Raw genomic sequence first — 114,508 nt, forward strand, 5'->3', positions numbered from 1 at the left:
GTCTTATTTGTACTGCACACAATCTTTTGAAGTGGGCAGCCAACAAGGAAAGCGAACAAAAATTAGGGTAACTAGGGGGGGAATATCCCTCTTTCTCTTATAAATTCATCAAACCAAAACCTAGAAACTGGATAAAAAGTAAAAGAGGCGACTCTCAGGTCGAATTTATTCAACCTTTTGAGTCAGCCTCTTAAAAAGCAATTTTATAAATTCAATGTTTCAGGCTGCCCATGATTGTTCATCAGGCGGATCGTCTCAGGCTGGATTTCCAGGATGATATAATCAGGATCTTCCGGGCTCTCGATCCATTTCTGCATTTTCTTATTCCAGAATTTCTCCTTTAAGTTCTGTTCCTCCCTGATCGCTGCTTTCCCCTGCACTTCAATGTAAGAATCGCCAAAGCCTTCTCCTTCGTATCCGAGGAGAATGTGCACATAAGGGTTTTTCTCGATTTCTTCAGCTTTATATGTTTCCTTGCTAGTCGGAGTATAGAGGGTAAGGTCCTCGTTGAAAAAAGTCATATAGCGGGAGTGGGGCTTATTGCCTTCAACCGTAGCAAGCGAGCCAACTTTGCTTTCCCCCAATACCTTCAAGATTTTTTCCTTTAATTCATGATTGCTCATAATCGGCCTCCTTGAAGTTCATTCTTTTACTATTCTCGTACTTGAACTAGATTATCCAAATATCCTATCATTTGCACAGGACTATAAATCGTTGTCGTAGTCCACGTTATATTTCTTTTCACTCGAAGAAGTATCTTTCGTATTCGGACCATCTTTTTCTTCCAATTGTTCTTCTCTTAAATCCTCTAACGGGATTGGATCGACGTTCAATTCACTTTCAAACTTATCGTGGAGGCTCTTTTTTTCCGTCCGGTACTGTTCAGGGTTGTCCATGTTTTGTGTATTCTCGATTGGCACTTGTTTCTTTTTATCTTTTTCCATATTTTTCACCTCATTTTATTTATTGAAAAGCTCTGTAACAAAACTGCAGATCCCGATTTAAATCGGTGGTCATCCGGCGCCTCTGCTTCAATATAGGTCCGGAATTTCATTGAGTAGACAAGAGTGTCAGACAGCCATTATTCCTCTGATCTGCTAAGTCAGGTTCCTGTTTCATCCATCTTTTTTCTTCGTTTCATCTTGAGGTTTTATTGGGTCTCTTTCAGGTTCAAGGTCTTTATGGTCATCCTTCTTTGCTTCCTGTTCAGGAGAGCCATCATTTTTATCCTTTTTGTTTTGGAACATCCTAAAACCTCCTTATCGAAATGAATACTATAAAAATACCCTTTCAAATTGAAACAAAACAATGAAGTGAGTATGGAAGGGAACCTATAATATGATTGCCATTTCATGACCTTGACCATTTTATGAAGAGTAGCTTTAGGGAGGTTGTTAACTTCTTGTTAATTTATGTAAATATTCTGTATAATTGCTATTTTTAGTTGAAAAACCTTGTATGATAGCAATGTAACTAAATTCTTTCTTCAAGGAGGCATTCAATTTGAAAAAGTGGATGATGGCTTTATTGGCAGCACTTTTGTTTACTGGAGTGGCAACAGGCTGCAGCAATGAGGATTCGGAGGAACCAGCCACAGAAGAAAACAAAGAAGAAGGCACAGAAGAAGGCAAAGAGGAAAATATGGATGAAGGCTCAGAAGAGGATGCTGAGAAAACTGAAGAAGAATCTGGTCAATGAGCAATGTCAAACAGGCAGCAACAATCGCTGTCTGTTTTCTATTTGATTGGCAATAAGAACCTGAACGAACTATCACTAACCGCCTTTCCGCCCGCAATCCCCTCACCAGTTATCATAGGGTAGGTCCAAATCCGGTATCCTGTTCCTAATCGCGCCATTAAACAGAGGGAATCGGAAAGCGATGTCTGATGAGCCCTTTCCTTTCATATAGTTAATTAAGCGTGTTGATAATTAGCTAAAGGGGGAGAAGGATGATCATCATCAGGTATCCAGATGCTGCGGGCAGCAATCAGCTGCAGAAATTATCCGGAAAGCAAAAAGAGATTTACGAATACTTGGATAGCAGCCTGGAAATGTTCGAATATGACACTGCTTTCCAGCTTTTATTCGAAATCCGCCTTCGCGAGAATATCATTAAATCTTCCTTGCTGCTGAAAGACAGTGGAGTGGCGTTTTCTTCCTTCACTTACTCGAAGTTCAACCCTATTTACTGGACAAAGACAACGAGAGGGTATGTATTGAATCCTGGCGTCCTTCCTGCGGAGGCAATCAATGATATGTTCCGGAATGGGGCAGAATACGGATTCGAGTGCTCAACGGCAATGGTCGTCATCTTTTACAAGGCTGTTCTTGATTCGATCAGAATCAGCGACTTCAATTATCTTTTTCGTGGCCTGCTTGTCTGGAATTGGAATTATGACCCTGATTTATGGATCATCACCCTGGAAGGCAGCGAGTTCATTCCGGGAGATGTTGTTTATTTCATGAATCCAGACTATGAGAAACCGATCTGGCGTGGAGAGAACGCTGTATTTCTAGGAAAAGGTCTCTACTATGGCCATGGAATCGGGGTCGGTACAGCTGAAGAGATGGTAAAAGCTTTGAATACACTGCGCAAGGAAGGTTCCGTCACATCCGCTTATATGCTCCAGCAGCATAGCCGGCTGAACTTCAAATACCTTTCCCGGTTTTCGAGAAAATAGTTCCAAAACATTAAAAGACTGGTTCCTTTGCCGGTCTTTTTTTCTATTTCTTTCTCCTCATTATTCTCTTTTTGTTATCTAGTAGAATTTACAAGGCATAGTTTTATTAAACAGGGGAATATAAAAACAGAATAATTATAAACATTTCTAAGTTGCAGTTCGGAATTTATTGCATGTTAAAGGGAGTTTTGGAAATGAGATTAACCAAGTTGCTGGGAATTTTAGGAGGCAATGTCAAGGCATTCTACGGCAAGGGAGACCCTGAATTGACCGGAGTCCAGATGGATTCAAGGAAGGTTAAGGCAGGGGATATATTTGTAGCGATTGCTGGCTTCCAGACGGATGGCCATGAATATATCGGCGAGGCAATTGAAAAGGGCGCCTCTGCCATCATTGTGGAAAAGAACCTGGAACATTCCGTGCCCACCATCCAGGTAAGCGATAGCAGGCTTGCGCTTGGAAAGGCAGCAAGTGCCTTCTTCGGGTATCCATCCAGGAAACATAAAGTCATTGGCGTTACCGGGACAAACGGGAAAACGACCGTCTCCTATATCCTTAAACATATTCTTGAGCAGGCAGGAAAGAGCTGTTCCTTATTGGGCACGGTTTCTTATCTAATCAACAATGAAGTGTACGAGCCTTCTAATACGACACCTGATGCATTGCAAATGCAGGAATTGATAGCAAGAAGCAATGATGAGTTCGTTGTCCTTGAAGTATCATCACATGCGCTGAAACAATACAGGATTGAGGGGCTTGAACTGGATTTTGGCCTATTTACTAACTTGTCACATGACCACCTTGATTACCATTCAACCATCGATGAGTATTTTGAGACAAAAACCATGATGTATGAATACTTGAAATCGGATGGACAGGCTATTGTCAGCCAGCTGACTTCTTGGGGAAGCAAATTATCAGGAGTTTTAGCGAAGAAAAACATTCCAGTCCAGTCAGTAGGCTATAATAACCAAGATGATTTGAAAATTGAGGAGATCACACTCAATGGGCAAACAAGATTCTCAATCACATACAACGGGCAAAAATATTCACTGACTTATCCATCCCCTGGTCTTCACAACGTATATAATGCGGCGATGGCTTTCCTGACCGCGGCAAAAATCGGAGTAGAACCTGAAATCATCATTTCGGCATTGAAAAATTTCCCAGGTGTGCCTGGCAGATTCGAGATGGTTGACCATCCGGATGGCGCAAAGTTCATCATTGATTATGCACATACATCAGACGCCATCGAATATTGCCTGCAAGCAGCAAAGGAACATGAAGCGGCCGGTATCAGGCATATATTCGGCTTCAGGGGTGAGCGGGACAAATCAAAAAGGGAGGAAATGGTGAAAGCATCTGCCAGGCTCAGTGATGAGTTCATTTTAACTTTTGATGATCTGAACGGCGTTCCGGAGGAAGAAATGATTGCTGAACTCAAGGCGCTTAATGAACGTTTTGGCAAGAATAAAGGGAAAATCATTCCTGACAGGACGCTTGCAATCCAGTACGCATGGGATACGGCGGTGCAGGGGGAGTGGATCCTGATCACCGGAAAGGGACCGGAGGAATACCAGGGGATTTATCAACTGCCCACAAATACAGATAAAGAGACACTATCCTATCTGCACGAAATGAAGAATAAAGAAAAGGTTATAGGGTGAAACTAACTCATAGAAAAACAGGCTAATGTTAATTAAGCCTGTTTTTTAATATAGCGAGAGAAACATTACCTTCACACCTGGACGGTTTCTATGTCTGATTTGGGGATTCCGCAAACTGATATCTTAATCCTTCTTTTGCTCTCCAACCGGATTTAATCTTATCCTGGATAATTGACACAAAATCTTCTTCTGAAAATGACAATCCCATGAACTGTGAAGTCAGTCACTCCAGTTTTTTACCAGTTTCTTTTAAGATAAGAATAAGTCGGAATGCATGGCCAACATCAGGAAGGGGCACTCAATATGAAAAGCAGAATATACAAAGCGCTTGAAGAAGTACAAGAGCCGACACTTGGTGTTGATATTGTGAACCTCGGCCTTGTTTATGAGGTTTGCATAAAAAATGAAAAAGATATTGAAATCGTGATGACAACAAGGAATGGCGACACGATGCTTTCGGATTATATAGCCGTCTCTGCAAGGGAACTCCTTGAGAAACGGGTCGAAAACCTTGGGGACATTGACATAAAAATGGTGGCATCTCCTAAATGGACAAAGGAGCGGATGTCCCGGTACGCAAAATTCATTCTTGATCTATAGACCGCGCTAAACCAGCAATCTTTTTGTAATCCACTATGCCTACCCTTAAATATTTTGACTGCTGAACGAACTTTCTTTTAGAATGTATGTTAGGGTAAAAAAGGGGAGGCAGCATGAATGTTATTGAGGAAATTCGATGGAATCAACTTGTGGAAGCTGAACAAGGCGCTTAAGAAGCTTGCTTTTTCAAGGATGGAGCTTGAAAAACACCTGGAAAAAGAGTTGATCGTTATCTTGGTTGAGCCTAAGAAAGAAAAAATTCTGTCAACACCGGAAGTCAAGAGGGAGATTGAACAGACTGTCATGAATCTGAGCGGATTCGAGACGTTAAGGCTTTGCGCACTAGAGAATTGCCAGCCGCAATACAGGGAAAAGCTGACGCAGAATGGAGTTGCAAGGTGGATTGAAATGCCAGTCAACCGGTCCATTACATACGATTTTAAGAATACGATTCCAGAACGGGAGCCATTATTGAAAGCATACAATTAAGGAGCCATAGGCTCTTTTTTTGTTTTACTGGATGTCTGAATTAACTGCAAAGAAGATGGGCTTATTTTTTTTCGATTGATTAATTGCACAAATGTCCTGAACTGAATAGGATATAAGGACATAAAAAAAGGAGGTTGTTACGATGGCAGACGGATTCGCATACGGTGGAGGCTTTGCTCTGCTGGTAGTTTTGTTCATTCTGTTGATTATAATCGGAGCGTCTTGGGGATTCGGATATTGCTAAGCTGAACCGCACAAAGGAGGTAATATTATGTACGGTTGGGGCCCAGGCTATGGCAGCTATGGCTATGGAGGTGCAGGATATGGCAACTGCTTTGTATTAATAGTTGTCTTGTTCATCCTTTTGATCATTGTTGGCTGCGCATGTTATCTATAATCGCACAAGGGAAGCACGGGAATATCCCGTGCTTTTTTATGTCCATAAAGTTAGTCGCATTGGTGGGTGGTAAAAACAGGAGATAGATGGTATCTTCGAAAAAAGACTAAAAATTCGGAAATAAGTGATTCCTTTTCGTTGCTTGTTCGTCTAACTGGAAAGAAAAGGGGGGAGACAGTTGCGCGACAAAAACAGTGGCCGGTTCCAGGAAATTTATGACCAATACAGTGACAAAATTTTCGGTTATCTCCTGTTATTGACCGGGAAAAAAGAGGTCGCTGAGGACTTGACACAGGAAACTTTTTTGAAGGTCTATCAGAATCTTCATAAATTCCAAGGGAAATCACAAATTTTCACCTGGCTGGTGAAAATAGCCAGGAATGCCGGCCTCGATTATTTAAGAAGAAGGAACAAGTTCCGCTTTTTTTCAATGGACAAGTATCCTATCAGGGCGAACCAGCCTTCTCCCGTTGAGATTATCGTCAAGGGGGAGCGGGCATCGCAGCTATACAAAGCAATACGATCATTGAAGCTAAGCTATCAGGAAGTATTGCTATTAAGGAAAATCAAGGAGTTTTCGATAAAGGAAACAGCGGAAATCCTTGGCTGGAGTGAAAATAAAGTGAAAATATCTACATCGAGGGCAATGGCTGCCTTAAGAAAAGAGTTAAGGAGAAGAGGAGAAGCCAATGAAGAAATCATTTGAGCTGGAAGAAGGGTTCAGGAGTCTTAATCACATACCGAGATCACAAGTACAGAAAAGGAAAACATTTGAAAATATCATGAATAGCAGGCCGGAAAAGCAATATTCCAGGATTTTCGGCAACCTGGCAGGGATATTCCTGGCGATCTCACTATTTTCAAGTTTTTCAAGCCTGCTTTATATCCAGATTACCGCTCCAGCAGACGAAGGGCATTCAGACATGGCGATCTTTGGAAATGGAACGGGAAAGGCCGTTAAAACGTACTTCACAAAATCTTACTCGAATGAATATTTCAGTCTCCATTCGAACCTAAAGAGGAAGGGGATCTTCATCAAAGAAAATGAAGCATGGCTGGAAACGATCGATTCCGCATTGGCTGGAATGGTTCCTGTACATTCCACGCCATCTGGATATGCTGGCTATGATTTATTAGTCATACTTGACGGCAGGGATGCCATCAAGTGCAAGATCTGGCTGACGGAAAAAGAAGTATACCTGAAAAAACTAAAAGAAGATAATTACTATAAAATAGAAGGAAAGGATGCGGAGAGCATCATAAAAATCATGGAGTATGTCCAACAGAAAGGTTTCCGGACGGAAGCCTTTTTATAATGCATCCGCCCTGAAATTCCCATGATGCTTTGTAAACTTACTGAAAGACTGGCAGCAGGAACTGAGAGAAGCGATCTGGAAGTTTGTTTTCCTTACAATTAATGTTTTAGTTTCAAAAAGTTGGGGTATATACAAGTTCTAATTCAAATATCATCAGGTAGTTGACAGGAGGGGCATATGAAAAAAGGTCTGGCAATTTTCTTGGCATCATTCTTGCTTTTCGGACTGCTATCCGGTTGTTCAGGGAATCGAGAGGAAAAAGCGGAAAAAACGAAGGACGGAAAAGTAATCGTTGATTTTTGGACGTTCTGGGGTTCTGAAACTCGAAGACCAATCATTGAGAAAATTATCGACGATTACAATAAATCACAGGATAAAGTTGTTGTGAAACATACCTTCCTTCCATGGGGAGACATTTGGACAAAGAATCTCGCCTCCATCGCCGCAGGAACTCCGCCTGATGTTATCATCAATGACATCAACACGGTGTCGCAAAGAGCCGAGAATAAGCAGGTAGAGGATTTAAGCAAGTATGTTGACGATACATATAAGGATCAATTTTATCCACATTTATGGGATACAGTCGAATATGAAGGGAGACCATATGCTGTTCCTTTCAATACTGATACACGCCTGTTATTTTACAACAAGAAAGCCTTCAAGCAGGCTGGCCTCGATCCGGAAAATCCGCCGGCTACATGGGATGAGCTTGAGGAATATGCAAAGAAGCTTGATAGGAAAACCGCTGACAGATACGAACGGATTGGCTTCTATCCACTTTGGGGGAGCATCGGGGCATCAAACTGGATGATGAACGCAGACAACGGCAAGGGATTCATCGAGGAAGGAAAGCTTGCGATCAATACCCCGAAAAAGGCGGAAGCTCTTGATTGGATCCTGAGCTGGAAAGAACGGTTGGGAGACAATACGGTACAGGCATTCCAGGCAGAATTCGGAAGTGAACAATCCAATCCGTTCATTGCCGGTAAAGTGGCAATGTGGATTGATGTAGGGACATTCTATACTCAGTTAAGGGATTATGGACAGGACATCGAATTCGGTGTCGCCCCGATTCCTGCCTATCAGGAGGGAGCAGGCAACTGGGCTGAAGGCGGCGGTTTCGTGGCCGAAATACCGAAAGGGGCCAAGAATCCTAAAGAAGCGATGCACTTTATCAAGTATTTGACCGGCAGTGACGCGCAAAGATACTGGGCAATGAAAAACTATGACAATGTTGCGAATATGGAGGCTGCCCAAGCAACTGTAGATCAACTGGAAGGCAAGGACAAAACTGTTTATGAAGCATCTGTAAAAAACCTTGAACAAACCAAAATGTTCCCTATCCCTGTCGAGTATCCTGACTATCACAGCCGGATCAATCCGCTGATAGACAATGCCCTCCTTGGTAAAATCTCTCCCGAAAGAGCATTGGAGCAAGCGGAAAAGGATGTAGCAAAGATGAAAAAATAAGTTGAAAGGGAGAAGGGCCGAGCCCTTCTCTTTTGCATAAAGGTATTTTAAGAGATTTGCGAACAATTGATATGATTGGGCGGAAGGTTTACGATCATTCCAAATGCTGCTGTGTTTCCTTCGTGCAAAGGTCCAATCGGGCATGAACCATCAATTTCCAGCGGGACAGAAGTACCTTGAATAAGCTGCTCGCCTGGGCGAGGGTATGGCATGAGGAAAACTGGAGGATGGAAAAATCATCCGGGGTATGAATTGTTTCTATATTAAAAGATCCGTCTATTAAAACTTTCAGGAAATTTCAAGGCATCCCGGGCATGCATCCACCCTTTAAGTGGATGCATGCCCGAAATAAACTTATAAGCGAAAAACTTTCATGGTTTCGGGTTTCCGTGTGGCTCACGGATTATGGACGACTGGATCGGCAAGTCATCTGAAAGCTTGGCCAGCCTTCAAAAGAAAGGGGATTGAAATGAAACCTTCAGATTCAAACATTGCCCGTACGCAACCGAAAACCCTGCCAGATTCGAAGGCTGGTGTTCCTGTAACTAAGCGGAAATTCAGCAGGAGGACGAAAGACAATATCGCTGGTTATTTGTTCATTTCACCGTGGATGATAGGATTTGTCGGGCTCACTTTAGGACCATTGCTGTTCTCGCTTATCGCCAGTTTCACAGATTACAATATTACCTCGAAGATGAATTTTATCGGGTTTGATAACTATAAGCGAATGTTCACGATTGATGGCCTTTTTCGCACTTCTCCATACAATACGCTTTATTATGTGGTTTTTTCAGTACCGCTGATGACAGTTGGAGCCATCGTGCTGGCTGTCCTTTTGAATCAGAAGGTTAGAGGGATGAAGGTGTTCAGGACAATTTACTACCTTCCTGCTGTGTTATCCGGTGTGGCAGTTTATCTGCTCTGGATGCAGATGTTGAGCCCGTCGACAGGCCTTCAACACAATGCTGGGCTGGTTTGGAATCGAAGGACCGGCATGGCTTTTTGATCCTGTATGGACAAAGCCTGTGCTGTTGATGATGAAAATATGGAGTGTCGGGGGCGGTATGCTTTTGTATCTGGCAAGTTTGCAGGGCGTCTCGCGGCAAATGTATGAGGCTGCAGAGCTGGATGGGACTACTTCCTGACAAAAATTCTTCCATATCACCTTGCCGATGATCTCGCCAATCATTTTCTTTGATATTATCACCAGTACAATTGGTTCGTTCCAGGTTTTCCAGGAAGTGTATTTGATGAAGGAAAATGGAAGCGGGGGGGCGGGAAACTCACTGTTGTTCTATAACCTTCATATGTGGAACAATGCTTTTGAAATTTTCAATATGGGATATGCATCAGCAATGGCCTGGCTGTTGTTATTTATCGTGATGATATTGACGGTGATTAACTTGAAGCTTGGAAAACGCTGGGTTCATTATGAAGGGGGAGATGGAAAATGAGGGAATCAGCCGCGCCAAAATTCTACGAAACTAGGATATTCAAAGATAAAGCGAGACTAACCTTTGTGACATTGGTGCTTGCCGCAAGCAGCACCCTCATCCTTCTCCCGCTCTGGTGGATGTTTCTACCTCGCTTAAGTCACCTGCAGAAATCGCCCAATATCCGCCGACCCTTATACCAAAGGAGTTCAATTTTTCAAACTATCTTGAAGCATGGCAGACGGCACCTTTTACAAGATGGGCAATGAATACAATTTTCATTGCAACGATTGCCACCTTTGGCAGTGTCTTCGTGAATTCTCTTGTAGCATATGCGTTTGCGAAAATCAGGTTTAAGTGCAGGCCCCCCTTTTTTGTCATCGCGCTTTCGACCATGCTGATTCCCGGTTTCGTGACGATGGTTCCGCAATATATCCTGTTCTCTAAGCTCGGCTGGGTGAACACATACTTGCCATTAATAGTTCCAGCCTTCCTTGGCGGTGCCTTCTTCATCTTCTTGCTGCGCCAATTCATGTTGGCCATCCCGGATGAACTGATAGAGGCGGCTATCCTTGATGGAGCCGGCCATTTGCAAATTTGGTGGCATATCATGGTACCGTTGACAAAGCCCGGTTTGATCACTGTAGCCATTTTTTCCTTCAATGGCGCTTGGAATGACTTGCTCGGTCCATTGCTGTATCTCAACGATGAAAGCATGTATACCTTGCAAATCGGACTCCAGACTTTCAAAAGGGCAGTCCAGACACAATGGCACTATCTAATGGCAATGTCTGTCACAGTGTTGTTGCCAGTTGTGTTATTGTTCTTCTTTTTCCAGAAATATTTTATCGAGGGTGCGAACATTGCATCAGGTTCAAAAGGATGAAAGAAAGGATGCTTTGCAGTTGGAAAGGATTCCATCGCTGCGAAGCATCCTTAGTTATTTGTTCAGCCGTAAATAGGGCATGTCGTCCGCCAATAGCCTTCGGTGCATTGCCAGTAGCCATTTTTATAAACCATTTTTGTGCACTGCCAGCACAAGTAGCCTTCAGGATTTTCCGAGTTGTTCTTTGCAGGAGAAGCAACAACAGAACCGGAAAACATAAGCATCATGACAAGGAACATTGAAAGCAGCTTCTTCATTTTTCTTCCCCCTTTTGTAAAAAAATTACTTTTCCCTATAACATACGGAAGGGAATGACAGTTTAGAATAGGAAGAAGGATTCATTCCTTCTTCTGCCACCATATCTTCCGATTTTATTTCCCAATAAAGACACCGCGCTTTCTTGAAGGCTTTGATCGCAGAACAAAACTTCGGCTGATTTGCCCAAAGCTTTCTTGGTACCTTGGCTGGCGCTGCAGTATGTGTGACAGGCTGAGAAAAGGGGAGTAGATTCATTTGTGGATTGCCTTCAGCTGGTAACCTCATAATCGCCGCAGGGGGAAGACGAAAAGAAGTCGATTGGCAGATACCAGCCAAAAGAAAAACCGCCAAGATTCTGGCGGCAGGTGGCATTGCTCGCTTATTCAACAGTAGTTTCTTCCAGAATGTTTGTTTCTGGATTATTATTATCCCTCCAGGTCCTGAATTTTTCCAGATCGGAGGAAATCTGTTTCAATACGAAGCCTATGACCGCAGCATCGTCCACGATACCAACACCTGCTAAAAAGTCCGGGATCAGGTCGATTGGCGAGACAAAATAAATAATGGAAGCCAGGATCGCTAAAATTGATCCTATCGGGATTTTTTTATACTCGCCATGACGCCATGCAGTAACCAGTTGGAACAGAAGTTGAAGGTTTTCCCAAATGTCCGCGAGTCCCTTCTTTTCCTTCTCTGCCTTTTTACTTGCATCTTTGATCAGCACGTCCGTTTTTTCGGGACGTTTCATGTATTCTCTAGCCTTTGACTTATACTTTTTAATGCTTTGCTCGATTTTTTCAGTGCCTATCATTTTTAACACCTTCCTGTCTACCGGAATACAATTACTGTTATTTTTACCCGATAGAACCGGATTTCAAAACAAAATGATGTCCGGAACAGCGATTTTCCAGGAAAAAGAGTGAATCGCTGTTTCAATTATACGATTAAGGGAATTTCTAAAATGGTAAATAAAATTAGTTGACTAACCTTGTATATACAAGTAGAATGAAAGCGTGAACAACATGTATATTCAAGATTTTGGTTTTTAAAGAGTTATATAGGCTAAGAATGAAAACGTTACCAGGAGGAGATTTAGCATGGACCGGAAAGCGGTAGAAGAAATTGTCGAAGCGGTTGGCGGCAAGGAAAATATAGCTGCTGCTACACACTGTGTGACACGGCTGCGTTTTGCCCTGAAGGATGAAGGAAAGGTGGACAATGAAAAACTCGAACGCAATGATCTTGTAAAAGGTTCCTTTTCCGCAAATGGCCAGTATCAGGTCGTCATTGGCCAGGGGCTAGTAGACAAGGTTTATAATGAAATGGTTGCAATCACCGGGATTGGAACCGCGACGAAACAAGAAATCAAGGATGCGGCGGAACAAAACCTGAATCCGCTGCAAAGAGCAATCAAGACTTTGGCTGATATTTTCATCCCGATCCTGCCAGCAATCGTAACGGCAGGTTTGCTGATGGGGATCAACAACATCCTTACGGGAAAGGATATTTTCTTTGAAGGCAAGGCGCTTATCGATGTGTATACGAGCTGGGCAGACTTCGCAAGCATCATTAACCTGATTGCCAACACCGCCTTCGTGTTCCTTCCTGCTCTGATTGGCTGGAGTGCTGTTAATAAATTCGGCGGCAATCCGCTGTTAGGTATCGTTCTGGGACTGATGCTTGTGCACCCTGATTTGCTGAATGCATGGGGGTACGGAGAAGCACAGCAAAAAGGAGAAATTCCGACTTGGAACCTATTTGGCCTCTCAATTGAAAAAGTAGGCTACCAGGGCCAGGTGCTGCCTGTATTGTTTGCCTCTTATGTGCTTGCGAAAATGGAAATATTCCTGAAAAAGCGGATACCCGATGCTTTCCAACTGCTTACAGTTGCTCCGATTGCTTTACTGGTAACCGGATTCCTTTCCTTCATTGTCATCGGTCCAATCACTTTTGCTATCGGAAACTTGATCACTGACGGCGTTGTCGGCATTTTTGATGCTGTACCAGTGCTTGGCGGCCTGATTTATGGAGCCCTTTATGCTCCGCTTGTCATTACAGGGATGCACCACACATTCCTTGCAGTCGACTTACAGCTGATCGGGACCATTGGCGGTACATTCCTCTGGCCGATGGTCGCGCTATCGAATATCGCCCAGGGATCCGCCGCATTCGCAATGATGTTTGCGGAAAAGGACAATGAAAAGCTGAAGGGGCTATCATTGACATCAGCTGTTTCCGCTTGGCTTGGGATTACGGAGCCAGCGATGTTCGGGGTCAACCTTCGTTATAAATACCCTTTCATGGCGGCCATCATCGGATCTGCGATCGCTGGTATCGTCATTACGCTACGCGGTGTCCAGGCTCCGTCGATAGGAGTCGGCGGTTTACCGGCGTTCCTGTCCATTTTCACCGAGTACTGGGGAGTATTCTTCCTTGGCATGGGGATTGTCCTTGTCGTTCCGTTCGTTTTGACATTCATCATGGCAAAAACGAAAAGAAGGAAGGAAGCATAAAACAACAAGAGACGGAGGTGCATCATTGCTATGGCAGAACCATGGTGGAAAAAAGCCGTAGTTTATCAAATCTATCCAAAAAGCTTTTATGACACGACGGGGAACGGTACAGGCGACCTTCGAGGCATTATTGCCAAGCTTGATTACCTGAAAGAGCTTGGCGTGGATGTTATCTGGCTGACACCAATCTACGACTCGCCTCAGCGGGATAATGGCTATGATATAAGAAACTATTATGAAATCTATCAGGAATATGGCACAATGGCAGACTTTGAGGACCTACTGGAAGAGGCCCACCGGCGAGGCATAAAAATCATCATGGACATCGTTGTGAACCATTCATCAACCGAACACGAGTGGTTCCAGGAAGCCAGGAAGTCAAAGGATAGTCCTTTCAGGAACTATTATATCTGGAAGGACGCGAAGGATGATGGGAGCGCGCCAACCAACTGGGAATCCAAGTTTGGAGGGAATGCATGGGAATATGATAAGCAGACAGGGCAGTATTACCTGCACCTGTTTGATGTCACCCAGGCTGATTTGAACTGGGAAAATGAACAGCTCCGCAATGAAGTGTATGAAATGATGCATTTTTGGTTTAAGAAAGGCGTTGACGGTTTCAGGCTGGATGTCATCAACCTGATTTCCAAAGACCAGGATTTCCCGGACGATGACGGTTCGGTTCCTCCAGGGGATGGTAGGAAGTTTTACACGGATGGACCGAGAATCCATGAGTTCCTGCAGGAAATGAACCAGGAAGTGTTTTCAAAATATGACATCATGACAGTAGGGGAAATGTCTTCAACGACGATCGAGAATTGCATCAAGTATTCCAACCCAAAGCGGAATGAATTGAGTATGACCTTCAACTTCCATCATTTGAAAGTCGATTATTTAAATGGAGATAAATGGACCCTGGCTGACTTTGACTTTCTTGCCCTGAAGCAGATTTTATCCCAGTGGCAGACGGAAATGAACAGGGGCGGTGGCTGGAATGCATTGTTCTGGTGCAATCACGACCAGCCAAGAGTCGTTTCCCGCTATGGGGATGATCGCGAATACCACCGTGAGTCCGCAAAGATGCTCGCAACGGCCATCCATATGATGCAGGGAACGCCTTATATATATCAGGGTGAAGAAATCGGCATGACCAATCCTTATTTTAAGGAAATTGAGGATTATCGTGATGTCGAGTCCCTTAATATGTTTAAAACCAAGCTAGCTGAAGGGATGCCTGAGGACGAAATCCTTAAAATCCTGCAGAGCAAGTCACGCGATAATTCCCGTACGCCCGTGCAATGGAATAGCGAGAAGCATGCAGGATTCACAAAGGGGGCACCATGGATCGGTGTAGCGGATAACTACCGTGAGGTGAACGTGGAGAATTCGCTCGAAGATAAGAACTCTGTTTTCTACCATTATAAAAAGCTGATCCAGCTCAGGAAAAGATACAATATCATCACGGACGGCGATTACGAACTCATCCTTGCTGACCATCCTGACATCTTTGCCTATATCCGGAACAGTAAGAATGAAAAGCTGCTTGTCGTCAATAACTTCTATGGTAAAAACACCGTATTCAAACTTCCGAATGAGTACAGGCTGAAGGACCACAAGGCAGAGATCCTGTTATCAAACTATGAGGATACGGGCAATGATATTTCCGTTGTGAAGCTTCGCCCTTACGAGTCGATCGTTTACCACTTAACAAAATAATCATGATTAAACGAAGGACTGTCTGTGTCCTTCGTTTTTCATATTATTTAGTGTTTTGAGCGTGGATTTTACTCCAGTTCGTGTTGGGATAATCTTAGTTGGGGCGGTTATAATCCCAGTAAGTATATTGTAAAAGTGATTGAGAGAGTTTCATAAGTTCATAAGGAAATCGCAGTGTTCATGGTAAGAATCATCGTGCTTCAATTGGAATCACGCTGTGCCCCGATCAACACTTTCACAAGCACATACAGAGTATGCTGTTCGATGTTTGATGCCTGTCATCTGGTGGAAAAAATCAATGGGCGAAACTAAATAGAAAAGAGGTCTCAGCAATGATTCAAATCCCATCCAGCATCGACGGCAAACAATACAGTATTGGCGATATGAAACAAAAGCTTGAGCCGATTGGGTTCACAGTCGGCGACAACTGGGAATACGATCATGGATATTTTGATTATAAAATGAACGATCACCATGGTGATCAGCAGTATGTCCGTATTCCAGTCCAATCAACAGGAGGGGCATCTGACGATGATGGGACGCTCGTCCAGGTCGGTACTCCTTTCATCCTTGACCACCAATTCAAGACGGATGTTGACGAAGAAGGGAATATCAGCAATTTTTCCGCTTCAGTGAATCAATTTAAAGAGCCAGCCGATAAGGATGCCCCCATTCCCGAAGGGTTTGTTGATCATGGTAAATCGCTGGTCGAGAAAGCAGAACAAGCCTTGAATGATCACTGATCATAAGAATGAAGGCAGCCTTCCATGTTCAATAGGAAGCTGCCTTTCTTCATGAGCTTAAAAAGCGAAAAAGAATGGACACTGCCGTTCAAACTTATATCATCAATGGCTTCAGCCAAAAAGGACGTCAATATTTCCGCCATCGCCTTAAAGCTTGCCAATCGCGAATTTTACTCGATGGAAAAATGCTATACTTGTTTACATAGTTTATTAACGGAGCGTGAAGCTTGAATGGAAGAAAAATTGTATTATCAGGACCCGTATCTAAAAAGTTTCTCAGCAAAAATCATGAAAGAAGGGCTTGATCATGACGGACGAAGGTATGTTGTTTTGTCCCAAACAGCCTTTTATCCGACCGGAGGAGGGCAGCCATCTGATACAGGCAAACTGAATGGCATAGAAGTGACAGAGGTGGAGGAAACCGAGGGGGAAATCAGGCATTACATCAGGGAGACCCTCAATGGTGCCAGCCTGGCAGAAGGAATGATTGACTGGGTCCGCCGATTCGATCACATGCAGCAACACTCCGGCCAGCATATATTGTCGGCTGCTTTCGAACAGCTTTTTGATCATAAGACAGTAAGCTTCCATCTGGGAAAAGATACGCTGACAATTGACCTCATGGCTGAACAGCTTTCCAAGGAAGAAGCGGAAGAAGCTGAAAAGCTGGCAAATGAGCTTATCCTTGAAAACAGGCCAATCGAGTGCAAATGGGTCAGTAAAGGAGAAGTGGCTCAATACCAGCTGCGAAAAGAGCTGTCAGTTTCCGAAGACATCAGGCTCGTGATCATTCCGGATTTCGACTACAATGGCTGTGGCGGTACTCATCCTTCCAGCACTGGCCAGGTCGGCTTATTGAAAATTTTAGGATGGGAGAAGCAAAAGAAGAAAGTAAGGGTAGAATTTATTTGCGGTAACAGGGTACTTACGCAACTCGGCCAAAAACACGCCATTCTCCGGCAACTTGCTTCCTTGCTGAACATGCCTGAACAGGGAATGCCTGAAGCCGTGGAGAGATTGCTCGATCACCGGAAGGAGCTTGAAAAGTCGCTGGAGGAAACGAATGACCAGCTCATCACTTATGAAGCAAAGGAATTGCTTATGCAAAAAAGTTACCCCGCCGTTTGCTGTTGTGTATATCAGGACCGCAGCATCCAGGAACTTCAGAAATTAGCAAGAAAGCTGGTTTCCTTGGCAGATGACCACGTGTTCCTGCTAGCTGCCGAAAATGGCTCGAAGCTCCAGTTTGTTTTTGCTAAGGGAAGGGAAGCAGAGGGTGACATGAAGGAGTTGGCCGGCAAGGCACTTCCGGCAATCCATGGCAAAGGGGGAGGCACTGAGTTGTTTGCCCAGGGAGGCGGCGAGTTACGAGTGCCAGGAGAAGAATTCCTCTCAAAAGTCAAAAAAAGCTTGAATCATGGAACGGATGAGTTTTGAACAGGATATGGACGAGATATCAGGAGAACAAGGATTTTTCTCATGGTCCTTTTAAACTATTTTTTGTTAGTTCTTTTTCTGCTTTAAAGAGGAAATCAGGGATCTATAGGCATGAATCATACTTTAAGCCTGATTTTTATTCGAGTTTTGCTGGAACTTGAAACTTTTACCATTTAAAAATATGTTTATCTCCCTCATAATGGAATTCAACCGAAGAAATAGGGGGAATCAGAATGTTTGAAGTGGAAAAAGGATCTGTAGAAGAAGCGATTATGATCCTGCAAAATCTCGGTTTGAAAATCAATGAATTCGAGAAAACAAGTCCAATGATTCCGGTAGAAAAATATAAGGAATTATTGGAATTCACCATCGCTGTTGCCAGGAAGACGAATGAAGTGACTGATACAATTGACGAATTGCTAGAAGATATCGAAGCAAAGTTATAAATATCCAGGTAGTAAGAGAGCAGCCCCCAGGGCTGCTCTCTTACCGTTCTTTTTGTTTCTTTTCGATGTACTCAAATAGGAATGATTGTCCATTGCGGTAAAACCGCGGGTCATAGATCCCCAGTTTTTCACCATCATTGACGATGACGACGAATGGCGACCATTCATGAAGCGTCCTGGCTTCCGGCCGTTTTTTAAATAGCTGGTTCAAGTTTGTATCCTCTGCGGATGTCAGTTCGTATTGGAGTTTCTTTCCCATGAAAAGGTTGTCCTGGAAAATTGAGACATCAATACCGTTTTTTGTTATAACGGAATATGTCCATGGAATGAACCCTGCTGATAGCGCAATTTGATCATAGTCGTCCTTGTACTGTTCATAAATGATCCAACCCTGGACACTCTGGACAATAAGATGAAGTGCAATGAAGCACCACGCAAGTTTATAATAGGAAGGTCCTTTCTCCTTATTCCTTCTTGAAGCAAAGAATGCTGTTGCAAGGATCATCCAAAAAACGAAATCGACGATCGGGATGGTTCCGAAGGATACGCGGATGTTGGAAAAAGGTTCGAGGTAACCTGTTCCCCAGGCATTGAACAGATCACTGGTAATATGGATCATTACCGCCAGCCAGGCAAGAAAGAATAGTTTGCGATCTTTTACATGGAACAAAAGAAAAGAGAGTGCCACAAATAATGCTGCCCAGACGGGAGTCAGGAACACAGAATGCGTGATGCCCCGATGCCACATTTGATACATGCCCTCACTATCCCAGAGTTTGGAGATGACATCGATATCTGGAATCTGGCTTGCTCCTGCAGAGGTCAGAAAATAAGCAAGCTTTTCTTGCTTGTTCATTTCTTTCTTATCCATTGCTCCATATAAAGCTAAGCCGAATAATGTATGAGTAACGGAATCCATAGAGCACCTCCCTGGAATTCTATTATAAGGGGAATGAAAAAAAAATTTAAAGCTTTTAGATGCAAAAGCAGGATTGCAAACTTTTCCCTATAAAGATAAGATTATTTTTATGAGGAATTCTGCCTTCAAAAAGAAAGGAAAAAATAAGTTATGAAAAAATTAAGAGATGAAGTTCTGTCGCGAAGGACTTTTGCGATTATATCCCACCCGGATGCGGGGAAAACGACTTTGACAGAAAAACTGCTGCTTTTTGGCGGCGCAATCCGGGATGCGGGTACCGTAAAAGCAAAAAAGACAGGAAAGTTTGCGACAAGTGACTGGATGGAAATTGAAAAGCAACGTGGAATTTCAGTCACTTCAAGCGTCATGCAGTTTGAATACGATGGCTTCAAGGTAAATATCCTGGATACACCGGGGCACCAGGATTTCAGTGAAGACACATACAGAACACTGACAGCTGTGGATAGTGCCGTTATGATCATAGATGCTGCGAAAGGGATCGAGGATCAGACCCTCAAGCTGTTCAAGGTTTGCCGGATGAGGGGCATCCCGATCTTTACTTTTATCAACAAGCTTGACCGCCAGGGGAAAATGCCTCTTGAATTGCTCGCTGAATTGGAAGAGGTACTTGGCATAGAGTCTTATCCTATGAACTGGCCAATAGGAATGGGAAAAGAGTTTCTCGGAATTTATGACCGTTTCAATAAAAGGATCGAACAATTCCGAGTTGACGAAGAGAACCGGTTCATTCCGCTGAATGGCGATGGCGATATTGAGGGTGAACATCCATTGAAGCAATCGTCATTATACGACCAGACGCTTGAAGAAATCATGCTGCTGGATGAAGCTGGGAATGAATTTTCCGATCAGCGGATTGCTGACGGTACATTGACTCCTGTTTTCTTCGGAAGTGCCCTGACAAACTTTGGAGTCCAAACTTTCCTGGAGTCTTATTTGCAGTTTGCGCCGGCACCACAGCCGAGAAATTCCAGTACAGGAGAAATCGACCCACTGTCAGAATCGTTTTCTGGATTCATTTTCAAAATCCAGGCAAACATGAACCCTGCCCACCGGGACAGGATTGCTTTCCTCCGCATTTGCTCAGGCAAATTTGAGCGAGGCATGACCGTTCAACTAAGCAGGACAGGAAAGCCGATGAAGCTTGCCCAGTCAACCCAGTTCATGGCTGATGATCGCAGCACAGTAGATGAAGCAGTTGCCGGCGATATCATTGGTTTGTATGATTCAGGCACATACCAGATTGGCGACACCATCGTTTCTGGCAAAGAAGCGTATGAGTACGAGAGGCTCCCACAGTTCACTCCTGAGCTTTTTGTCAGGGTATCAGCAAAGAATGTCATGAAGCAAAAACATTTCCACAAAGGTATCCAGCAGCTAGTCCAGGAAGGAGCAATCCAGCTCTTCAAGACTGTGAAGACTGAAAATTATTTGCTGGGTGCCGTTGGTCAGCTCCAGTTCGAGGTATTCGAGGCAAGGATGAGAAACGAATACAATGTAGAAGTCATAATGGAAAGAGAAGGTTCCAAAATCGCCCGCTGGATCGATGGTGATGAGGTCAATGACAATCTTTCCAGTTCTCGGAGTCTGCTCGTAACTGACCGATATGGCAAGAAGGCGTTCTTGTTTGAAAATGACTTTGCTCTTAGGTGGTTTCAGGAGAAGAACCCGGAAATCAAACTTTATAATCCAATGGATGTATAATGAAGAAGGAAGCCGGCTTAAGGAAGCCGGCTTTTTTGCAAAGGAAAATGCTCCATGGTGGCAATGTACCTGATCCCGACTCCAGATTAGGTATCACCTCGCTGGCATCCAGGATATGCATTATTAATGAAAAAATTCGCTTTTTCAATAGATAATGAGGTATGTCCTATTACGTTCATTATACTGAGGGAATGCCATTCCAGCTCTGCAATCACTTACTTTCCCGAACTTCAAGGAAATTCCTGGAAGTCAATGAGGATGCCATTATTGTTACAATCATCGCCATTGCACCGTAACTGGAGACCAGTTCTTCTGTAATCAGCCAACTGCTCACTAAGTAGAATTCAAGGATTCCGTTCTATCTGTTTTCTATCAGATATCCTGACAATATTTATCCTTTTCGCTGGGGCTCCAGCGAAACACTTGGCAGGGAGATTTACATGGTGAAAAAAGTATTTCCTTGACTTTTAGAATGAAGGATACTATAGTAATACTATTCTTCACTTCCTTGCATAAAAGCGTTCAAGTGAAAAAGTGGATATCAAGTGCAAGCGGAAAGAAGTAGAATCGCCATGGGCAGCACCGAGAGACTGGATGGACGCTGGAAATCCAGGCAGTGACGATTTGAATTACATCCACTGGTTGATGCACTTGTTGAATGAAGAGGGCAGGCCATTAGTGTTTGCCAATTAGGGTGGTACCGCGGAGCTCCTTCGTCCCTAGACGAATAGGAGCTTTTTTGTATTTATTTCCATTGGGGAGGGTAACCGCATGTTCAACCATGAGCCTGTAATTTCGATAAAATCATCCGAAGCGCTAGTGGTCGTCCTGCTGCTGATATCAGGAATCAGCTATGGGATGATCAAGCTTGAGCTGGTTCCCCACATTCCTGTTGTATTGGGAGTAACAGCGCTTCTCGTGTATGGACTAATCAAGAGAGTGGAAATGTCGGAACTGGAAAAGGGTATGATTGACGGGGCTAAAGCAGGCCTTGGAGCTGTGATGATATTTTTCTTCATCGGTATGCTTGTCAGTAGCTGGATGGCAGCAGGGACAATCCCAACCTTGATTTACCTGGCGTTTGAGCTTGTAACCGGAAAATGGTTCTATGCGATTGTATTCATAGTGACTTCAGTTGTCGGGCTAAGTATTGGGAGTTCCCTGACAACGGCTGCTGTCATCGGTGTCGCTTTCATGGCAGTTGCGGAAGCTCTCGGTTTGTCCCTGGCGATAACAGCTGGTGCAGTGGTCTCAGGAGCTTTTCTTGGCGACAAGATGTCGCCTCTCTCGGATACAACTGTCCTTGCGTCTACTACTGTGCAGGCAGATTTGTTCGAACACATCAAGAATATGTCTTGGACGACTGTACCGGCATTCTTCATTTCATTGACTTTGTTTGCAGGCCTATCACCTAAAATCGGTTCAGCGGACTTCGACAGGCTGGATGAATTACAGGCAGTCTTGCAGGATATGAATTTGGTTCATTGGTATTCTTTGATTCCCTTTTTCCTGATTGCCCTTCTTGCCTTCAAAAAGATCTCATCCATCCTTACACTTAGTATAGGGACGGTGTCCGGGATGGCGATCAGCATGGTCATAACGGAAAAATCAGAATGGGGATCCCTGCCTGGTATGTTATTTTCCGGGTACCGTTCGCAAAGTGGAAACGAACAACTGGATTCGCTCCTTTCAAGGGGTGGGATTGAGAGCATGTTGTTCTCTGTTTCGCTTGTTCTGCTGGCCCTTAGCATGGGCGGCCTGCTGTTCAAACTCGGAATCCTGCCGGCATTGCTCCGTGGGGTGAGTGACAGTCTTGAAAAGGTGCCAGTCCTGATTAGTTCAGCGGCAGCTTCGGCTATCGGGATCAATATCCTGATCGGTGAACAATACCTATCGATCCTGCTGACGGGAAATACTTTTGCGGAAAAGTTCAAAATCGCAGGTCTCAAGCCTAAGAACCTTTCAAGAGTGCTGGAGGATGCAGGTACAGTGATCAATCCGCTTGTGCCTTGGAGTGTGTGCGGTGTTTTCCTGGCAGGAGTCCTTGGAGTGGATACGCTTGAATACCTTCCTTTCGCGTTCTTCTGTCTTCTGTCTCCTATACTGACACTCACGGCAGGCTTTACAGGGATGACATTATCACGGATTGAGAGAAAAGCGGCGGCCTAGGCTGCCGCTTTTCTCTTACTTTTATTGATAACTGAAGGGAAAAATAGTCAGGATGAGATAAAATGAATGTTCCTTTTTGTTAAAATGGCTGAAAAAACAAAAACATCCCCTTATTCTTTAAAATCGGCAGACATGCTGATAAAGCTAAAAAACATGAAATCTCAATACATTGAAGTTCCCATAAAACAGATATTGATTTAAAATGGATAGGACGGTTTTTCGCCGGAGCGGTTTTGCTGTCGGAAATGCATATCGAATGGTTGCATAATCGACAGGCTGTCCCTAATATTTAGAGTAGAATTCTTTTTTCGACTGTCGGTCAGTCAGGTTTGTTTTGTACCCGAAAGGAGCTTATATATGAAAGTCAGCAATTTCTCGATCAGACGTCCGGTTTTCACGATGGTGACGATGTTTCTGATCCTTATCCTTGGTGTCGTTTCCTTATTGAAGATTCCGTTGAAGCTGATTCCGGAAATCAATCCGCCTGTTGGCGTAGTGGTGACGAATTATCAGGGAGCAAGCCCGGAAGAGGTAGTGGAAAAGGTAACGAAACCCCTCGAGATGAACCTGGCCACGCTGCCAGGCATCAAGACGATGACCTCCACCTCACAGGAAGGATCCAACCTGATTTTGATGCAGTTCTCATGGACAACCGATATAGATGATATCCAGGACGAAGTGATCCAAAGACTTGATATGGCCCAGCTTCCTGATGATGCGGAAAAACCGAGATTCCTGAAATTCGATCCATCGCAATTTCCAATCATCCAACTGTCGTTGAGTTCTGAAAAGGATGAGGATGTGCTTAGAGAACTGGCTGAAGAACTTGAACTCGAACTGACAAAGGTTGATGGCGTCGCGAGTGTGAATCTCTCAGGAACATCAGTGAAGGAAGTGCGTGTTGAGCTGGATCAGGACAAGCTGAAGACCTATAAATTAAGTCAGTCTGATATCGTTGATTTGATCAGGGCGAATGATGTGTCCATGCCAGGCGATACAATCCTCACTGATGGAAAAGAATTGACGACAAGGATCATCAGTTCGATCGATTCGCTGGATACATTAAAGAACCTGACCGTATTCACGAATCCTGTGACAAAGCAAAAGGTCACGCTGGATGATGTCAGCAATGTCGAAGTGAAGAAACAGGATGATCGCACAATCACGCGGACGAATCAGTCTCCTTCGGTCCTCTTAAGCGTTTTGCAGCAATCCGACGCGAATACAGCTGATGTCTCGAAGGCTTTCCTGAAAGAGCTCGATGAATTGCTCGAGAGAGAGAAATACGAAGGGATAAAGTCAGAAATCCTGTTCGATCAGGGTGACTATATCAAAATGGCGATCGGCAATATCTCCAATGCGTTGATTGTCGGCGGCCTCCTGGCGATGGCAGTACTTTTCTTTTTCCTGAGTAACTTCAAGAGTCCTCTCATCATTGGGATTGCCATACCGTACTCTGTCATTTTTACTTTTGTATTGATGTTCTTTTCTGATTTCACCCTTAATATCATGACACTTGGCGGCCTGGCTCTTGGGATCGGGATGCTCGTGGATAACTCGATTGTTGTCATTGAAAACATTTACCGGCACCTGTCGATGGGGAAAGATGCAAAGACCGCTGCGATGGATGGAGCAAAGGAAGTCGGTGCCGCAATCACCGCTTCAACGTTGACAACAGTTGCTGTATTTTTGCCGGTTGTTTTCATCTCAGGCATTATCGGCGAGCTGTTTACCGAATTCGCGATGACCATTTCGTTCAGCCTCCTTGCCTCATTGATTGTCGCCCTAACGGTCGTGCCTATGCTTGCAAGCCGGATGCTGAAAGCTCCGAAAAAGAATCTTGAAGCAAGAAGGCAGCGTTCAAAATCGATGAAAGCTCTTGAAAGGTCGGTTAGGTGGTCTTTAAGGCATCGATTCATTGTCCTGTTGATCACGTTGCTCCTCCTTGCCGGAGGCGGATATGGGCTGACAACGGTTGGTACCCAGTTCCTGCCTGCGACAGATGAAGGATTTTTCAGCGTCAGGGTCGAGCTCGAAAACGGCGCGGCACTGACTGAAACGGAAAAGGTCCTCTCTATCCTTGAAGATGAGCTGAAGGAAGAAGAGGATGTTGATGTATATGTAAGTCTTGTCGGCACGACCCAGGAAGCTTCTTTCAGGGGAACAACGAAGGCAAATGTCGGTGAATTGTATGTGAAGATGGATGATCTTGAAAAGCGTGAACGAAGCACCTTTGAATTTGTCGATGACAAAAAGCAGGAACTGGAGCAGGGTGCGAAGAAAGCAAATGATACCGCTGAGCTTTCTTTTAATATGCAATCGACCACGGGATCAGCTCCAAATACGCTTACATTCAGTGTCCGGGATACAAGTGAAAGGCGCCTCGATAAGTCGGTCACGAAGATTTATGAGGCACTCAAGGAATTAGATGATGTCAATGAGCTTTCAACAAGCCGGATGGAAAAGGTGGATGAGGTCCAGTTAACAGTGGATCGCGAAAAGGCACGCGCACAGGGGCTTGCCCCCGCGCAAATCGCAATGATTGTCAACGATGTGACAAGGGGGAATATGGCTACGCAAATGCCAGGTGAAGACGGGGATATTTTTGGTGTTTTCGTTGAATATGACCGTTCCATCACCCAGAATCTTGATGAACTCAAACAGCTGCAAATCAAGAAACCAGATGGGAACTATGTTGCTCTTGGGGATGTGACGAAGATTGAAACAGGAAGCGGACCTGTGAGCATCCAGAGAATCAACCAGCAGGATGCAGTTGAATTCACACTGAAGTACAAATCCTCCACGAACCTTGGTGCGATTTCAAAAAAGGTGGATAAGGAAATTGCTGACCTTGGGTTACCCGAAGAAACGGATGTTATTTTCAGTGGTGACAGGGAACTTCTTGAATCGGCGATGGATGATTTGACACTCGCATTCGTCCTGGCGATCCTCTTCATCTATTTGGTGATGGCAGCCCAATTTGAGTCACTGAAGTATCCATTCGTTATTATGTTCTCAGTGCCACTGTTCGTCATCGGCGTTTCCATCGCATTGACGGCAACTAATACGCCTGTTGGCTTGACGGCGATCATCGGTGTCATCGTCCTGGCTGGAATTGTTGTCAATAATGCGATTGTCATCGTTGATTACATCAACCAGAAAAAGCAGGCAGGGTCAAACCCACACGAAGCGATTGTCATTGCAGTCAAGGATAGGGCACGCCCCATCTTGATGACGGCACTGACAACAATCCTTGGCTTGGTGCCGCTCGCTCTTGGCATCGGGGAAGGAACGGAAATCAATCAACCTATGGGAATCACTGTGATCGGCGGATTGATCAGCAGTACCTTCTTGACCCTTTATGTCATTCCTGTGATTTACAGCTTCATTGATAAGGATACAAGGCGGATGAACAAAATGTATGCTACTCCTGACGGCCATTTGGTTCCTGGTTATTTGCTGAAGGAGGATCCAGGCACTGGTAATGGGCATGGCTTGGAAGATAAGCCGGTTAGCTCGCAACAAGGGAAATATACAAAGCAAGAAATGGCTCGAATGCTTGAGGAGTTGCTACAAATCGTTAAGGAAGAAGAGGGATTCCCTCCAAGAAGGGACCTTCGCAGAAAAAGGTAATTTCCATGAAGTGCCTGTGCCCCATTCGCTTGCGAAAAGCGGAGAGGACCGGGCACTTTTTTGAACCATTTTCAGAATAGTCAGCAAAATATTTGATGTGATGAATGCTTATCGGTAGAATATAGTTAATGACTGAAAAGGAGGAAAAGTATGGAGCGAGGATATTTTTTTACCGGTTTTCCGGGCTTTATCAGCAACCAGCTGATCAGGGAAGTACTGCGGAGGAATAGCGGGAAGGGGAAAGTCTTCGTCCTGGTTCTTCCTTCGATGGCTGAAAAAGCAAAAGCTGAAAAGAAAGCGATCATGGACGATTTTTCGATGGAAGGGACACGCTTCGAGATCATTGAAGGGGATATCACAGTCCCCGGACTAGCAATGAGCAGGGAAAAAGCCGATATGCTCAGGGAATCCGTCACGCATATTTTCCATCTTGCAGCTATATACGATCTTGCTGTTCCAAAGGAAATTGCTTTCCGAGTGAATGTGAATGGGACAAGGAATGTGAATGAATGGGTGAAATCATTGGAAAACCTCCAGCGCTACACTTATTTCAGCACGGCATATGTGGCGGGAAAGCGAGAAGGCATGCTTTATGAGGATGAATTGATCAATCCTCCAGGATTCAAGAATTTTTATGAGGAAACCAAATACGAAGCGGAGGTACTGGTTGATTCGTTAAAAGCCGAAGTGCCAGTGACAATCATCCGGCCAGGAATCGTCAAAGGCCATTCGAGGACAGGGGAAACCATCAAATTCGACGGTCCTTATTTCATCATGAACTTCATTGACCGGTTGAACTTCATGCCCTTCCTTCCACGCCTCGGTAATGTTGAAACAGTTGTCAATCTTGTTCCTGTCGATTATATTATTGAAGCCACCGCTTATTTGGCGTTCGAAGATAAAGGCGAGGGGAAGACATATCATCTGACAGATCCGAAACCTTATAAGGTTTCAGAGCTCTATGAAATGATGATGTCAGAGTTGATCCAGAGGCAGCCAAAGGGATCGGTGCCGCTTGCCCTGGCAAAGGCCGGTTTGAGTATGGGGGCGGTTAGAAGATATCTTGGCGTCGAAAAAGAAGCCCTTGATTACTTCACCTGGAAGGGCTATTTTGATTCGTCCCATGCGCAGGATGATTTGAAAGGATCGGGCATCCAATGTCCGGATTTCAAGGATGGGATTTCCGCTATGGTATCGTTCTATAAAGAGAACAAACATAAACCACAGTATCAGATAAAAATTTTATAACGGCAGGTGAATGAACGTGCATTCAGTGGAAAAGGTACAGAAATTGAAAGTTCTTGACCCCGCGTCCGGAAAGGTGATTGGTGAGATTGAGGAGACTCCTGTAAATGATGTGCCTGCTTATTACGAGCGGGGAAGGAAGGCGTTCTTGTACTGGAGCCGGCTGTCCATCCCGGAACGCTTGGTCTATTTCAAAAGGCTTAAGCAATTGATGGTCGATGAAATGGAGTCGATCTCAAACATAATCTCGGAGGATACAGGAAAAGTACTTACCGAATCAATCGTTGCGGACATCATGCCTACGCTGGATGCAATTGATCATATCACAAGGCATGCTGCCAAAGTGCTTGGCCGGCAAAAAGCGAAAACGCCCCTTCTCCTGTTCGGAAAGAAATCATATGTGGAATACATGCCGAGGGGAGTGGTGCTCGTCATCTCCCCATGGAACTATCCACTCCAACTGGCGATGGTGCCAATGATCAGTGCTCTAGCGGCGGGAAATTCGGTCATACTTAAACCATCGGAGGTTACCCCTCTCGTCGGAAAATGTATCGAAGATTTGTTTCAACGTGCCGGTTTTCCGCAAGGGACTGTCCAGGTTGCTCATGGCGGGAAAGAAGTCGGGGCAGCGTTCACGTCTGGAAAGCCTGATTATATCTTCTTCACTGGTTCGGTAAGGACCGGTAAGATCATCCAGCAGCAGGCTGCCATGGATTTGATCCCGACAACCCTCGAGCTTGGGGGAAAAGACCCAATGATTGTTTTTGCAGATGCGAACCTTGAAAGAGCCGCGAAGGGGGCTGTATGGGGGGCATTCACGAACAGCGGGCAGGTGTGTATGAGTGCAGAACGTCTTTATGTGGAGCGATCTGCGTATGATCGCTTCCTTCTTTTGCTGAAGGAAGAGGTAAATTCTCTTACCAAGGGGAAAGATGTAGATGCGGATATCGGCTCAATGACTTTTCCGGACCAAAAGGAAATTGTCCGGAAACAGCTGGATGAAGCCTTGGCGCGTGGAGCGCGGCTTGAAACGGGAACAGTTCCTGAAGAGTGGGAGGAAGGAATGTACCTTCCGCCGACTATTGTGACGAACGTGGACCAGGATATGAAAATCATCCAGGAGGAAACCTTCGGTCCGCTGCTGCCGATTGTGCCATTTGATAATGAAGAAGAAGCCGTTTCCTATGCGAATGGCACTGCGTTCGGGCTCAATGCAAGTGTCTGGACGGACGATAAAGAAAAAGCCCGCCGGGTTGCTTCGAAGCTCGTATCGGGAGCAGTTGTCATTAATGATGTCCTGATAACAGTCGCGAACCACGGATTGCCTTTTGGCGGTACAAAGGAAAGCGGATTGGGAAGATACCATGGAGAGGCGGGCCTTCGGATTTTTTGCCATGAAAAGGCGGTCATGGAGGACAGGGGATTTATGAATTCCGAAATCCAGTGGTATCCATATAATGGGAAATATCCGTTATTCCTGAATTTGTTCAAAAGTTACTTCAATAAAAACAGGAACTGGCTAGGTTTCGCAAAAAACTATATTGAATTGCTGAGAAAAAATAAATGATCCTCTATACTAATGCCCAAAGGGAGGCCATGGCTTTTTCCAGCATGCCTCCTAAAAAGCGAAGTGCATGAAATGCAAATCAACGTGTTGCTCTGCAAGACAAAGAGAAAGAGGTCCCAAAAAGTTAAACATTTGGAAAGCCTCTCTTTTTTTTGGGAAAATAAGCATTTTGGAAATTGTTTGCTCCAACCAAATAGGCCTTAGGCCTGAGTCAATTGTTGTGCGATGTTGGGCTTCTCTTGGCCAGAAACAATATAAAATTGACAAATTAATGGAAAAATTGATAATATAGCACTTTGTTTGGACACTCTAAAACCGTAGCCCGTTATTTAATATGAAAACCAAGGGAATGAATCTCGAAGTGGCCAATAACAGAGAATTAACCAAAGTCGAAGCAATCATGTGGAGCATTGCCCTTCCTGGGTTTGCACAGCTTCTGACAGGCAATCTTATAAAAGGGGTGTTTTTTGTAGGACTTGAAATACTCGTGAATGTCATGGGCAGTTTCAATAAAGCCATCATGTACAGCTTCCTTGGAGAAACGAAGAGGGCAATGGAGGTAATCGACTACCAATGGCTCATGTTTTATCCCTGCCTGTATATGTTCGTAATGTGGGACGCATACCGTAGTGCCATGCCGGACACAGAAAAATTGAGCTTTTTGCCTTTTGCTTTCTCGGCTTATTTCGTTACATTAGGCCTCATGTATTCTCCAATCGTTAAAATCCTCGGTTTATTTCCTGGTCCGGTTTTTTTGCCGATGCTTTTCGTCATTCCTGGTTTGCTGTCAGGCTATATCATCCGGAAAATCCTACTTCGCTTTTTGTGAGGAAAAGTGTATTAAGTTCAAGGACTCTTTCAGTGGCTCCCAATTATCAGGGGGCTTTTTTAGCGATTTTAAATGATGGAAGGTCTTTTTCAGCAGAGTTGAGTAGAGGAGGAAGTATAACCTGATTTTGATGGCTTTGCCAAGCTTTATTTCACGTGAGGAAGCTGTAGGTTGGCACAATCCCTATATAGGACTTTCAGCTTGTTTTGCTTGGGTTTTTTCTTTTTATTCATTTCAACCCCTTAAAACAACTTTGTGCAAACGTAACCCTTTAATGAAAAAGCGGCCGCTTCCAATAATCCATGAGGTGAACAATTATGAAGAAACTTTCCAGCCAAGAAATGAAAAAAATCGCCAAAAGCACATTAGCATTAGTCCTAGCAGGTTCGTTTGCATTTTCTCCAATCGCATTAGCAGAAGAGAACAAAACAGACATCGAAACGGTAGACCTGAAATCGAATGAGTATAATTCCGTAAGCGAAGATGCAATCGAGGATGCAAAGTCACAGGTGGAAGACCTGGAAGAAACCAATCCATCACTGATCCCTGGAGATTTCTTCTACTTTGCCAAAGTCGCGCTTGAAAAAATCAAGCTCGCGTTTACATTTGACAAAGCTAAAGAAGCAGAATTGCTAGCTGAATACGCTAAGGAAAGATTAGCAGAAGCCGGGGAGCTTTTTGCTGAAGGAAAAGAAGAAGAGGCGCTAGAAGTCATTAAAGAAGCAATCGAATATATGGAAAATTCACAGGATATCGTCGATGAAGAAACTTTCGATGATGAGGACACTGATAAGGACGGAACAGAACAAGAAGAAGGAACGACACCAGACGATGGAGCTGAAGATGAGGAAGGTTCAGAGGATGATGTCCAAACTGATGATCCAGAAGATAAGGATTCCGATACCGGAGAAGAACCAGCAGATGAGGAAGAGGTAACGGAAGAGGATGGAGAAAAAGATCCATTCGAAGAAATTGAAAAGGTATTGGCACAAAATATCATATCCTTGACTGCAGCGATGGAGAAAGTGAAAAATCCAGTAGCGAAGGCAGCTCTTCAAAGAAATATTGAAAAATCCCATGCAAAAACAGCGGAGAGACTTGCCAAGCTTGAAGCGAAATTCGCTAAAAAGCAAGCAGAAGCGGAAGATACTGATAAGGAAGAACTAACTGAAACAGATCCGCTTGTGGTAGAGCCTGACCTGCAGCCAGCTGACTCAGCAGAAGAACCAGTTGAGGAGCAAACAGAAAAAACAATGCCAGCTGATGATGATCAGTCTGCAGTGCCTGCAGTTGTCCCTGGAAAGGCTGTGAAACAACAGAAAAAAGCTGAACAGGCCCAAGTAAAGCGGGAACGCAATGTTGCTAAGCAGGAGCGTAAAGCTGCCAAGCAGGAAGCTAAGCAACAAAAGAAAGAAGTCAAGCAGCAAGTAAAGCAAGAAAAAGCTGCAAAGAAACTGGAAAATAAGCCGAATAAAGCAGGGAACGAAGGCAAGGGCAACGGTAAAAATTGAATCGAATTGAACAATAGACTGGAAAGATAGCCGGGAAGGCTATCTTTTCACTGCCTAACCACAAAAAGGTGCAGTTGACACTTTGTGATATAATGTGGGGAGAAAAGAGGTGAGGCCAGTGCTAAGTTTATTGTTCATGGCAAAAAAACGGCGAAAATCACTTGAAGAAACAGTAGAAAGAATCCATATGGGGGATTCTGCTTTACAGGAAGAATTGATTGATTCTTATAAACCATTCATAGCCAAGACCGTTTCGACTGTCTGCAAAAGATATATACATGAATCTGACGATGAGTTTAGCATTGGTCTTATAGCGTTTAATGAGGCAATCCAGAAGTATTCATCTGAAAAAGGCAATTCCCTGTTAAGCTTTGCCGAAGTCATGATCAAGCGCCGGGTTATCGACTATATCCGGCAGCAAAGCAGGAACCAAACCATCAGTTTCCATATTGCGTCAGATCCTAATGAAGAGGAGACACAGCGATCATCAATCGAGGATGAGATTTCCCTGGATGACTTCAAGAAAAAAACAGAACAAGAACTAAGACGCGAAGAAATCCTACAGTTCAAGGCCGTCCTGAAAGACTTTGAGCTTTCCTTCGAGGATTTGCTTGAACAGTCGCCCAAGCATGCGGATGCAAGGAAGAATGCAATGCTGATCGCGAAGGCGATGGTGGAAAACGAAGAGCTTAAACAGCTGCTGCTCGAAAAAAGACGCCTTCCAATCAAGCAGCTGGAAGGAATGGTTGATGTCAGCAGAAAAACAATCGAGAGAAATAGGAAGTATATCATTGCAATTGCACTTATCTTGACCGGTGATTATATCTATTTAAAGGATTATATTAAAGGGGTGATAGAGTCATGAAAAAAGGGATTATCATGGAAATCAATGATGGGTACCTTACATTGTTGACCCCTGAAGGCGAGTTTTTAAGAGCACGGAAAGTCCAGGAGGATTATCGGCTCGGAGAGGAAATTAATTTTTTTCCGGAAAGCGCATCCATTCAAAGAAAGAATTCCATTTTCACTATATTGGATAGCTTCAAGGCTAAAACGGTTGCCCTGTCGGCTGCTGTCCTGCTTTTGCTGGCAGCTTTCCTGCCTGTTTATCAGGATGGAGAGGTATATGCTTACATGACGATCGATGTGAATCCAAGTATTGAATTGGGAGTCAATGAAGACATAAAAGTCTTGAGCATCAAGGGCTATAATCAGGACGGCAAAAAGATTGCAGCCAGGATTTCCAATTGGGAAAAGAAAGATGCAGCTGTGGTAGCAGATATGGTTTTGGAAGAAATTGAAGAAGAGGGCTACCTGGATGTGAAAAAAGAAATTGTCCTGACTACAGTTCCTGCTGGAGAAAAGCAAGTAAAAGCAGACAAAAAACTGGAAGAAAAAGTTTCGGAAATCAGGAAAGAAAGTGTAAATGACCGCCTTGAGCTTAAGGTAATGCACGGTACAGCAGAAGAACGCAAAAAAGCCAAGGAACAAGGGTTGACTACTGGGCAGTATAAAGAAAAAATGAGCGAGACGAAAAAGCAGGAGAAGCCATCGGGACAAAAGGATGAAAAGAAGCAAGACAAAGAGACAACTGCAAAGCAGGAGCATGGCAAACCTGCCAGGGAAGAACCAAAAGGCCAATTGAAGAAACCTGCGAAAGAAAAACCGCAGGTGAATAAAGTTGTTCCTCAAAAACCTCCGGCAAACCAGAACCAGAACAAAGACCACGGGTTAAAAGGGAACAGAAATGAAAACAGGCAAAACGGGCAAGGTAAGGAAAATAGCAATCGCCAGGTCCATGAAAATAAGGAAGGCAAGGGTGGACAGCCTCAGTTCATGCAGCGGCCTAAACAAGATAAGGGCAAACAGCACCAGGATAACAGGGATGCAGTACCAGGACAAGAAAAAAAGGACAATGGGAAAGGCCCTAAAAAGTGAAAAATGAAAGTCCGGAGTAATTCCGGACTTTTTTCCATTCAGTTATCCAGTTTTTATTCCCGGTTTTGGCCGGAAAGTTGAGCTTGTGCTTGCTGGACCAGCCTTTTTGTGATTTCCCCTCCAACTGAGCCATTTGCTCTTGACACTGTATCTGATCCAAGGGTTACACCAAATTCTTGAGCGATTTCGTATTTGACCTGTTCCATGAATTGTTCAACTCCTGGAACAAGTAATTTATTTGAACTCCTTGCCATCATTAACAACTCCTTTTTTGTTTTACAGAGAGAACTCTGTAAGGATAGTTTTAGCTTTTTGCCAATGTTCATGAATGGAAATGTTTTTTTGATCTGGTTATTGTTCTTAAATAGATAAAGGAAATAATATGGATACTCTAATGAAAATACTTTATAATTCATTTGGTATTCATTATCATGGTATGTATATGAAATTGGCCGAAAGGAAAAAGCATTATGAGGATGAATGTAAGAAAAAATTTAAACAAATTGTCTCCTGCGCAGATCATTATTACCTACTATTTAATCGCTGTCGTTGTATCGATGATATTGCTCAGCTTGCCAATCGCGATCCAGCCGGGTGCGAAGTGGACATTTATGGACGCGCTGTTTACCGCTGCAAGTGCCGTTAGCGTGACGGGTCTGACTACGGTGAACATCAGCGAAACGTTGACCGTTCCCGGCATTTTCATCCTGATGCTTGTCCTGCAAGTTGGCGGAATCGGGGTCATGACGCTTGGAACGTTTTTCTGGCTGATCCTCCGGAAAAAAATCGGCCTAAGAGAACGAAGGCTGATCATGACGGATCAAAACCAGACACATATGTCAGGATTGGTTAAATTGTTAAAGGAAATCCTCTACCTTGTCATCCTGATTGAGGCAATCGGTGCATTGATTTTAGGGAGTTATTTCTTGAGATACTACCCAACCTGGGAAGAAGCATTCCTCCACGGAATGTTCGCGTCGGTAAGTGCTACGACAAATGCCGGGTTGGATATAACTGGCGCTTCCCTTAGGCCATTTACACAAGATTATTTTGTCCAGCTCATGAATATCCTGCTTTTGACACTAGGAGCAATTGGTTTTCCGGTACTGATTGAATTGAAGGGATTTTTATTGAGGAGGAATAAAAAAGTTCCCTACACGTTTTCGCTCTTTACCAAGATTACCACTATCACTTTTTTTGGGTTGCTTGTTTTAGGGACTATTGCGATATTCAGTTTTGAATACAATCGGTTTTTTGCCGATAAATCATGGCATGAAGCATTCTTTTATTCGTTTTTCCAATCAGCGACCTCGAGGAGTGCAGGGTTATCGACCATGGATGTAAATAACTTTTCGGATCCAACGCTGCTTATCCTGTGTGCCTTGATGTTCATCGGTGCTTCGCCGAGCTCCGTGGGAGGAGGGATCCGTACAACTACGTTCGCTTTGAATCTCTTGTTCCTTTATCATTTTGCACGAGGAAGAAGGACTGTCAGGGTATTCAAAAGGGAGGTTCATCAAGATGACATCATTAAGTCATTGGTTGTTTCGATTATGGCAGTCCTGATATGTTTTCTCTCTGTCCTCCTTCTGATGCTGACAGAAAACCAGCCTTTGCTGGCGATTATGTTTGAAGTGGCATCGGCGTTCGGTACAACAGGCTTATCAATGGGCATAACACCCGAACTATCCACCTTTGGAAAAATGGTCATCATTACTTTGATGTTCATCGGGCGGGTAGGGGTTGTTTCATTCTTATTTTTACTAAGCAAAAACGCTTATAGAGATAGCATCAACCTTCCAAAAGAAAGAGTCATCATTGGATAAAAAATCCGGGAGTATTCCCGGATTTTTTAATATATATGAAAACGAAATCAGTCCTTCCCTTTGCCGACATCCTTGGTGGGATGCATGAAAGGGTAGGCCATTGGTTTCCGTTTTTCCTCAAGCAATTCCCTGTTTTCTGCTGTATTCCAGCCAATATCGTTCGTTGGGTGTACCCAGTGGTCTCCAACCATGATTTCAGGGTCGGTATCCTCTGTCCAGTTCTCAAGCGGCGATTCAGGGGAAGCGTACACGCTGTCTCCGATGATGACACCGTGTTCATTCATGTATGGTGCCTGCATTTCAATGCCAGTACCCTTGAAGCTTGGGGCATTGATCTGATGCGGTAGTGTTTCCTCAATGTCCAAAGATTCAAGCTTTTGATCGTTTTTTTTCATCAAAACACCTCCTTTTCGCTGTCGGGATAAAGATTGAACCCAAAATTTCCTGCACCGGTGGCCGGCGTTTCGAAGGCCTTTGCCAATCCGGCAGTTTTTCCTTTTGAGGATAACAAATGGTGCCTGTCCTATCTAGTTTATTTTCCGTTAAAGGATAAATTTTATCATGACGGGGGCTTTGTAAAATAAGGTAATCAGAAAAATACATAGCAACCTGGTTTTTGAAAAAAATAAACCTGTGGAGGTGGAGGAAATGGTTAAGCGAAAAGCGGAAAGAAATGCTGTCTCAAAATATTCGCATACACCGAAAAAGAATAACCAGGAAACTGAGTTCAGTGCTGAATTTTCAGCTGGCGAAGAACCCGGAAAAGCGGCAAACCGCAATTCCAAACATGGAAGGAAGGGGAGATCATGATGAAGAAGCAGCAAAAACCGAAACCGTTCAACGTAGAATTCGGGAACGAATTTGGCGATATGAATGCCAGCAAGCTGTATGAATTTCCTCTATCCTGCAAGGAAAAAAAGCAAAGTAAGAAGAAAAATCATTAAAAAAGCCGGCGTTATAATGCCGGCTTCACATCTTGTTCAGTGAAAAGAAAAAAATCAGGTTTCTCTGTTTTCGGATCGAAATAAATAAGCATGAACCAAGGGGACTTCATGATTTCTCCACTTTCAAAATAATGGCCGAGGTCGAATGAAAGAACCTCCAAAAGCGTATGCTTGTACAGTTCTTTTTCACCGATATTCATCCCTGCGAAACGGGAACCCAGCGCCTCAGGGTTCGCGAGGATGCCGCGGTAGAGAATTGACCTTTGCTGTTTTTCCACTTGTGGAGCCCACCATGGCTTTCTTGGTTTGTATTTCATTCCGGCAAGGTAGTCATATTTCATCAGGCCTTGGATGATATCCAGGTCTTTTGTTTTGATTTCTTCAAGGAAACTATACAGCCGCTTGTACAGATCCTCCAGCTGGTGCCCGATCCTTGACCAGCCTTTCTGTTCCCAATAAGAACCGAATTCCTGGAAAAAATCAAAAGGGGTAGGGAAGGATTTTGTGACAAGATACTCTACGGTCCTATCCATCCGATGGTCATTCCAGTATTTTTCAAGAACATCCTCTACCTGCTTGATTTTGATGATATCGTTGAATCCAAGCACATTGTTGCCAAGGATCTCATACGGAGAGTGGTCCATGTAGACATAGTCATGCTGTGCGGCCCTCAGCCTCAGGCCGGTGCCCCGCAGCATCTTGAGGAATCCCAACTGCAACTCTTCAGGTCTCATCGCAAAAACATCGTTGAAGGTTTTCCTGAACGAATCGTAATCCTCTTCCGGCAAACCGGCAATCAAGTCGAGATGTTGAGCTATTTTGCCGCCGTCCTTCACCATTGTGACCGTACGTTTAAGCTTTTCGAAATTTTGTTTCCTCATCACGAGCTCATTTGTATAGTCATTTGTTGACTGGACTCCGATTTCGAACCTGAACAGTCCAGCCGGAGCTTCCTGGTTCAGGAATTCTATGACTTCAGGGCGCATGATATCTGCTGTTATTTCAAATTGGAATACCGTTCCAGGAACATGTTCATCAATCAGGAATCTGAACATTTCCATGGCGTAGCTGCGGCTGATATTGAAGGTCCTGTCAACGAATTTTATCGTTTTTGCTCCGTGGCCCATCAAATAACGGATGTCTTCCTTGATTTTCTCCCTGTCAAAATAACGGACACCGACTTCAATAGAAGAAAGGCAAAACTGGCAACTGAACGGGCAGCCACGGCTTGTTTCGATATATGTGACCCTTTTGGACAGGTGCGGGATGTCTTCCGGGAATCGGTAAGGAGACGGAATGTCCTTTAAATCAAGCTTGTTCTGCTGAGGGCTGACCCGCGGCAGCCCATCTGTCCTGTACGCAATGCCCGGTACGGAAGCAAAATTCCTATTTCCCTCCATTTCCGCAAGGAGCTGCTTGAATGTCTGCTCTCCTTCACCGATGACAATGAAATCAAACTCCCTTACACGATCCATCCATTCCATGACATCGTACGTTACTTCAGGACCGCCAACGACAATCTGAATCGAAGAGTCGATTTTTTTGATCATCTTGATCGCTTTGATTGTCTCTTCAATATTCCAGATGTAGCAGCTGAATCCGATGATATCAGGTTTCTTTTGGATTAGGTCTGTGACGATGTTGAGGATTGGATCCTTGATGGTATACTCAGTCAACTGAATATCATACTCAGGCTGTGCGTATGCCTTTAAATACCTGATTGCCAAATTTGTGTGTATATACTTCGCATTAAGCGTGGTTAAAACAATGTTCATCATGAAAACTCCTTATCCATTCATCCATGAGTTAATCAACATTTAATTATAGCCCAGTTTTTTAAAAAAAGACAGGCGAAATCTATTTACGGTGACCGGCGGCAGAAAAAAGAGCCATCCGTCAGGAATGGCTCTAGTTGCTCAACAGCTTTTTCCGGTAAAATCTGGCGATGCCCGAAATCCGCGTTTTTAATTTATTGATTTTTGAAGTCCTTAATTCGATGACTGGCTGTGCCAATGCAGCCGCAAATTTGCTTGATAAGGTCAATGTCAGCAATAGCGCAATTGCTGCGAGCAGAAGGAATGTTTCTGTATCATGGAAAAAACTTTTCACTTCACTTTCACGGAACGTCCGGATAAAAAATCCATGCAACAAGTATACATATAAAGTGTTTTTACCCAGATCAGTGAAGAAATACTGTTTTTTTGGAACGATGGTCAAGAAACTGAATACCATCAGCAAACTCAGGATATAAAAACCTAGCCTGGTGAACATACTTGAAATCGATGCGGCCTCCAGTTCTGAATAGGGCTTTGAACCAAGCAGCCATTTGTAGTCAATATCGGGATTGAAATAAAAGCCAGCGAAAACAATTGCAAAAGCAATTAAGCCGCCTATTTTGAAGCCCGGCCTTGTCAGGACACGGATGTGGTCTTTCGTCAAATGGTATCCCAGCAGGAAAAGAGGGAAGAACACAAAGGTCCGTGACAGGCTCAAATAGTTTGAGATCCAGTCAATGTATCCGGCACCGAGTCCTAAAGCGAATGCCAGGAAAAGACCCAACGGTGCATTGAACTTGGAGAACCCGATCAGCATGATATTCCAGCAGAATAAGCTGATCAAGAACCATAGCGACCAATGCGGATTGAATGGATCAACTGTAAAAGTAGATTTACTGTAAAGAAAGTAATAGAAAATAGAATAGATCAATTGGAAAATAAGGTATGGCAAGATTAATTTTTTCGATATTTTCCAAATGTACCCTTTCTTACTGAAGCCCCTTGCGAAAAATCCAGAAACAAGGATGAAGGCTGGCATATGGAATGTGTAAATCACCTTATATATGTTGTAAATCATTCCATTATCTTCGATGAAAGAGCGAAGAAGATGCCCAAAAACCACGAAAAAAATCAAGATGAATTTCGCGTTGTCAAAATAATAGTCTCGTTGTTTCATAACTCCTCCCTTGATTAACGACCCCCATAACACACTATAAACCATTTACCCGCAAAAACTTATATAAAAACCATGTCAACCGCTGAAATTTAAGGAAGCTTTACCTTTAAGAGGGAGCCTCCACTGTACTACTACATATTAATTTCTGTTATATAAAAGAAAACGTTGATATTACTAGTTAAAGATAAACTTTTATGTGGTGTTGCAATAAAAAAAGACAAATGTTTGATATATGTCACAGCATTTACGTTCAGAAGGAGTTAAAATAAATGGTGGGGAATGTAAATGTTCTATACCTTTAGTAATCAAAATGGGGAGGGAGATTATGTCTATCTTACCGAAGAAAAATGAGTTAGGCTTTTTTGAGATCAGACTTGAATCAATTGGGGGACTTGGCGCGAATCTAGCTGGAAAGATGCTTGCCGAAGCTGGAGTGCTCGGGCTTGGCTTGAACGGCTCCAACTTTTCATCATATGGATCGGAGAAAAAAGGTTCGCCTGTGAAAAGCTTCGTCCGCTTTTGTGACCCAGGAACTGAAATCCGCGTCCACAGTCCGATCGAAGAACCGCATGTAGTAGGAGTTTTTCATGAAGCTTTGTATAAGATGGTAGATGTTGTCAGCGGTTTAAGGCCGGATGGCATCCTGCTCGTAAACTCGACAAGGGATTTTGACGATATTAAGAAGGACCTTCAACTCGAATATGGTACCTTGGCAATCGTTGATGCGCTATCCATTGCTGTAGAAGAAAAGACAAAGGTAAACACTGCGATGCTAGGAGCATTATACCGCATCATCGACTTCCTTGATCCGGAAGCAATGAAGAGTGTCATACGTAAAACATTTGAAAAGAAATATCCACATTTAGTCGAGCCGAACATCAGGACATTTGAGCGCGGTTTCAATGAAGTTCAATTAAAAGTATATGAAATGGAAGAAGGGGCCCAGGGAAAGGAATTCAAACGCCCGATGCCTTTGCTTGGCTACGGGACCCAGGAGATCGGCGGCGTCATTACTGCGCAGGCGAATAGTATCCTGAAGGACCTAAGCGGTTCAAGGCAAGGTTTCCTTCCGAAGTTCGTCCAGGAAGAATGCATCAATTGTGCAGCCTGTGATACTGCCTGCCCTGATTATTGCTTCGTGTGGGAAGAAGGAGAAGACAAACGGGGCAGGAAGCAAATGTTCTTAAAAGGAATCGATTATCAATATTGCAAGGGTTGCCTGAAGTGTGTGGAAGCTTGCCCGACTTCAGCACTGAGTGAATTGAGGGAAACGATTGGCTACGCAGATGAAAATAGAGTGAAGCATAATTATCCTTATGTGACAGGAGGGGTTATTTAATGGCCATATTAGAAGGGAATCTGAAAAAGATGGGTGCTGCTGAACAAGTCACAACCTTTGAATCAGGCAACGAAATGGCGGCAATGGCTGCAGCACAAATCAACTATCATATCATGGGCTATTTTCCAATCACTCCTTCTACCGAAATCGCCCAATTCCTTGATCAGATGAAATCCAGGGGACAGCATGATATCAAGCTGATCCCGGCAGATGGCGAACATGGATCAGCTGGTATTTGCTATGGTGCGGCTGCAACAGGGGCTCGTGTATTCAATGCTACTAGCGCAAATGGTTTGATGTATATGCTCGAACAGCTGCCAGTACAGTCAGGGACACGTTATCCAATGGTCATGAACCTTGTCACACGGTCGATCAGCGGCCCGCTTGATATCCGTGGTGACCACTCAGACTTGTATTTTGCCCTTAACACAGGATGGGTGATCTTGACCGCAAGGACCCCGCAAGCTGTTTATGATATGAATATTATGGCGTTGAAAATTGCTGAACATTCAGATGTCAGGCTCCCTGTCATGGTTGCGTATGATGGCTTCTTCACATCGCACCAAAAGCGTAAAGTGAATTATTTCAAGGATCGCGCTGTGGTCCAGCAGTTTGTCGGTGAATGCCCGACTGGGTACAATTTTGCAAGGGACCCGAAACAACCCGTTACAATCGGGGCACATATGAATGGTGACGACTTGATCAATAACCATTTCCAACAATCCGAAGCAATGTATAAAGCTAAGGATGTATTTAAAGAAGTTTCTGCCGAATACGCTAAGCTCTCCGGCAGGAGTTATGAGATTCTCGATCTGTACAGGATGGAGGATGCTGAGGTCGCACTATTCCTGCTGAACTCCGCGGCTGAATCGGCGAAAGATGTTGTCGATAAATTACGTGAGCAAGGAATCAAAGCAGGGGTGATCAGCCCGAATATCATTCGCCCATTCCCGGCTAAGGAAATCCGTGAAGCGCTGGCAAACGTCAAATCATTGCTTGTCGGTGAACGCGCTGACTCATATGGCGGCCACGGGCCCAACTTGACACATGAGATCAAGGCTGCACTGCAGGAAGATAAAAAGAATTCGACAATCGTCCTCAGCCGAGTGTTTGGACTGGGCGGCAAGGATTTTTATGCAGACGATGCGGAAGCCTTTTTCAAAATGGCGATCGAAGCAATGGAGAAAGGCTATGCTGAAAAGCCGTTCGATTACTATGGCTACATTACTGGTGAACCAGAAAATGCGTTAAAGCAAGTCATCGAACCACAGCATGGCGATGTTTATAAAACAGGTCTAATCAATGTTACACGAAATGAAGAAACGAATAAACTGAACGTGAAGATTCCACCGCTGCGCTCACTGACTTCAAAACCAAAACGAATTGCCTCTGGCCATGGCGCGTGTCCTGGCTGCGGGATTTTCGGAGGCTTGGAATTGTTCTTCAAGGGCATTGAAGGCGACCTTGTAGTTTTGTTCCAAACAGGCTGTGCGTACGTTGTCACGACTGCTTATCCTCATACTTCCCATAAGCAGACAACAATCCATAATCTGTTCCAGAACGGTGCAGCAACCTTGTCTGGAACTCTCGAAGCGTTTCTTGAGCTGAAACGCCGGGGGGAAATAGAAGTATCAACGGATGCGACATTTGTTATGGTAACAGGGGATGGCGGAATGGATATCGGGATGGGTTCAGCAATCGGTACAGCATTGCGCGGACACAAGCTGATTATGCTTGAATATGATAACGAGGGCTATATGAACACTGGCTCACAGCTTTCGTATTCTACGCCGTTCGGGCACATGACAAGCACATCGAATGTAGGCAAAGCCCAGAAAGGAAAAGCCTTTCATCATAAAGATACAGCTCAGATCATGGCATCGACAAACATTCCTTATGTGTTTACAGGTACAGAAGCATTTCCGCAGGACCTTGTCAAAAAAGCGGCAAAGGCACAATGGTATGCCCAGAATGTCGGTACTGTGTATGGGAAGCTACTTATAACTTGCCCGCTTAACTGGAAATCGGAAGACCGTTATGGACAGAAAATCGTCGAAGCTGCAGTGAACTCAAACTTCTTCCCGCTTTATGAAGTTGAGGAAGGAATCACCAATATTACGTATGATCCGGAAGCAAAAAACAAAAAAGTACCCCTATCAGAATGGCTCAAATATATGGGCAAGACAAAGCATTTATTAAAAGAAGAAAACAAAGGGATGCTTGAAGAATTCGAGGCTGAAGTCGATAAAAGATGGCAGAGACTCAAAGCCAAACATGAAAACGAATATCTATAAGACATAAAAGTTTTGAGGCTGTCCCAAAAGGTCATGATTTTTGACCTTTTGGGACAGCCTCTCTTTTTTTTTTTATGAAAAATTCAATTTTTCCTGGAAGGACAGGTCCTGTTCAGCTTGCTCAACCTCCAATGAAATCCCCTCGATAGCTGAAACAATCTTCGGGTATTTCCCATCAAGTTGACGATCGTACTTTGAAAGAAAAGCGGAAGTGCTTTGGTCATCCCCGACAAGTGCTGAAGTTAGACAGGCTCACCGGCGCGCCTGCGAAAAGCGGCTGACTAAAACCGCCGCGTCCTGCGCAAATCAACGGATTGTTTTACAGTCAAAAGAAAAGAGGTGCAAAAGTTATACTTTTGGGACAGCCTCTATTGTTTTTTGAGAATTCTGTTTATTGCGTAAAAAATGCATCATTTTTGAAGGGATTTATACTATTCTTGTAGAAATTACAAGTAATATGGTAAATATACAAGGAGGCTTTCAGGTGAATAGTGCTCACTACGCAGATGAGATTAAAACTCTGAAAGACAGAATCGCCAGCCTGGAACAGGAAAATACCTCTCTTAAAAAATTCTTTTTTAAAACGGAGAAATTTTCTCCTCCTCCCCGGAATTTTTCTAAAGAAAATGAAAGCCTAAATAGCCGTTTCGCAGAGTGCGAGGGATTAATCAGAAAGCTGTTCATTGAGTCATCGGATGGAATCATTCTCTGGGAGCCAACCGGCAAAATCGCCGCTGCCAATGACGCAGCCTGCGGCATATTTGGTTTGTCGAGGAAAGAACTGCTGCAGCATAAGATTCCCGAGTTTTCTTTGATCAAGGATGGCGGGCAAAAAGGGAGGCTTTCCCTGCAGATTCATATGGGAGAAAAAAAGCATTTTGAATACAAAACACACCGGGACATGATGAGCGGGTATCGTTTAACCCTTTTTCGGGATATAACCGAAAAAGTGGAAATGGAAGATCGATTGGGAAAATCCGATACCTTGAATATGATCGGGGAGCTTGCAGCCGGGATTGCCCATGAAATAAGAAATCCAATGACTGCGCTGAAAGGTTTCATCCAGCTTCTTGAAAGCAGTACAGAAGGCGAGTATTCGCTTTATTTTCAGGTGATTACCTCTGAACTCCAGCGGATTGATTCCATCATAAATGAATTCCTGATCCTTTCGAAACCCCAGGCGATTAAATATGTCTATACAGATTTAGTGAAAATTATGAAGGAAACAGTCGATCTCCTGACGGCACAGGCTGTGCTGGACGATGTCCAATTCAGGACACATTATGACGATGCCTTGCCCGAATTGCTATGTGAACCAAACCAATTGAAAAAAGTATTCATAAATATCATAAAAAACGCAATTGAAGTTATGCCAAATGGAGGATACATTACCATATCGATCAGCCAGGCTGCGGGTGAAAGAATACATATATCCATCAAGGATGAGGGAGAAGGAATTCCGGAGGACAAGCTGGCTAAGCTAGGGGAACCATTTTTCACAACAAAAGAAAAAGGTACGGGCCTTGGATTGATGGTGAGTTACAAAATCATCAAGGAACATGGAGGTACGATAGAAGTAGAAAGTGAGGTGGGCCATGGGACAGTCTTTCATATATATCTGCCAATCAAATGATTGGGAAGATTGTGCAGTCTGATCATCAAAGCAAAGGATTGGACTGTTTTCTTTTATTCAATGAGAATACTGGCAGGTGTAACAAGATCCGTTGCGCACTCCAATTTAGGGGATGTAGCATAAGGGAATGAAAGTCTGTTTAGTCTTTAATCCGCCATCCCGTATTTTCTTTTCAATCTCCCTTTTAATATTGTAGGATTTGATTTATATTAGATGTATATCTAATTAGATGTATACTTAAAGAGGGAGCTGATTGAGTGCAGCTGGACAGAATTGTTGCCTTTCATAAGACGATGGGTGATCCTACAAGAATCAGAATTGTGGCTTTGCTGTCCGGCGGCCCCCTGCATGGTCAGGCGATTGCCGGAAAACTTGGACTGACTCCGCCTACAATTACCCATCATATCAAGAAATTGCGGGAGATCAATGTCATTTATGAGAGGAGGGACAAAAATACCATCTATTTTCATTTGAATGAATCTGTCATCAGGCAGCAGGCAAAGACGCTAGGGAGGCTGATTGAAGAGAAGGAGGATGTGGAAGAGTTGATTGGGCAGAATCTCGAAAGGCAAAAAGTGATCAGGAATTTCTTTACAAAAGATGGGAAATTACAAAATATCCCCGCCCAGAGGAAGAAAAAACTGATTGTCCTTGAATACATGGTCCGAGGGTTAAAAGCTGGGAAAAAGTACCCTGAAAAAGAACTGAATGGATATATCAAGCAATTCCATGAAGACTTTGCAACCATCAGGAGAGAATTCATCATCAACCATTACATGTATAGAGAAAATGGCATATATGAATTGAATCCTCCGGAAATGTGGGCCAAACCAGAATAGGAAGCATGAATGACTGCTTCCTATTCCATTTCAAGATATTCTTCTTCAGGTGTACTTCTCCGGCCTGCGGTCGGCAAAAATCGGGATGCGGCTCCTCGTTTCCTGCACTTGGTCGAGATCGATTTCGGCAACAAGAATTTCCTCGCCAACTCCTGCCTCGGCAATGATTTCTCCCCAGGGTCCAATGATCATTGAGTGACCGGCAAACTGATTGTCCGGGTCCGATCCAGAACGGTTACAGGCAATGATAAAGCATTGGTTTTCTATTGCCCGGGCAATTAATAGGGTACGCCAATGCTCGAGCCGCTGGATCGGCCATTCTGCAACGACGAATATGGCAGAAGCTTCCTCAAGAGCGTGGGTGCGAACCCACTCGGGAAAGCGGATATCATAACAAATCAAGCCGGCAAATTTGCTGCTGTCCAAGGAGAATAAGCCCTTTTCTTTACCGGCCGCTAAATATATATGTTCATCCATCAGCTGGAATAAGTGAAGCTTGCTATATTTCCCAACCTGTTCTCCGTTCTTGTCATAAATGAGCATCGTATTTTCAATCCCATTGTCCGTCTTGTTAGCGACCGAACCTCCGACAACATGGGCGTTGTGCTTCAAGGCAGCATTCTTGATAAAGGCTGAGGCTTCCATTGCCCCCACATCTGCTTTTTCCTCAAGGTTCTTAAGATCATACCCTGTAGTCCAAAGTTCAGGAAGTACGAAGATATCGGGGTTTTCATTACTTGCCTTTTCCATCAATTTCCCCGCTTTTCCGTAATTTTTTTTAGCATCGCCGAAAGCGATATCCATTTGCAGACATGCAATTTTGTACTTCATATTCATCCCCCTCGATTTGATATCTGAAAATTTGCTCTTTACAAGTCCTTCTTTACGTTATATCTTTTTCACAAGAATTTCAAATTAAAGTTTTCAAGATTCTTATTACTCTTAAGCAGGTGAAAAAAATGGATTTTCAGCAATCAGAATTATTAAAGAATTTACCGAAGCAATTTTTTGCGGCTCTCGTGCAAAAAGTAGAGGGATATTCAAAGCAGGGTGCCGATATCATCAACCTCGGACAGGGCAACCCTGATCAGCCGACGCCGTGCCATATAGTCGATAAACTGAAGAAAGCTGCGGATAATCCTAAAACCCATAGATATGCCCCATTCCGGGGGCTCAGTTCATTACGGGACGCCGTGGCACAATTTTATGAACGGGAGTATGGAGTAGGAATCGATCCGGATGAAGAAGTGGCGATTCTTTTTGGCGGCAAAGCAGGACTTGTTGAAATTCCCCAATGCCTGTTAAACCCAGGAGATACGGTACTTGTTCCCGATCCAGGTTACCCGGATTACTTGTCAGGTGTCAAGCTGGCAAGGGCTGAAATGGTTCAGATGCCGTTATATGAAAAAAATGGCTTCCTTCCTGACTATACAGAATTGACAGCTGAGCAGTTATCAGCTGCGAAGTTGATGTTCCTGAATTATCCAAACAACCCGACAGGCGCTGTAGCCGGGAAAGAGTTCTTTGATGAGACAGTCAAGCTGGCGAGGAAAAATGGAATATGTGTGGTCCACGACTTTGCATATGGGGCAATCGGGTTTGACGGTAAGCGCCCATATAGCTTCCTCCAGACAGAAGGAGCAAAGGAAGTTGGCATCGAGATTTATACTCTTTCGAAGATTTATAACATGGCTGGCTGGCGGGTGGGCTTTGCGCTAGGTAATAAAAGCGTGATATCAGCCATCAATCAGCTTCAGGATCACATGTATGTAAGTCTGTTTGGTGCCGTTCAGGAGGCTGCGGCTGAGGCGCTCCTCGGGCCTCAAGATTGCGTCGTGCAATTGAATGCTTTATATGAAACAAGGCGTAACACATTCATAAAAGGACTAAGGAACATTGGCTGGGACGCCGATGCGCCAAAAGGGTCGTTTTTTGCATGGCTCAAGGTGCCTGGAACTTTCACCTCTTTGGAATTTGCAGACTACCTCCTCGAAGAAGCACATATTGCCGTCGCGCCTGGGATAGGGTTTGGCGACCATGGAGAAGGATATATAAGGGTTGGTTTGCTGACTTCTGAAGGAAGACTGCGTGAAGCCGTCAATCGGATTGAGAGGCTTGGAATATTTAAAAAGAGATGATGGCAACCATTCTTGTGCAAGCATACTTTTGATCAACCGAGGCAGTCGCACATTTCTTTGTTTACCAGTTAAAGGCATTCTGATTATCTGCAAGCAGGCTGAACTTTGTCGAAGAAAAACATTTTTTCGGTGATTCCTGTCTTGTTTTGCGATTCTATTTACATCTGTAGCATCATTTGCAATAATTCTTCAAGTGGTCTTCTATTTTTATGGAAAGAGCTTGAATGGAGTCTTTTAGGAGGAAAAGAAATTGTATCAATCGCAAGCTGGTTTATTGAAAGAAATAGATGAGATAAGAAAAAAGATGATTTCTGCCGCAAGGGAAACTGGATATACAAGTGAGGAGACTGTCCGGTATAGCCAGGAGCTTGATCAATTGATTCTTGATTACCAAACATTACGCATGGTTCCGAGTTTACAAAGGGAGAAGGGGAAGCATCTGATTAATCAGCTGGGCTTGATTGAAAAGAAGAAAAAAATCTGGTTGTCTGCCTGATCCCGCATTTTTTTTCAAGGTTATGTTAAGACAGTGTTGTTATTGCATGTCTGTTGATTGGAGCGGAAGGCATACGATTCGAGCTGAAGCGGCGGAATAGGCAGCCCTTGAAGAATCAGCAGAAGTATGTAGTGGAAATCAGCTATTCTATGAAGGACAGCAAATTCCGAAAACAAAGTTGACAGATAAAGCCACTGCCAAAACAAGGTGGTGGCTAACACTCACTCTTGAGTAATCCACATTTATATGCCGATTTCCCAATACCATTGATTGCTTTAATCAATGTTTTCATATTAATTTAACAATTTGCTCAAATTTTCACTTATAATGTGACATTTGTCATAGTTTTTATTTGCTCTTTTTTTATATTTTTAACATAGATAGGTTTTTATTCTAGTAGCCTTATAGGGCTTTTCCTTCACCCCATGATATCACCACCAGACGAAAACATATTGCATTTTCAGTTTCAATTCACCATCACAGTTTCCGATTTTCGAAACCGCTAGTTGAATCGGCACCCACAACACGATTTTCACTTTTTCAAATGTTGGTACTATGCTTGTGATGCGATTCATATATCGTACTACATAGCATTTTAATTTCAACCAAAAGAAAACGTTTTCATCACAAGGAGGGGAAAAGAGAATATGCATATTGTCGTTTGTGTCAAGCAAGTGCCCGATACGAAAATCATCAAAATCAATCCAAAGACCAATACCCTGGACCGGCGAAGTGCCCCGGCCATCCTGAATCCATACGACGCTCACGCTGTCCAGGAAGCCGTAAAGATCCGGAACAAGACTGGCGGAACGATTTCAGTTCTGTCAATGGGTCCCCCGCAAGCAGTGGCGGTCATTAAAAAAAGTGTTGAGATTGGAGCAGACAAGGGCTACTTGATTTCTGACAGAGCATTTGCCGGGGCGGATACACTCGCCACAAGCTACGCTCTATCCAAAGCGCTTGAAAAAATATCGAAGGAAACTCCGGTTGACCTGGTCATTTGCGGGAAGCATGCTATTGATGGCGATACCGGTCAAGTAGGGCCCGGTATTGCAAGACGCCTGGACATCCCGCCGGTTACAAATGTCATTGAAGTTTCAGAGGTTGATATAAAAGAAAAGAATATCCAGATCAAGCGCAAGCAAATAAATGGCTATGAAGTCATCCAGTCCGAGCTGCCATGCTTGCTGACTGTGGAAAAAGAGATCAATGACATTGAATACGCGCCGCTGCCGAACATGATCAAGGCTGCGAGGTATGAACCAGTCATCTGGTCAGTGAATGATTTGGATGATGTCGACAAAGCCCAGCTTGGCCTGAAAGGCTCTCCGACAATCGTAGGCAAGATGTTCAGCCCGCCAAAGCTTGAAGGCGGCAAGAGATTGGAAGGAGACGTTGAATCCCAGGTAGAACAGCTGATGGAAGTATTGATGGAAAGAAAAGATTTATTGGTCAAATCGGCAAATTCTTGATTCCATGTATAAAGGGGGAAAAGCAGGATGGAAGAAAACCAGGGTGTCTGGGTGTTCATAGAAGTGAATGAAGGAAAGATCGAAGGTGTTTCTTTGGAGTTGCTTGGTGCTGGCAGGAAGCTGGCAGACAAACTTGGCGTTCCGCTTGCAGGTGTCATGCTTGGAGAAGGCGTGCTTCCAATCGCTAACGATGTCATTTTTTCCGGGGCCGATCAAGTATACGTGATTGACCATCCAGTTCTGAAACATTATCGGACTGAATCTTTCATGAAAGGCGTCTGTGAGCTTGCAGAAAAATACAAACCAGAAATTTTCCTTTACGGTGCGACACCAAATGGGAAGGACCTGGCAAGTGCTGTAGCAACTGATTTAAGTACAGGATTGACTGCCGATACCACAATGCTTGATGTCGATGTGGAGAAACGGCTGCTCGAAGCGAGCAGGCCAGCTTTTGGCGGAAATATCATGGCAACGATCCTCTGTAAGAAACACAGGCCACAGATGGCGACAGTCCGGCCGAAAGTCATGAAAGCAATGGAACCCGACCCAGCAAGGAAGGGCGTCATTATCGAAGAAGAACTGGATCTTCGTGAAGAGGATATGCGAACAAAGGTGCTTAAAATTGTGAAGGATGTAACAAAAAAAGCAAGCCTGGCAGAGGCGCACGTTATTGTGGCCGGTGGGAAAGGGCTTGGCGACCTCCAAGGGTTTCAGCTTATCCATGATTTGGCTGAAGTCATCGGTGCAAGCGTTGGAGGGACAAGGGATGTTGTTGAAGCAGGCTGGCTGCCGCACGAGATGCAAATTGGGCAGACTGGGGAAACGGTCACGCCAAAAATCTACTTTGCCATTGGCATTTCCGGGGCAATCCAGCATGTTGAAGGGATGAAAAATTCGGAGCTCATCATCGCCATCAATAAAGATCCGGAGGCGCCAATCTTCGATGTAGCAACATATGGCATTGTAGGTGATGCGCTTGAAATTGTTCCTAAGCTGATCCAGCAATTCAAAGAGCTCAGCAAAGAGAAGGGCGGGGAAATGAGCTATGTCTGAAAAATTTGATGTCATCGTGGTCGGAGCCGGGCCTGCTGGAACTGCATGCGCCTATACAAGTGCAAAAAATGGATTGAAGGTTTTATTGATCGAGCGCGGAGAGTATCCGGGCAGCAAAAACGTCATGGGTGGTGTCCTCTACCGCAAGCAGATGGAAGAGCTGGTGCCTGAGTTCTGGAAAGAGGCCCCGCTTGAGCGGCCGGTTATCGAACAGCGCTTCTGGATGATGGATAAAGAATCGGTTGTCCAATTTGGCTATAAAGGCCTTGAGTGGGCAGTGGAGCCTTATAATAACTTTACCGTCCTCCGTGCCCAGTTCGACCAGTGGTTCGCACAGAAAGCTGTGGAAGCAGGCGCCCTGCTGATCAATGAAACCGTTGTGACTGAGTGTATCGTCGAGAATGGCAAGGTGATTGGCGTTCGTACCGATCGTCCGGACGGAGAGGTTTTCGCGGATGTTGTCGTCCTTGCTGATGGAGTGAACTCCTTATTGTCTAAGCAACTTGGTTTCCATAAAGAGTTCCGTCCGGATGAAGTAGCATTGACAGTGATGGAGGTCATCAACCTTCCAAAAGAAAAAATCAACGATCGATTCAATCTTGAAGGGAACAACGGAGCGACGATCGAAATTTTTGGAGACTCCACACAGGGAAACCTTGGAACCGCCTTCCTCTATACGAACAAAGAAAGCTTGAACATCGGAGTCGGTACAACGTTATCGAGCATGATCAAAGCAAAGCTAAAGCCATACGAGCTGCTTGATTATTTGAAGAAGCATCCGATGGTGCGCCCATATCTTGAAGGAGGGGAGTCTGCTGAGTATTTAGCCCATCTGATTCCTGAAGGAGGCTACCATTCCGTACCTCGTGTAGCTGGAAACGGCGTACTGGTCATCGGTGATGCTGCCCAGCTGGTCAATGCTATCCATCGCGAGGGCTCCAATATGGCGATGGCATCCGGAAAAATGGCAGCGGAAGCAATCGTCGAGGCGAAAAAAGAGGGAAACTACAGCGAAGCAAGCCTGAATCGATATAAGGAAGCATTGTATGGCAGCTTCATCATCAAAGACCTTGAGAAATATAAGGACGCCGCCCATACCTTTGAAACTTATCCGCAATACTTCAAAGAATATGTTCCGATGATGAACCAGGCAATGAGCAAGTTCTTTACGGTCGATGGTACGCCTAAACGCGAGAAGCAAAAGGAAATCATGAAGAGTGTGACGGCAGAGAGAGGAACGTTCAAGGTTATGCAGGATATCTATCGTGCCTGGAAGGCGGTGAAATAATGTCAACGACAAACATAGAGGAAAAGCAATTTCTGTTAAGGTTTAGGTGTGACACAAAATCCCATCTCACAGTATTGGACCATGACGTCTGCATGACCCAATGCCCTGATAAGCTCTGTACGGTATTCTGCCCTGCGGAAGTATATAAATGGGAAGGGACACGGATGCAGGTGGGCTACGAGGGATGCCACGAATGTGGAAGCTGCCGGATCGGCTGTCCATACCAGAACATCAAGTGGGAATATCCTAAAGGAGGTCACGGAATCGTTTTCCGGCTTGCTTAAATTATTTGAATAGGACTTGATGACACAGAAGATGAAGCTGGCGGGACAAAGAGAGTCCGCCAGCTTTCATGCCTTTTTTGAAGGCAATTTTAACAACAATTTCACCATATGTAAGTTATTTCACAAAGAACTACAAAAAGAGAAAAGCTTAATCAATGGGGGAGAAGAAGGGAGGTTAGCTTATTTTTTCCTGGAGGAGGACTGCATGCAGGAGGTCATTGCGGACTTCGTTTTCTAACTTTCGGGCGGCTTCTACAGCATCATCAAAACGGTCATACGAAGAAGATGTGTAGACTGGCGGAGCACCATCTGCAAAACCGGCCGAATCGGTTTGATATACAAGGACATTCCAGTGGTAATATTCCTTTCCGGTTGCCTTTTGGCCTTGAAGGCCAATCAGCAAATGGCCGGGCAGCATATCTTGCTGAAGTTCCAGGAAGGCTTTCCTGTCATTTGCCCCAGCGGGAATCAAAGCCTTGTCATAAAAGTCGCGATAGAAAGCATTTTTCATCAACTCACTCCTTTTGCCAATATCTATAAACATATTATATGAAAGGAAACACTAAATTTGAAGATTAATTGTTAAAATTTTTAGAAATCTTTTCAATATGTCATATTTTCTCCACATTTAAGAAAATTGCCTGATCATGTGATAAGAATCACAACATCTCCACAGCTTCAATTTTATACTGATGGTATCAAAGAGAGATAGGGGAGGCAGAGAAATATGACAGGCTGTATGAGCGGCTTAAATCATTATCCTGATACTATGATGTGTGACGGGCTGGAGCAATTAAAGGGTGAGCATCCGCCTCTTTTAGAAATGTTAGACGGATTAGTGACCCTTGCCAAAAGAATTGAACAAGACCAAAGGGAAGAGGATTTCTCTGCACTAAGGAAAGCTGTGGAGAAATTCCTTTCTAGGCTTGAACCGCATTCCGAGCGAGAAGAAGGGGTACTGTTCGAAATGATGGCTTCCTATATCGGCAGGGAAATGGGTCCAATCGCGGTCATGGAATACGAGCATGATCAAGCGAAACGTTTGATTGGCACATTCCTTCATAATACGAAAGATGGTACTTCAGGCTTTACAGTTCAAAAAATGAACGAGAATGCCCAATTGATCATACACGCGAATGATACGCTTGTCAGCCATTTTGCCAAAGAAGAAAACATCTTGTTCCCAATGGCAGAAAACATGCTTTCTGCAGACGAAAAACTGGAATTGGCAGAGAAAATCAAAATGAATTGACGATAAAAAGGGTGGAAAAGGACAATAAGTCCATTTCCACCCTTTTAGCTATTTAAGCTAGGCTTCAGTAATAGTCACAAGCTTAATATCCTTCGTATCGAATCTGTGGAAGACATTGTCTTCGCTGGTGAATTCAATCACGCCCTCGTGATCCTTCGCATCCTGGATCGCTTCTGCAACATCCTCGACTTCAATCATCCTTGATACGGAAAAATCCTTTTCAAAAAAATAATCAATTTTAAACTTAGACATGGTAATCTCCCTTTCAAAAAACTTACTCAATACATTTTTCCTTTAAGGGAGGAGTTATAAACATTTTTTTAATAATTAGAGATTATGCGTTCCACTTAGCCAGTATGCTGTCCGAAGGCAGGAATAGCGTCAGGATGCCAAGCAACGGCAGGAATCCTACTGAGATGATCATTGCTTGCAAGCCGATTAGATCGGCTATATAACCAAGGCCGACTGAACCAATGGCCCCCATCCCGAATGCTAAGCCGACAGTGAGTCCGGCCATCGTGCCAATCTTGCCTGGAACAAGTTCTTGTGCATAAACAACTGTTACAGAGAAGCTTGACATTAAGATGAAGCCGCCTGCAAGCAGCAGGATGAATGCGGCTGCTGGGGGAACGAATGGTATGAGTGCCGACAATGGCGCAGTGGCGACCATTGACAGGAAGATGATGTTCTTCTTGCCGAAACGGTCTGCGAGCGGCCCGCCAAAAAATGTGCCGAAAGCTCCGGAAACGAGGAATGCGAACAGGAAAATCTGTGCTTCTTTGATACTCAAGCCGTATTTTTCGATTGCATAGAAGGCATAAAAGTTTGTCATCCCTGAAATATACCATGAACGGGCAAAAATCAAGAATAAAATCAAAACAAGCGCAGTTTTGACACTTTTGGATAGCCCGTTGCGTGCATGGTTGGAAGATGCGTTCGATCTGGCAGCGATATTTTCAGCATTGAGCCTTTTTGTATACCATGAGGCGATATATATAAGTAAAACGACTGCCAACGCGGCCACCAGGGTGAACCAGGCGGCGCCGATCTGGCCAAGGGGCACCAGGATGACGGCGGTGATCAAAGGAGCCAGTGCCTGGCCAGAGTTTCCGCCTACCTGGTAAATCGATTGGGCAAGTCCTCTGCGCTGGCCAGCAGCCATATAAGCGACCCTCGAGCCTTCAGGATGGAAGACAGCGGATCCCAAGCCGATAAACAAAACAGAAAGAATCACAAACTCGAAGCTTGAAGCAAAAGCAAGCCCGAGCACGCCGAATAAGGTGAATGTCAATCCCAGGGGTAAAGCATAAGGCATCGGTTTTTTGTCTGTCGCCATGCCAATCACAGGTTGGAGGATCGATGACACGATGTTAAGCGAAAAAGCGATCATCCCTAATTGAGTGAAGGATAATCCCATCGATTTTTCAAGTATTGGAAACATGGCAGGAATGACAGATTGGATCGAGTCGTTCAGTAAATGGGTCAGTCCAATGATAAAAAGGATTTTGTAAGCAGTCTCGTTTTGCTTTTGCGGATTTATTTTGACAGCTGCTGATTGGGTCATGATTGTCTCCTTCAGAATTATTTCGGATACCTGCATTTTATTTTACAGAAAAAGTTCAGAGATAAAAATAACATATTTTCTCAAGAATAGTAAGTGATATATAATTTGATTATTGAGAAAAAACAAAAAAGGTGACGGAATGGAAAAAACAATTGAATGTTTGCTGACGGAAGTAATTTTGAAACAGTTTTTGATGAAATTTGGGCTGGAGGAGAAAGTCAAAAAACTCGGTGATTTCGAGAACTTCGTTTATGAAACATATAAAGACGGCGAGCCCTGCATTTTGCGGCTGACGCACAATTCCCATCGAAGCATTGATGAGATCGCATCTGAACTCGACTGGATCAGGCATCTTTCCAAAAGCGGCCTGTCAGTGCCCGATGTGTTTGTATCAAAAAGCGGTGAATTTGTCGAATCGATTCCTGTACAAGGTAATCATGTGTTTTTCGGCAGCCTATTTTCAAAGGCGAAGGGAGAGCCTGTAAAGGCGCACTCTGCTATATTTGACGAACCGCTGTTCAGGCTTTGGGGAGAAACGATCGGGAAAATGCATCTGGCAACAAAGAAATACCATCCCTCGGAAGGAATCATAGCAAGGAGCCGCTGGGACGAGGATGATTTAATGAAAATAGAAAAATATTTTCCAAACGATGACCCAGAAGTGACCAAGAATGCAAAGGAAATTATCGACACTGTGTCCCATCTGCCGCGAAGCCCAGAAGATTTTGGCCTTATCCATTCGGATATCCATCTCGGAAACTTCTTTTTTGATGGCAAAAACCTCAATGTCTTCGATTTCGATGATGCGAGTTACCATTGGTTCGTATCCGATTTGGCGATTCCGTTATATTACTCCATTCTAAGTATCGCGCCGTATGAAAAGAAAGAGGAACGCCAGCGGTTCGGCAATCGCTTTTTCAAAGTTTTCATCGAAGGGTACGAAAGAGCAAATCAGCTGCCGGAAGGATGGGAGGCACAGCTGCCATTGATGCTCATGCTGCGCGATGTGACCCTTTATTCTGTCCTTCATAAGAAAGTTTCTCCGGAAGGCCGCAATCGCAATGGACGGATCAAGGAAATGGTTGACGAGATCAGGGACAGATTGCGGAAGAAGCAGCCAATTTATCAGGAATGAGGCAGAAAACAATCCGTCTTTTCATTCTTTATAAAAGAGAAGCCTTGAAAGCAGGACGTTCCATTAAATCACTTAATGATATCAAGCCAATGCTAAGAGGGGAGTGGCTAAGGATGCAGAATGTTAAGATTAGAAGGCCGCTAGCGAAGGAAAGGCTACAGTTAAATGAATTTTTTAAATTGGTCATTACGGATACCTTTATCAAGGAAGGAATAGGAGAAAAACTGGATGACCTTCATGAAGAATGCGCGATTAAGGAAAAATACTTGGAAAATGATTTGGAAAGCGGTGGAAAAAAACGATATTTTTTGATTGCTGAAGCTTCCGACAGAATAATCGGTTCAATTGAATATGGTCCGGCGAGCAAGCTTATTTGTGACTCTACAGATAATGCTTTCGGAAAAACAGTTGAGGTAGGCACAGTATTTGTCCATCCCGATTATCAAGGGAAAGGTATTGGAAGCATGCTGCTAAATGAAATAGTATTTGTATTACAGAACGAAAGGATAGAAGCGTTTTGCCTGGATAGCGGTTATTCGATTGCCCAGAAAATATGGAAAAAGAAATTCGGGAAGCCAGAATACTTGTTAAAGGATTTTTGGGGTGAAGGATCTGACCACATGATTTGGGGGCTCAAAGTGAAAGATTGGATTCGGAAATGAAGGAAAAACGTTCTCCCTCAATAAACGTAAAAAAATGCCCAGGGCTAAAAGCCCCGGGCATTTCCACGAAGCAATCCAATATGAATCTCCATAAATGGCGGTTACGGCCGCAATGGAAATGAACCGGATAGTTCAATTACCATCCTCTGCTTGCTCCGCCTCCACCTGAAGATCCCCCGCCGCCCCCACGAGGGCCGCCTCCTCTGCCGCCTCCCCTGGTAATGATGGAGAGGAGAGCGTAGGTCAGTGTGCCTCCGAAGAACTTGAAATCCAGGAAGACGATGGCGAATACGATAATCGCCAGCAACCATCCGGGAATTGGCAGTTCTTGCTGTTGCCTGCTTGTTGAAGTATCGGATTCCTCCGTTCCGGAAACCTCATTTGCAAGGGCCTTGTACGTATTCATGACGGCAAGGTTCGGCTGTCCATTTTGCAAATGTGGAATCGCGTATTCATCAAGAATCCAGCCAGCCTTTCCATCAGGAATGGTTCCCTCGAGACCGTAGCCGACCTCAATCCGGATTTTTTTCTCTTTCACGGCAAGGACCAGAAGGGCGCCATTATTGTTTTCCTTCGTCCCAAGCATATATTTCCGGAAAGCTTCGACAGCGTATTCCTCGATGCTCGCATCACCAATTGACTTTACGGTCAGTACAGCAACCTGCGAGGTGGTTTTGCCCTCTATTTCCCTGCCGAGACTCCGAATCTGTGTCTCTTCGTTTTCATTTAAAACATCCGCAAAGTCCTGGACGTAAATGTCTCCAATTGGTCCGGGTATTCCAGCGGGCGCCGCGATTGCTCCGGCCGGGAGCAGCAACACCAGGGCGATCAGGATAGCTGCTATTCCGGAGAATCTTCTTGGTTTCATTGTCAGTCTCCAAAGTCAACCGCAGGCGTTTCCTGCGCCCGGGGGTCGGCTTTAAAGTATTCTTTTTCATCAAAACCGGTCACAGCGGCGACAATAGCACCCGGGAATCGCTTCACTTTTTTATTGTACCTGGAAACCTGGTCATTATAATCCTTCCTGGCTACAGCGAGCCTATTTTCTGTTCCGGCGAGCTCATCCATCAATCGGGTGAACTGCTTGTCCGCTTTCAAGTCCGGGTAGTTTTCAACGACGACAAGCAATCGGTTTAACGCACTCGATAGTTCAGCGTTCGCAGTTGCTTCTTCTTCAGGAGTCTTCGCTCCTGCCAGCTGTGCTCTCGCATCAGAAATCGACTGGATGACTTCCTTTTCATGGGCTGCATAGCCTTTGACCGTATTGACGAGGTTCGGGATCAAATCCAGCCTCCTTTGCAGCTGATTTTCCACCTGGGCATACGCCTGGTCTACATTTTCTTCCTCTGAAACAAAACTGTTATAGCTTCCAATCATCATGAAGATACCGCCTACAAGCAAGATGGCGATGATGATCATTATTCCTTTAAATCCAGATTTCATGATTAGCCACTCCTGTTAATGAAATGTTTTATTGATGCAAGTATTTTTCCCTCTTTTGGGAATCTTTTAAACTAAGTAAGATATTTTATGGCCCACAGGGATACCGAAGGAAGAATAGGAAGGTTAATACTGCTAAAATTTCAGATATCAGCTATACTCTTATTATGGGAATGTGTAAAAAGTAAAGGATGGACTTATATGAATCATGGCAAAGAAGAACAATCATTGAAACTATTCATTGTCCTGTCCAGAGCGTACAGGGCGATCAACGAAAAAGTGAATAAGGGCATTCAGAAAAAAGGTTTGAACCCGACTGAGTTCGCTGTCCTCGAACTATTATACCATAAAGGGGAACAGCCTCTGCAGCAAATAGGAGGAAAGATTTTGCTCGCGAGCGGCAGCATCACTTATGTAGTCGACAAACTTGAAGAAAAAGGCTATCTTAACCGCATCGCCTGTCCAAAGGACCGCAGGGTAACCTATGCGAAAATTTCTGAGGAAGGGAAAAAACTGATCGAAAGCATTTTTCCTGAGCATAGCGCGCTGATCCATGAATTGATGGGCAGCCTATCAGAAGAGGAAAAGGATATAGCCATTGAACTTCTGAAGAAGCTTGGACTCTCTGTCAGCAGATATTAAAACGGCTAATGCGCCGTTTTTTTTCTTTGCTAAAAGGATAATCATGAACAGTCATAGAATAGGAATATGATAGGGGTTCGCCAGTTAATCCCAAAAATGAAACGGGGGGAATGGAAATGAAATTTGAGGAATTTACATATACCCGCCCTGATTTGGGCGAGGTGACAGCAAGGTTTGAAAAAGCGCTCGAAAAATTCAGGAATGCCGGTTCCCTTGAGGAACAGAACGCGGCGATGAATGAAATCAATGGTCTTAGGAATGATGTCAACACGATGTTCAACCTATGCTATATCCGCCACTCTATTGATACGGAGGATGAATTTTACAAAACAGAGCAAGACTACCTCGATGAGCTTGCACCCCAGATAGAGGGGCTGGTGACAAAATATTATGAAGCACTTGTCGCTTCTCCTTTCCGTGATGAGCTGGAGAATAAGTGGGGACGCCAGCTTTTTGCATTGGCTGAGGCCCAGCTTAAGCAATTTTCTTCGGAAATCGTGCCTTTGATGCAGAAGGAAAACAAGTTATCGACTGAGTATACTAAGTTAGTTGCATCAGCCAAAATCATGTTTGATGGTGAAAAAAGGACGCTGGCACAACTTGATGCTTTTACAGAGTCAAAGGATCGTGAGATAAGGAAGAGAGCGAGTGAAGCAAAATTTGGATTTTTTGCTGAACACGGGGAAGAATTCGACCGGATTTTTGATGACCTTGTGAAGGTAAGGACTGAAATCGCGCACAAGCTGGGTTATGAAAATTTTGTCGAATTAGCCTATTACAGGATGTTCCGTACAGATTATGACAGCAAAATGGTTGCCGCTTTCCGTGAACAGGTACGAAAATATATCGTTCCGACAGCAACGAAACTGAAGGAGCGGCAGAAAGAACGGATCGGGGTTGATATGCTGAAGTATTATGACGAGCCATTCAATTTCAAGAGCGGGAACCCTGCTCCGAAAGGGGCCCCGGAATGGATCGTTGAGAACGGACAAAAAATGTATGATGAACTTTCTCCTGAAACAGGTGGATTTTTCCGATTCATGATTGAGAACAACCTGATGGATCTTGTCGCCAAGAAAGGAAAAGCCAGCGGAGGCTATTGCACGTATATCGAGAATTACAGAACTCCTTTCATTTTTTCGAATTTCAATGGGACCTCCGGTGACATCGATGTCCTTACCCACGAAGCAGGCCATGCTTTCCAAGTCTATGCAAGCCGGCATTTCGAGATTCCGGAATACAACTGGCCAACCTATGAAGCGTGTGAAATCCATTCCATGAGCATGGAATTTTTCACATGGCCATGGATGGAACTGTTCTTTCAGGAAGATACGGATAAGTATAAATTTTCGCATTTGAGCAGCAGTCTGCTCTTCCTTCCATATGGAGTTTCTGTCGATGAATTCCAGCACTGGGTATATGAGAATCCTGATGCGACGCCAGCAGAAAGGAAGCGCCAGTGGCGTGAAATCGAGAAGAAATACCTTCCGCACAAGGACTATGACGGAAACCATTACCTTGAGGAAGGGGGCTTCTGGCAGCGCCAGGCGCACATCTACAATTCGCCGTTCTACTACATTGACTATACACTCGCCCAAATTTGTGCATTCCAGTTCTGGAAAAGGTCCAGGGAGAACAAGGAAGATGCATGGAATGATTATGTAAAGCTATGCAAGCTGGGAGGCAGCATGTCGTTCACAGAGCTTGTGAAACAGGCAAATCTGATTTCTCCATTTGAAGAAGGCTGTGTTCAGTCGGTCATTGGGGAAATCGAAAGCTGGCTTGGCTCAGTGGATGACCAAAATCTATAAAGAAAAAAGCGAAGCCCAAGGGTTTCGCTTTTTTTGTGCATGAAATGATTATTTCATGCACAAACCTATTGCTTAGCGATGCGCGTGGCAATGGTTTTATAAAGGCAAATTGATGATTCTTTTAGCGGGAATGTGCTTGTTAGTGATCTTCTTCAATTAGCATATGAAAAATTGAAATAGGAATTTTTGTTGCACAATCAATAGTGGAAATATGGTTCCAGAACATCCGGAAAGGTCGATAAAATTGTGCTTGTCGATTGTACTTGTAATATTGCTGAGCTAAGTATCTTCGAAGAACTTCACATAAACCGGGAAAATGAGCAGCGGTAAGCTGCTCATTTTCTCAAAAGGTTTTTAATCTTGGGTGTCCCATGCTTGGGAATGGTTTAGGCATTCTCAAGCCCTATAAGAACACTCGTCCGGTCCGGCTGTCAGGATTGAAGGATGCCGGTTGGGCTGCCCAATGAAAGGAAGAATCACGGCCACATATACGGATACTGATTTTGTCAGGGAATATATTCACATTCCTTTCTCCTCTTTGATCTGCCGGAAGAAAAAAACTTCATACAAGACAGGAATGAGGATCAAAGTCAGCAGGGTGGAAGATGTCAATCCGCCGATGACAGTAATGGCCAGCCCTTTTGATATAAGAGTTCCTGATGAAGTGGTCAACGCTAGCGGAATCAGTGCAGCGATCGTCGCAAAAGCTGTCATTAGGATCGGACGGAGCCTTGTCTTGCCTGCTTCAATAAGTGCTTTACGGATAGGCCAGCCTTTTTCGATCCGGTTCTGGCCGATCCGGTCGACGAGAACGATCGCATTGGTTGTTACAATTCCAATTAGCATCAAAAGTCCAATCATCACACTTACCGACATCGGCTCGTCAGCAATCCATAGTCCCAAAAGGGAACCAATTGGCACGAAAATGAGGGACGAGAGGATGATGAATGGAATCCTTGCCTGGCCGAAAGTTATAAGCATCGTAAGGTATACGAGCCCAATGGCTATGACCATGGCGACGCCCAGCTGCGTGAATGTTTCAACCGTTTCGTCGCTTCCGCCACCGCCCTCAAGGGATACGCCATCAGGCAGCTTGACATCATTTTTGACACCGTTAATTACATTTGTGGATACCGTTCGAATATCATCGGAATCGATTTGGGCAGAAACCCTTGCGAATACCTTCCCATCCAATTTTTGAATCGATGTGAAAGCGTCTGTTAGCGAGATGTCGGCGATTTCGGTGATTGGAATTGGCCCTTGCTGGGTGAAAATTAATGTTTCCACAAGCTGTTCAAGTGTTTCTGTCTTTTCATCATAAGTGATCACCACGTCGCGCTCTTTACCACTGAGCTGCATCGTTCCTGCATCTACTGGCTTTGTTTTATCTGCGATGGTTCCTAATATCTGGAATCCAGAAAGGCCCAGTTGCGCTGATTTTTCCGGATTGATATCAACAACCACCTGCTTTTGTTTCTCTGAAAAATTATTTGAAACGTATTTCAAGTCTTCTTGATTTTTCATATAGTTCTCAACCTTTGCAGCTGCCTCCTGCAATGTAGCAAGGTCAGTTGAATACAAGTCAATATTAACGTTGTTATTGGAAGGAGGTCCGCCAGTCGATTGCTCCTGGATGCCGATTTTCGCATCAGGTTGCTGTCCTAGGATGATTTCTTCCATCTCTTTTTCGAGATCGGTGATGAAGGCTTTGACTTTCACGTTTTCATCGAGGCTGATGAAATAGTTCGCCTGGTTTTGCCTTTTCAGGCCTGTCTGGAAGTCACGGCTTCCAATGCCGACTGTCACATCGTTTATTTCTTCCTTCTCAGCGAACATCTTTTCCACTTTCAAAGAGACTTCGTTCGTCTTTTCCAGGGAAGTGGATGATGGGAGCTGGAAGGTTGCGACCAGCAGCTTTTGTTCCTCATTTGGTATGAAGGTAAAGCCAAGCTCCTTGACAAGGAATCCTGAACCACCAAGCAAAAGGATAGATAATACAATGACAAGGGCCTTGTGGTTGAGTGACCATTTGATCGCCCGTCCGTATGCACGCTGCAGTGCTCCTTCCTTATCCTCCATATGCACATTTCTGAAAGAGAACTTTGCAAGGATTGGCACAATGGTAATTGCGACCAGCAAAGAAGCTAGGAGCGAGAAGACGATCGTTAGCGCGAAAGGCAGGAAGAATTCACCTGTCAGCCCGCCGACAAATCCGAGCGGGAGAAAGACAACAACAGTTGTGATAGTCGAGGAGGTAATGGCTTTCAAGATTTCTTTCGTCGAATCCTGGATCAATTCATCACCCATGCCGGTTTTATTTTTCCGGACCCGCCGGAAAATATTTTCGATGACAACGATACTGTCATCTACGACCCGTCCGACTGCGACTGCCATTCCGCCAAGAGTCATGATATTCAGTGAAATATCAAGCTGATTCAGGAAAATGGAAGAAATCAACAGTGAAAGCGGGATGGAGACGATTGCAATGATGGTGGCCCTAAAATTCCTCAGGAATAAGAGTACGGCAAGCGAGGCAAAAAGCGCCCCCAGCAAACCTTCCTTTACTAGTGTCTCAACCGATTTTTCAATGCTTTCCGCAGAATCAAAGCCTATCGCGTAATAAAGGCGATTATCATAGCTGTCTATAACCTTCATCACTTTTTCAGCTACTTCAACAGTGTTGGCATCCTGCTTTTTAGTGATGGCCATTGATAAAGAATCTTTTCCATTATAACGCGTAATTTCAGGCTTCTCGGATACCTCTTCTATCACCGCGATATCCCCGAGTCTCACTGGTGGTGCCTTAGGAGCGAACTTAGGCTTGATCAGCAAGTTTTCCAGCTCGCTTATCTTTTCGATTCCCTCCTGGACCCGGACTGGCACCTGGATTTCATTCTCATTCAGGTTGCCCGCAGGGAAGCTGAATTTTCTGGCATCGATGGTCTCTTTAATTTCATTAAGGCTTAACGCTAGCTGTTCAGTCTTTTTCTGGTCAACGGTAATTTGCAGCAGTTCCACTGTCTGGCCGCCGACAGAAACGCTGTTGATTCCCTGGATTTTGTTCAATTCAGGGATGATTTCTTCATTCACAAGCTGTTCAAGTTCCTGGTCGCTCTTTGAAAATAAAGAAATATTGAAGATTGGGAAGGTGCCAAAGGAAAATCTATTAACTTTCGTCTCGACCTTTTCCGGTAGGCCCGATTCCTTGATGTATGAATTCACCTGTTGCTCGGCCTTATCAAGGTCTGTGTTAAAAGGGAATTCCAGATTGATGATCGCGATGCTTTCAAAAGAAGAACTCTGGATGTTCTTGATTCCTTCAATGCCCTTCAATTTTGTTTCAAGCTTTTCAGTTACTTGTTCATTAATGTCCTGGGGCGAGGCGCCAGGATATACGACTTCTATGGAAAGCTGGGGGAATTCAATGTTTGGCAGCAGATCGACCTTCAGTCTTGTAAAGGAATACAGCCCGCCAAGGATAAGCAAGAAGGAAATGATAAATATGGCAAACGAATTTTTTAGGCTGAACCTTGTCAGAAACCCCATACAGTAAACCTCTTTTCTGAAAATGATGTGTTTTTATTTTAACTGGCTTTTATGTACTTTTCACTTTTAAACTGTAAAAATCTAAAAAAAAATGGAGCTCTTTAATGTCGGCAGGAAAATGAGGATCTTCTGCCTTGGAGAAGATCTTTGAGGCTATAATGTCCCTGGGGCGTTTAGGCTATTGGAATATTCATTCCATTCGGACGAGACGGGCCAATCGTATGATTGATGCCTAGAGTAGGAAATAAAAAAGAAGCCTGTTCATACAGGCTCCCGGGTAATCATTACTTGCGGATGATTTTAATTTGGTCGTCTTCAAGAACAGCTGAAAGCTTTGTTGCTTCAGGTTCTTCAAGGATGAAGTCGGCGATGGAATCCTCGAGGTGTTCCTGGATGGAACGGCGGAGCGGCCGTGCGCCAAATGCAGGGTGGTAGCCAAGCTCAGCGAGTTTTTCCTTCACTTCATTCTCAACCTCAAGGCTGATGTTTTGCTCCTCAAGTGTGTTCTTCAGTTCTGATAGCATCAAGTCGACAATTTGAAGCAGGTGTAGTTTTCCAAGAGACTTGAATTCGATGATGCTGTCAAAGCGGTTCAGGAACTCAGGTTTGAAGAATCCTCCAAGTGAATCGAGGATGCTTGTTTCGTTGATCGCATCGCTCTGCCCAAAGCCAACCTTGATCGTTTTCTCACTGGAACCTGCGTTGCTAGTCATGATGATAACTGAGTCCTTGAAGCTTACGGTACGTCCCTGGCTGTCAGTCAGCCTGCCATCTTCAAGAATCTGCAGGAACATGTGCTGCACATCAGGGTGTGCTTTCTCGATTTCATCCAGCAAGATGATGCTGTATGGGTTGCGGCGGACTTTTTCAGTCAATTGTCCGGCTTCCTCATGCCCAACATATCCTGGAGGAGAACCGATGATTTTCGATACACTGTGTTTCTCCATATATTCACTCATATCAAGGCGAATCATCACATCCTTGGAACCGAATAATTCTTCCGCCAGTGTTTTTGTCAATTCGGTCTTACCAACTCCTGTAGGTCCGACAAACAGGAAGGAACCGATCGGGCGATGCTTGGATTTCAACCCGGCACGGCTTCGTCGAATCGCTTTCGCAACTTTTTCCACCGCTTCTTCTTGGCCGATCACCTTGCTGTTGAGGTTCGCAGCTAGGTTTTTCATCTTAGCCTGTTCATCTTGCTGCAGCTTGCCAACAGGAATGCCAGTCTTATTCTCGACGATTTCCTGGATATGCTGGACGGTGACTGTAGGACGTGAAGGGTTGCCATTGTCGTTCAGTGCTTTTTCAAGCTTCGCTTCTTCATCGCGCAATTTTGCAGCCATCTCATAATCCTCCTGCTTCAAAGCCAGTTCCTTTTCTTTGGCAATGTCAGCAAGGCGGATTTCAGCGTCGTTCTTGCTTGTATAGTCTGCTGCGAGGTTCAGTTTGGAACCCGCTTCATCGAGAAGGTCGATGGCTTTGTCCGGAAGGAAGCGATCCTGGATATAGCGGTGTGAAAGCTGGACACACGCTTTGATGGCATCTTCAGTAAAGGTCACTTCATGGAAATCCTCATATTTTGATTTGATGCCATTCAGGATTTCGATTGCTTGTTCCACAGTTGGTTCCAGGACTTGTACCGGCTGAAAGCGTCTTTCAAGCGCTGCGTCCTTTTCAATTTTACGGTATTCCTTCAATGTCGTTGCCCCGACGAGTTGAAGTTCACCTCGGGCAAGGGCCGGCTTCAGGATGTTCCCGGCATCCATTGAACCTTCAGCAGAGCCTGCGCCGACTAACAAGTGGATTTCATCGACGAACAAAATGATATTCTTGCGGTTTTGCAGCTCGGAAATCAGCTGCTTCATCCTCTCCTCGAATTGGCCGCGGATACCTGTATTGGCTACCATGGAAGCCACATCAAGAAGGTAGACTTCCTTGTTTTTAAGCTTATTCGGCACAGTGCCCTCGACGATTTTCAAGGCAAGGCCTTCAGCGATCGCTGTCTTGCCGACACCTGGTTCACCAATCAGGACAGGGTTGTTTTTATTTCTTCTATTCAAAACCTCTATGACTCGCTTGACTTCCTCATCACGCCCAATCACAGGATCAATCAATCCTGCTTTCGCAATATGAGTTAAGTTCCTTCCAAACTGGTCAATGAATCCGTTGCCGCCGCCAGTTGTTCTTGGCGCCCCCTGGCCTGGGCTATGGCCAGGAACATCTTTTCCTGGCTGTCCTGAAAATGAATTGAACAAATCATTGAATGGCACATTCCCGAATCCTCCGAATCCTGAAATCTGGCTTCCGAAGGATGCTCCTAATTTCTCGCGTTCTTTTCTATAGCAGTCTTCGCAGAGCAATAAATGCTTTTGGTTACCGTTCAGGTTCATTTTCAATTGGATATTCGCATGGTTTTCATGGCAATTTTGGCAAAGCATTTAAATTCCTCCTTCAAAATCTTTCTTATTTTCATGGTGATCAAAGAGGGGTTTGACTTTGACTATCTTTGATCAATTTACCTTTATTATACTTTGACCTTTTTTGACTTTCAAGTATTTTATTTATGGTAATTTTTTCTTTTTGTAATCAAGCAAATGAAAAGCTCGTCATTGTTTGTCTTAGTCTTCATATATTGGAAGGGAAGGAGGAGAGGGCATTGAAGACAAAATGGGGAGCTGCCTTCCAAGTCGCTGCGGTTTATGTAGGGACAGTAGTAGGGGCAGGCTTTGCGACTGGACGGGAAATCGTCGAATTTTTTTCCCGTTTTGGCATATTTGGATTAATTGGGATCTTGATGAGCGGTTATATCCTTATTTATATGGGTTCAAAGCTGATGAGAATTGCCGCATCGATTGGTGCGCAGTCTTATGAGCAAATGAATGAACATTTATTTGGAAGATTCTTTGGTAAGCTGATCAACTTGTTAATGCTGGTCATGCTGCTTGGTGTTTGTTCCGTTATGCTGTCAGGTGCGGGAGCGGTGTTCGAGGAACAGCTTGGGCTGACGAAATCATTTGGGGTATTCCTTACCATTGCCCTTTCATTGGCTGTCATGGCGGTAGGCATCAAAGGGATCTTTGCCGTGAACACTTTCGTCGTCCCGATGATGATTCTATTCAGCTTGATTCTGTTCTCGCTCTCTGTCAGGCTTCCAGGGTTCATGGAGCAAGTCTTATTCATCCCTTATGCAGAAGATGGCTGGAAAGCCGTTGTCGCTCCTTTTTCCTACACTGCCTTGAACCTGGCGCTCGCACAGGCTGTCCTTGTTCCGGTCGCTGCGGAAATCAAAGATGACAATACTGTAAAATGGGGAGGCATACTTGGAGGGCTTGCGCTTACATTGATTCTGCTCGCAAGCCACTTAACATTGATCATGCTGCCTGGATTCGAGGGATTCGATATCCCTATGGCTGTCATCATGAAGCAGCTTGCTTCAAGCTTATACGGGATTTTTGTCTTGATAGTTTACGGAGAGATCTTCACCTCGGTGATTGGCAATATATTTGGGCTTGAGCGACAGATACAAAAATACATGACACTTCCAACTGTCCTTGTCGTAACAGTCCTCTTTTTGATATGTTACCTTATCAGCCTGGTCCATTACGGAACTTTGCTGTCAATCCTGTATCCAGTCTTCGGCTATATAAGCCTGACATTCATCATTTTGCTGTGGATGAAGCCAGTGCCGGCAAAATAAAAAAGAAGGAAAACGTTCCTTCTTTTTTACTTTACGATATGTAAAACCGTGAATCCAATCATTTCCATGGCCAAGGTGTAGGCGGTCCGGAATGAACCGCTAACCATAGGCTTTCAGAAGAGGTTGGCAAGGACCCGGCGCAACCGCCGTTTCCAGATGAAAAGATAAGTGCTACAAGCTTTTTCCTTTGGCCTTTTATTGAGCGTTCCACGAGCGGCTTAGGCTCTGTAAGTGTGTTGCGGAACTTCCGTCAGTTGCGCTATTTACTTTCTTTAAGGATGGTTTTAGCCATTTCAAGGAATGCATCCCTGTGATCGGCATTTTCTTTTGTGAACATTGTCAGCTTCATAGGTTGCCCGTCAGTCTTGATTAATAAGGATGCCACGGTTTCCGAACCACTCTTTGTTTCCATCATCCATGCACCCTGATAAAAAGGATCTTCGGGAACGGCGGCTTCTTTCACCTCAGGATTGACAGCGGCAAGCTGGGATTTTGTATTCTCTTCCAGTGAAGCCCAGTCAACGTCGGCAGGCAGCAGTTCAATCCTCATGAAAACACTATCGTCCTCTGACCAGAACAAAACATCTTTATTTGGTTCTTCTGCGGTCAATTCATACCCAGGCAAAACATACAAAGAATAATTCTGGTTGTCAGAATGCTTAAGAAATGCAGTTTCTTCCTTTTGTTCACCATTTACATTGTATTGGATATTTTGCTCAAGAATCCGGATCATCCCTTCATCCTTTCCTGTATCATTTTTTTCTTTGCTTTCCTTTGTCTCTCCCGGAGTGTCCTTCTTAGTATCTTCAGGGGCGGATGCAGGCTGTGAAGCTGGTTCTTTGCTGTTTGAATCGCCATTTGAGGAACCGCATCCCGAAATGACGATTGCCGACAAACCAATTAACGCCAGGTGCTTGAAATATTTGTTCATGTTGTTCTCCTCCTGTTTTTCACTGCTTCTCGTAAAATTAGACGCAAATTTCGTGGGGATGTTACAAAAACTTACACATTATGAAAAAGATATCATGAAAGGCAGAGGATAAACAATAGGCTTTTAGAACATTATTACAGGTTCCCGAGACATGCAGCAGTTCACGGAAATCACCATGCTACCCCCATCGGACCTTGAACAGGCATATCCGGACGGGGAGTCAATGAAGGAGGGCATTCTCCTTGCCGAAGCGATTCCGCTTCATTAATCAGGTCAAAGAAAACATAAAAAAATGATCCTTCATCGAGGGACCATTTTCCAGGATTATTGTTTAATCTGCCGCAGTTAATGCAAAGGGAAGAAGACAAACAGCAATAAATCGAAAACGATATGCGAGACAATGACAAGCGGCAGGCTTTTTTTCCACGCGTATAAAATGCTCCATGCTGTCCCGGCGATCATCGCTGCAAGGACCAGGATGAATTGCCCGGAATAGATGTGTACAGAAGCATATAACAGAACGGACAAGAGAATGCCAATCCTCGTGCCGAGGTACCTGCCAAGCCGTTTTTGGATAAACCCCCGCCAGAAAATTTCTTCACCTGGCGCCAGGATCAACACGAGAACAAGGTAGTGCCAGAGGATTTCTGGAGAAAATCTGCTATACAATCGTGCTATCTGACGGGAAAGCGGAAGGTCCAGCAAGTCGATCAGGAAGCTTCCCAGCCAAAATAAACCAAACAATCCAATACCAGATAAGATCCCGATGGAAAGAAAGGATAACGTTGAAGCTTTATCATCGATTTCCTCATGGATGATAGAATAGCTAATCAAAATCAGCATCGATGCTGTGAATATGTACCAGAAGACTGTCTTATCCTCAAAGGTGAAAAATAATAAAAGATGTGAGATCAAAATGCCTAGAATTAATCTGCGATCTGCCATCCAATTCTTCATTGAACGTTAACCCCTTTCCCAGAAACAAACCCTATTGTACCAAAAATAACTTAAAAGTTGTAAGGAAAAAGTTCCTTTTCTCGGGGAAAGGTAATGAGGAATCTTTATTTTCAGGAGGAGGGAACGATATGTCAAAGTCAAAGCGTGAGCAAGAACGTGAGCGGAAGATCCGAAAACAGCATCAGCATCCGCATGGCAAGGTGGAATCATTGAAGGAACTTGCAGGGAAAGAAACGACGGAATAATCGAAAAGAGAAAGCGGCAGGCTGCTGCTTTCTCTTTTTATCAACAATTTATTTATTGAGCTGTTTCTTTTATGATCTTGTAATTTTTATGGTTGATTACGGTCCTTTGATCCAATTCGAGTTCACGGAAGTTATCCATATAGCTTAAGTCAACGATGACTGAATTTTCATTGACCTTTTCAACAACTCCCTGTAATCCTTCTTTGAATTCGATTACATTTCCGACTTCTGCTTTTTTCAAATCGCCTCGCTCCTTTGCCAAATTTCAAATTACTAACATTCTGCACCAAAAAGGTACATTCGTAAAGAAAATAGTGATCAATACTTAAAATGTTCACGAAACTTTCACTTCTGTTCGTTTGAAAATTCCGTTTATAGATAACTTTATTATATTGAATATATTTATCCATATCTAGGAAAAAATTCAATTTTTATCTGAATAATTGTTTTTCCTGAAGAAGCAGCTAAAATAATGGTAGATTCATTTTCAGCGAGGAGTGTTATGTATGACAAGAGATGAAGCAGTTGCAATGCTTGAGAGCCTGAAAAACAAGGAACTGGAAGAAGTCTTCGTTTCAAAGCAGGATTTCCTGGCTTTTCGGGAAGTGCTTGTGAAACGGGAAGACTTCAAGAATTTCAGGGGCATTGCCCAAAGAGGCGGTGATGTGATTTATCACTACATGGACACACAAAGAAGCTGATATTTTAATGCATGTTGCTGATTAAACCTCTTGTTAAAGACAGCGGATGGCAAACGAAGTGAGCAGGGGTTCTTATGGCGGATTCCGGCAAGGAAACCAGAAAACAGCAATCTTTGACATAACTCTATTGGATGGCCGTTTCGTGAATCTTTCAGGAATGCTGGACAGGCTGTTCCTCGTGCAATCGCCTGGAGGGGGAGAAGAAATAAAATTCAATTTCATAAAGGGATCAGGAAAAAGGGCTTGATTTACGAAAAAAGGATTCCTTTTTTCGTTCCATTAACAATTTTCACTTCTTTGTCTCATTTACACAGAATGAAAACGTTTTACCTGGAAAAATCGCTCCAAGCTTAAAAAAGTCAGGGTATTTTCATTGTCTAAGCAATCACAAAATGCTATTCTTTTGTGAGGGATGCCGGTCGCTAACAAGCATTTTGAAGAAGCGATTGGGATAATATATGGTGTGAAAGAACTATACAAATGGGCAAGATACAGAATATCATGTTGGCTAGCTTGATTTGGACCTTTCGCTCAATTGAACATTTAGTTTGGAAGGCATCATGTATGGTCATCTTAATAATCTTTTAAAAGGAGAATGATCTGGTATGGTACAAAAACAATTCAAGGTTGTTGCTGAGACAGGAATCCACGCTCGCCCTGCTACATTATTGGTACAGGCTGCAAGCAAATTCGATTCAGAAATCCATTTAGAATATAAAGAGAAAAAGGTCAACCTTAAATCTATCATGGGTGTTATGTCTTTAGGAATCGGCCAGGGTGCTGATATCGAGATCACTGCCGAAGGAAGCGACGAGCAAGATGCGATGAACACACTTGAAGAAACACTAAAAAAAGAAGGCCTGGCTGAATAATGGGATTTCTACAGGGAATCGCTGCATCAAGTGGCATTGCGATTGCAAAAGCCTATAAGCTGGTAGAGCCGGATTTAAGTTTCGAAAAGAAGTCAGTGGAAGCTCCTAATGAAGAGGTTGCTCGCTTCCAGACGGCGCTGCAAAAAGCCAAAGCCGAACTGGAGCAAATCCGTAACCATGCAGGAACAGCACTAGGCGCTGACAAGGCGGCGATTTTTGATGCTCACCTGCTTGTTCTAAGTGATCCAGAGCTGATTTCACCCATTGAAGATAAAATCAAGACAGAAAATGTAAACGCTGAACATGCTTTGAAAGAGACAGCAGGAATGTTCATCACTATGTTTGAATCAATGGATAACGAGTACATGAAAGAACGTGCAGCCGATATCCGGGATGTTACGAAACGGGTGATGGCACATTTATTAGGCGTGCAAATCCCTAACCCGAGCATAATCGCTGAAGAAGTGATCATCGTCGCGGAGGATTTGACACCATCTGATACCGCCCAGTTGAACCGTCAGTATGTAAAAGGGTTTACAACAAATATTGGCGGTCGGACATCCCATTCCGCCATTATGGCACGGTCGATGGAAATCCCGGCTGTAGTAGGTACAAAGACAGCCGTTGAGGATATCCAGAACGGAGATATGATCGTTGTCGACGGTCTTAAGGGGGAAGTGCATTTCAATCCGACTCCTGAGGTGCTGGAGGCATATAAAAAAGTCCAGGAAGATTTCGAAAAGCAGAAGGCTGAATGGGCTAAGCTTGTTAATGAAAAAACGGTGACTGCAGACGGACATCATGTTGAACTTGCAGCAAATATCGGCACGCCCAAAGATTTGAAAGGTGTAGTCGAGAATGGCGGCGAGGGGGTTGGATTGTATCGTACTGAGTTCCTTTATATGGACAGGGACCAGCTTCCTACTGAAGAAGAGCAGTTCACTGCCTACAAAGCTGTTCTTGAAGGCATGGAGGGCAAACCTGTTGTCGTCAGGACATTGGATATCGGAGGAGATAAGGAACTTCCGTATCTGAACTTGCCTAAAGAAATGAACCCTTTCCTAGGCTTTAGGGCTATTCGCTTATGCCTCGAGGAACAGGACATTTTCAGGACTCAGTTGCGTGCCCTTTTGCGTGCAAGCATTTATGGCAATTTGAAGATCATGTTCCCAATGATCGCCACGTTGGTTGAGTTCAGGGAAGCAAAGGCTGTGCTGGAAGAGGAAAAAGCAAAGCTTGTCAAGGAAGGTGTCCAGGTTGCTGACGAAATTGAGCTTGGCATCATGGTGGAAATTCCATCAACAGCTGTCATTGCCGATCAGTTCGCCAAGGAAGTGGACTTCTTCAGCATTGGAACAAATGACTTGATCCAATATACAATGGCTGCAGATAGGATGAACCAGCAAGTATCCTATTTATACCAGCCATATAATCCATCCATCCTTCGTTTGGTCAAGATGGTCATCGACGCTGCCCATAATGAAGGGAAATGGGCAGGAATGTGCGGTGAGATGGCAGGGGACGAAACAGCAATCCCGATTCTTCTTGGATTGGGCCTTGATGAGTTCTCGATGAGTGCTTCGTCAATCCTGAAAGCACGCTCACTTGTAAGGAAGCTGAACAGGGCTGATATGGAAGAACTGGCTGCGAAAGTCCTTGCGATGGGTACCACAGAAGAAGTAGTAGAAGCTGTAAACAGTGCTGTAGATTTGTAACATATTTGTAATATAAAAAATGTTTTACACTATACACTGAGGGTAAAGAGGAGTAAGCACTTTGGTTAGACTGAAAGTTAGCTAATCATTCTCATTTTCCCCCAGAATTGGCCGGCTGGTAATCAGCCGGCATTTTTTGTGTGCCAGGCATGTTCATTAACTTGGCGGTGAAAGTCCGCTATGGGCGTTGGGATATGCGAACCATTAGCCGAAGGCAAGGGTGTCCGTGGCTCGCGGAATCTGAAGGAAGCCCTAGGCAAATCCTCGGTATGAAGTACACGAATCACATTTGAGGTTCACATTCCTGGATGAGTCTGCAAAACAAGACAAAGTCCAAAATATCCCCGGATGGAATGGGAATAAATGTGGCAGATAGATGAGGAGAAAGTGAATGAACTTACCCTGGGAGATCTCTTAACCCCCCTAACGGGAAAATATTTAGCGATAAGTAGCTGAGTTAAGAGAAGTCAGCAGAAGTCATAGTATCAACCTTTCGGTTGAGAAGGACTGAACGAAAGGAGAGACCATGTTAGAGCCATTTACAAAGAGGTAATGACACAGTAAACCTGATGGGCTTTGATGAAGAATTGTGGACGAAATCCAGGAGATTTTTCTTTGAAGTGTGGAGTCACTTTGTACAAACTTGATGACATGGGACCAATATGGAAACTAATGAAAGTTTAATTCGGAGAATTATAAGCCCGGGAAACCTAAACCTAGCCTTTTTGAAGGTTAAAAGGAATAAAGGAGTAGCTGGTGTCGATGCGAAAGATATAGAAGCTACCCGCCTTCATCTTAAAGAGCACGGACAGGAGCTCATCAGGCTTATACAGGACGGAAAATACAAGCCCCAACCGGTAAGAAGAATCGAAATTCCCAAACCAGATGGCGGGAAGAGAAAACTAGGAATCCCAACTGTAACAGACCGTGTTTTCCAACAGGCGATGGTTCAAGTCCTAACCCCTATATTTGATAGACAATTTAGCCATTATAGTTACGGCTTCAGACCGAACAAGAGCGCACATCAAGCTATCGAACAGGCTAGGTCATATATTGAAGATGGGTATCAATTTGTGGTGGACATCGACCTGGAGAAATTCTTTGATAAAGTAAACCATGATAAACTCATGTCCCTAATTTCCAAAACAATAGGGGACAAACCCACCTTAAAGCTAATCCGAAGGTATTTACAAGCAGGAATTATGGAGAACGGGTTAATTACGGTTAATAAAGAAGGGGCCCCACAAGGAGGTCCGTTAAGCCCTCTCCTTAGTAACATCATGTTAAACGAACTGGATAAGGAACTTGAAAAGCGTGGACACAGATTCGTCCGTTACGCGGATGATTGCAATATCTACGTTAAGAGTCAAAAAGCTGGTGAACGGGTTAAAGAAGGTATCACGGACTTTATCGAGAGAAAGTTAAAATTGAAGGTGAACGAGGAGAAAAGTGCAGTGGGAAAGCCATCGGCACGTATATTCTTAGGGATGAGTTTTTACTCTTCGAACAACAAAACCCGAATATACGTGCCGAAGAAGTCGAAAAAGAGACTGGAGGAAAAGCTTAAAAGGTTAACCAATCGCAATTGGGGAATTGCCATGGAATACCGAATCCTTAAAATCAACCAACTAATCCAGGGATGGGGAAATTACTTCAAAGTGGCTGATATCAAGAGGTATGCAGAAAAGATAGATGGGCATATCAGGAGAAGGCTACGTGCTTGTCGCTGGAAAGAATGGAAGAAAACCAGGACTAAATTCAGGAATCTGATTAGATTAGGAATTAAGAGATATAAAGCCTGGCAATATGCGAACTCCCGTAAGGGATACTGGAGAAATTCAAAGAGTCCTGCCTTGGACCAAGCCATGAATAATAAATACTGGCTTCAGCAAGGATTAAAACAATTAACAACATTATTTCATAAACTTTCGAACCGCCGTCTACCGAACGGTACGTACGGTGGTGTGAGAGGTCGGGGGTTAATCACCCCCTCCTACTCGATTCGGTTTATTAAAAATCCATATGGTTTATAACTCCCTGGTCACAAAAACTTTGACATGACAGGAAAAGCGCAGACTGATTATTGATTGAGAACTTTGAATGGGTCATCCATTCCATCGGCAATCCATAATTGAGCGACGCATATATCACTATGTATAGAGTATTGCCATCTGGATAATGATTGTGGATATATCCATCATCCGTTATTTCTGTCCAAATGTGATCAGGATTCACAATCCTGAAACTTGCAATCAGGTCTGTTATCGAACCGGCGATTCTGCCATCAACCTTAACGCAGTGACCGCCTTCGGGAAAAAACGCAATATGGTTCATAAGCTGTTCCTCATTGCCTGATGATCGTCTCAACACGACGGCTTCTGTCAAATACATATATTTTTTTATGATCCATCCCCTTTATTAAAAGAAAATGATGCAGAGGCAAGTGTATAGAAACCTTGTCAGTGTTTTACTTGCAATGGTGAAATCCATTTAATTGTGGTTCCATTTTAGTGTTAAAATGAAATCATCAACGTAAAGAAAGAGGGCGTACATATGTTATCAAAGGAAGAAACGGTGATTGGGTTCATTGGGACAGGCGTGATGGGTCAGAGCATGGCACAGCATTTCCTTGATGCCGGTTATCAGCTGACTGTCTATACTAGGACTAAATCAAAAGCGCAGCAGCTGCTTGACAATGGAGCGGTCTGGTCAGCCTCCGTCAGGCAGGTTGCGGAAAAAGCAGATGTCATTTTTACGATAGTAGGTTATCCTTCAGATGTCGAAGAGGTATACCTCGGCAAGGAAGGACTGATTGAAAATGGAAAAAAAGGCAGTTATGTGATTGACATGACTACTTCGACTCCTTCCCTGGCAAAAAAAATTTATCTTGAAGCTAAGGAAAAAGAGATCGCAGCCCTTGATGCACCAGTTTCAGGAGGAGATATCGGGGCGCGTGAAGCCAGGCTGGCCATCATGGTCGGCGGGGAAAGAGAGGCGTTCCTGCATGTCGAACCATTGCTGAATATCCTTGGAACTAATATTGTCTATCAAGGAGAAGCAGGGGCAGGACAGCACACAAAGATGGCCAACCAGATTGCCATTGCCTCTAATATGATCGGCGTATGCGAAGCCGTCATTTATGCCGAGAAAGCTGGCCTTGATCCTGAAGAGGTTTTGAAGACGATAACGACCGGTGCAGCCGGAAGCTGGTCTCTTTCAAATCTCGCGCCGCGGATGATAAACGGAGACTACGAACCGGGTTTTTATATCAAGCATTTCATCAAGGATATGAAAATCGCCCTTGATGAAGCAAAAAAGATGGAAATGGAGGTTCCCGGACTCTCTTTGGCATTTTCGATGTATGAGAAACTGGCCGAAAGAGGAGAAGAAAACAGCGGGACACAGGCGCTTTATAAATATTGGAAACAGTAAATTGAAAAGCCGCTCTCATTCAAGAGGCTACTGAAAATCTGCTGTTTTTTTAGGTTTTCTTGATCACCAAAACGAAAAAAAGGCCGGGGTTTTTCCATATTATTGGAATACTTCCGGCCTTTTTTGTTTCAGTTCCCTTATTAAGCTATTTTAACCCAGCCGTCTTAGTATCCGTTTTAGCTTGATCGTAAAAATGGCCGGGACGCCTAGCAATTCCGTGCCTATAATACCTGTGGATGTGGCTGCAACATACTCGCGTCTGTGTTTTAATTCGCTATTCTTCGCCTCAATCTTATAGCAATCCCCAGACTTCTCCTTAGATAGAGCTGTTTTCCATCTTTCTTCTCTCCAGTCATGATGACAGCCGCGGCAATGATCCGTTCCTGAATAGGCGGCTAATGAAATAGAATGAACGGCTTTTTTGTTGTTCTGATTGACCCACTTCCATCCTATTCGTTCGCCATTCTATTCCTATGTTAGGAAAACTAACTTTTAGCAAGGCTGTTTCTCAAAAAACCTTCCAGCCGGTCAAGACCTTCCTTCAAGGTATCCAGCGAATAGGCATAGGATAATCGGAAGTACCCTTCGCCAAAGTCAGAAAAGGCACTCCCCGGAACTACAGCTAGACCAGCTTTGTCGACAAGTTCCATCGCGAAGTCAAAGGATCGGAGGCCATCGCGAGGGATCTTGACAAAGAAATAAAAAGCGCCGTCAGGCTTGATGGCATCAAGGCCCATTGCGATAAGCCTGTCATAAACATACTCCCGTCTCCTGGCATATTCCTTTTTCATCGGCTCAGCATCATCGATTCCTGCGGTCAGTGCTTCCAGTGCTGCCATCTGGGAGATGGAGGTCGCACATGTAACATTGTACTGATGGACCTTCAGGATATGCTTTGCTAGGTAATCAGGCGCGAAAAGCATCCCGATCCTCCAGCCTGTCATGGAATGTGACTTGGAGAGCCCATTGATGACAACCGTTTGTTCCTTGAGGAACTGTGCAATGGAAACATGCTGCTGTCCATAGACAAGTTCACTGTAAATTTCATCTGCGAGCACAAAGATGTCCTTGTCCTTGAGCAGGGTTGCGATCTCCCTGAGTTCTTCTTCTGTCAAGCTGACCCCGGTCGGATTTGATGGATATGGAAGGACAATGCACCTTGTCTTTTCCGTAATCAGGCTTTCAATCAAACCGGCAGTCATTTTGAAATCCGTGTTCCGGATATCGGCATGGACAGGTTTTGCGCCGCACAACTTGATGATCGGTTCGTACCCTGGATAAACCGGTCCGGGAAGGATGACTTCACTTCCTTCATCGAGGATGGTCCTGAAGGCAATGTCGATTGCTTCGCTTGCGCCAACGGTAATGATGGTTTCACTGTCCGCTGAATATCGGATATTGTATCTTTTATTGTAAAAATCCGCTGCCGCCTGCCGCAATTCCAGCAAGCCGGCATTGTGGGTATATGTAGTGATATCTGAATCAATCGCGTCCTTTCCAGCTTCCTTGACATGGATTGGAGTAGGGAAGTCCGGCTGGCCGATCGTCAAGGAAACCATGTCTTCAATATCTGCTACCATATTAAAAAATTTCCTGATTCCGGAAATCTCGATATCTTTAACTCTTTTGTTTATTAAATGCTCCACGTTTTTCATCCCTCCGCTAGAATAAGTCTATTTTAACATGTCCGCAAGAAAAGGTGGAAGTTTGCAACTTAAGGAGGGAGAAGGTAAAGCACGAGACAATAAAACGAAGGGGAAAAACAAGCTGGCGGTTGGCCAGCTTGCTTACTTAGCTTGAAATTCAATTAAACAGTGGCATGCCGCAGCCGATAATAGGGATAATGAATATTTTATAAAAAGCAAGGTGTCAGCTGGAGAACGCCCTGTTTTTAGTGGAAGGAAGAGTTTAATGAGTAAGAATCAGATATTAATGGAGTCTGGAACGAATGAGCTAGAGATTGTCGAATTTGGTGTCGGCAAGAATAAATTTGGCATAAACGTAATGAAGGTAAAAGAAATCCTCAATCCCGCGCTGGTCGTTGCCGTCCCCCACGCTCATCCATATATTGAAGGAATCATGGAACTAAGGGGGGAGGTCTTGCCGGTGATTAATGTCGCGACTGCCCTTCAGCTGCCTCCTTCAATCCATCCCGAGCAGGATAAGTTCATCGTGGCGGAGTTCAATCAGCAAAAAACAGTATTCCATGTGCATGCTGTTTCGCAAATCCATCGGATTTCATGGGAACAGATTGAGAAACCGTCTGATATGTACCAGGGTGCAGAAAGCATGGTTCTCGGGGTGATTAAATTAGGAGGGGATATGATCCTGTTCCTGGATTTCGAAAAGCTCCTTCTCGAGATCAATCCGGATTCCGGCATCAAAATAAGTGACGTAAAGAAAATGGGGCCCCGGGAGCGCTCTGAAAAAAGAATCGTTATTGCAGAAGACTCGCCTATGTTGAGAAAGCTTCTTAATGATACTTTGCAGGAAGCGGGATTCCAAACTCTTGAGTTCTTTGAAAATGGGCAGGATGCGCTGGACTATCTCGAACAGACCAAAACGGATGAAGGGGATCCATGCTCGAATGTCCAGTTGGTGATTACGGACATTGAAATGCCACAAATGGACGGCCTCCATTTAACAAGGCGGATAAAGGAGAATGAGGTTCTTTCGAAGCTGCCTGTCATTTTATTTTCATCGCTGATCACAGACGAACTATATCATAAAGGAATGACAGTAGGGGCAGATGCACAGATTAGCAAGCCAAATATCGATGAATTGGTGTCCAAGATCGATCAACTGATTTTATAGACGCAAACGGCATTTATGCAGTTTGCCAAAGGGATCATATTCCTGTTGAAGCGCTTCCTGGACTTGGATCCTGCAGTGCCTGCACGAGGGAAACGGGATGTGATGAGCCGTCCCCATTTCGTGGCCATCAGTCAACCTTGCCGGCCAATCCTACTAAAAGCCTTGATGAAAATGGAAGAAAAAAGAAAGGTGGCTATCCGGCTTCCTTTTTATTAAGGGGAGAAACGTTGTTCGTTTTCGCGTTTCTCCTTGTTCAAGTGGCCGCAAGGTCTTAATAGCGTTCACCCAGTCTTTTGAATATCGGTTTTGTATACGGTCTTGCTTTTCCAGCTGGGGATTTTTCCTGAGGTTCTTTCAAGCCGGTGTATTCTGAAAGTAATTTTTTTGATGCAGTCAGGGAGAGAGAAGCCTTCGGGTTCCTTACAGACTGGTCCAATTTTCCCAGATGGGGCAGCTCCTCGAAATCACTCTTAGTCGGGGGAATATGAAAAGTGTATTCACCGACAACGACAAGCACATCAGATTGCTGCTGGCTGAGCTTCGGATTATTTGAAAAATGCAATCCCTTTTTCTTTGCTTTCCCTTCATGAAGCAATTTTTTAATCGCATCATGTTTTAGCTTGTAGAGGTACTTTGGATTTGGCGCTGTTTTGGCATGACGGTTCACAATGAAGATGGCTTGTGAGAGGTTCTCGATTGTTGTCTGGTATCGGGGAAGTTTGTTCCGTTGATTAGTCAATGGATTAAGCTCCTTTCTTTGTGACTATCGTCCATATTATCATTATACCCTTAATATAGAGAATTGAAAAATGGAAGCCTATCCAATCATTTGGGAATCATGGCCGGATGGATACTCTTGTCCCATTGGGAACCATCCGGGCAAGCTCCAGTACATCCCGATTGTACATTCTTATGCACCCTTTTGAGACTTGTTTGCCAATCGAGGAAGGGTTGTTTGTTCCGTGGATGCCGTACCCCCGCTTTGAAAGTGACAGCCACAAGACTCCAAAGGGACCGCCTGGATTTGGTTCCCTGTTGACAATGACGAAATTTCCCACTGGTGTCTGGGTAAGCATTTTTCCTATGCCAACAGAATATGTCTTTACTGGGATACCTGATTTATATAGGGTCAATCTTCTGTTTCTCAATGAAACGGAAATAGAATATGGAATGGAAGAAGGGTCAGGAAGACCGGGAATGGTAATCCGCTGGCCGGGAAATATCAATCCAGGATGAATGATCCGCGGGTTTGCCGCAAGGATTTGCTTCAGGCTCCGCCGATAGGCCGCCGCGATCATCGATAATGTTTCGCCTTTTTTTACAATATGCTGCATGGATATTCCTCCTCTTTCCCAGCATATGCAAAAAAGGATCTTGCGTTTCAAGGATCCCATGATCCAGTGGAAATGGCACAGGGGGAATACTTGAAGCGAACGAGCAGTCAAAAGAATTAACTTCTTGTTCCATTATCATGATGCAGGGTGAACAATGCCAGTTCAGGCTGGGATAAAAACCGGTACGGCAGCCTTGTGGTCCCCAGTCCGCGATTCACGTACAAGGATAGTTCATTTTCAGTGCCGACAGTGTAAAATCCTTCAACGAATTTTTCGGCGTAAGGAGGCGTAACCAAAGGTCCATAAAATGGAATTTGAATTTGGCCACCATGGCTGTGCCCACTCAATTGCAATCCGATTGGATAGGAAGCAGCTGTTTCTGCAAGGTCAGGCGCGTGGGAAAGCAGGATGGTATAGCCATTTTCAGGAATACCAGCCATTGCAGACGCGATATCTGGCTTCCCGAGCATCGCATCATCAATACCGGCGATCCAGAGACTGCTTCCGTCAAGAAGCTCAATCCGTTCGGAGCCGTTGACGAGCAGCGTGAAACCTGCCTGTTCCATTAATTGTCTATATAGGTTGGAACCATAGCCTCCATGGTCATGATTCCCATAGACAGCATATTTCCCAAATGGCGCTTTTAGCTTGTCAAGGGCAGATACAATCCTCTGCCCTTCTTTAAATTCGAGAGGATCATCGAGCAAATCACCGGTAAACACAATCATATCAGGATTCAAGTCATTCATTTTCCCAATCAGCAATTCAAGCTGTTCCAGCCTGTATTGGAAACCAATATGCGTATCGCTGAACTGGACGATCTTGAATCCGTCAAAGCCAACTGGCAAGCCTGTTCCATTGAATTCATGTCTCGTAATGTCAAGCATCCCAGGTTCAATCTCCCTGGCATAATAATATCCTCCAGTACATGCTCCTGCGATTGCAAGGAGACTGCCGAATATTCTTTTTAAAAATGTCCTCCGTGTCAATTTATCAAACATGCGTTTATACCAACCTATTTTGGAATTTCTCTATCATACTAGCAAACAAAGAGTGAAAATAGAAGTGCCATTTTAGGGAAGCTCAAGAAGGAGTCGCAGGATCAAATGTATGGTCCATCCATTCGTGAAGGAGAAGGGAGGAAAGGGAGGCAAATTGATGGAGAAATAAGCATGAAAGTACAAAAGCTGGGAGGTGGAATTGATTTTTGACATTTTTGGACTAGGGAAGATAGCATTCCAATGGGGAAATGTTAATTGCCCACAATGCAAAGGCAATTGAAGCCCTTTGCGATTCTATTGATGGCAGATGGGGGCAGAAACGCCCCCATCCTGGTAAAAGGTCTATCTATAGCTAACTGCTCTTGATTGCATTACTTTCCACGTTTGGATGAATTGCTGCTTGTTCACTCCGACTTGTTTCTTCCCTGATAAAGGGTCATTCACGAATACTTTGTTGTCCTCATGACCCACTAGAACAACAACGTGCAAGTCAAGTGGTGATTTTATGACTTCCTTTCCATGCGTCCATGACTCAGGACGGTCAGGCAGCCTGTAATCCCCGGTTGTCCAAATGACGACTGGAAATCCCTTGGACACATGTACAAGAATTTCATTGAAATCCTTGCCAGTTAAGTTCACTGCTCTTCCAGGAAGGTATTGGTCGATCAGTTCAATCATCGGCTGATCGAAGACAGCGTAACCTGGTTGTTTTCCAGTCATGTCCCCTACAAATCCATCCGTTGGGTCGCCCCAGCTGAGTATATCTCCTTGTGGGGATCTCCTTAACGGATCTTCATCTTTCTTGATTTCCTTGTAGAGCTTCATTTTATCTGTGGTGGCTCCGGCATAGTTCAATACCATTGCCAGGCTGGTTACTTCACAGCCATATTTCAACTCTGGATTTTGCCTGATCAACGGTACATCCAAAAGGATTTTCTTGCCAATGGGCTTGACGGCATCCTTTTTATCTGTGTGTTGTGCTGATTGATGGATCCGGGCTGTCGGTTTTGTATCTGCCTGTTGTGTCTGCGCTGCATTGTCGGCGGGCGTGCCATGGCTGCATCCGAGCAATGGAAGAAGAATGCCAATGAAATGCCATGCTTTCATGTCATCATCCTTCCATTAAGCTCTAGTCTTAGTTTCTGTTTTCGGATCGATTTTATATCATGAGGAAAATGGAAAAAGGATTCCCGAGATAATGCCGACATATGATAAAATCATTGTTAATGAATACAGGAGCACATTTAGCGATGATTGCGAAGGGGGACGATTTTGATGGACGCACTGGACATTTTGGCTGACCTGGATCATGTAAGTCCACATTTCCAGCCCATTTTCAATGCGGAAGAACATAAGATCATTGGATATGAAATTTTGGGAAGATACAGGAAAGGAAATGAAGTCTTTAGTTTAGGACCGTTTTTCAAGGATGAACAAATACCCGAGGAATTCAGGATGGAAGTTGACCAGGCTGTCCTTGATAAAGCCCTTGAGAAGGCGGCCCAGCTTAATGATCAGGAGCTTCTTTGGTTTGTTAATCGTGATCTTGAGCTGCTCATGTTAGATAATGGGGAGCAATTTATCCAGCACATCCTTCGGTATAAAGAAAGAGGCTTGCAGCCTGAACAGATCGTCCTTGAAATTTCTGAATGGAAATCCGAAACGGAAAATGGCAGTTTTGAACATTTAATCCAGTATTTCAAATCCTACGGGATAAAACTTGCCGTCGACACCGCAGGAAATGCCAGCAACCAGGCTGAACAGATTGTCAGGCTTTCTCCGGAAATCCTCAAGATCGATATGTCATTCATGAGGACGAATTCAACTGGTACTGCCTACCTTGATATTTTGCACTCCATGTCGATCCTCGCAAGGAAAATCGGAGCAACCCTGTTATTTGAACGTATTGAAACACCTTTCCAGCTTCAGTTTGCCTGGAAAAATGGCGGGCGCTATTATCAAGGGTTTTATTTGCATAAGCCTGGTGAAGTATTCCTGGATAAGAACATCCTGAAAGAAAGGTTCAAAAAGGAATGCCATGGTTTTATCCTTTCCGAAAAGAAACGACTGCAGTCATTTTTTGATTTGAAGCAGGAGTTGAATACTTTCATATCGGACATCGTGGGAAAAATAAAAAAACAGCAGGATGAAAATGAATTCTTGATGGCATTGGCCAAGCCCTTGGAAGAGATGGCATTCAGGATGTACATCTGTGATGAGGATGGTTTCCAGAAATCCGCCAATATTTTCAAGGAGAAAGAAGATTGGATTCTTCAGCCCGAATACGAGGAAAAGAACTGGAGCTGGCGTCCATATTTCCTGGAGAATATCATCAGGATGAGAGTCGGAAAAAAAGGCATTATATCGGATCGCTACAGTGATATAGAAACTGGAGAAATGATCAGGACTTTTTCACTGCCGCTTAGTGACGATCGGTACCTGTTTGTAGATTTATGCTCCTCTTACCTCTATAAAAAAGAAGGATTATTTTAACAGGCGATTGAAAGTATAGGATGTTGCATTAAGTGCAGTTTATATAAAAACAGCCTTCTAACAAAGGGGGATCAAAATGGGCACCTATATGTCAATGCTTCTTATTCTAGGCGCAGGAGTAGTGGTCATCTCACTTTTTTACACCTGGTCAATCGCAAAGGAACAAAAGAAGAGAACCAGCAATTTAGATTCCAGCATCCCTGCTGAAGTCAAGGAGCATGCGTATATCCGAAATCCGGTTTTTCTCACTTACATCATTGTCATTTCAATTGCTTTATTATTTATTGTCTATTTCGCGGTGACAACTGCAAGGTATTGACCTCCATTTTGGAGGTTATTTTTTTGTCGGAAATAATGGAAGGATATTGAAATTATGCCAATTGAATTTACAATTATTGCGTTTTCTACGTTAATTCGATTCTTTTACGGGTAAATTTAAATATAAAGTGGAACATCATGTCATTCGCTGGTGGAATTTTTCGAACGGTTTTCCGTTAAGTTCAGGGAAAGTCTTGGTAAAATAGTGATTATTAGTCGAAAAGGGGGAGGAAAATGGACAAGCAATCATGGCTATCCACGTTATTTTTCTCACTGCTCATATTAGTCATGCCATTCACTGTGAATGCGCAATCAAACCTAAATGAAAGGGATCAGGTATTCGAGCTCCTTGAAGGAGCCTTCCAAGCCCAGGTCAGCCTTAGTGAACAGGAAAGGACAATGGCCGAGGTAGAAGCTGTGCTGGAGCCTTATTTTACAAATGAATACAAAAAACTGTTCATCAAGGAAAATGTCGTGGGGCAGGAAGGCAAGTATCAAACTTACGGAACGGATTTCGCTCCATACTATATTCCTTATTATGGATTTTCTGATAAAACAAAAGTAGTTGCCAAAGGGAAAGAAATTTATGTTGTTGAGTATTTCCCTGGGAACACAGAAGGACCTGTAGGTTATGAAAGCCATTACGAAGGGCTGAAATTGATAAAGGACCAAGGAAAATGGAAAGTGGCACAGTATCTGTACAATGACATACCTAAAGAAGTAATCAACAAAGCATATCCTGAAAAGGCCGAGGGGCAAAAAAGCTCCGCAGCGCAGCAAGGAAAGGCATTCATCCCGCAAACCATTGTGTTTGGCCCATCGTTTGGCTTAATGCAATCATTTGCAGGATTCGATGTAACATTCGGAAACGAAAATAAAACGATTCTTTTTGGATTCATGTAAAAAACAACTAGGAGCCAGCGCGCAGATGCAAAGGATTTCAAACGTACGGGCGCCTGGGACAGTTTCATCAATTCAAACAATCATTTCGCTAAAAGGTGCTTCAAGGCACCTTTTTTCGTTGCGGATGAAGTACCCCCATTAATTATCGCATACCTGGCACTGAATCCCCTCAACCATATGGTTAATCAGAAAAGGACTTACGCCTCGGCTCATTTTTCTTATTGGTCAATGCCCAAAGCGCGTTTAAGCTTCTCAAGATCAAAGCCTGCTATGATCTCTTCATCAATAATGATGGTTGGTGTGGAGTAAGAACCATATATTTCTGTCAGGTCCCTTTTGCTCTGGCTGTCAAGGTCGATATTTTTTTCCGAATAAGAAAATCCATACTGCAAGGAACATTTTTACAATCTGGCAAGGCGGACATTCATTTTGCGTATATACGATGATTTCTTTCATTTGGTGGTTCCCTCCTGTTGCTTTCGAAAGTAATCTGCAAGCCCCATTGCGCTCACGTTCACATCGAGCTGGAGCAATTCGAAAATAGGGTCATCCTCTTTTATCCCCTTCTCGATTAATTGCAGCTTAATCTTATCATACAGCCTCCCGGCAATCGTTCCTGCTTGATCCGCTCTGTCGGTCTGACTTTTGATGACGGACTCCGCCTCAACCAGGAAGGTACGAAGCCAGTTCTCCACCTGACTGAAGGCTTCAACGGGATTTTCTGACATACCATAATGGCCGAAATAAATCCTCTCGATGCCTAGATGCTTGAAGCGTGAAATCGAACCCATCATCTCCCCGGGGTCGAATTGATTCGGGGATGTAGTCGGCAAATAAAACTCGATTCCCTGCCTGTATAACTGAGGATAAAAAATGCCAGCAGTATCACCAGTGAAAATGCCCTTCGTGGGTGGGTGATATACGCTGAAATGATGGTTGGCATGACCGGGTGTATCGAGGAATTGCAAGGTTGTGTTCTCTCCGATGGTCAATATGTCACCATCTTCCTTGATCATGATTTTCTCTTCAGGGACAGGGATGATTGGTTTGAATAACTCGTCGAATTTATCCCCATACACCGCCCTCGCGCCTTGTATCAGCCTTGAAGGGTTTGCTAGATGCCTTGCCCCTTTAGGATGGACAACGATCTTAGCGTTTGGGCAGTACTCCAGTATCAGCCCTGCTCCTCCGGCATGATCCAGGTGGATATGCGTCACGATGATGTATTCGACATCCTCTGGGGAGATGGCTAGGGAATCCAGGCCATCCAATATGTATGGAATGGATGGGCTGGCCGATGTTTCAACAAGGGTGATTTTCTCTTCAAACAGCACATACGTACCAGTTCGTTCAGGCAATTTTAAATCAAAATCGTCAATCAGGAAGACTTTTTCAGAAAGCTTCACAGGTTTTTTCAAAAAAAAAACACTCCTTTTAACAAAGCTTTTACTTGTACATCTCCAAACAATATTTTATTCTGTTAATATTGACATGTAAAGAATTATTAGTTGAATATTCAGAAATTTGTTTACATGGATATAAATTGGCCAAATGAGAAACCTATTGTCAATCATTGGTTTTTTGCTTTGAAAGGAGAGGGAGCAATGTCACAGCTTCAAGGAATTATCACCCGTTTAAAGAATCTGCAAGAGCAGTCTAATGGAGGAGAGCCTGCGCAGCGCTTTTTTGAAGTGAATGGAGAGCGTAAATGCCAGGTTACATACCATCCAAAAACAGAAACATATGAATTGGAAGTATACAATGACAAAGAAAAGCCAAAAAAGTATCAATTCGATAATATCGATATGATCACAATCGAGATATTTGATTTGATCCAATAATGCCCGGGAACCTTTTTGGTTCCTTTTTTGCTACATCGGAAATTGGAAACGAATTCAAGGCGCCTCATTGCCAATTATGTTAAAATGGAATCGTAATAAATCCATTTTAGGGAGTTTTCGCAATGATTAGTCTTCACAGCGGAGAATTTTTAGAAATTACCATTAGGGATTTGATGATCCCATCGGAACGTGTCGCCCATGTGCAGGTCGGGAACAGTCTGGAGCACGCCTTGCTTGTTTTGACGAAGAGTGGTTATACGGCAATACCTGTACTGGACCCACATTACCGTTTGCATGGCCTGATCAGTACCCCGATTATCATGGACTCGATTCTTGGCCTTGAGCGGATTGAATTTGAACAGCTTGAAAAAAAACGGGTTGAAGAAGCGATGAATAAGAAAATTCCTAGAATCACAACCAGCTCAACAATTCAATCATCATTGGATCTGCTAGTGGATCATCCATTCCTATGCATTGAAGATGAATCAGGAATTTTCGAGGGAATCCTTACAAGAAGGACAGTTTTGCTTCAACTGGCCAAACAAGTAAGAAGGCATAATAAAAAATGAAATCAAACAGCTCCCAAAAATGGGGGCTGAATTTTTTCATACTGCAAGAGGTGAATATATGGGACACGCGGCAAATCAAAAACAAAGCGGGCATAAACGGGTTACGAAACGTCCTCTTGTGCTGGCAACTGTTATGCTGGCAACATTCATGGGTGCAATTGAAGCAACGATTGTTTCTACTGCTATGCCGGCGATTGTCGGCGATCTAGGTGGTTTCTCTTTATATAGCTGGGTGTTTTCAGCTTATTTGTTGATGAATGCCGTAACGGTACTCATCTATGGGAAGTTATCTGATTTGTTTGGCAGAAAGCCCATTCTTACTTTTGGTATCATCGTATTCCTGATTGGCTCTATTTTGTGCGGGTTTGCAGAAAATATGGAGATGCTGGTTTTATTCAGGTTTATCCAGGGATTCGGCGCAGGGGCCGTTATGCCGATCGCTTCGACGATTGTAGGGGATATCTATACAAAAGAAGAAAGGGCAAAGGTACAGGGGTATTTAGCCAGTGTTTGGGGAATCTCTGCGATTACCGGTCCGGCACTCGGCGGCCTGCTGGTCGAATATGTAAGCTGGAGATATGTTTTCTGGATCAATGTTCCGCTTGGCTTCCTTGCTGTCGCAGGCCTTTGGCTATTCCTCCACGAACGCGTTGACAAAAAGAAACACAAGATTGATTTTCCAGGAGCGGTCCTGCTGACTCTTTCTATCAGTTCCTTGATGGTCGTCCTCGTGGAAGGCGGTGTGAACTGGTCCTGGTCTTCCGGGAAAACGATTGGTCTTCTTGCGATAAGCGTCCTAGGGTTCATTTTGTTCTATTTCCAGGAAAAACGAGCTGCAGAACCAATCATGCCTTTCAATATCTGGAGTGAACGCTCCATATTCATCGCGAATATGACTTCGATGACAACCGGTGTGATGCTGATTGGGATTTCCAGCTTCCTTCCTGCTTTTGTGCAAGGCGTCATGGAACGCTCACCGATGGTAGCTGGCTTTACCCTGACCGCCATGTCGATTGGCTGGCCGATTGCATCTACCATTTCTGGAAGTCTATTATTAAAGATTGGTTACCGCACCACTTCTATTATTGGTGGAGGGGCGCTGATCCTTGGAAGCATCCTGTTTGTTACCCTCACCCCTGAAGCAGGACCTGTTTGGGCTGCCCTTGGTTCATTCTTCGTCGGAGTTGGGATGGGGTTGACGAGCACCGCCTTCATTGTTTCCATCCAGAGCACTGTTGGCTGGCAACAAAGAGGGGTGGCTACTGCATCCAACATGTTCATGCGAAACCTTGGCAATACAGTGGGTGCAGCACTTCTGGGAGGAATCCTTAACAGCAGCATCCTCCGCTATATGAAAGCGAAAGGGACCGGCGGCGAAGAATTATCGATCGATGCAGCGAATGTTCTTTTAAACGAGTCAGAGAGGATGGACCTGTCTGCAGGAATGAAGACACTCCTTCAGGATGCCTTAACGAATGCGCTCCATTCCGTATATATCGTTGTCTTGATCTTTTCGCTAATCAGCCTGCTGTTCATACTGTTCCTGCCTAAACGCGAAGGGAAGGCCCAATCATCTTCTTGATTAGCCATAATGAAATATGTTGGCTAATTGGATATAATATAACTAAAACTTATCAAGAGGGTTAGAATAATGTCATCCATTTCAGAATTTCATCTTCTATCCGTGCTAGCCCAGGAGATGAACATGCGCAAGGCCGCTGAAAGGCTGTTCGTCTCCCAGCCAGCGCTCTCCCAAAGGCTCCAGACGATTGAGAAAGATTGGGGGGTGAAGCTTTTCCTCAGGTCGCAAAAAGGTCTGACGCTAACGCCAGCCGGCGAAGTTGTGATCCAATTCGTAAATGAAACGATCAGGAGGGAGGAAAAGACGAGGGAGTCCATCCAGGCATTGAATTCAGAAGTGTACGGTACTTTGAAAATTGCCGTGGCATCGATCGTGGGCCAAAACTGGCTTCCAAAGGTGCTTAAAAAATATGTAAACCGATATCCTCAGGCGAAAATTTCGTTAGTGACCGGGTGGAGCAGCGAGATTTCAAGAGCCTTGTACGAAGATCAGGCGCATATCGGCATCATAAGAGGCACTCCGGATTGGAAGGGCGTCAAAATCCATTTGTTCAAGGATAGCCTGTACCTCGTCGATACAGAAATCACGAGTCCTGAACAAGTGCTGGAGACGGATCGGCCGTTCATCCAATTCAAGAGCGATTCCAATTATTATCAGGAAATCCAGGATTGGTGGCTGAGACAATTCCAGACTGCCCCGAGGAGGACTATCATTGTCGATCAAATCGAGACATGCAAGCAAATGACATTCAATGGGATTGGTTATGCAATCTTGCCTGCCATCACTTTGAATGGTGCTGAAAAGGATATTTTCAAAATCCCTTTGCTGGATGAGAATGAGAAACCTTTAAAACGGGATACATGGCTCCTTGGGTATGAATCCGCCTTCCAGTTGAAGCAGGTTCAGGCATTCATCGAGATTGTCAAGGAGCATATCGAGGAAACAGGCAAACTGGAAGAATAGTTTTCCTTGTACTAAAAACTTTAATTTGTTAAAGTAATTTTTAGCATAGGCCTTCCATGAATCTCTTCGATTCCTGACTGGCCGCCTCATGGCTCTGCCGATGGGATGGAGCCTGGCTATAATACATATTATTGGAGGTCATAAAATGAAAATGATGGATGCCAATGAAATCATATCTTTTATCCAGAACAGCAAAAAAGCAACACCTGTAAAGGTATACGTAAAAGGGGATCTTGAAGGCGTGGACTTTGGCGAAGGGTCACAATCATTCATTAGCGGGAAGGCTGGTGTCGTATTTGGGGAATGGGCTGAAATCAGTCAAGTCCTCGAAGCGAACAAAGACAGGATTGAAGATTACTCAATCGAAAATGACCGAAGGAATTCAGCGATCCCGCTGTTGGATTTGAAGAGCGTCAAAGCTCGCATTGAACCGGGTGCAATCATCAGGGATCAGGTCGAAATCGGTGACAACGCGGTCATCATGATGGGGGCTTCGATCAATATCGGAGCTGTCATAGGGGAAGGCACAATGATCGACATGAATGTAGTCCTTGGCGGCCGTGCGACAGTCGGCAAGAATTGCCATATTGGCGCAGGCGCTGTGCTAGCGGGTGTAATTGAACCTCCTTCAGCAAAACCGGTAATGGTTGAGGATGAAGTAGTAATCGGCGCGAACGCGGTTGTTCTTGAGGGTGTGACAATCGGCAAGGGGTCAGTCGTTGCTGCTGGGGCAATCGTTATCGATGATGTGCCTCCATATACTGTTGTTGCTGGTACACCGGCACGCGTCATCAAACAAATCGATGAAAAGACAAAGTCGAAGACTGAAATCAAGCAAGAGCTTCGCCAGCTATAACAGAGAGAAAGCGTGGACCTGGAATCCGCGCTTTCTTTATAGGGGAGAGATGATGATGGGGCATGAAAAAATCATAAGGGCAAGAAGAGACCTGCATAAAATCCCGGAACTTGGCTTCAGGGAGTACAAAACACAGGCTTACCTGCTTGAATTCCTGGGTCATCTTCCAGGCGGCCGGCTTGATATCCGGACATGGAAAACTGGTATATTCGTAAAAATAAGCGGGAAAAATCCCCGCAAGACGATTGGGTACCGTGCGGATATCGACGGGCTGCCAATTACAGAAGCAACGGGGCTTGAGTTCAAATCGATCCATGAGGGGAAAATGCATGCATGTGGACATGATTTTCATATGAGTATTGCCCTCGGAGTAATTGAACACTTTGCCTACCATGAAATAGATGATGACCTGGTATTCATATTCCAGCCAGCCGAAGAAGGCCCAGGGGGTGCGGAGCCCATGCTGAATACCGATATCATGAAGGAATGGAAGCCAGATATGATCATTGCCCTGCATATAGGTCCTGAATATCCGGTCGGCACGATTGCCACAAGAGAAGGGTTGCTGTTCGCCAACACGTCCGAATTGTTCGTCGACCTTGAGGGAAAAGGCGGCCATGCAGCGTACCCCCATCTGACAAATGACATGGTTGTCGCTGCTTGTGCCCTTGTTACGCAGCTGCAGTCCATTGTAGCCAGAAATGTCGACCCGCTGGATAGCGCGGTAGTGACGATCGGGAAAATCACTGGAGGGACCGTCCAGAATATTATTGCCGAAACTGCTAGGATTGAAGGGACAATCAGGACACTTTCAGTGGAATCGATGGCCAGGGTTAAGGAAAGAATTGAAGCGCTGGTAAAAGGCATCGAATTCGGCTACCAGTGCAAAACCTCGATTGACTATGGAGCAATGTATCATCAGGTATACAATTACGGGCCGCTTACAAGGGAATTTATCGATTTTGCCAAAGCATACGGGAAAATCAATCTCATTGAATGCAGGGAGGCAATGACTGGTGAGGATTTCGGCTATATGATTAAAGATATCCCCGGGTTCATGTTCTGGCTTGGTGTCGATTCTGGTTACGGCCTGCACCATGCAAAATTGAATCCGGATGAAAAAGCTATCGGTAAAGCGATCGAATTCCTGAGTGATTATATCACTTTTAAAAGCAGGCAGCCTCTGTGAACAGCTGAAGTTCCGGTTTTAGGCTTATCATTTTGTCCTTAAAAGAAAACATGTTAAACTATTATATGGAAAAGTTTTTTTGAAATAGTCTGTAATTAATGGTTTGCTGTTTAAATTCCCCATCGATAGGGCAAAACATTCAGGTGAAGAAAAGTCGTTTAAGGTTATAATGATTATTAAATTAAAATAATTATAATCTTGGATTGACTATAAACTAATGATCTGTTATATTGGGATCATAGGGTTAAGAGACGCCAAGGCGTCTAAAAATAATAAAATGTTTATGGAGGGATTTTACATGCCAGAACGTATGGTAGGCAAGCAAGCGCCACGTTTCGAAATGGATGCAGTACTAGCTAACAAGGAATTCGGGAAAGTAAGCCTTGAAGAAATCATGAAAAATGACAAATGGACAGTGCTTTTCTTCTATCCAATGGACTTCACATTCGTTTGCCCAACAGAAATCACTGCTATGTCTGACCGCTACGAAGAGTTTGAAGATCTTGATACAGAAGTGATCGGGGTTTCGACTGATACCATCCATACACACCTTGCATGGATCAAGACAGACCGTAAAGATAATGGTCTGGGCGATTTAAAGTATCCATTGGCAGCGGATACCAACCATGTTGTTTCCCGTGAGTACGGTGTTTTAATCGAAGAAGAAGGTGTCGCTCTTCGCGGCTTGTTCATCATAAATCCAGAAGGCGAGCTTATGTATTCTGTTGTGAACCACAACAACATCGGCCGTGACGTTGATGAGACATTGCGTGTCCTTCAGGCGCTCCAGACCGGCGGCCTATGCCCGGCAAACTGGAAGCCAGGACAAGCTACTTTGTAATCATTGACTTTGCGCTAAGGAACCTATAAAAGGCCTAACAACTGTTAGGTCTTTTTCTGCCATTATAAGGAACCTATCCGATGTTTTTTCAGGTGCAAAGCATTACTGGGGACTCCGCCCAAACCATACTTTGCTTGCCGTGTATGTGCGGATTAGACCATACTGTAATGCAGCCCGCACGCGGACGATTCCCCCGAAGAACTTCCCGATCAACCGGAACAAGAAAAACAACGGATGGGAATTAATAGGAAAGTCTAAGACAGTCAAAAATAAATGAGAATAGAGGGATGCTAAATGAGACTTCGTGAACCGATGCCTGAATTGACAGGTGCTACTGAATGGCTGAACGGTGAGGTAACAAGAGAGCAGCTAGTTGGGGAAAAGCCAACTTTGATCCACTTTTGGTCAATCAGCTGCCACCTTTGTAAAGAGGCCATGCCGCAGGTGAATGAATTCAGGGATCAATACAAGGATAAATTAAATGTCGTCGCGGTCCATATGCCAAGGTCAGAAGATGATTTGAATGTTGAGGAGATCAAGAAGGTTGCCAATGAATTCAGCATCTCCCAGCCAATTTTCGTTGACAGTGAGCATAAATTGACCGATGCCTTTGAAAATCAATATGTACCTGCTTATTATGTTTTTGACAAAGAAGGGAAGCTAAGGCACTTCCAGGCTGGCGGAAGCGGCATGAAGATGCTTGAAAAGCGGGTTAACCGCGTACTTGACGAGATTGAAAAGGCAGAATAATACCAAGAGGAGCCGGTGAATGATCCGGCTCCTTTTTTTAGAATTTGATTTCTGATTATTTAGACAAGAATAAAAAGAAAGATAATTATAAAAAATGCTGGAAAAACATTTCGAAAGCCGATATATTTATGTATACGTGCTTTTTCTTTTTATTTCCAAAGGAGGGGATTGGATGGAGACATTCAAGAAATTAAAAGCATACTACTGGCCATATAAAAAGTATTTTATCTGGTCAATAATATTCATGTTTGGCGTGACCGCGACTACAGTCACTTACCCGATGATCCTCCAGCTAACAATTGACAGGGCGGTAATCGGGGGGGAATATCATTTAATTCCTGTGCTTGTGGGAAGTTTCGTAGGCTTCATGCTTGTAAAAGGCGTTTGCACCTATATCTATCAGTATACAGGTGATTTGTTTGGCATCCATTCAGTATACAGGCTCCGGAATTCACTCTATGAAAAACTGCAATTTTTATCCTTCAAATACTATGACAACGCAAAAACCGGCGACCTTATGTCTAGGCTGACAGCTGACGTCGAAGGGTTCCGCTTCTTCTTGAGCTTCGGTTTTTCCGAACTAATCCGTTTTATCCTGTTGATTGGCATCAGCTTTTCAGTGATGTTCTATTATTCTATTTCCCTCACATTTGTGACACTCGCCACCTTGCCATTCCTTGCAATTGCCGTCTATAAATTTGACAAGGCGGTTCATCCTGCCTTCAGGGGAATAAGGAGTTCTTTCGGAAAATTGAATACCAAGGTACAGGAGAACATAAGCGGTATCAACACTGTAAAATCCTTATCAAGGGAAGACTACGAGATTGCCAGGTTCAATGCAACGAATGGTGATTATAAGGATAAGTATTTATTCACTTCGGAGATATGGGCAAAGTATTTCCCCTTGATGGAGTACCTGGGCAATGTAAGCATTGTGCTCCTCCTAGGATATGGAGGTTATCTGGTAATGGCGGGTTCCATCCAGCCTGGGGAACTTGTAGCTTTCTACAGCCTTGTATGGTATATCATGTGGCCAATCATGAATCTGGGATTCGTCATTAACCTGTTTTCCCAGTCAAAAGCATCAGGGGAGAGGTTGCTAGAGATCCTTGAAGCTGAAGAAGAAGTCGAGGAAAGGGAAGGGGCACTTGAAATCGAAAAGCTGTATGGGGACGTCACGTTCAAAAATGTGACGCTTCGCTATGGTGAAGAGGAGAACGAGGCATTGTATGATATAAGCTTCCGGGCACGCCCAGGCCAGACAATCGGCCTGATTGGATCAACAGGCTCAGGAAAGACAAGCCTCACTCAGTTGATGACAAGATTTTACGAACCTGCAGGAGGAAAGGTGCTGATTGATGGCCGGGATATCAAGGAGTATTCTCTCCGCTCTCTTCGGAGCAATATTGGTATTGTCCTTCAGGAGTCTTTTTTATTTTCGTCGACCATTAAAGCGAACATTTCTTACGGCAAGCCTGATGCGACGATGGAAGAAATCAAGGATGCTGCTAAACGGGCACAGGCGCATGATTTCATCATGGGCCTGCCGGATGGCTATGACACCATGCTTGGAGAAAGGGGAATGGGCCTCTCAGGAGGGCAGAAGCAGAGAATCGCGATTGCCAGGGCAATTTGCGTTAATCCTAGCATCCTTATACTTGACGACGCAACAAGTGCGGTTGACATGGAGACAGAATTTGAAATCCAGAAGGCTTTGTTTGAAGTCATGAAGGGCCGGACGACTTTTATCATAGCCCATCGGATTTCTTCCTTGAAACATGCGAATGAAATCCTCGTGCTTGAAAATGGAAGGATCGCTGAACGTGGAACACATGAGAAGCTCCTGAAAAATGGCGGAACATACCAAAAGATCCATGACATACAGTTCAAGGACCGCCACAGCGCGACACATACCGGATGAGCATCGCAAGGTCAGAGGAAGTTTAAAACACAGGGGGGGAAGAAATTGAGCAGACGAATGGACTCTAAGGTGATGAAACGATTCCAGTATTCAACTGACCAGGTCATTGACAAGCCTTTTAACTGGCAGCAAATGCTGAGATTGTTCAGTTATATGCTGCCATATAAAAACAATCTAGTACCGCTCTCGATCACGATGGTGCTGATCACGACTGCAGTCAGGCTTGCAATCCCTATTTTGATCGGGGTTTACACCCTCGACCAGGCGATCAAACAAAAAGATGGAAACATGTTGATCACACTGGTTGCCATTATCGCAGGGCTTTATACGGCTTCATACATTGCGAATAGGTATAGGATCCGCTGGATGAACCAATTAGGGCAGAATGTCATCTTGGATTTACGGAAGCATTTATTTGCCCATGTCCAGGGTCTGTCACACCGATTTTTCGATCAACGGTCTGCTGGTTCGATCCTTGTCCGCATCATGAATGATATCAATTCGCTGCAGGAGCTTTTTACAAATGGTGTCATCAATCTGCTGATGGATATGGTCCTATTGATTGGGGTTTTCTTCATCTTGTTTTCTCTAAGCCCTCAGCTGACCCTTGCAATCATGGTGATTTTGCCAATCATGTTCCTGATTTCAACGAAGCTTAGGAAGAAGATCCGCCGTTCATGGCAGGATGTGCGGATGAAACAATCGAAGCTGAATTCGCACCTGAATGAAAGCATCCAGGGAATCAGGGTAACGCAGTCATTTACCCAGGAAAAAGAAAATATGGCGTTTTTTGATGGCGTGAATCAAGAAACCTTCCAAAGCTGGAAATCTGCCTCACAAAAGAATGCGATGTTCAGGCCGCTGGTCGAGCTGACAAATGCGCTCGGTACTTCTGTGCTGATTTGGTACGGTGCCAGCCTGATCCAACATGGGACGATATCAATCGGTATCTTCGTTTCTTTTGCATTTTATTTAGGAATGTTCTGGGAACCGATCTCGAGGCTTGGCCAAGTATATAACCAGCTTTTGATGGGAATGGCTTCATCAGAGAGAATTTTTGAATTCCTTGATGAAAAGCCGATTGTTTCCGAAGCCGAATCGGCAGTGGAGCTTGAAGATATCAAAGGGGAAATAACCTTCGATAGGGTCGTATTTTCCTATGATGAAAAACGGACCGCATTGAAAGGGATCAGCCTGCAAATAAAGGCGGGACAGACGGTTGCGCTTGTCGGCCATACTGGGTCAGGAAAGACGACAATCGCAAATTTGATCAGCCGCTTTTATGATCCGACTTCTGGAATAGTTTTTGTCGATGGTCATGATCTTAAGCGTGTATCAATCCAGAGCCTGAGGAAACGGATCAGTATCGTTTTACAGGATACCTTCATTTTTTCAGGAACGATTTATGACAACATCCGCTTTGGACGTCCAGACGCCACTGATAGAGAAGTAAAGGAAGCAGCAGAGGCGGTGGGAGCAGCAGAATTCATCGAAAAGCTGCCGAAAGGATACGATACAGAGGTGGAGGAACGCGGCAATATCCTGTCAGTCGGCGAGAGGCAGCTTCTATCCTTTGCCAGGGCTTTATTGGCAGACCCCAAAATCCTGATCATGGACGAAGCGACTGCAAGCATCGATACGGAAACAGAGCTGAAAATTCAGTCAGCATTAAAAACGCTGCTTAACGGGAGAACAGCCATCATCATTGCCCACAGGCTGTCAACCATCAGGGAAGCGGATCACATATTCGTACTTGAGAACGGCCTGTTGATCGAAAGAGGAAACCATCAGCAGCTAATGGAATTGCGGGGGGAATACTATGACCTCGTTCAAGCGCAATTCAACATGCTGGACGCTGTTTAAGGAATTGGCAGCTTCTTTTCTTGTTCTTGCCGTTTAAAGGCTGGAAAAAGGAGAGAAACAAAAGAGGAGAACTGCTCAATGCAGGCAATAATAAAACCGCTGCGAAAGCAGCGGTTTTCATGTAACATTTAAACTTCCATGATGATCGGAAGGATCATTGGACGGCGTTTTGTTTTTTCATAAAGGAAGGGAGCGAGTGTATCAGTTATTTCATTTTTAATCTCTGACCATTGTGTAGTCTTTCTTTCCATCACTTTATTCAGGTGTTTACTGATTAAGCTTTGGGCATCGTTGATCAGATCCCCCGATTCCCTCATGTATACAAATCCCCGTGATATCAAGTCGGGACCAGCAGCAATCTTGAAATCTTTCATGTTGATGCTGACCACGACGACAACAAGACCTTCTTCAGAAAGGATGCGTCGGTCGCGAAGGACAATGTTGCCGATATCGCCAACACCGCTGCCATCGATGTAAACATTGCCGGAAGGGATTTTTCCTGCAACCTGTGCTTCGTTTTCCCCCAGTGCAAGAACCTCTCCGTTATCCATGATAAAGCAATTTTCTAAAGGTACTCCACAATCTAATGCTAACTTCGAGTGCATTTTTTGCATTCTGTGTTCACCGTGGATTGGCATGAAGAATCTTGGCTTCATCAGGCGAAGCATCAGCTTCTGTTCCTCCTGGCCTCCGTGCCCTGAAGTATGGATATCATTCAGGGAGCCATGGATGACTTCTGCTCCGGCACGGGAAAGCATATTGATTGTGCGGTTGACGCTGATCGTGTTGCCAGGAATCGGCGAGGAAGAAAAGACAACTGTATCACCCGGCTGGATCTGGATTTGGCGGTGTGTGCCATTGGCGATCCTTGATAATGCAGCCATCGGTTCTCCCTGGCTTCCTGTACAAAGAATGGTCACTTTATCTGCAGGCAGGCGATTGATTTGCTGAGCCTCAATGAAAGTATCCTTCGGCGCCGTGATATAGCCGAGTTCTTGTCCAATGTTGATGGCTGATTCCATACTTCGTCCAAAAACAGCAAGCTTTCTGCCATTCATGACAGCAGCTTCTGTTACCTGTTGCAATCGATGGATGTTGGAAGCAAAGGTAGCAAAAATGATTCTTCCATCAACCTTGCGGAAAATATCCTGGATACTATCGCCAACCCGGCGTTCCGACATCGTGAAGTTAGGTACTTCAGCGTTTGTGCTGTCCGAAAGGAGGCAAAGGACACCTTCCTTGCCGATTTCAGCCATTTTCGTCAGGTTCGCAGGCTCTCCTACCGGAGTGAAATCAAACTTGAAATCTCCTGTATGGACGATTTGCCCTGGAGGAGTCTTGACCACAATCCCATAAGAGTCCGGTATGCTGTGAGTCGTCCTGAAGAACGTGACGGAAGTCTTGCGGAATTTAATGATGTCATCTTCCTTGATTTCGATTAATTTTGTCTTTCTAAGCAGGCCATGCTCCTCGAGTTTGTTACGAATCAGGCCAAGGGCCAGCTTCCCTCCGTAGATTGGAATGTTGATTTCACGGAGCAAATATGGAATGCCGCCGATATGGTCCTCGTGGCCATGAGTGACGAACAGCCCTTTAATTTTGTCTTCATTCTTTACTAGGTAGGAATAGTCAGGAATCACATAATCGATTCCCAGTAGCTCATCCTCTGGGAACTTGATGCCGGCATCGATCAAAATGATTTCATCCTGGAACTGCACACCGTACGTATTTTTTCCAATTTCGCCCAGTCCACCGAGGGCGAAAACTGCTGTTTGGTCATTTTTTACAAATTTCATAAATTATCTTATCTCCAATACTTCAAAATCTTCTTTTTGTTTTTCATATTCATAATAATTACCCTCCACAGGCTCAATGTATTCCACATTGTATTGCCTATCTGCCATTTTTGACCGAACTTCCCTTTCAGAATCAGCTTCGACATAAAATGTTTTTGTCTTCTCCCGTACAGGAACTTGCTTGATGGATTCCTGATAGTAAACTTTAAAAATCATCGAAAATCTCTCTCCTTTATTTTTGCTTTTGTAAAAATAGCTTTGTCAAAATAACACTGCATATTTATTGAATAACGAACATCCATACATATTTACGGACTGAACAGAAGTGTCTCCGGCGCATTGCAGCAGGCTCAGGACGTCCGATCTTCTGCAGGAGTGTTTCGCTATCTGTTTACAGCAATGAGGTTTAACATAGCCTATAAAAAATTAACAATGGTGACATTGTAATTATTCATCAATTAGCGATCCGTTCCATTCACTATTTTTCCGCTATTACCCAATTTACAATAAGGAAGGAGCCCTTCGCAAGTTTGAAGGGCTCAAAGGTTTAAGCGATTGTTTTTTTTCGAAGCAAATCTTTCCACTGTTTCAAGAGCTTCTTCCTTAGCTTCTTCAACATAGTGGATCATCTCCTTACTTCTTATTTTAAACTATCCTTGTCCAAAGTAAAGTAGACAAGGAAAAGTTTAGCCAAGATAATTTTAGGGAAGCCTCTCTTTTTACTTATATTATATGATGAAATTCAGGAATTTTTCATGGGTAATCATGGAATGGCACAAATTGTCACCCGATTGACATAAGCGAGGTTACAATGTATATGCCTAAAATCAATTTGATAGACTGGGTGCAAAGTTTTCTGTATGTTAAAGTAAGACTTCAGCGTGAAAAAACATAAGTGGAAAAAAGGAGAAATAACATGAGTAAGATTGTATTTTTCGATATTGATGGAACCTTGCTGGACCACGACAAAAATTTGCCGGACTCAGCAATCGAAGGCATAAAGAAGCTTAAGAAAAATGATGTATTCATAGCGATTGCGACAGGAAGGGCGCCCTTCATGTTCGAAAGCCTTAGGAAAGAGCTCGGGATAGATTCATTTGTCAGCTATAATGGACAGTATGTCGTATTCGAAGGAGAGCCAATCTATAAAAACCCACTGGCTTCACAAAAACTGGAGGAACTTTATTCGGAAGCCAAACAAAATGGACATCCGATTGTTTTCATGAACCAAAAAACGATGAAGGCTTCTGTAAAGCATCATGAATATATTGAAGAGAGCCTCGGCAGCCTGAAATTTCCCCATCCGGAACATGATGAACGTTTTTATGCAAACAGGGAGCTTTATCAGTCACTGCTGTTTTGCGAGGATGGAGAAGAAGAATATTACAGGGGGAATTATCCTGAATTCCATTTTATCAGATGGCATCCCTACTCCGTCGACATCCTGCCTGCAGGAGGTTCAAAAGCTGAAGGCATCAAAAAGATGATGGAGAGACTAGGTTTCCCTCCTGAAAATGTTTATGCTTTCGGGGACGGATTGAATGACTTTGAAATGCTTAAAGCAGCTGGAACGGGAGTCGCAATGGGGAATGCAGTACCCGAACTGAAGCAGTGTGCAGATATTGTAACCCGTGGTGTGGATGAGGACGGAATTTGGTATGGTTTAAAGGAATTAGGTCTAATCTAAGAGTTGAGCTTTTTTAAAGTGATGGCTATGTTGAAGATCCGTTGATGAATACTTGCTGGTCGGAACGGAAATCAACAGTTGTATTTAACATAGCTTGAATAATGTGATCCCTCAAGCGGAATAAAGGATCCACAACGCTGCAAAGAGACGGCTTCAATTCGTCGTTCATCAAATTATAATAAAAGCCGGATCAGAAATGATCCGGCTTATCTTTCTATTTGGCTGGCATTTGGGATATCAGCAAAGGGGTCCTGCTTGTTGATATGATCATAGAACATGATGCCGTTCAAATGATCGATTTCATGTTGAAAAACGATGGCTGGAAGCCCTTTTAACCTGAGTTTGGTTTCTTTGCCATCAAGGTCCGCAGCCCTAACCGTTATCCGTGCGTATCTTGGAACGTATCCCGGAATGGCTTCATCCACGGACAGGCAGCCTTCGCCCGAAGCAAGGTAGGACTTTTCAACAGAATGGCTGATGATCTTCGGATTGAATAATGCGTGGCTGACAATATTCCCTTTTTCATCATTCACATGAACGGCAATCATTCTTTTTGTAACATTTATTTGCGGTGCTGCTAGCCCGATGCCTGGACGCAGGCCGTATTTTTCAGCCAGCTGTGGGACCTGGCTATTTTTTACATACTCCATCATGCTTTCCAGGGTGGCCCTATCTTCAGCTGCCGGCGGCATTTTTACTTCTTCCGCAACTTTTCGGAGGGCTGGATGGCCATCCCGGACAATGTCATCTATCGTCAACATCTTCATTCACCTCATATTAAACGATACTATGTATTAACATGTTTAGTCTAACAAAAGAACCATAAAAAGTTAAATGGAAATCAGAAAAGGGACCCCAAGAAAATGTCCATTTTTTCCGAGTCGTGAACCTCATTAATGACTTTATCAAATGAGAGCTTGGACAGCGAAAAAAGAGAAGGTGTGCTTCACCTTCTCCTGTAACTTTAGAATTTCCAGCAAGCGCAGCCAACAATGATCAACAGAATGAAGAGAACAACAATTAAGGCAAAGCCCCTGCCGTAACCAATTCCTGCTGCTGGATATCCATAGCCGCAGCCATAACCAAAACCATACATAAAGAAACCCTCCTCTGATATTTTTTCGCCCGCTTTTTCTCGGGTCGATTGCTATAGCCTATGCTGGAATGGAAAAAAGGTATAGGCTTATGCCCAAGTCATAAACTGAGGAGGAAATGAATATAGTTCTATTGTTCGGACATGCTCTTATCCGCTCCTATATCTATTGTCAAATCACGGCACAATCGCTATAGTAAAATTGGTATCTGTGAGGAGGTTATGATTTTGTCGGTATTTAAAAAAATCAGTTTATTATCCATCATGCTTGCTGGTGTTTTGAGCCTTGCCGGTTGCCTTGGCAAACAGTCTCCTGAGGAAAAAATGTTCGAAGAACTCGAAAAGGTTGTTTCGATAGAAAAAGATTTTGAAGAACAGCAGGAGCCGCTAGTGAAGCTTGAAAAAGAGGAAAAGAAAATTTATGAACAAATCATCTCGCTTGGAATGAAGGAATATGATCAGATTGTCAAGCTCTCAGATGAAGCATTGGCCATTGCTGACAAAAGAAGCGGGCATATTGAAAAGGAAAAAGAAAGCATTGGGGATTCGGCAAAAGAATTTGAGAATGTGCCTGGCTTGATTGAGGATATTGAGGATCAAGCATTGAAAAAGCAGGCAAAGGAACTGCAGAAAACCATGGAAGAAAGATATGAAATCCATGATGGGCTGTATGAGAACTACAAAAAAGGAATCCAATACGATAAAGAGCTTTATGAAATGCTGAAGGATAAAGAGCTAAGCTTCGAGAAGCTTGAAGAACAGATCAATAAGGTCAATGCTGTTTATGAGGTAGTGCTGGAGAAGAATAAGGAATTCAATAATAAAACAGATCAGTATAATAAACAAAAGATGGCTTTTTATAAGGAAGCTGGAATCGAAGTGAAGGAAGAAAAACAAAAATAAGCGAAACAACTAGCGGGAGCGGCAATTATTTATGCGGCTCTTTTTAGTTTTGGTTGATAGTAAATGGCATATGAAATATTAAGGGCAGAAAGTACATAGCGGATAGGGGAATTAGAAAAGATTGGCTCAGGCCGCAAAGGATATCACAATCCTGCAGGAGAAATCCATGCTCTGTTTTTGTTAGTGAGGACTTCCTTACCTTCTATGTGATGGTCCAGCATCCGTGCAGAGAAGAAAAGTTCCTGATTCCCACGGAAAGACACCTTTTTCCGTCTTTCGGCGAGAATCTATTATGTAATACAGTTCGCTAAGAGTTTTATATTATAGTACAGTCTGTTAATGTTCACTGATACAGTTACTTAAACAGGATAACAATATAAACAAAGTGAATAAAAAATAAAAAGATGAATCTAACTATTTGACGGGGATATTTTGGAGTTGTATACTAAAAATCGTAGCCTTTGGTTGTATTACTTTATTTGTTTTTTCCACTAATACAGAATCAGTGCGATTGAAAATCATAAATAGGAGTTTTTTTGCGGCTATTCTGTGGAAAACTAATTAATGGTGCCTCTGCAATGGAATATCTTGCAGAAGCTTTGCGAAAAGGTTGATCCCAGTATAGTCTTGTCTATTCCAAAAAAAATTATGAAAGCAACATTCGCTCGATGCTGTATTTAGAATCCAAGGAAGATTATCCTTCATTTGGGTAACCTACCTTTGTATATTAATTAAATTAAAGAAGTGAGAAAGGAAGAGGTGGCTCAGAATGGCATCTAAAACTAAAAACAATTCCGCTGATGCAATGAAGCAACTCGAAAAAATCGAAAGCCAATATGAAATGTTCCAAATTCTGAACGAGGAAGGCGAAGTCGTGAACGAAGCGGCTATGCCTGAGCTTTCGGACGAACAACTGCAAGAATTAATGAAGCGTATGGTTTATACCAGGATCCTTGACCAGCGTTCTATTTCGCTTAACCGTCAAGGACGTCTTGGATTCTATGCGCCCACAGCTGGACAAGAGGCTTCACAGTTGGCTTCACAGTTCGCACTTGAAAAGGAGGACTTCATTCTTCCTGGATATCGTGATGTGCCGCAAATGATCTGGCACGGGCTGCCGCTTACTCAAGCTTTCTTGTTCTCCCGCGGACACTTCAAGGGAAATCAGATTCCTGAGGGAGTCAATGTCATATCTCCGCAAATCATCATCGGTGCTCAATACGTTCAGGCTGCTGGCGTTGCATTAGGCATGAAGAAGCGCGGAACCAAGGCAGTTGCGGTCACTTACACTGGAGATGGCGGTTCATCCCAAGGAGATTTCTATGAAGGGATCAACTTTGCTGGCGCGTTCAAAGCTCCTGCTATTTTCTTTGTCCAAAATAACCGTTTTGCGATTTCAACTCCAGTTGAAAAGCAAACCGCCGCTAAAACGATCGCTCAAAAAGCAGTTGCTGCCGGTATACCTGGAATCCAAGTAGACGGAATGGACGCTCTCGCAGTTTATGCGGTTACGCTAGAAGCACGCAAGCGCGCGATAAACGGAGAGGGTCCTACATTGATCGAAACCATGACTTATCGTTATGGCCCGCATACTATGGCTGGCGATGATCCTACTCGCTATCGTACAGCAGACCTTGATAATGAATGGGAAAAGAAAGATCCTTTAGTACGTTTCCGCAAGTTCCTTGAAAAGAAAGAGCTATGGACAGAAGAGATGGAGAACGAAACAATCGAACGTGCAAAAGAAGACATCAAAAAGGCGATCAAGGAAGCTGATGATACGCCGAAGCAGAAGGTTACAGACTTGATGTCAATCATGTATGAAGAAATGCCAAACTACTTGAAAGAACAGTACGAAATTTATAAAGAGAAGGAGTCGAAGTAAGCCATGGCTCAAATGACAATGATCCAAGCAATAACAGATGCTCTTCGCACAGAGCTGAAGAACGATCCTAACGTTCTAGTATTTGGGGAAGACGTAGGTGTAAATGGCGGCGTGTTCCGTGCGACAGAAGGCCTGCAAAAAGAATTCGGGGAAGAGCGTGTATTCGATACTCCACTTGCCGAGTCTGGTATCGGAGGACTTTCAATCGGCCTTGCCCTTCAAGGGTACCGCCCAGTGCCGGAAATCCAGTTCTTTGGATTCGTATTTGAAGTTATGGATTCCATTGCAGGACAAATGGCCCGTATGCGCTATCGTTCCGGCGGGACTTACACATCGCCAATCACGATCCGCTCACCATTCGGGGGAGGCGTACATACGCCTGAAATGCACGCGGATAGTCTTGAAGGCATGGTTGCGCAGCAGCCAGGGCTGAAGGTAGTCATTCCTTCCACTCCTTATGATGCTAAAGGATTGCTGATTTCCTCCATTCGTGATAATGATCCAGTCATTTTCCTTGAGCACATGAAGCTTTACCGCTCTTTCCGCCAGGAAGTGCCTGAAGAAGAATACACCATTCCATTAGGAAAAGCAGAGGTAAAACGTGAAGGGAAAGACCTTTCCATCATCACTTACGGTGCAATGGTACACGAATCCCTGAAGGCAGCAGAAGAGCTTGAAAAAGAAGGGCATTCTGTTGAAGTCATCGATTTAAGGACTGTTATGCCATTCGACGTTGACACAATCATTGCTTCAGTTGAGAAAACAGGAAGAGCGATGGTTGTCCAGGAAGCCCAAAAGCAGGCTGGCATCGCTTCGCAAATTGTTGCGGAAATTAACGACCGTGCAATCCTGAGCCTGGAAGCTCCAGTGTTGAGAGTGGCTGCTCCAGATACTGTATATCCTTTTTCGCAGGCAGAAACTGTATGGCTGCCAAACTATAAAGATGTAATCGAAACAGCAAAGAAAGTTCTTGAATTCTAAACAAAACCATCATTCTGCAAAAAACAAGCAAGATCGAGAAATCTTAGGAGGGTGAGTTCATTGGCATTCCAATTTAAATTGCCGGACATCGGTGAAGGCATTCACGAAGGCGAAATCGTCAAATGGTTCGTGAAACCTGGCGACAAGGTACAGGAAGATGATGTGCTTTGTGAAGTACAGAACGACAAAGCAGTCGTCGAGATTCCTTCACCAGTTGCTGGTACAGTTGAAGAAATTTTAGTAGAAGAAGGTACGGTAGCTACTGTAGGACAAGTCCTCGTAACCTTCGACGCACCAGGTTATGAAGACCTGAAGTTCAAGGGTGAAGAAGATGCACCTGCTGAGCAGGAGAAAACTGAATCACAGGTCCAGTCCACCATGGAATCCGGCCAAGATCTTAAAAAAGAAGAAACAGATGCTCCGGAACAAGAAGGCCAGACTGGCGCTGGTTCTGCTGCCCAGGTTGAAGTCGATTCCAACCGCCGGGTAGTAGCTATGCCTTCAGTTCGCAAATTCGCTCGTGAAAAAGGCGTAGATATCCGCCAGGTAGCTGGATCCGGCAAAAATGGCCGTGTACTTAAAGAAGATATTGAAAGCTTCTTGAAAGGCGGTGCTGCTGCTTCTCAGGAAGATCAGAAACAAGAGACTGCAAAGGAACAGGAAGGCACAAAACCTGCAGCTTCCCAGCAGGTTCCGCAGGGCCAATATCCGGAAACACGCGAAAAAATGAGCGGAATCAGAAAAGCGATTGCGAAAGCAATGGTGAATTCCAAGCACACTGCTCCACACGTTACACTGATGGACGAAGTGGATGTAGCAAAGCTGGTTGCCCACCGCAAAAAGTTCAAGGAAATTGCTGCAGAAAAGGGTATCAAGCTTACATTCCTGCCTTATGTGGTAAAAGCCTTGACAAGCGCATTGCGTGAATTCCCTGCTTTGAACACTTCGCTGGATGATGAAACAAATGAAATCGTCCATAAGCACTATTACAATATCGGTATCGCAGCAGACACAGAAAAAGGCTTGCTTGTCCCAGTCGTCAAGGATGCTGACCGTAAGTCAGTATTCTCGATTTCTAACGAAATCAACGAACTTGCTGGAAAAGCCCGCGATGGCAAGCTTGCGCCGGATGAAATGAAGGGCGCATCCTGCACGATCACGAATATTGGATCCGCAGGCGGACAATGGTTCACACCTGTCATCAACCATCCGGAAGTCGCAATCCTTGGTATTGGCCGCATTGCAGAGAAACCAGTCGTCAAGGATGGAGAGATCGTAGCTGCGCCTGTCCTTGCGCTTTCATTAAGCTTTGACCACCGGATGATCGATGGCGCAACTGCACAGCATGCATTGAATCACATCAAACGTCTATTGAACGATCCAGAACTATTGTTAATGGAGGGTTAAAAAATGGTAGTAGGAGATTTCCCAATTGAAACTGATACTCTTGTCGTTGGCGCAGGTCCTGGCGGCTATGTGGCAGCTATCCGTGCTGCCCAGCTGGGGCAAAAAGTAACAATAGTTGAAAAAGGTACTGTCGGTGGCGTCTGCCTTAATGTAGGGTGTATCCCTTCAAAGGCACTTATCTCCGCTGGGCACAGGTATGAAACTGCGCTGCATTCCGAAAGCATGGGAATCAAAGCAGAGAACGTAACGCTCGATTTCTCAAAAGTCCAGGAGTTCAAATCAGGAGTAGTCAAGAAGCTTACTGGCGGTGTCGAAGGTTTGCTTAAAGGCAACAAGGTAGAAATCGTCCGTGGCGAGGCATATTTTGTAGATAGCAACACCGTTCGCGTAATGGATGAGAATTCAGCCCAGACATATACTTTCAAAAATGCGATCATCGCTACCGGTTCTCGCCCAATCGAGATTCCTGCATTCAAATATTCGAAGCGTGTACTTGATTCCACAGGAGCCTTGAATCTTGAGGAGCTTCCTGAGAGCATCGTTGTCATCGGCGGCGGATATATCGGTACTGAGCTTGGCGGGGCATATGCAAGCTTTGGTACAAAGGTGACGATCCTTGAAGGTGCTGATGAGATCCTTAACGGCTTTGAGAAACAAATGTCTGCTCTTGTTAAGCGTAACCTTAAGAAAAAGGGCGCAGAGGTAATCACAAAGGCACTAGCTAAAGGTGTAGAGGAAACTGAAACCGGTGTGACTGTCACGTATGAAGCAAAGGGAGAAGAACATAAAATTGAAGCAGACTACGTGTTTGTCATGGTTGGAAGAAAGCCAAATACGGACGAAATGGGCCTTGAACAGGCAGGCGTGGAAATGACAGAGCGTGGGATCATCAAAATCGATAAGCAATGCCGCACGAACGTAAGCAACATTTATGCGATCGGCGATATCGTAGATGGCCCGCCGCTCGCGCACAAAGCATCATATGAAGGGAAAATTGCCGCTGAGGCGATTGCTGGACAGCCTTCTGAAATCGATTATCTGGCCATTCCTGCTGTTGTCTTCTCCGATCCGGAGCTGGCATCTGTTGGATATACTGAAAAGCAGGCTAAGGATGAAGGAATCGAAGCCACTGCGGCTAAATTCCCATTCGCTGCAAACGGCAGGGCTCTTTCCCTTGACCAGAGTGAAGGATTCTTGAAAATTGTAACACGTAAAGAGGATGGACTCGTCATTGGCGCGCAAATAGCTGGACCCAATGCTTCGGACATGATTGCTGAATTAGGGTTGGCAATTGAAGCTGGAATGACAGCTGAAGATCTGGCAATGACAATCCACGCTCACCCAACACTTGGTGAGATTACGATGGAAGCAGCGGAAGTAGCCTTAGGAAACCCTATCCACATCATTAAGTAAATCGCTAATAAAAAAATCCTTTCCGCATTCCGGAAAGGATTTTTTTATTGCGTAATTTCACCTTTTTGAAGAACAGTTGTGAGCGGTTCAATAATCTGTTCCTTTGTTACCGTCCCTTTCACTCTTGCGATGACTCTGTCACCATATACAACAAGGATTGCAGGTGGGCGCTCCACATCGAACGCATCATAATACTTCTTTGCATCAGATGAAGGAATCACCTTCATATTGTCGATTTCTTCTGGGAATTCCTTTTTCAATTCGATGATGGCATCATAATAAGAGGCTTCATACCGATAATCTTCTTCATCTGAGAAAAAGACGATTTGTTTGGTTTCTTTATTTAAATTCAGTGAATCTGAAGCTTGGTTGCTGTTACAGGATGATGTCAGGAAAAGGAACGAAGCGATCAAAACAAAAGAAAAACCTTTCATCTTTTTCTGCCTCTCTTTTATCATTTTCGTGACTCCTTCGGTCACTGATTGTCCATATTCTAACACAGCCATTTTCACAAAATTGTGATGTTATGGAAATGTTACACAAATGAAAAATATCATTCCGCCTTTGACATATACTATAAAACAACCAATGTTTAGCATGTCCGCACAAGGGAAGAAATTATTCAAGATGGTGGTGGAAGAGTTTGAAGGTTTATGCCGTGGTAATGTTGCAATTGATTATCTGGAGTGGATATACATTCACAGAATGGCTTTCGAAACATGACCACCCATTATATAATGTAATAATGTTCATTATTTTCTTTTATTTGGCAGTGATCCTCGGCAACTATATAATGAGTTCCGCAAGGAAAACTTTTTTAACGACATTGCTAAGCCTTGCTATTTATGCATCATTCCATTTTACATTGTCATTCTTTACTTGAACGGCCACAACAGGAAAATACAAGAGGAGGAGAGCATGAAGAACCTATTAGTATTAACTACTGCCGTCGTTTTCCTTGGCGGCTGCGGTCTTTCACAAAACGAAACAGAAAATTCACCACATCGTACAATGAAATCGGCGAATCAGGATTCCTCAAGGGAAGAAAGAGTTGAGGAAAAACCGATTGCTGAAGAACAACCTTCCAGGGAAACAGCAGCTGAGGAAGAAGCAGCTGCCAATCCGAAGTTCCGGATGAAGGACGATTTCTCGCTTGAAAGCATTGAAAATCCTGCTGAAAAGGCAGTACTGCTGACCATCGACGATGCACCTGATAAAAATGCACTCGCGATGGCACAAACACTTCAAAACTTGAATGCAAGAGCCATTTTTTTTGTGAATGGGCACTTCATTGATAGACCTGAGGAAGCAGAAGTTTTAAAAAAAATCCATGATATGGGTTTTTCGATTGGCAACCATACTTATCACCATAAAGGATTGAAGGACCTCCCTGAAGAGGAGCAAAGGAAAGAAATAGTTGAATTGAATGATCGAATCGAGGAAATCACAGGAGAACGCCCGAAATTTTTCAGGGCTCCCTTTGGTGTAAATACAAGCTATAGCAAGCAGATCGCTGCAGAAGAAAAAATGCTGGTCATGAATTGGACATATGGTTATGACTGGGAAAGGGAATACCAATCAAGGGAAGCACTTGCGGATATAATGATCAATACTCCATTGCTCAGGAATGGAGCGAATTTGCTGCTGCATGACAGGAAATGGACAAGCGAAGCGCTTGGAGACATAGTCAAAGGGCTAAAGGGAAAAGGCTACACAGTGGTTGATCCCAAGCTTATTGAAACTCCCTAATTAAGCTACTTGCCGATTCTCGCACAGTGATATGCTTACTCATTCGGGATGCCGACACCCATCATTAAGAGGCATCCCCAGGTCCAAGATAATCAGGAGAGCGGGGGTATAATTGCATCTTTATACTGGCGCATGGTCTTTTGCCACCTTATCCGGGAAAGGGAACTTTTTTTAAGACCTGCCAATTTGCTGGCTTTGTAAGGGAAAGAAACGGCTGCAATCTTAGCAGCCGTTTCTTTATTTCCTTGGGTTGAAATACATGATTCTCCCGTTGAACAAATGCAGTTCACCCTTAAGCTTCTTCGCGAGAAACTTGCTGAATTCATTTGCCTTTCCTTTATCACCCGCTGTGGCGGTTGGAGGAAGGGTGATTTGTATGTATGTTTTTTCTCTCTCCGTGCCATCCTCTTCGGATGCGCTTTCTTTGCCTACACCAATCAAAATTGCATTGTAGCGATCCTGTGAGGAATGAAGATAGAACCAGTTCCCTTTCCCGTCTTCCTTCTCTTTTAGTTCATAAGGAAAAGCAGAGTACTCATAATTCCAATCTACCTGGTCTCCTGTTTTGGCAGTTATCTCCTTGTAATAATTGAATAAGTCCTTCAGCTCCTCTGTGGATATGGTTTGTTGAGATGATGATGGAACAAGTTTGATATAAGCATTACTTGACATGGTCCAATCCCCTTTTTCCGGTCTTTTCTCCCTCATTTTATCATTGTCCGAAAAATAATGACAACAAAATCTGATTTTTGCGCTGTATTGCTTGCATTATTATCAAAAACGAATTATAATAATATTCTAAATATTAAATAAAAAGGAGGAGGCTTATGGAACTATTCGAAAAGCTTTATGATGAGCACGAAAAGGTTCAGGTCAGGTTTGTTGGATTTACCACTGAAGACACTCGCTATGATTTCGGGATTGTGTATACAAATATGTTTTTTGGTAAACCACTTATCGTTTGCATGCAGACAGGACGCTCGGCACTCCTCGATCCAAAGGACATTGAAGACGTAGACCATTTGCAGAGAGCATTCCATATTACGGAAACGAAACAGGCTGAAGATCTTGCGTTATTTTTCAATGAAGAGTTGCCGACATCCCCTTTCCAGACACAATATGATTGAACATAAAAAAACAGGCCAACTGGTCTGTTTTTTTATGTTAATGTGTCATACTAATTATGAAAATACCATACTTATTGCAATAAAATACATGATAACGTAAAAAAATAATGAAAGTGTTATACAATTTAGGCTTGAAATTTGAATAGTGTTATATTATTATAAAACTACAGATGTTGAAGCGCTTTCAAAAAACTTACGTAAAGGGGTTTTGCAAAGATGGGTACTATCGTATGCCAAACATGCAATTCTACAATCGACCATTTTGAGGATGAAAAAGTTTCCGTGCTATATTCTAAAGTCTGTGACTGCTGCTGTGATGATCACGCAGAAGAAAAATAATACTTGCAGTGAGAATATAAGGCATGCGCAGCATGCCTTTTTTTTGTAGAACAGAAAGAGGCTGCCCTAAAAGTATAACTTTTGGGATAGCCTCTTTTCTTTTGCTTGTAAAAGTACCCGTTGATTTGTGCTCCAGGCACTTCGACGGACAGGAAGTCCTAGTCAACTAAGTGTGCAATGTCTATCGTGATAAGCGTAATAGAATCGCCCTTTTTTGGCATATTGTAGTCACCGCAAATACAAACCAAAAGATACAAGTATCCATGGAAAATTGGAAACAGCGAAAAGAGATCCAGGAACGCCTTTCCACAGAGGATGGAATCGAGCTGTACCGAAAATGGAAACTTGAACCGGAACCCGTCTTCGTCAATATCAAGCACAATAGCTGCTTCAAGAGGTTTTCCTTAAGAGGCCTTTCCAAAAACACGGGGAAATGGGGCCTGGTTTGTGCTGCCCGCAATTTGAGGAAGTGGGCAAGAAAAAGACAAATGAAGGAAAATATACAGAGGAAATAAGCTGAAGAAATGCGCCTACTGGGTGCGAAAAACCATGGAAAACCGTTAGTTTTTCCATGGAAAAAAAAGGCTGCCAAAAGGCCAAAAATCATGACCTTTTAGGACAGCACCTTCAAAAAGCCCATAGCGTGCTTTTTAAAAACAACTTATTAAACGGTGCATTTAGTTAAATAAGAAAAGTGATAATAATTCAAACTACTCTAAATGGCTTTAACAATTGCAAGATACGGTTCCTTATCGCGCAATCATACAGTTACTTATGGTTGACGGGCAACCTGATAGTTGCTTATACTCAATATATGAATTGGGACAAAGACACTATATTTAAAGCACTTGGCGACTCGACTCGCCGACTAATATTAGACGAACTTTCTGAATGCAATGAGCAGACGTTGTATGAACTTACGGTACGTCTCATTACGAATCACGGCCTTTCTATTTCGAGACAGGGGATAGCTAAACATCTTTCTGTACTGGAAGATGCAGGGCTTGTAAAATCAAAAAAAAAGGGAAAATATCGTGTATTGAAATTCAACAACGAACCACTTAAAAATTTGCTGAAAGGATGGATAGAGTAATTTTATAAAATCGGAACAGGACTTCTAAAAAATATGTGGGATGATTTGCTTGCGGTCAGATGGTTAGCTTTAACACGATGCGACCCAAATATTTTTCAAAGGAGACAAAAACCAATATGAAAATCATTGTTACTAGTATATTCGTACAAGATCAAGACAAAGCACTGGAGTTTTATTCAGAAAAACTGGGGTTTGTAAAAAAAGAAGACGTTCCTGTAGGAGAATTTAGGTGGATATCTCTTGTTTCTCCAGATAATCAAGACGGAGTTGAGCTTTTACTCGAACCGAATGACCATCCTGCCTCTAAAGAGTTTCAAAAGAAGATCTATAATGAAGGCATCCCAGCAACAATGTTTGGGGTTGTAGATATCCGCAAAGAATACGAACGATTAATGAAAAATGGCGTGAAGTTTTCTATGGAGCCGACAAAAATGGGGGAGGTCACAATAGCTGTCTTTGATGATACATGCGGCAACCTTATTCAGATAGTCCAGAAGTAACTTCAGACAAAGTAACGTAGTTCTTATTTGGAGTGTTGACAAGTGGCTTTTTTATTTTGTGCTTGAAAATTTGGCCGAGCATCAAATTATTTTCCGTAAAGATGGCCACCGGTAACAAAGGGTGGCCAATGCTCGGCTCTTTTCAAAAAGATTGTTGATTTTATACAAGGCTTGATCGCAGGTACACATTTCGTCTGAAAAAGAGCAATACTTTTAAATGATTGCTTTATGTTCTTTGATGACCCTCAGGTATTTTAATGAATCATCCTCAGGTCCCTGAACAGGCAGGCCGGCTTCCATGTTCGTCTTAATGTAAATCAGATTTTCTTCTGTTATGATTTCACCTGGTATAAAAATCGGAATGCCTGGAGGGTAAACCATAACAAATTCTGCAATGATCCTTCCTTCCGATTCATCGAATGGGACAACTTCAGTGTCAGCATAGAAAGCATCCCGAGGTGTCAGGGCTAATAGCGGAATATCCGGGAGCATGACATCGGAATGCACTTTTTCAGCAAGCTTATGGTATTCTTTCGAAAGCTCGCGGAG

At 43.9% G+C, this 114,508-nt stretch carries 113 protein-coding genes and 2 pseudogenes (1 of these 115 cut by a window edge); 78 read left to right on the forward strand and 37 right to left on the reverse strand.

Annotated elements, in window-relative coordinates; translation table 11 throughout:
• Positions 1-203: 203 nt before the first annotated feature.
• The 3 genes from JJQ88_RS12490 to JJQ88_RS21545 all read right to left on the reverse strand — a co-directional run bounded on the left by JJQ88_RS12490 (position 204) and on the right by JJQ88_RS21545 (position 1,247).
• Positions 204-623 carry a pyridoxamine 5'-phosphate oxidase family protein gene (locus tag JJQ88_RS12490; RefSeq protein ID WP_210366238.1) on the reverse strand — a complete coding sequence of 140 codons (420 nt, stop codon included), beginning with the start codon at positions 621-623 and terminating at the stop codon, positions 204-206.
• Between the two features lie 81 nt (positions 624-704).
• Entirely contained in the window at positions 705-944 is a 240-nt protein-coding gene (locus JJQ88_RS12495) for a hypothetical protein (protein WP_210366239.1), read from the reverse strand.
• A 171-nt stretch (positions 945-1,115) separates the two neighbouring features.
• The gene (locus JJQ88_RS21545) at positions 1,116-1,247 is read right to left on the reverse strand and encodes a hypothetical protein (RefSeq protein ID WP_282597696.1); all 132 of its coding nucleotides are present in this window, start codon (positions 1,245-1,247) and stop codon (positions 1,116-1,118) included.
• Positions 1,248-1,503: 256 nt separating this feature from the next.
• Here JJQ88_RS21545 and JJQ88_RS12500 point away from each other — a divergent pair, with 256 nt between their 5' ends.
• From JJQ88_RS12500 to JJQ88_RS12555, 13 genes are all read left to right on the forward strand, one after another.
• Complete coding sequence (locus JJQ88_RS12500; protein WP_210366240.1) at positions 1,504-1,698, forward strand: hypothetical protein; 195 nt, start codon at positions 1,504-1,506, stop codon at positions 1,696-1,698.
• A 251-nt stretch (positions 1,699-1,949) separates the two neighbouring features.
• The gene (locus JJQ88_RS12505) at positions 1,950-2,681 is read left to right on the forward strand and encodes a protein-glutamine gamma-glutamyltransferase (protein WP_210366241.1); all 732 of its coding nucleotides are present in this window, start codon (positions 1,950-1,952) and stop codon (positions 2,679-2,681) included.
• A 194-nt stretch (positions 2,682-2,875) separates the two neighbouring features.
• Entirely contained in the window at positions 2,876-4,348 is a 1,473-nt protein-coding gene (locus JJQ88_RS12510) for a UDP-N-acetylmuramoyl-L-alanyl-D-glutamate--2,6-diaminopimelate ligase (RefSeq protein WP_210366242.1), read from the forward strand.
• 303 nt (positions 4,349-4,651) lie between these two features.
• Positions 4,652-4,948, forward strand: coding sequence for a metal-sulfur cluster assembly factor (locus JJQ88_RS12515; protein WP_210366243.1), 297 nt, complete (start codon positions 4,652-4,654; stop codon positions 4,946-4,948).
• Positions 4,949-5,065: 117 nt separating this feature from the next.
• On the forward strand, positions 5,066-5,437 hold the full coding sequence (locus JJQ88_RS12520; protein ID WP_210366244.1) for a hypothetical protein: 372 nt from the start codon (positions 5,066-5,068) through the stop codon (positions 5,435-5,437).
• 142 nt (positions 5,438-5,579) lie between these two features.
• Entirely contained in the window at positions 5,580-5,681 is a 102-nt protein-coding gene (locus JJQ88_RS12525) for a YjcZ family sporulation protein (protein WP_210366245.1), read from the forward strand.
• 27 nt (positions 5,682-5,708) lie between these two features.
• Positions 5,709-5,834: a YjcZ family sporulation protein gene (locus tag JJQ88_RS12530; RefSeq protein ID WP_210366246.1), complete on the forward strand. Its 126-nt coding sequence runs from the start codon at positions 5,709-5,711 to the stop codon at positions 5,832-5,834.
• A gap of 178 nt (positions 5,835-6,012) precedes the next feature.
• A complete protein-coding gene (locus JJQ88_RS12535; RefSeq protein WP_210366247.1) occupies positions 6,013-6,540 on the forward strand; it encodes an RNA polymerase sigma factor in 528 nt (175 codons plus the stop codon).
• A complete protein-coding gene (locus JJQ88_RS12540) occupies positions 6,524-7,150 on the forward strand; it encodes a hypothetical protein (RefSeq protein ID WP_210366248.1) in 627 nt (208 codons plus the stop codon). The genes JJQ88_RS12535 and JJQ88_RS12540 overlap by 17 nt, the downstream gene beginning before the upstream one ends.
• A gap of 177 nt (positions 7,151-7,327) precedes the next feature.
• Complete coding sequence (locus JJQ88_RS12545) at positions 7,328-8,620, forward strand: ABC transporter substrate-binding protein (protein ID WP_210366249.1); 1,293 nt, start codon at positions 7,328-7,330, stop codon at positions 8,618-8,620.
• Between the two features lie 469 nt (positions 8,621-9,089).
• The gene (locus tag JJQ88_RS21550; protein ID WP_282597697.1) at positions 9,090-9,626 is read left to right on the forward strand and encodes a carbohydrate ABC transporter permease; all 537 of its coding nucleotides are present in this window, start codon (positions 9,090-9,092) and stop codon (positions 9,624-9,626) included.
• A 244-nt stretch (positions 9,627-9,870) separates the two neighbouring features.
• Positions 9,871-10,074, forward strand: a complete 204-nt coding sequence (locus tag JJQ88_RS21555; RefSeq protein WP_282597698.1) for a hypothetical protein — start codon at positions 9,871-9,873, stop codon at positions 10,072-10,074.
• Between the two features lie 244 nt (positions 10,075-10,318).
• The gene (locus tag JJQ88_RS12555) at positions 10,319-10,939 is read left to right on the forward strand and encodes a carbohydrate ABC transporter permease (RefSeq protein WP_246861141.1); all 621 of its coding nucleotides are present in this window, start codon (positions 10,319-10,321) and stop codon (positions 10,937-10,939) included.
• 62 nt (positions 10,940-11,001) lie between these two features.
• Here the strand turns inward: JJQ88_RS12555 and JJQ88_RS12560 are convergent, their stop codons facing one another.
• Genes JJQ88_RS12560 through JJQ88_RS12570 form a run of 3 tightly spaced genes read right to left on the reverse strand, consistent with a single transcriptional unit; the run spans position 11,002 to position 12,008 of the window.
• Complete coding sequence (locus JJQ88_RS12560) at positions 11,002-11,196, reverse strand: hypothetical protein (RefSeq protein ID WP_210366250.1); 195 nt, start codon at positions 11,194-11,196, stop codon at positions 11,002-11,004.
• A gap of 25 nt (positions 11,197-11,221) precedes the next feature.
• The gene (locus tag JJQ88_RS12565; RefSeq protein WP_210366251.1) at positions 11,222-11,584 is read right to left on the reverse strand and encodes a hypothetical protein; all 363 of its coding nucleotides are present in this window, start codon (positions 11,582-11,584) and stop codon (positions 11,222-11,224) included.
• Entirely contained in the window at positions 11,577-12,008 is a 432-nt protein-coding gene (locus JJQ88_RS12570; RefSeq protein ID WP_210366252.1) for a YkvA family protein, read from the reverse strand. Before JJQ88_RS12570 ends, JJQ88_RS12565 begins: the two co-directional genes overlap by 8 nt.
• A gap of 286 nt (positions 12,009-12,294) precedes the next feature.
• Between JJQ88_RS12570 and treP the strand changes: the two genes are divergently transcribed.
• From treP to JJQ88_RS12595, 5 genes are all read left to right on the forward strand, one after another.
• Positions 12,295-13,710: a PTS system trehalose-specific EIIBC component gene (gene treP / locus JJQ88_RS12575; protein WP_210366253.1), complete on the forward strand. Its 1,416-nt coding sequence runs from the start codon at positions 12,295-12,297 to the stop codon at positions 13,708-13,710.
• A 30-nt stretch (positions 13,711-13,740) separates the two neighbouring features.
• Positions 13,741-15,426, forward strand: a complete 1,686-nt coding sequence (gene treC, locus JJQ88_RS12580) for an alpha,alpha-phosphotrehalase (RefSeq protein WP_210366254.1) — start codon at positions 13,741-13,743, stop codon at positions 15,424-15,426.
• Between the two features lie 332 nt (positions 15,427-15,758).
• Complete coding sequence (locus JJQ88_RS12585; protein WP_210366255.1) at positions 15,759-16,169, forward strand: YugN family protein; 411 nt, start codon at positions 15,759-15,761, stop codon at positions 16,167-16,169.
• Between the two features lie 231 nt (positions 16,170-16,400).
• The gene (locus JJQ88_RS12590; RefSeq protein WP_210366256.1) at positions 16,401-17,606 is read left to right on the forward strand and encodes an alanyl-tRNA editing protein; all 1,206 of its coding nucleotides are present in this window, start codon (positions 16,401-16,403) and stop codon (positions 17,604-17,606) included.
• Positions 17,607-17,839: 233 nt separating this feature from the next.
• On the forward strand, positions 17,840-18,052 hold the full coding sequence (locus JJQ88_RS12595; RefSeq protein WP_210366257.1) for a hypothetical protein: 213 nt from the start codon (positions 17,840-17,842) through the stop codon (positions 18,050-18,052).
• A 40-nt stretch (positions 18,053-18,092) separates the two neighbouring features.
• Here the strand turns inward: JJQ88_RS12595 and JJQ88_RS12600 are convergent, their stop codons facing one another.
• Positions 18,093-18,971, reverse strand: coding sequence for a metal-dependent hydrolase (locus tag JJQ88_RS12600; RefSeq protein WP_210366258.1), 879 nt, complete (start codon positions 18,969-18,971; stop codon positions 18,093-18,095).
• Positions 18,972-19,121: 150 nt separating this feature from the next.
• On the opposite strand from JJQ88_RS12600, the gene JJQ88_RS12605 reads away from it, so the two are divergent.
• From JJQ88_RS12605 to JJQ88_RS12645, 9 genes are all read left to right on the forward strand, one after another.
• Complete coding sequence (locus JJQ88_RS12605; protein WP_210366259.1) at positions 19,122-20,693, forward strand: peptide chain release factor 3; 1,572 nt, start codon at positions 19,122-19,124, stop codon at positions 20,691-20,693.
• A gap of 771 nt (positions 20,694-21,464) precedes the next feature.
• A complete protein-coding gene (nhaC, locus tag JJQ88_RS12610; RefSeq protein WP_210366260.1) occupies positions 21,465-22,862 on the forward strand; it encodes a Na+/H+ antiporter NhaC in 1,398 nt (465 codons plus the stop codon).
• A gap of 357 nt (positions 22,863-23,219) precedes the next feature.
• Positions 23,220-26,495 (forward strand): efflux RND transporter permease subunit, encoded by a 3,276-nt coding sequence (locus JJQ88_RS12615; protein ID WP_210366261.1) that lies wholly within the window; start codon positions 23,220-23,222, stop codon positions 26,493-26,495.
• Between the two features lie 150 nt (positions 26,496-26,645).
• The gene (locus JJQ88_RS12620) at positions 26,646-27,743 is read left to right on the forward strand and encodes an SDR family oxidoreductase (RefSeq protein WP_210366262.1); all 1,098 of its coding nucleotides are present in this window, start codon (positions 26,646-26,648) and stop codon (positions 27,741-27,743) included.
• 16 nt (positions 27,744-27,759) lie between these two features.
• The gene (locus JJQ88_RS12625) at positions 27,760-29,307 is read left to right on the forward strand and encodes an aldehyde dehydrogenase family protein (RefSeq protein ID WP_349237133.1); all 1,548 of its coding nucleotides are present in this window, start codon (positions 27,760-27,762) and stop codon (positions 29,305-29,307) included.
• Between the two features lie 349 nt (positions 29,308-29,656).
• Complete coding sequence (locus JJQ88_RS12630; RefSeq protein ID WP_210366267.1) at positions 29,657-30,136, forward strand: hypothetical protein; 480 nt, start codon at positions 29,657-29,659, stop codon at positions 30,134-30,136.
• A 317-nt stretch (positions 30,137-30,453) separates the two neighbouring features.
• Positions 30,454-31,647 (forward strand): DUF5667 domain-containing protein, encoded by a 1,194-nt coding sequence (locus JJQ88_RS12635; protein WP_210366269.1) that lies wholly within the window; start codon positions 30,454-30,456, stop codon positions 31,645-31,647.
• A 109-nt stretch (positions 31,648-31,756) separates the two neighbouring features.
• On the forward strand, positions 31,757-32,512 hold the full coding sequence (gene sigI, locus JJQ88_RS12640; protein ID WP_210366271.1) for an RNA polymerase sigma factor SigI: 756 nt from the start codon (positions 31,757-31,759) through the stop codon (positions 32,510-32,512).
• Positions 32,509-33,585, forward strand: a complete 1,077-nt coding sequence (locus tag JJQ88_RS12645; RefSeq protein ID WP_210366273.1) for an anti-sigma factor domain-containing protein — start codon at positions 32,509-32,511, stop codon at positions 33,583-33,585. Before sigI ends, JJQ88_RS12645 begins: the two co-directional genes overlap by 4 nt.
• A gap of 53 nt (positions 33,586-33,638) precedes the next feature.
• On the opposite strand, the gene JJQ88_RS12650 is transcribed toward JJQ88_RS12645, so the two are convergent.
• Positions 33,639-33,839: an alpha/beta-type small acid-soluble spore protein gene (locus JJQ88_RS12650; RefSeq protein ID WP_210366434.1), complete on the reverse strand. Its 201-nt coding sequence runs from the start codon at positions 33,837-33,839 to the stop codon at positions 33,639-33,641.
• A 216-nt stretch (positions 33,840-34,055) separates the two neighbouring features.
• On the opposite strand from JJQ88_RS12650, the gene JJQ88_RS12655 reads away from it, so the two are divergent.
• Complete coding sequence (locus JJQ88_RS12655; RefSeq protein WP_210366274.1) at positions 34,056-35,411, forward strand: TrkH family potassium uptake protein; 1,356 nt, start codon at positions 34,056-34,058, stop codon at positions 35,409-35,411.
• 47 nt (positions 35,412-35,458) lie between these two features.
• On the opposite strand, the gene JJQ88_RS12660 is transcribed toward JJQ88_RS12655, so the two are convergent.
• Positions 35,459-35,806, reverse strand: coding sequence for a DUF3905 domain-containing protein (locus JJQ88_RS12660; protein WP_210366276.1), 348 nt, complete (start codon positions 35,804-35,806; stop codon positions 35,459-35,461).
• Positions 35,807-36,059: 253 nt separating this feature from the next.
• On the opposite strand from JJQ88_RS12660, the gene JJQ88_RS12665 reads away from it, so the two are divergent.
• Both JJQ88_RS12665 and JJQ88_RS21560 read left to right on the forward strand, forming a co-directional pair.
• A complete protein-coding gene (locus tag JJQ88_RS12665; RefSeq protein ID WP_210366278.1) occupies positions 36,060-36,221 on the forward strand; it encodes a hypothetical protein in 162 nt (53 codons plus the stop codon).
• Positions 36,221-36,355: a hypothetical protein gene (locus tag JJQ88_RS21560; protein ID WP_282597699.1), complete on the forward strand. Its 135-nt coding sequence runs from the start codon at positions 36,221-36,223 to the stop codon at positions 36,353-36,355. Before JJQ88_RS12665 ends, JJQ88_RS21560 begins: the two co-directional genes overlap by 1 nt.
• Positions 36,356-36,366: 11 nt before the next feature.
• Here JJQ88_RS21560 and JJQ88_RS12670 read toward each other — a convergent pair whose 3' ends face one another.
• Positions 36,367-38,130 carry a B12-binding domain-containing radical SAM protein gene (locus JJQ88_RS12670; protein WP_210366280.1) on the reverse strand — a complete coding sequence of 588 codons (1,764 nt, stop codon included), beginning with the start codon at positions 38,128-38,130 and terminating at the stop codon, positions 36,367-36,369.
• A 133-nt stretch (positions 38,131-38,263) separates the two neighbouring features.
• On the reverse strand, positions 38,264-39,307 hold the full coding sequence (locus JJQ88_RS12675; protein ID WP_210366281.1) for an acyltransferase family protein: 1,044 nt from the start codon (positions 39,305-39,307) through the stop codon (positions 38,264-38,266).
• A 325-nt stretch (positions 39,308-39,632) separates the two neighbouring features.
• Here JJQ88_RS12675 and JJQ88_RS12680 point away from each other — a divergent pair, with 325 nt between their 5' ends.
• The 4 genes from JJQ88_RS12680 to JJQ88_RS12695 all read left to right on the forward strand — a co-directional run bounded on the left by JJQ88_RS12680 (position 39,633) and on the right by JJQ88_RS12695 (position 45,412).
• A complete protein-coding gene (locus JJQ88_RS12680) occupies positions 39,633-40,646 on the forward strand; it encodes a 2-oxoacid:acceptor oxidoreductase family protein (RefSeq protein WP_210366282.1) in 1,014 nt (337 codons plus the stop codon).
• Positions 40,646-42,940 (forward strand): thiamine pyrophosphate-dependent enzyme, encoded by a 2,295-nt coding sequence (locus JJQ88_RS12685; RefSeq protein ID WP_210366283.1) that lies wholly within the window; start codon positions 40,646-40,648, stop codon positions 42,938-42,940. The genes JJQ88_RS12680 and JJQ88_RS12685 overlap by 1 nt, the downstream gene beginning before the upstream one ends.
• Positions 42,941-43,424: 484 nt before the next feature.
• Positions 43,425-44,573 carry an ATP-binding protein gene (locus JJQ88_RS12690; protein ID WP_349237134.1) on the forward strand — a complete coding sequence of 383 codons (1,149 nt, stop codon included), beginning with the start codon at positions 43,425-43,427 and terminating at the stop codon, positions 44,571-44,573.
• Positions 44,574-44,830: 257 nt separating this feature from the next.
• Positions 44,831-45,412: a DUF2087 domain-containing protein gene (locus tag JJQ88_RS12695; protein ID WP_210366285.1), complete on the forward strand. Its 582-nt coding sequence runs from the start codon at positions 44,831-44,833 to the stop codon at positions 45,410-45,412.
• 45 nt (positions 45,413-45,457) lie between these two features.
• Here JJQ88_RS12695 and JJQ88_RS12700 read toward each other — a convergent pair whose 3' ends face one another.
• The gene (locus tag JJQ88_RS12700) at positions 45,458-46,243 is read right to left on the reverse strand and encodes a carbon-nitrogen family hydrolase (protein ID WP_210366287.1); all 786 of its coding nucleotides are present in this window, start codon (positions 46,241-46,243) and stop codon (positions 45,458-45,460) included.
• Between the two features lie 128 nt (positions 46,244-46,371).
• Between JJQ88_RS12700 and JJQ88_RS12705 the strand changes: the two genes are divergently transcribed.
• The 6 genes from JJQ88_RS12705 to JJQ88_RS12730 all read left to right on the forward strand — a co-directional run bounded on the left by JJQ88_RS12705 (position 46,372) and on the right by JJQ88_RS12730 (position 52,143).
• A complete protein-coding gene (locus JJQ88_RS12705) occupies positions 46,372-47,550 on the forward strand; it encodes a pyridoxal phosphate-dependent aminotransferase (protein ID WP_210366289.1) in 1,179 nt (392 codons plus the stop codon).
• Positions 47,551-47,800: 250 nt separating this feature from the next.
• Complete coding sequence (locus tag JJQ88_RS12710; RefSeq protein WP_246861143.1) at positions 47,801-48,046, forward strand: aspartyl-phosphate phosphatase Spo0E family protein; 246 nt, start codon at positions 47,801-47,803, stop codon at positions 48,044-48,046.
• Between the two features lie 647 nt (positions 48,047-48,693).
• Positions 48,694-49,518 carry an electron transfer flavoprotein subunit beta/FixA family protein gene (locus JJQ88_RS12715; RefSeq protein WP_210366291.1) on the forward strand — a complete coding sequence of 275 codons (825 nt, stop codon included), beginning with the start codon at positions 48,694-48,696 and terminating at the stop codon, positions 49,516-49,518.
• A 27-nt stretch (positions 49,519-49,545) separates the two neighbouring features.
• Positions 49,546-50,571, forward strand: a complete 1,026-nt coding sequence (locus tag JJQ88_RS12720; protein ID WP_210366293.1) for an electron transfer flavoprotein subunit alpha/FixB family protein — start codon at positions 49,546-49,548, stop codon at positions 50,569-50,571.
• Positions 50,564-51,859 carry an FAD-dependent oxidoreductase gene (locus tag JJQ88_RS12725; protein WP_210366294.1) on the forward strand — a complete coding sequence of 432 codons (1,296 nt, stop codon included), beginning with the start codon at positions 50,564-50,566 and terminating at the stop codon, positions 51,857-51,859. Before JJQ88_RS12720 ends, JJQ88_RS12725 begins: the two co-directional genes overlap by 8 nt.
• The gene (locus JJQ88_RS12730) at positions 51,859-52,143 is read left to right on the forward strand and encodes a ferredoxin family protein (RefSeq protein ID WP_210366295.1); all 285 of its coding nucleotides are present in this window, start codon (positions 51,859-51,861) and stop codon (positions 52,141-52,143) included. Before JJQ88_RS12725 ends, JJQ88_RS12730 begins: the two co-directional genes overlap by 1 nt.
• 175 nt (positions 52,144-52,318) lie before the next feature.
• Here the strand turns inward: JJQ88_RS12730 and JJQ88_RS12735 are convergent, their stop codons facing one another.
• On the reverse strand, positions 52,319-52,654 hold the full coding sequence (locus tag JJQ88_RS12735) for a hypothetical protein (RefSeq protein ID WP_210366296.1): 336 nt from the start codon (positions 52,652-52,654) through the stop codon (positions 52,319-52,321).
• 216 nt (positions 52,655-52,870) lie between these two features.
• Between JJQ88_RS12735 and JJQ88_RS12740 the strand changes: the two genes are divergently transcribed.
• On the forward strand, positions 52,871-53,395 hold the full coding sequence (locus JJQ88_RS12740; protein ID WP_246861145.1) for a hemerythrin domain-containing protein: 525 nt from the start codon (positions 52,871-52,873) through the stop codon (positions 53,393-53,395).
• 57 nt (positions 53,396-53,452) lie between these two features.
• On the opposite strand, the gene JJQ88_RS12745 is transcribed toward JJQ88_RS12740, so the two are convergent.
• Positions 53,453-53,647, reverse strand: coding sequence for a hypothetical protein (locus JJQ88_RS12745; protein ID WP_210366297.1), 195 nt, complete (start codon positions 53,645-53,647; stop codon positions 53,453-53,455).
• Positions 53,648-53,729: 82 nt separating this feature from the next.
• On the reverse strand, positions 53,730-54,959 hold the full coding sequence (locus JJQ88_RS12750; protein ID WP_210366298.1) for an MFS transporter: 1,230 nt from the start codon (positions 54,957-54,959) through the stop codon (positions 53,730-53,732).
• Between the two features lie 139 nt (positions 54,960-55,098).
• On the opposite strand from JJQ88_RS12750, the gene JJQ88_RS12755 reads away from it, so the two are divergent.
• Together JJQ88_RS12755 and JJQ88_RS12760 are read left to right on the forward strand one after the other, a co-directional pair.
• Positions 55,099-56,094: a phosphotransferase enzyme family protein gene (locus tag JJQ88_RS12755; RefSeq protein ID WP_210366299.1), complete on the forward strand. Its 996-nt coding sequence runs from the start codon at positions 55,099-55,101 to the stop codon at positions 56,092-56,094.
• Between the two features lie 113 nt (positions 56,095-56,207).
• A complete protein-coding gene (locus tag JJQ88_RS12760) occupies positions 56,208-56,756 on the forward strand; it encodes a GNAT family N-acetyltransferase (protein ID WP_210366301.1) in 549 nt (182 codons plus the stop codon).
• Positions 56,757-56,892: 136 nt separating this feature from the next.
• On the opposite strand, the gene JJQ88_RS12765 is transcribed toward JJQ88_RS12760, so the two are convergent.
• Positions 56,893-57,624 (reverse strand): TPM domain-containing protein, encoded by a 732-nt coding sequence (locus tag JJQ88_RS12765; protein ID WP_210366304.1) that lies wholly within the window; start codon positions 57,622-57,624, stop codon positions 56,893-56,895.
• 2 nt (positions 57,625-57,626) lie between these two features.
• Entirely contained in the window at positions 57,627-58,199 is a 573-nt protein-coding gene (locus JJQ88_RS12770; RefSeq protein WP_210366305.1) for a LemA family protein, read from the reverse strand.
• Between the two features lie 198 nt (positions 58,200-58,397).
• On the opposite strand from JJQ88_RS12770, the gene JJQ88_RS12775 reads away from it, so the two are divergent.
• Positions 58,398-58,838: a MarR family winged helix-turn-helix transcriptional regulator gene (locus JJQ88_RS12775; RefSeq protein ID WP_210366306.1), complete on the forward strand. Its 441-nt coding sequence runs from the start codon at positions 58,398-58,400 to the stop codon at positions 58,836-58,838.
• Positions 58,839-58,954: 116 nt separating this feature from the next.
• Complete coding sequence (locus JJQ88_RS12780) at positions 58,955-60,649, forward strand: M3 family oligoendopeptidase (protein WP_210366307.1); 1,695 nt, start codon at positions 58,955-58,957, stop codon at positions 60,647-60,649.
• Between the two features lie 519 nt (positions 60,650-61,168).
• On the opposite strand, the gene JJQ88_RS12785 is transcribed toward JJQ88_RS12780, so the two are convergent.
• Positions 61,169-64,195 carry an efflux RND transporter permease subunit gene (locus tag JJQ88_RS12785; RefSeq protein WP_210366308.1) on the reverse strand — a complete coding sequence of 1,009 codons (3,027 nt, stop codon included), beginning with the start codon at positions 64,193-64,195 and terminating at the stop codon, positions 61,169-61,171.
• 284 nt (positions 64,196-64,479) lie between these two features.
• The gene (locus JJQ88_RS12790) at positions 64,480-66,636 is read right to left on the reverse strand and encodes an ATP-dependent Clp protease ATP-binding subunit (RefSeq protein ID WP_210366310.1); all 2,157 of its coding nucleotides are present in this window, start codon (positions 66,634-66,636) and stop codon (positions 64,480-64,482) included.
• Positions 66,637-66,854: 218 nt separating this feature from the next.
• Between JJQ88_RS12790 and JJQ88_RS12795 the strand changes: the two genes are divergently transcribed.
• Positions 66,855-67,895, forward strand: coding sequence for a YkvI family membrane protein (locus JJQ88_RS12795; RefSeq protein ID WP_210366312.1), 1,041 nt, complete (start codon positions 66,855-66,857; stop codon positions 67,893-67,895).
• 259 nt (positions 67,896-68,154) lie between these two features.
• Here the strand turns inward: JJQ88_RS12795 and JJQ88_RS12800 are convergent, their stop codons facing one another.
• Entirely contained in the window at positions 68,155-68,826 is a 672-nt protein-coding gene (locus tag JJQ88_RS12800) for a hypothetical protein (protein ID WP_210366314.1), read from the reverse strand.
• Between the two features lie 345 nt (positions 68,827-69,171).
• Complete coding sequence (locus tag JJQ88_RS12805) at positions 69,172-69,783, reverse strand: CPBP family intramembrane glutamic endopeptidase (protein WP_210366316.1); 612 nt, start codon at positions 69,781-69,783, stop codon at positions 69,172-69,174.
• A 128-nt stretch (positions 69,784-69,911) separates the two neighbouring features.
• Between JJQ88_RS12805 and JJQ88_RS21265 the strand changes: the two genes are divergently transcribed.
• Positions 69,912-70,028 (forward strand): DUF6254 family protein, encoded by a 117-nt coding sequence (locus JJQ88_RS21265; protein WP_246861146.1) that lies wholly within the window; start codon positions 69,912-69,914, stop codon positions 70,026-70,028.
• 52 nt (positions 70,029-70,080) lie between these two features.
• Here the strand turns inward: JJQ88_RS21265 and JJQ88_RS12810 are convergent, their stop codons facing one another.
• Complete coding sequence (locus tag JJQ88_RS12810; RefSeq protein WP_210366318.1) at positions 70,081-70,269, reverse strand: YkvS family protein; 189 nt, start codon at positions 70,267-70,269, stop codon at positions 70,081-70,083.
• 265 nt (positions 70,270-70,534) lie between these two features.
• On the opposite strand from JJQ88_RS12810, the gene JJQ88_RS12815 reads away from it, so the two are divergent.
• The 4 genes from JJQ88_RS12815 to ltrA all read left to right on the forward strand — a co-directional run bounded on the left by JJQ88_RS12815 (position 70,535) and on the right by ltrA (position 75,349).
• On the forward strand, positions 70,535-70,729 hold the full coding sequence (locus JJQ88_RS12815; RefSeq protein WP_210366320.1) for a hypothetical protein: 195 nt from the start codon (positions 70,535-70,537) through the stop codon (positions 70,727-70,729).
• Positions 70,730-71,334: 605 nt separating this feature from the next.
• Positions 71,335-71,601: a phosphocarrier protein HPr gene (locus tag JJQ88_RS12820; RefSeq protein ID WP_210366322.1), complete on the forward strand. Its 267-nt coding sequence runs from the start codon at positions 71,335-71,337 to the stop codon at positions 71,599-71,601.
• Entirely contained in the window at positions 71,601-73,316 is a 1,716-nt protein-coding gene (gene ptsP, locus JJQ88_RS12825) for a phosphoenolpyruvate--protein phosphotransferase (protein ID WP_210366324.1), read from the forward strand. Before JJQ88_RS12820 ends, ptsP begins: the two co-directional genes overlap by 1 nt.
• Before the next feature lie 662 nt (positions 73,317-73,978).
• Entirely contained in the window at positions 73,979-75,349 is a 1,371-nt protein-coding gene (ltrA, locus tag JJQ88_RS12830) for a group II intron reverse transcriptase/maturase (protein WP_210366326.1), read from the forward strand.
• Here ltrA and JJQ88_RS12835 read toward each other — a convergent pair.
• Entirely contained in the window at positions 75,327-75,650 is a 324-nt protein-coding gene (locus tag JJQ88_RS12835) for a hypothetical protein (RefSeq protein WP_210366328.1), read from the reverse strand. The genes ltrA and JJQ88_RS12835 overlap by 23 nt on opposite strands.
• Positions 75,651-75,869: 219 nt before the next feature.
• Here JJQ88_RS12835 and JJQ88_RS12840 point away from each other — a divergent pair, with 219 nt between their 5' ends.
• On the forward strand, positions 75,870-76,748 hold the full coding sequence (locus JJQ88_RS12840; RefSeq protein ID WP_210366331.1) for an NAD(P)-dependent oxidoreductase: 879 nt from the start codon (positions 75,870-75,872) through the stop codon (positions 76,746-76,748).
• Positions 76,749-76,898: 150 nt separating this feature from the next.
• On the opposite strand, the pseudogene JJQ88_RS21270 reads toward JJQ88_RS12840, so the two are convergent.
• Together JJQ88_RS21270 and JJQ88_RS12845 are read right to left on the reverse strand one after the other, a co-directional pair.
• A pseudogene (locus tag JJQ88_RS21270) lies at positions 76,899-77,066 on the reverse strand (IS5/IS1182 family transposase); the annotation flags it as partial.
• Positions 77,067-77,233: 167 nt separating this feature from the next.
• Positions 77,234-78,394 (reverse strand): aminotransferase A, encoded by a 1,161-nt coding sequence (locus JJQ88_RS12845; RefSeq protein WP_210366334.1) that lies wholly within the window; start codon positions 78,392-78,394, stop codon positions 77,234-77,236.
• A 265-nt stretch (positions 78,395-78,659) separates the two neighbouring features.
• Here JJQ88_RS12845 and JJQ88_RS12850 point away from each other — a divergent pair, with 265 nt between their 5' ends.
• Positions 78,660-79,562, forward strand: coding sequence for a chemotaxis protein (locus JJQ88_RS12850; protein ID WP_210366336.1), 903 nt, complete (start codon positions 78,660-78,662; stop codon positions 79,560-79,562).
• 271 nt (positions 79,563-79,833) lie between these two features.
• On the opposite strand, the gene JJQ88_RS12855 is transcribed toward JJQ88_RS12850, so the two are convergent.
• The 4 genes from JJQ88_RS12855 to JJQ88_RS12870 form a co-directional block, all read right to left on the reverse strand.
• Positions 79,834-80,301: a YkyB family protein gene (locus JJQ88_RS12855; RefSeq protein WP_210366338.1), complete on the reverse strand. Its 468-nt coding sequence runs from the start codon at positions 80,299-80,301 to the stop codon at positions 79,834-79,836.
• 97 nt (positions 80,302-80,398) lie between these two features.
• Positions 80,399-80,896 (reverse strand): L,D-transpeptidase family protein, encoded by a 498-nt coding sequence (locus tag JJQ88_RS12860; protein WP_210366340.1) that lies wholly within the window; start codon positions 80,894-80,896, stop codon positions 80,399-80,401.
• A 116-nt stretch (positions 80,897-81,012) separates the two neighbouring features.
• On the reverse strand, positions 81,013-81,897 hold the full coding sequence (locus JJQ88_RS12865) for a metallophosphoesterase (protein ID WP_210366342.1): 885 nt from the start codon (positions 81,895-81,897) through the stop codon (positions 81,013-81,015).
• Between the two features lie 342 nt (positions 81,898-82,239).
• A complete protein-coding gene (locus JJQ88_RS12870) occupies positions 82,240-83,004 on the reverse strand; it encodes a C39 family peptidase (protein WP_210366343.1) in 765 nt (254 codons plus the stop codon).
• 168 nt (positions 83,005-83,172) lie between these two features.
• On the opposite strand from JJQ88_RS12870, the gene JJQ88_RS12875 reads away from it, so the two are divergent.
• From JJQ88_RS12875 to JJQ88_RS12885, 3 genes are all read left to right on the forward strand, one after another.
• Positions 83,173-84,390: an EAL domain-containing protein gene (locus JJQ88_RS12875; protein WP_210366345.1), complete on the forward strand. Its 1,218-nt coding sequence runs from the start codon at positions 83,173-83,175 to the stop codon at positions 84,388-84,390.
• A gap of 76 nt (positions 84,391-84,466) precedes the next feature.
• Positions 84,467-84,709, forward strand: a complete 243-nt coding sequence (locus JJQ88_RS12880; RefSeq protein ID WP_210366347.1) for a hypothetical protein — start codon at positions 84,467-84,469, stop codon at positions 84,707-84,709.
• A gap of 233 nt (positions 84,710-84,942) precedes the next feature.
• A complete protein-coding gene (locus JJQ88_RS12885) occupies positions 84,943-85,611 on the forward strand; it encodes a DUF3993 domain-containing protein (RefSeq protein WP_210366349.1) in 669 nt (222 codons plus the stop codon).
• A gap of 452 nt (positions 85,612-86,063) precedes the next feature.
• Here JJQ88_RS12885 and JJQ88_RS12895 read toward each other — a convergent pair whose 3' ends face one another.
• A complete protein-coding gene (locus JJQ88_RS12895) occupies positions 86,064-87,029 on the reverse strand; it encodes an MBL fold metallo-hydrolase (RefSeq protein ID WP_210366351.1) in 966 nt (321 codons plus the stop codon).
• Between the two features lie 186 nt (positions 87,030-87,215).
• On the opposite strand from JJQ88_RS12895, the gene JJQ88_RS12900 reads away from it, so the two are divergent.
• From JJQ88_RS12900 to JJQ88_RS12945, 10 genes are all read left to right on the forward strand, one after another.
• Complete coding sequence (locus tag JJQ88_RS12900) at positions 87,216-87,452, forward strand: YkuJ family protein (RefSeq protein WP_210366353.1); 237 nt, start codon at positions 87,216-87,218, stop codon at positions 87,450-87,452.
• 122 nt (positions 87,453-87,574) lie between these two features.
• Positions 87,575-88,021: a cyclic-di-AMP-binding protein CbpB gene (cbpB, locus tag JJQ88_RS12905; protein ID WP_210366361.1), complete on the forward strand. Its 447-nt coding sequence runs from the start codon at positions 87,575-87,577 to the stop codon at positions 88,019-88,021.
• 58 nt (positions 88,022-88,079) lie between these two features.
• Complete coding sequence (locus JJQ88_RS12910) at positions 88,080-89,603, forward strand: MDR family MFS transporter (RefSeq protein ID WP_210366363.1); 1,524 nt, start codon at positions 88,080-88,082, stop codon at positions 89,601-89,603.
• A gap of 69 nt (positions 89,604-89,672) precedes the next feature.
• Positions 89,673-90,566: a LysR family transcriptional regulator gene (locus JJQ88_RS12915; RefSeq protein ID WP_210366365.1), complete on the forward strand. Its 894-nt coding sequence runs from the start codon at positions 89,673-89,675 to the stop codon at positions 90,564-90,566.
• Positions 90,567-90,711: 145 nt separating this feature from the next.
• Positions 90,712-91,422, forward strand: a complete 711-nt coding sequence (dapD, locus tag JJQ88_RS12920; protein WP_210366367.1) for a 2,3,4,5-tetrahydropyridine-2,6-dicarboxylate N-acetyltransferase — start codon at positions 90,712-90,714, stop codon at positions 91,420-91,422.
• Positions 91,423-91,477: 55 nt separating this feature from the next.
• On the forward strand, positions 91,478-92,611 hold the full coding sequence (locus JJQ88_RS12925) for an N-acetyldiaminopimelate deacetylase (protein WP_210366369.1): 1,134 nt from the start codon (positions 91,478-91,480) through the stop codon (positions 92,609-92,611).
• A 298-nt stretch (positions 92,612-92,909) separates the two neighbouring features.
• Complete coding sequence (locus JJQ88_RS12930) at positions 92,910-93,452, forward strand: peroxiredoxin (protein ID WP_210366372.1); 543 nt, start codon at positions 92,910-92,912, stop codon at positions 93,450-93,452.
• A gap of 294 nt (positions 93,453-93,746) precedes the next feature.
• Positions 93,747-94,202, forward strand: a complete 456-nt coding sequence (locus tag JJQ88_RS12935) for a TlpA family protein disulfide reductase (protein ID WP_210366374.1) — start codon at positions 93,747-93,749, stop codon at positions 94,200-94,202.
• A 172-nt stretch (positions 94,203-94,374) separates the two neighbouring features.
• Positions 94,375-96,123, forward strand: a complete 1,749-nt coding sequence (locus JJQ88_RS12940) for an ABC transporter ATP-binding protein (protein WP_210366376.1) — start codon at positions 94,375-94,377, stop codon at positions 96,121-96,123.
• A 57-nt stretch (positions 96,124-96,180) separates the two neighbouring features.
• Positions 96,181-97,986 carry an ABC transporter ATP-binding protein gene (locus JJQ88_RS12945; protein ID WP_210366441.1) on the forward strand — a complete coding sequence of 602 codons (1,806 nt, stop codon included), beginning with the start codon at positions 96,181-96,183 and terminating at the stop codon, positions 97,984-97,986.
• Between the two features lie 128 nt (positions 97,987-98,114).
• Here the strand turns inward: JJQ88_RS12945 and rnjA are convergent, their stop codons facing one another.
• Positions 98,115-99,782: a ribonuclease J1 gene (gene rnjA / locus JJQ88_RS12950; RefSeq protein ID WP_210366378.1), complete on the reverse strand. Its 1,668-nt coding sequence runs from the start codon at positions 99,780-99,782 to the stop codon at positions 98,115-98,117.
• A gap of 3 nt (positions 99,783-99,785) precedes the next feature.
• Complete coding sequence (locus JJQ88_RS12955) at positions 99,786-99,998, reverse strand: DNA-dependent RNA polymerase subunit epsilon (RefSeq protein ID WP_210366380.1); 213 nt, start codon at positions 99,996-99,998, stop codon at positions 99,786-99,788.
• Between the two features lie 700 nt (positions 99,999-100,698).
• Between JJQ88_RS12955 and JJQ88_RS12960 the strand changes: the two genes are divergently transcribed.
• Positions 100,699-101,469: a Cof-type HAD-IIB family hydrolase gene (locus JJQ88_RS12960; protein WP_210366382.1), complete on the forward strand. Its 771-nt coding sequence runs from the start codon at positions 100,699-100,701 to the stop codon at positions 101,467-101,469.
• A gap of 206 nt (positions 101,470-101,675) precedes the next feature.
• On the opposite strand, the gene def is transcribed toward JJQ88_RS12960, so the two are convergent.
• Positions 101,676-102,230 carry a peptide deformylase gene (def, locus tag JJQ88_RS12965; RefSeq protein WP_210366384.1) on the reverse strand — a complete coding sequence of 185 codons (555 nt, stop codon included), beginning with the start codon at positions 102,228-102,230 and terminating at the stop codon, positions 101,676-101,678.
• A 203-nt stretch (positions 102,231-102,433) separates the two neighbouring features.
• Entirely contained in the window at positions 102,434-102,565 is a 132-nt protein-coding gene (locus tag JJQ88_RS12970; protein ID WP_210366386.1) for a YjcZ family sporulation protein, read from the reverse strand.
• Positions 102,566-102,784: 219 nt separating this feature from the next.
• Here JJQ88_RS12970 and JJQ88_RS12975 point away from each other — a divergent pair, with 219 nt between their 5' ends.
• The 5 genes from JJQ88_RS12975 (at position 102,785) to lpdA (ending at position 109,151) form a co-directional block, all read left to right on the forward strand.
• On the forward strand, positions 102,785-103,465 hold the full coding sequence (locus JJQ88_RS12975; protein ID WP_210366388.1) for a YkyA family protein: 681 nt from the start codon (positions 102,785-102,787) through the stop codon (positions 103,463-103,465).
• 769 nt (positions 103,466-104,234) lie between these two features.
• Positions 104,235-105,350, forward strand: a complete 1,116-nt coding sequence (gene pdhA / locus JJQ88_RS12980; RefSeq protein WP_210366390.1) for a pyruvate dehydrogenase (acetyl-transferring) E1 component subunit alpha — start codon at positions 104,235-104,237, stop codon at positions 105,348-105,350.
• A 3-nt stretch (positions 105,351-105,353) separates the two neighbouring features.
• Entirely contained in the window at positions 105,354-106,331 is a 978-nt protein-coding gene (locus JJQ88_RS12985; protein ID WP_210366392.1) for an alpha-ketoacid dehydrogenase subunit beta, read from the forward strand.
• Positions 106,332-106,391: 60 nt separating this feature from the next.
• A complete protein-coding gene (locus JJQ88_RS12990; RefSeq protein WP_210366394.1) occupies positions 106,392-107,738 on the forward strand; it encodes a dihydrolipoamide acetyltransferase family protein in 1,347 nt (448 codons plus the stop codon).
• 3 nt (positions 107,739-107,741) lie between these two features.
• Positions 107,742-109,151, forward strand: a complete 1,410-nt coding sequence (gene lpdA / locus JJQ88_RS12995) for a dihydrolipoyl dehydrogenase (protein WP_210366396.1) — start codon at positions 107,742-107,744, stop codon at positions 109,149-109,151.
• Between the two features lie 44 nt (positions 109,152-109,195).
• Here lpdA and JJQ88_RS13000 read toward each other — a convergent pair whose 3' ends face one another.
• Positions 109,196-109,609, reverse strand: coding sequence for a small peptidoglycan-associated lipoprotein (locus JJQ88_RS13000; protein WP_246861148.1), 414 nt, complete (start codon positions 109,607-109,609; stop codon positions 109,196-109,198).
• A 460-nt stretch (positions 109,610-110,069) separates the two neighbouring features.
• On the opposite strand from JJQ88_RS13000, the gene JJQ88_RS13005 reads away from it, so the two are divergent.
• Complete coding sequence (locus JJQ88_RS13005) at positions 110,070-110,900, forward strand: polysaccharide deacetylase family protein (protein ID WP_210366398.1); 831 nt, start codon at positions 110,070-110,072, stop codon at positions 110,898-110,900.
• Between the two features lie 237 nt (positions 110,901-111,137).
• Here JJQ88_RS13005 and JJQ88_RS13010 read toward each other — a convergent pair whose 3' ends face one another.
• On the reverse strand, positions 111,138-111,572 hold the full coding sequence (locus tag JJQ88_RS13010; protein WP_210366400.1) for a DUF1885 family protein: 435 nt from the start codon (positions 111,570-111,572) through the stop codon (positions 111,138-111,140).
• A 155-nt stretch (positions 111,573-111,727) separates the two neighbouring features.
• On the opposite strand from JJQ88_RS13010, the gene JJQ88_RS13015 reads away from it, so the two are divergent.
• The 5 genes and pseudogenes from JJQ88_RS13015 to JJQ88_RS13035 all read left to right on the forward strand — a co-directional run bounded on the left by JJQ88_RS13015 (position 111,728) and on the right by JJQ88_RS13035 (position 113,959).
• Entirely contained in the window at positions 111,728-112,027 is a 300-nt protein-coding gene (locus JJQ88_RS13015; protein WP_210366402.1) for a DUF3055 domain-containing protein, read from the forward strand.
• A 216-nt stretch (positions 112,028-112,243) separates the two neighbouring features.
• Entirely contained in the window at positions 112,244-112,366 is a 123-nt protein-coding gene (locus JJQ88_RS13020; RefSeq protein ID WP_210366404.1) for a GapA-binding peptide SR1P, read from the forward strand.
• A gap of 245 nt (positions 112,367-112,611) precedes the next feature.
• A pseudogene (locus tag JJQ88_RS13025) lies at positions 112,612-112,881 on the forward strand (transposase); the annotation flags it as partial.
• 299 nt (positions 112,882-113,180) lie between these two features.
• Complete coding sequence (locus JJQ88_RS13030; RefSeq protein WP_210366446.1) at positions 113,181-113,459, forward strand: ArsR/SmtB family transcription factor; 279 nt, start codon at positions 113,181-113,183, stop codon at positions 113,457-113,459.
• Positions 113,460-113,575: 116 nt separating this feature from the next.
• Positions 113,576-113,959 (forward strand): VOC family protein, encoded by a 384-nt coding sequence (locus tag JJQ88_RS13035; RefSeq protein ID WP_210366408.1) that lies wholly within the window; start codon positions 113,576-113,578, stop codon positions 113,957-113,959.
• Between the two features lie 213 nt (positions 113,960-114,172).
• Here the strand turns inward: JJQ88_RS13035 and JJQ88_RS13040 are convergent, their stop codons facing one another.
• Positions 114,173-114,508: the 3' end of an aminotransferase class I/II-fold pyridoxal phosphate-dependent enzyme gene (locus JJQ88_RS13040; protein ID WP_210366410.1), read on the reverse strand. Its footprint extends 1,134 nt past the window's final position; the window shows 336 of its 1,470 coding nt (coding positions 1,135-1,470); its start codon lies off the right edge, out of view; it ends in the stop codon at positions 114,173-114,175.

The sequence above is a fragment of the Bacillus sp. REN3 genome (genome assembly GCF_017912555.1).
Taxonomy (GTDB): domain Bacteria; phylum Bacillota; class Bacilli; order Bacillales; family Cytobacillaceae; genus Mesobacillus.

Coding starts and splice junctions, on each gene's coding strand:
- JJQ88_RS12560 (WP_210366250.1), bottom strand. CDS start 11,196: ATGAAGAAGCTGCTTTCAATGTTCCTTGTCATGATGCTTATGTTTTCC.
- JJQ88_RS21555 (WP_282597698.1), top strand. CDS start 9,871: ATGAAGGAAAATGGAAGCGGGGGGGCGGGAAACTCACTGTTGTTCTAT.
- ltrA (WP_210366326.1), top strand. CDS start 73,979: ATGGAAACTAATGAAAGTTTAATTCGGAGAATTATAAGCCCGGGAAAC.
- JJQ88_RS13020 (WP_210366404.1), top strand. CDS start 112,244: ATGGGTACTATCGTATGCCAAACATGCAATTCTACAATCGACCATTTT.
- JJQ88_RS12875 (WP_210366345.1), top strand. CDS start 83,173: ATGGACGCACTGGACATTTTGGCTGACCTGGATCATGTAAGTCCACAT.
- JJQ88_RS12860 (WP_210366340.1), bottom strand. CDS start 80,896: ATGCAGCATATTGTAAAAAAAGGCGAAACATTATCGATGATCGCGGCG.
- ptsP (WP_210366324.1), top strand. CDS start 71,601: ATGGGATTTCTACAGGGAATCGCTGCATCAAGTGGCATTGCGATTGCA.
- dapD (WP_210366367.1), top strand. CDS start 90,712: ATGAAAATGATGGATGCCAATGAAATCATATCTTTTATCCAGAACAGC.
- JJQ88_RS12820 (WP_210366322.1), top strand. CDS start 71,335: ATGGTACAAAAACAATTCAAGGTTGTTGCTGAGACAGGAATCCACGCT.
- rnjA (WP_210366378.1), bottom strand. CDS start 99,782: ATGAAATTTGTAAAAAATGACCAAACAGCAGTTTTCGCCCTCGGTGGA.
- JJQ88_RS12815 (WP_210366320.1), top strand. CDS start 70,535: ATGACAAGAGATGAAGCAGTTGCAATGCTTGAGAGCCTGAAAAACAAG.
- JJQ88_RS12505 (WP_210366241.1), top strand. CDS start 1,950: ATGATCATCATCAGGTATCCAGATGCTGCGGGCAGCAATCAGCTGCAG.
- JJQ88_RS12775 (WP_210366306.1), top strand. CDS start 58,398: ATGAATCATGGCAAAGAAGAACAATCATTGAAACTATTCATTGTCCTG.
- JJQ88_RS21545 (WP_282597696.1), bottom strand. CDS start 1,247: ATGTTCCAAAACAAAAAGGATAAAAATGATGGCTCTCCTGAACAGGAA.
- JJQ88_RS12735 (WP_210366296.1), bottom strand. CDS start 52,654: ATGAAAAATGCTTTCTATCGCGACTTTTATGACAAGGCTTTGATTCCC.
- JJQ88_RS12930 (WP_210366372.1), top strand. CDS start 92,910: ATGCCAGAACGTATGGTAGGCAAGCAAGCGCCACGTTTCGAAATGGAT.
- JJQ88_RS21560 (WP_282597699.1), top strand. CDS start 36,221: ATGAAGAAGCAGCAAAAACCGAAACCGTTCAACGTAGAATTCGGGAAC.
- JJQ88_RS12790 (WP_210366310.1), bottom strand. CDS start 66,636: ATGCTTTGCCAAAATTGCCATGAAAACCATGCGAATATCCAATTGAAA.
- JJQ88_RS12495 (WP_210366239.1), bottom strand. CDS start 944: ATGGAAAAAGATAAAAAGAAACAAGTGCCAATCGAGAATACACAAAAC.
- JJQ88_RS12635 (WP_210366269.1), top strand. CDS start 30,454: ATGAAGAAACTTTCCAGCCAAGAAATGAAAAAAATCGCCAAAAGCACA.
- JJQ88_RS12705 (WP_210366289.1), top strand. CDS start 46,372: ATGGATTTTCAGCAATCAGAATTATTAAAGAATTTACCGAAGCAATTT.
- JJQ88_RS12730 (WP_210366295.1), top strand. CDS start 51,859: ATGTCAACGACAAACATAGAGGAAAAGCAATTTCTGTTAAGGTTTAGG.
- JJQ88_RS12665 (WP_210366278.1), top strand. CDS start 36,060: ATGGTTAAGCGAAAAGCGGAAAGAAATGCTGTCTCAAAATATTCGCAT.
- treC (WP_210366254.1), top strand. CDS start 13,741: ATGGCAGAACCATGGTGGAAAAAAGCCGTAGTTTATCAAATCTATCCA.
- JJQ88_RS12945 (WP_210366441.1), top strand. CDS start 96,181: ATGGACTCTAAGGTGATGAAACGATTCCAGTATTCAACTGACCAGGTC.
- JJQ88_RS13030 (WP_210366446.1), top strand. CDS start 113,181: ATGAATTGGGACAAAGACACTATATTTAAAGCACTTGGCGACTCGACT.
- JJQ88_RS12615 (WP_210366261.1), top strand. CDS start 23,220: ATGAAAGTCAGCAATTTCTCGATCAGACGTCCGGTTTTCACGATGGTG.
- JJQ88_RS12865 (WP_210366342.1), bottom strand. CDS start 81,897: ATGTTTGATAAATTGACACGGAGGACATTTTTAAAAAGAATATTCGGC.
- JJQ88_RS12715 (WP_210366291.1), top strand. CDS start 48,694: ATGCATATTGTCGTTTGTGTCAAGCAAGTGCCCGATACGAAAATCATC.
- JJQ88_RS13035 (WP_210366408.1), top strand. CDS start 113,576: ATGAAAATCATTGTTACTAGTATATTCGTACAAGATCAAGACAAAGCA.
- JJQ88_RS12645 (WP_210366273.1), top strand. CDS start 32,509: ATGAAAAAAGGGATTATCATGGAAATCAATGATGGGTACCTTACATTG.
- JJQ88_RS12670 (WP_210366280.1), bottom strand. CDS start 38,130: ATGAACATTGTTTTAACCACGCTTAATGCGAAGTATATACACACAAAT.
- JJQ88_RS12880 (WP_210366347.1), top strand. CDS start 84,467: ATGGGCACCTATATGTCAATGCTTCTTATTCTAGGCGCAGGAGTAGTG.
- JJQ88_RS12585 (WP_210366255.1), top strand. CDS start 15,759: ATGATTCAAATCCCATCCAGCATCGACGGCAAACAATACAGTATTGGC.
- JJQ88_RS12910 (WP_210366363.1), top strand. CDS start 88,080: ATGGGACACGCGGCAAATCAAAAACAAAGCGGGCATAAACGGGTTACG.
- JJQ88_RS12915 (WP_210366365.1), top strand. CDS start 89,673: ATGTCATCCATTTCAGAATTTCATCTTCTATCCGTGCTAGCCCAGGAG.
- JJQ88_RS12515 (WP_210366243.1), top strand. CDS start 4,652: ATGAAAAGCAGAATATACAAAGCGCTTGAAGAAGTACAAGAGCCGACA.
- JJQ88_RS12530 (WP_210366246.1), top strand. CDS start 5,709: ATGTACGGTTGGGGCCCAGGCTATGGCAGCTATGGCTATGGAGGTGCA.
- JJQ88_RS12600 (WP_210366258.1), bottom strand. CDS start 18,971: ATGGATTCCGTTACTCATACATTATTCGGCTTAGCTTTATATGGAGCA.
- JJQ88_RS12490 (WP_210366238.1), bottom strand. CDS start 623: ATGAGCAATCATGAATTAAAGGAAAAAATCTTGAAGGTATTGGGGGAA.
- lpdA (WP_210366396.1), top strand. CDS start 107,742: ATGGTAGTAGGAGATTTCCCAATTGAAACTGATACTCTTGTCGTTGGC.
- JJQ88_RS12925 (WP_210366369.1), top strand. CDS start 91,478: ATGGGGCATGAAAAAATCATAAGGGCAAGAAGAGACCTGCATAAAATC.
- JJQ88_RS12755 (WP_210366299.1), top strand. CDS start 55,099: ATGGAAAAAACAATTGAATGTTTGCTGACGGAAGTAATTTTGAAACAG.
- JJQ88_RS12740 (WP_246861145.1), top strand. CDS start 52,871: ATGACAGGCTGTATGAGCGGCTTAAATCATTATCCTGATACTATGATG.
- JJQ88_RS12780 (WP_210366307.1), top strand. CDS start 58,955: ATGAAATTTGAGGAATTTACATATACCCGCCCTGATTTGGGCGAGGTG.
- cbpB (WP_210366361.1), top strand. CDS start 87,575: ATGATTAGTCTTCACAGCGGAGAATTTTTAGAAATTACCATTAGGGAT.
- JJQ88_RS12850 (WP_210366336.1), top strand. CDS start 78,660: ATGAGTAAGAATCAGATATTAATGGAGTCTGGAACGAATGAGCTAGAG.
- JJQ88_RS12940 (WP_210366376.1), top strand. CDS start 94,375: ATGGAGACATTCAAGAAATTAAAAGCATACTACTGGCCATATAAAAAG.
- JJQ88_RS12595 (WP_210366257.1), top strand. CDS start 17,840: ATGTTTGAAGTGGAAAAAGGATCTGTAGAAGAAGCGATTATGATCCTG.
- JJQ88_RS12540 (WP_210366248.1), top strand. CDS start 6,524: ATGAAGAAATCATTTGAGCTGGAAGAAGGGTTCAGGAGTCTTAATCAC.
- JJQ88_RS12870 (WP_210366343.1), bottom strand. CDS start 83,004: ATGAAAGCATGGCATTTCATTGGCATTCTTCTTCCATTGCTCGGATGC.
- JJQ88_RS12590 (WP_210366256.1), top strand. CDS start 16,401: ATGGAAGAAAAATTGTATTATCAGGACCCGTATCTAAAAAGTTTCTCA.
- JJQ88_RS12800 (WP_210366314.1), bottom strand. CDS start 68,826: ATGAACAAATATTTCAAGCACCTGGCGTTAATTGGTTTGTCGGCAATC.
- JJQ88_RS12660 (WP_210366276.1), bottom strand. CDS start 35,806: ATGAAAAAAAACGATCAAAAGCTTGAATCTTTGGACATTGAGGAAACA.
- JJQ88_RS12955 (WP_210366380.1), bottom strand. CDS start 99,998: ATGATTTTTAAAGTTTACTATCAGGAATCCATCAAGCAAGTTCCTGTA.
- JJQ88_RS12935 (WP_210366374.1), top strand. CDS start 93,747: ATGAGACTTCGTGAACCGATGCCTGAATTGACAGGTGCTACTGAATGG.
- JJQ88_RS12835 (WP_210366328.1), bottom strand. CDS start 75,650: ATGAACCATATTGCGTTTTTTCCCGAAGGCGGTCACTGCGTTAAGGTT.
- JJQ88_RS12750 (WP_210366298.1), bottom strand. CDS start 54,959: ATGACCCAATCAGCAGCTGTCAAAATAAATCCGCAAAAGCAAAACGAG.
- JJQ88_RS12970 (WP_210366386.1), bottom strand. CDS start 102,565: ATGTATGGTTTTGGTTATGGCTGCGGCTATGGATATCCAGCAGCAGGA.
- JJQ88_RS13000 (WP_246861148.1), bottom strand. CDS start 109,609: ATGATAAAAGAGAGGCAGAAAAAGATGAAAGGTTTTTCTTTTGTTTTG.
- JJQ88_RS12555 (WP_246861141.1), top strand. CDS start 10,319: ATGAATACAATTTTCATTGCAACGATTGCCACCTTTGGCAGTGTCTTC.
- JJQ88_RS12960 (WP_210366382.1), top strand. CDS start 100,699: ATGAGTAAGATTGTATTTTTCGATATTGATGGAACCTTGCTGGACCAC.
- JJQ88_RS21550 (WP_282597697.1), top strand. CDS start 9,090: ATGAAACCTTCAGATTCAAACATTGCCCGTACGCAACCGAAAACCCTG.
- def (WP_210366384.1), bottom strand. CDS start 102,230: ATGTTGACGATAGATGACATTGTCCGGGATGGCCATCCAGCCCTCCGA.
- JJQ88_RS12725 (WP_210366294.1), top strand. CDS start 50,564: ATGTCTGAAAAATTTGATGTCATCGTGGTCGGAGCCGGGCCTGCTGGA.
- JJQ88_RS12975 (WP_210366388.1), top strand. CDS start 102,785: ATGATTTTGTCGGTATTTAAAAAAATCAGTTTATTATCCATCATGCTT.
- JJQ88_RS13005 (WP_210366398.1), top strand. CDS start 110,070: ATGAAGAACCTATTAGTATTAACTACTGCCGTCGTTTTCCTTGGCGGC.
- JJQ88_RS13015 (WP_210366402.1), top strand. CDS start 111,728: ATGGAACTATTCGAAAAGCTTTATGATGAGCACGAAAAGGTTCAGGTC.
- JJQ88_RS12785 (WP_210366308.1), bottom strand. CDS start 64,195: ATGGGGTTTCTGACAAGGTTCAGCCTAAAAAATTCGTTTGCCATATTT.
- JJQ88_RS12605 (WP_210366259.1), top strand. CDS start 19,122: ATGAAAAAATTAAGAGATGAAGTTCTGTCGCGAAGGACTTTTGCGATT.
- JJQ88_RS12675 (WP_210366281.1), bottom strand. CDS start 39,307: ATGAAACAACGAGACTATTATTTTGACAACGCGAAATTCATCTTGATT.
- JJQ88_RS12840 (WP_210366331.1), top strand. CDS start 75,870: ATGTTATCAAAGGAAGAAACGGTGATTGGGTTCATTGGGACAGGCGTG.
- JJQ88_RS12685 (WP_210366283.1), top strand. CDS start 40,646: ATGGCCATATTAGAAGGGAATCTGAAAAAGATGGGTGCTGCTGAACAA.
- JJQ88_RS12700 (WP_210366287.1), bottom strand. CDS start 46,243: ATGAAGTACAAAATTGCATGTCTGCAAATGGATATCGCTTTCGGCGAT.
- JJQ88_RS12520 (WP_210366244.1), top strand. CDS start 5,066: ATGTTATTGAGGAAATTCGATGGAATCAACTTGTGGAAGCTGAACAAG.
- pdhA (WP_210366390.1), top strand. CDS start 104,235: ATGGCATCTAAAACTAAAAACAATTCCGCTGATGCAATGAAGCAACTC.
- treP (WP_210366253.1), top strand. CDS start 12,295: ATGGACCGGAAAGCGGTAGAAGAAATTGTCGAAGCGGTTGGCGGCAAG.
- JJQ88_RS21265 (WP_246861146.1), top strand. CDS start 69,912: ATGTCAAAGTCAAAGCGTGAGCAAGAACGTGAGCGGAAGATCCGAAAA.
- nhaC (WP_210366260.1), top strand. CDS start 21,465: ATGTTCAACCATGAGCCTGTAATTTCGATAAAATCATCCGAAGCGCTA.
- JJQ88_RS12620 (WP_210366262.1), top strand. CDS start 26,646: ATGGAGCGAGGATATTTTTTTACCGGTTTTCCGGGCTTTATCAGCAAC.
- JJQ88_RS12680 (WP_210366282.1), top strand. CDS start 39,633: ATGTCTATCTTACCGAAGAAAAATGAGTTAGGCTTTTTTGAGATCAGA.
- JJQ88_RS12655 (WP_210366274.1), top strand. CDS start 34,056: ATGAGGATGAATGTAAGAAAAAATTTAAACAAATTGTCTCCTGCGCAG.
- JJQ88_RS12745 (WP_210366297.1), bottom strand. CDS start 53,647: ATGTCTAAGTTTAAAATTGATTATTTTTTTGAAAAGGATTTTTCCGTA.
- JJQ88_RS12765 (WP_210366304.1), bottom strand. CDS start 57,624: ATGAAACCAAGAAGATTCTCCGGAATAGCAGCTATCCTGATCGCCCTG.
- JJQ88_RS12760 (WP_210366301.1), top strand. CDS start 56,208: ATGCAGAATGTTAAGATTAGAAGGCCGCTAGCGAAGGAAAGGCTACAG.
- JJQ88_RS12525 (WP_210366245.1), top strand. CDS start 5,580: ATGGCAGACGGATTCGCATACGGTGGAGGCTTTGCTCTGCTGGTAGTT.
- JJQ88_RS12545 (WP_210366249.1), top strand. CDS start 7,328: ATGAAAAAAGGTCTGGCAATTTTCTTGGCATCATTCTTGCTTTTCGGA.
- JJQ88_RS12770 (WP_210366305.1), bottom strand. CDS start 58,199: ATGAAATCTGGATTTAAAGGAATAATGATCATCATCGCCATCTTGCTT.
- JJQ88_RS12720 (WP_210366293.1), top strand. CDS start 49,546: ATGGAAGAAAACCAGGGTGTCTGGGTGTTCATAGAAGTGAATGAAGGA.
- JJQ88_RS12630 (WP_210366267.1), top strand. CDS start 29,657: ATGAATCTCGAAGTGGCCAATAACAGAGAATTAACCAAAGTCGAAGCA.
- JJQ88_RS12650 (WP_210366434.1), bottom strand. CDS start 33,839: ATGGCAAGGAGTTCAAATAAATTACTTGTTCCAGGAGTTGAACAATTC.
- JJQ88_RS12805 (WP_210366316.1), bottom strand. CDS start 69,783: ATGAAGAATTGGATGGCAGATCGCAGATTAATTCTAGGCATTTTGATC.
- JJQ88_RS12985 (WP_210366392.1), top strand. CDS start 105,354: ATGGCTCAAATGACAATGATCCAAGCAATAACAGATGCTCTTCGCACA.
- JJQ88_RS12570 (WP_210366252.1), bottom strand. CDS start 12,008: ATGATAGGCACTGAAAAAATCGAGCAAAGCATTAAAAAGTATAAGTCA.
- JJQ88_RS12900 (WP_210366353.1), top strand. CDS start 87,216: ATGTCACAGCTTCAAGGAATTATCACCCGTTTAAAGAATCTGCAAGAG.
- JJQ88_RS12510 (WP_210366242.1), top strand. CDS start 2,876: ATGAGATTAACCAAGTTGCTGGGAATTTTAGGAGGCAATGTCAAGGCA.
- JJQ88_RS12885 (WP_210366349.1), top strand. CDS start 84,943: ATGGACAAGCAATCATGGCTATCCACGTTATTTTTCTCACTGCTCATA.
- JJQ88_RS13010 (WP_210366400.1), bottom strand. CDS start 111,572: ATGTCAAGTAATGCTTATATCAAACTTGTTCCATCATCATCTCAACAA.